Raw genomic sequence first — 104,075 nt, forward strand, 5'->3', positions numbered from 1 at the left:
CGCACACGGTTCTCCATCGCAACCTCCTTCGCTGGGTGTTGCGACGAGTGATTGAATCCGCCCAGTATTCCAGAGACCTCAGTGATTGAGCCGAAGGGCCGCGGCGTACTGGATGCCCCGGTCTAGCCGGGGCATGACACCGGTCATGTAGGCACGCGCGGGGAAACTAACTCCCGCCCTCCTTGATCGCACAGCAACGACGCTGTCACCCTTCCCTAGAATTTTAAGTGCCGGATTAAGGCCGCGATCAGCCCACTCGTCTAGGCTGCATCAAGGAACTCGCCACGCCTCTGCTGTGCACCGCGGCGTCACCAACAAGATCATGAGGCGAAATGACAATTGGCCTGGGAATGGCATCGCTGAGGCAGCAAGTCAGTCACATGGGTCTTGCGGCCCCGAAGAGCGCGGCGTGGAAGGTAACAGCCGCCCTGGCTTCCTTGCCGATACTGATCTTTGTGATCGGTCCCGTGCTCACGACGTTGCTCGCGGACGAATCCCCCAATCTTCGTGAAGCGGCACACTATCTCGCAGGTTTCGGGCTCCTCTTCCTGCCAACGTGGATCGCGCTCTTTCTCAATCATCCCTGTGTCTTGTTTATATACTTGTTGAATTTCCTTGCCTTCGTGACGTCCCTGCTCTGCCTGGCCGGGATAACCGTCAACAGCTGGGTCGGGCTCGAGAGCCAAGCGTTGTGGTCGATCCTGGCGACGCCAGTCGCGTTCATCTGGTCGTTGATCAACAGCAAGAGACCGGACGCGGCGCTGGATCACTCCGCCCCCGCCGATCCCAGCGCTGACAACGATCAACACCTAACCTTCCGTCAGGCGTAACTAACCCCCGCCCGGATAGTTCGGGGCTTCGCGCGTGATGGTCACGTCGTGGACGTGGCTTTCACGCAGGCCGGCGCCGGTGATGCGGACGAAATTCGCCTTCTCGTGCAGCTCCTTCATGTCCTTGGCGCCGACATAGCCCATCGCGGCGCGCAAGCCGCCGGCGAGCTGGTGCATGACGTTGCCGACCGGGCCCTTGTAGGGCACCTGGCCCTCGATGCCTTCGGGCACGAGCTTGAGCGTGTCCTTGATGTCCTGCTGGAAGTAGCGATCCGCCGAGCCGCGCGCCATCGCACCGACCGAGCCCATGCCGCGATAGGCCTTGTAGGAACGGCCCTGCCACAGGAAGACTTCGCCTGGCGTCTCGTCGGTGCCCGCGAGCAGCGAGCCGACCATCGCGATGTCGGCGCCGGCGGCGAGCGCCTTGGCGAGATCGCCGGAGAACTTGATGCCGCCGTCGGCGATGACGGGAATATCGGATTTCTTCGCGGCTTCCACCGCATCCATGATCGCGGTGAGCTGCGGCACGCCGACGCCGGCGACGATGCGCGTGGTACAGATCGAGCCCGGGCCGATGCCGACCTTGATGCAGTCCGCGCCCGCATCGATCAGCGCCTGCGCGCCGTCGGTGGTGGCAACGTTGCCGGCAACGACCTGCACGGAATTGGAGAGACGCTTGATGCGGTTCACCGCATGCAGCACGTGCCGGGAATGGCCGTGCGCGGTGTCGACCACGACGAGATCGACGCCGGCATCGATCAGCCGCTCGGTACGCTCGAAGCCGCTGTCGCCGACGGTGGTGGCGGCGGCGACGCGCAGGCGCCCCTGCGCGTCCTTGCAGGCGAGCGGATGGGCGACAGCCTTCTCCATGTCCTTGACGGTGATCAGGCCGACGCAGCGATATTGCTCGTCGACCACGAGCAGCTTCTCGATGCGATGCTGGTGCAGCATCCGCCGCGCCTCGTCCTGGCTGACATTCTCGCGCACCGTGACGAGGCCTTCATGCGTCATCAGCTCGGAGACTTTTTGCCGGCGGTCGGTGGCAAAGCGCACGTCGCGGTTGGTGAGGATGCCGACCAGCTTGCCCGGCGTGGCCTTGCCGGCGCCGGTGACGACGGGAATGCCGGAGATGCCGTGATCGCTCATCAGCTTGAGCGCATCGTCGAGCGAGGCCTCGGGGCTGATGGTCAGCGGGTTCACCACCATGCCCGACTCGTAGCGCTTGACCTGCCGCACCTGGGCGGCCTGCCCTTCGGGATCGAAATTACGGTGGATGACACCGACGCCGCCGGCCTGCGCCATGGCGATCGCCATGCGGGCTTCGGTGACGGTGTCCATGGCGGAGGCCATGATCGGGATGTTGAGCGGAATGGCGCGGGTGACCCGGGAGCGGATGTCGACCTCGCCCGGCATGACGTCCGACAGGCCAGGCTTCAACAGCACGTCGTCGAACGTAAGGGCTTCGCGGATGCCTTGAACTTGCACCGTGGCCATCTGCCAACTCCTTCCTGCGGCCCTGCCGCAAATAGCTATGGATGAGCGCCGCCCTCGGCGTACCTTGCGGCATCGCCGGAGAATCGGAGCCCATCGGTGGGGTTGACGCGGGTCGATAGCACGGCCGCGTGACGAATCAAAGCAAATCGAACCGCTGGCCAGCCATGCACAGGCTTTTTAAGTAAATTCGGCGTGGACAGCCGGGCGGCGGGCCAGCCGCCGTCATTCCGGGCTCGCGTCAATGGGCGCGCCCCGCCCAGGAAGCGAGCGCAACCGCCGCTGGGAGTCACACCGTTATTACCCAGGGTTTAGGTGCTATGCGTTGATCCGCAATGGTCGCGGCCGAGCAGCGGTGTTAAGCCGCAACTCGCACCCCTCCTTCCGATTTTCATTACTAATCCGTCATGGTCGACAAGCAACGCGTCATTCCGCTGATCGTGGCCACTGCTCTCTTCATGGAGAACATGGACTCGACTGTGATCGCCACCTCGCTGCCGGCGATCGCGGCCGACATCGGCACCAGCCCGCTGACGCTGAAGCTCGCGATCACGTCCTATCTTTTGTCGCTTGCGGTGTTCATCCCGGCAAGCGGCTGGACCGCGGATCGCTTCGGCGCGCGGATGGTGTTCGCGATCGCAGCCGGCGTGTTCATGGTCGGCTCGGTCGGCTGCGCGCTCTCGACCTCGGTCACCGATTTCGTGTTCGCGCGCATCCTGCAAGGCATGGGCGGCGCCATGATGACGCCGGTCGGGCGCCTCGTGCTGCTGCGCTCGGTCGACAAGAGCGCGCTGGTCAATGCGATGGCCTGGGTGACGGTCCCTGCGCTGATCGGTCCCGTGATCGGCCCGCCGCTCGGCGGCTTCATCACGACTTATGCGTCGTGGCACTGGATCTTCCTGATCAACATCCCGATCGGGCTGCTCGGCATCTTCATGGCCTTGAAGTTCATCGATCCCATCAAGAGCGAGGAACGCGAGCCGTTTGATCTCTACGGCATGGTGCTCGCAGGGCTCGGGCTCGCCGGCATTGCGTTCGGCCTGTCGGTGGCCGGCCTCAACCTCTTGCCCTGGAGCACGGTTGCAGCGCTGGTCGTGGGCGGTTCGATCTCCATGACGCTCTACGTCATCCATGCGCGACGCACGGGATCACCGGTGCTGGACTTCTCGCTCTTGAACCTGCCGACGCTGCGCGCCGCCATTCTCGGCGGTTTCCTGTTCCGCCTCGGCATCGGCGCGCTGCCCTTTTTGCTGCCGCTGCTGATGCAGATCGGATTCGGCCTGTCGCCGTTCAAGTCCGGCCTCGTCACCTTCGGCTCCTCGCTCGGCGCCATGGGCATGAAGGCGCTGGCCGCGCGCCTTATCCGCGCTTTCGGCTTCCGCAATCTGATGACGGTGAACGCGATCGTCAGCGCGGTCTTCCTCGCCGCCTGCGCACTGTTCACGGTGGCGACGCCACTGCTGATCATCATGATCATTCTCGTGGTCGGCGGCTTCTTCCGCTCGCTCGAGTTCACCGCGATCAACACGGTGGCCTATGCCGAGGTCGAGACCGCGCAGATGAGCCGCGCCACCACCCTCGTCAGCGTCAACCAGCAGCTCGCGGTCTCCGCCGGCGTCGCCGTCGGCGCAGCCTCAGTCGAGACGACGATGTGGCTCAGCCATGTCAGCGAGCTCAACGCCACCGTGTTCGCGCCGGCCTTCGTCGTGGTCGCGCTGACCTCGGCGGCATCGAGCTGGTTCTTCTGGCAGATGCCTGCCGATGCCGGCCACGAGATCTCCGGCCGCAAGGCGAGCGAGATCGCGAGCCGCAAGGGCGCCGGCAAGGGTGCGGCCAAGGCCGCCGTGAAGGCCGCGACCGAGGATACGCAGGACGTGCGGGACCAGCGGCTGGGGTAGCCCCCAATCTCGTCATTGCGAGCGAAGCGAAGCAATCCAGGATCTTTCCGCGGAGGCAGTCTGGATTGCTTCGTCGCAAGGGCTCCTCGCAATGACGGAGCTTGTGGTTACGTCTTCGCCTCGCCGCGAAACCCCGTCGCCAGCACGTAGCGCTCCGACGAATCCTGCCGGCTCGCGGCGGGCTTGACGTGACGCACGGTTGCAAAGTCGCGCTTGAGCTGGGCGAGCAACTCGGCATCGGCGCCGCTCTGGAACGCCTTCGCCAGGAACGTTCCGCCGGGTTTCAGCACGTCACAGGCAAAGGCAGCGGCGGTCTCGATCAGGCCGACGATGCGGAGCTGGTCGGTCTTGCGGTGACCGGTGGTGTTGGCGGCCATGTCGGACATCACGATGTCGGCGCCGCCCCCGAGCATGGCGGTGAGCTTCGCCGGCGCGTCATTGTCCATGAAGTCGAGCTGCGCGAATTCGACGCCGGCGATTTCGGGCATCTCCAACAGATCGATCGCGACGACCTTGCCCTTGCCATCGATCGAGCCGACGCGCTTGGCGGCGATCTGGCTCCAGCCGCCCGGCGCGGCACCAAGATCGACCACGGCCATGCCGTGCTTCAGCAGGCGGTATTTGTCGTCGATCTCGAGAAGCTTGAATGCCGCGCGCGAGCGATAGCCCATCGCCTTGGCCTTGACGACATAGGGATCGTTGAGCTGCCGCTCCAGCCAGAGCTTCGACGACAATTTGCGCTTGCCGCCGGTCTTGACCTGGACGTGCAAGCGGCCGGTGGTGTCCTTGGCCATCTCACCAGCTCCTGAGCGCGCCGTCCTCGCGCATCATCTCGACCAGCATGCCTTCGCGCAGGCCCCGGTCGGCGACGCGCAGGCGCGGCAGCGGAAAGGCGCGGCGGATCGCGTCGAGGATGGCGCAGCCGGCCAGCACGAGATCGGCGCGCTCGACGCTGATGCAGCTGTTGTTCGCACGCTCCTCGTAGCTCATGCCGAGCAGCTTGCTGATGGTCGCGGCGATGTCGGTATCGTTCATCCAGATGCTGTCGATGCGGCGGCGGTCGTAGCGCGCGAGGTTGAGATGGATGCCGGCGAGCGTCGTCACCGTGCCCGATGTGCCGAGCAGGTGCATGTCCGTGATATCGCGGCCGTGCTCCTCGGCGAACGGGGCGACATGCTGCGCCACCTCGCGCTCCATCGCGGCATAGATCTCCGGCGTGACGTCGCGGCCGCCGAACTGCTCGGCGAGCGTGACCACGCCATAGGGGATCGACATCCAGGCCTTGATGCGCGGCTCCGGATTTGCGGGATCGCGCTCGATCCGCACCAATTCGGTCGAGCCGCCGCCGATATCGAACAGGATCGCGCCCCGGCCCCTGGGATCGACCAGCGGCGCGCAACCGAGCACGGCGAGCGAGGCCTCGGTCTCGCGGTCGATGACTTCGAGCTCGATGCCGGTCTCGGCCGCGACGCGGCTGCGAAAGCCCTCCGCGTTCGAGGCCGCGCGGCAGGCTTCGGTGGCGATCAGCCGCAAACGCCGCGCTTTCCGCAGATTGATCTTGTCGCGGCAGATGCTGAGCGCCGCGATGGCGCGCTCGATCGCGGCCTCGCTGATGCACCCCGTCGCCGAGACGCCTTCGCCGAGCCGGATGATCCGCGAGAAGGAATCGACTACGCGAAAGCCGTCGCTGGTCGGACAGGCGATCAGGAGCCGGCAGTTGTTGGTTCCGAGGTCCAGCGCCGCATAGACGCCGGTTCCCGGCGCTTGCGCGGCGACGGCCGGCTCAGTGGCCAACGCCACCGCCGCCATCGACCCCTCGAGCTCACCGTGCGGCCCATGGTGCATATCATGGCCGTCGCGGAGCCGCGTGTGGTCATTCATACAAACTGTCTTTCCGCGGCCCCGCTGGGGCCGAGCTGGAATTGCTTTTTCGCCTGAAACATTAGCAGCGCGGCAGGCCTGCGCAACAACGCATCACATAGGACCATGCCCATTCGTGCGTTGTCGTGAACGGGACCGTGGGCTATTTTTGATGGGTCCGGTCCTCCAAGCGCCCCCCCAAAACGCGCAATTGCCGGCTTTTCAGGTCAATTCCATGCAAGAACACACCAAATCGTCCACGCTCGAAAACGCTATTGCACTGCAAAAATATGGCGTCGGGCAGCCCGTCCGCCGCAAGGAGGACGACACCCTGGTGCGCGGCAAGGGCCGCTACACCGACGATTTCAACCTGCCCGGCCAGGCCTATGCCGTGGTGGTCCGCTCGACCCACGCCCATGGAATCATCCGCGGCATCGGCCTTGATGCCGCCAAGGCGATGCCCGGTGTGCTCGGGGCTTGGACCGGCAAGGATCTCGATGCGGCCGGCTACGGCCCCTTCACCTGCGGTCTGCCCCTGAAGAGCCGTGACGGCTCGCCCCTGCTCCAGACCAACCGCCAGCCACTGGCGACCGACAAGGTCCGCTTTGTCGGCGATCCCGTCGCCTTCGTCGTGGCGGAGACGCTGGCCCAGGCGCGCGACGCCGCCGAGGCGGTCGAGCTCGACATCGAGCCGCTGCCGGCGGTGACGGATCCCGAGGAGGCCGCCAGGCCCGGCGCGCCGCTGCTCTACGACCACATCCCGAACAACGTCGCGCTCGACTACCATTATGGCGACATGGACAAGGTCAATGCGGCCTTTGCCAGCGCCGCGCATGTGACCAAGATCGACATCGAGAACACCCGCGTGGCCGTGGTCTCGATGGAGCCGCGCGTCGGCCTTGCCTCCTACGACAAGAAGACCGAGCGCTACACCCTCCAGGTGCCGACACAGGGTGTCGCCGGCAACCGCGCCAACCTCGCCAAGAACCTGAAGGTGCCGAACGAGAAGGTGCGCATTCTCACCGCCAATGTCGGCGGCTCCTTCGGCATGAAGAACATCAACTATCCGGAGTATATGTGCATCCTGTACGCGGCCAAGGCGCTGGGACGCCCGGTGAAGTGGCTCGACGAACGCTCGACCAGCTTCCTGTCCGACAGCCACGGCCGAGCGCAGAAGATCCATGCCGAGCTGGCGCTCGATGCCGAGGGGCACTTCCTCGCGGCCAAGCTCGAAGGCTACGGCAATCTCGGCGCCTACATCACCGGCGTTGCGCCGGGGCCGCTCTCGCTCAACACCGGCAAGAACTTTTCGAGCGTCTATCGCACGCCGCTGATGGGCGTCGACATCAAGACGGTGCTCACCAACACCACGCTGATGGGCGCCTATCGCGGCGCCGGCCGGCCCGAAGCCAACTACTACATGGAGCGGCTGATCGACCGCGCCGCCGACGAGATGGGCATCAACCGGCTGACCCTGCGCAAGCGCAACTTCATCAAGTCGAACCAGATGCCGTTCCCGGCCTCCTCCGGCGTCACCTATGACAGCGGTGACTTCCAGGCTGTCTTCAACAAGGCGCTCGAAATCTCCGATCACGAGAATTTCGCCAAGCGCAAGAAGGAGAGCAAGAAGGCCGGCAAGCTGCGCGGCATCGCCATCGGCTCCTATCTCGAGGTCACCGCGCCGCCGAGCCCCGAGCTCGGCAAGATCGTGTTCGATCCTGATGGCACCGTACAGCTCATCACCGGCACGCTCGACTACGGCCAGGGCCACGCCACGCCGTTCGCGCAGGTGCTCTGCGAGCAGCTCGGCGTTCCCTTCGAGAGCGTGAAGCTGGTGCAGGGCGACAGCGACATCGTCCACACCGGCAACGGCACCGGCGGCTCGCGCTCGATCACGGCCAGCGGCATGGCGATCGTGGGCGCCGCCAAGCTCGTGATCGAAAAGGGCAAGCGCGCCGCCGCGCACATGCTGGAGGCGTCCGAGGCCGACATCGAATTCGAAGGCGGCAGCTTCACCATCGCCGGCACCGACCGCAGCATCGACATCATGCAGCTCGCCAGGAAGCTGCATGACGGCAAGGTGCCGGAGGGCGTGCCTGACAGCCTCGACGTCGATCACACCAGCGAGCCGGTGCCCTCGGCCTTCCCGAACGGCTGCCACGTCGCCGAGGTCGAGATCGATCCTGATACCGGCGTGGTGCAGATCGTGCGCTACAGCGCGGTGAACGATTTCGGCACGGTGATCAACCCGCTGCTGGTCGCGGGCCAGCTCCATGGCGGTGTCGTCCAGGGCATTGGACAGGCGCTGATGGAGCACGTCCGCTACGACGAGAGCGGCCAGCCGATCACGGGTTCGCTGATGGACTACGCCCTGCCCCGCGCCGAGGACGTGCCGAACATGACGGTCGGGGACCACCCGGTGCCGGCCACGACCAATCCGCTCGGCAGCAAAGGCTGCGGCGAAGCCGGCTGCGCCGGCAGCCTGTCGACGGTGGTGAACGCGGTGGTCGATGCGCTCTCCGACTACGGCATCAAGCACATCGACATGCCGCTGACGCCCGAGCGTGTGTGGCGCGCGATCCAGGACGCGAAGGGCAAGGCGGCGTAGGGGCGCTCTTCTGCTTCCCCAATCTCGGTGTCATCGCCCGCGAAGGCGGGCGATCCAGGACGCCGAGACAGTAGTGACTGACCGATGGGCCGCGGCGTACTGGATTCCCCGCTTTCGCGGGGAATGACAGCGAATATGTGGACGCGCTGTGCCCCTTCTACGCCGCCGCCTGCTCACGCGGCTGGTAAATCGCGACGTGCTGGCAGTGGGCGAGCGGCGTCGTACCGTTGGCAACGACCAGTGCGTCCAGCTCGACGAAGCGGTGGCCCTTCTTCTCGTAGTTCGCAGTCACTTTTGCGCGCGCGGTGATCTCGTCGCCGGCGCGCGCGGCTGACAATAGCTGCATGCGGCTGCCGACGTGGATCCACGGGCCCAGAATGGTGTTGTCGACCAGAACGCGGTTCATCACGCGCTGGATCAGGCCGGGATGGCCGAGGCCCTCGCGCGCGAAGATCGGATCGGCTTCCCTGACATCGGCGAGATAGTCAGTCGCGTCCTGGCCGGCCCAGCGACGGGGCATCGTGCCGAGCCATTTGCCCGTCTCGAAGGTCGCCGGGCTGACCGGCTTACGCTCGGCAACCGCGGGGACCTCGACATAGTCGTTCAGCGAAACCGCCGGCACCACCGCCGGCAGCGATGCCGTTCCGGTCGCGCAGAGCGCGGTGCGGCTGAACACTTCGATCGTCAGCAGGCCGTTGTGCTCGGTGGCGTCGACATCGGCGGTCTCGCCGTCATAGACCGGCTTGATGAAGCGGGCTTCGATCAGCCCGCGCGACAGGAAATCGCGCCCCCAGCGGGCAACCGGCACGTGCATCATGTAGGCGAAGACGTCGACCCCCGGGACCAGCCCGCCGGAGAAGCCGAAGCGACGCGCCACCGTGTCGTCGTGCATCTTGTTTTCGGATTGCTTGGCGGTGTTGTAGGCCTCGACGCGGTAGGTTTCGAGCCGGTTCGGCATGCTGGCTTTCCCCAAAATTCCTGTTGTTTCAGGCCGATCGTAGGCCCCGGGGAACACCGGTCAATCCCCTCGCCTTTGCGGCCCGAATGGGGTACCACCCCGCCAATGACTGATACGCCCACCCGCATCTATGTCGACGCCGACGCCTGTCCGGTGAAGGACGAGATCTACCGCGTCGCGCTCCGGCATGGCGTGCCCGTGAGCGTCGTTGCCGGCAATTTCATCCGCGTGCCGCAAGACCCCCTGATCGAGCGGATCGCGGCAGGCTCCGGCATGGATGCCGCCGACGACTGGATCGCCGAGCGCGCCAAGCCCGGCGACGTCGTCGTGACCTCGGACATTCCGCTGGCGAGCCGCTGTGTGAAGGCGGGCGCCGACGTGATCGCGCCGAACGGCAAGCCGTTCACCGAGGAGTCGATCGGCATGACGCTGGCGGTGCGCAATCTGATGACGGATTTGCGCTCGGCGGGCGAAGTCACCGGCGGCCCGCGATCGTTCGCGCCACGCGACCGCTCGGCCTTCCTCTCCGCGCTTGACCAGACACTGCGCCGGATCCAGCGCCGCCGCGCTGACCAAGCCGCGACAAGTCAGGGCTAACGATGGCGCCGCCGCTGATCCAGTTGAAAGACATCAGGCTGACCTTTGGCGGCACGCCGCTGCTATCAGGCGTCGAGCTCAATGTCGCGCCTTCCGAACGGGTCTGCCTGATCGGCCGCAACGGCTCCGGCAAGTCGACGCTGTTGAAGATCGCAGCCGGGCTCGTCGAGCCCGACGGCGGCACGCGCTTCGTGCAGCCCGGCTCCACCGTCCGCTATCTGCCGCAAGAGCCTGACTTCGGCGATCACAAGACCACGCTGGCCTATGTCGAGGCAGGGCTCGCGCCCGGCGACGATCCCTACCAGGCACGCTATCTGCTGGAGCAGCTCGGGCTGACCGGCAACGAGAACCCCGCACACGTCTCCGGCGGCGAGGCGCGCCGCGCGGCGCTCGCCTGCGTGCTGGCCCCCGCGCCCGACATCCTGCTGCTGGACGAGCCGACCAACCATCTCGATCTCGCCACCATCGAGTGGCTGGAGAAGGAGCTCGACAGCCGCCGCAGCGCGCTGGTGATCATCAGCCATGACCGCCGCTTCCTGACTAATCTCTCGCGCTCCACCGCATGGCTCGACCGCGGCCGGATCAAGCAGATCGACCGCGGCTTCGCCTCATTCGAGAGCTGGCGCGACGAGGTGCTGGCGGAAGAGGAACGCGACCAGCACAAGCTCGACCGCAAGATCGTCGACGAGGAGCACTGGCTGCGCCATGGCGTCTCCGGCCGGCGCAAGCGCAACGTCAAGCGGCTCGGCAATCTGCACGCGCTGCGTGACCAGCGGCGCAATTATCGCGGCACGGCGGGCACCGCCAGTCTCGCCGCGGCGGAAGCCGAACAATCCGGCAAGCTGGTGATCGAAGCCAAGGGCATCACCAAGGCCTATGGCGAGCGCATCATCGTCGATAATTTTTCGACCCGCATCCAGCGCGGCGACCGGCTCGGCATCATCGGTCCCAATGGCGCCGGCAAGACCACGCTGGTCAACCTCCTCACGGGCGGGGCGCAGCCGGACTCCGGCACCGTGCGGCTCGGGGCCAATCTGGAAACGGCCACGCTCGACCAGCACCGCGAAAGCCTCGACCCGAAATCGACGCTGGCGGAGGCGCTGACCGGCGGCCGTGGCGACCAGATCATGGTCGGCGGCAAGCCGAAGCATGTGGTCGGCTACATGAAGGACTTTTTGTTTGCGCAGGAGCAGCGCGGCACGCCGGTGGAGGTGCTCTCCGGCGGTGAGCGCGGCCGGCTGATGCTGGCCCGCGCGCTGGCGAAACCCTCGAACCTGCTGGTGCTGGACGAGCCGACCAACGATCTCGACTTAGAGACGCTCGACGTGCTCGAAGACATGCTCGGCGATTACGACGGCACCGTCATCCTGATCAGCCACGACCGCGACTTCCTCGACCGCGTCGTCACCTCGGTGATCGCGCCTGAGGGCAACGGCAAGTGGATCGAATATGCCGGCGGCTACAGCGATATGCTGACCCAGCGCGGCGCCGACCTCAAGCGCGAGACCGCAAAGCCGCAAGCCCCCACGGAGAAGAAAGAGGAGCGGATCGCAGCGCCCGCCTCCGCGCCCAAGCGGCGCTTGAGCTTCAACGAGAAGCACGCGCTGGAAACGCTGCCGAAGAAGATGGAGACGTTGCACGCCGACATCGCAAGACTGCAACGCGTGCTCGACGATCCCAATCTCTACGCCAAGGATCGCAAGAAATTCGACGACACCTCCGCCGCCATCGCCAAGGCGCATGACGAATTGTCCGCCGCCGAAGAGCGCTGGCTCGAACTTGAAATGCTTCGCGAAGAAATCGAACAGGCCTAGCGCGCGTTCCGCAAAAGTGGGCACCGGTTTTGCGATCCGAATGCGCGCCAACTAAGAGACTCACATGACCACTCCCCTCGCCGCAAAAATCGCCCGCGAATACGGCACGCCCTGCGCCGTCATCGACATGGACAGGGTCGAGCGCAACATCGCGCGGATCCAGAAGGCCTGCGACGACGCCGGCGTTGCCAATCGTCCCCACATCAAGACGCACAAGAACCCGACCATTGCCAGGATGCAGGTGGCGGCCGGCGCGAAAGGCATCACCTGCCAGAAGCTCGGCGAGGCCGAGATCATGGCCAATGCCGGCATCGACGACATCCTGATCAGCTACAACCTGCTGGGCGAGGAGAAGATGGCGCGGCTCGGCGCGCTGCAGGCCAAGGCCAACATGACGGTGGCCGCCGACAATTCGACCGTCGTCGCAGGTCTGCCCAAGGCCGCCGCAGCCTCAGGACGTCCGCTCTCGGTGGTGGTCGAATGCGATACCGGCCGCAAGCGCGCGGGCGTCGAGACACCGGCCGAGGCGATTGCGCTGGCGCGTGAGATCGCCGGGTCCAAGGGACTCGAATTCGCCGGCTTCATGCTGTATCCGACCGAGACCGGCTGGGCGGATGCACAGAAATTCTACGACGAGGCGCTGGCCGGCGTGCGCGCGCACGGGCTGGATGCGAAGATCGTCTCGACCGGCGGCACGCCGAACCTCGTCAACATCGGCAAGCTCAAGGGCGGCACCGAGCACCGTTTCGGCACCTACATCTACAACGACCGCATGCAGGTCGCCGCGGGCTCCGCGACTTGGGACGACTGCGCGCTGCACATCTATTCGACGGTGGTGAGCCGCGCCGCGCCCGAGCGCGGCATTCTGGACGCCGGCTCGAAGACGCTGACGACGGATACCGGCGGCCTCGACGGCCACGGCCTGATCCTCGAGCACCCCGAAGCCAAGATCGCGCGTTTCGCCGAAGAGCACGGCTTCCTCGACCTCTCGCGCAGCAACACGCGGCCGAACGTCGGCGACGTCGTCCGGATCGTGCCCAATCACGTTTGCGTCGTCGTCAACATGATGGACGAGGTGGTGATGGTCCGCGGCGAGGAGATCATCGGCACGCTGCCGGTGGCGGCGCGGGGTAAGCTGCGGTAAGCGTTCGCGCCCGCGCATCCTTCGAGGCTCGCCCTGCGGTGAACCGCAGAGCTCGCACCTCAGGATGACGCTCTCGTTAGCTAGTCATTGGGATGAGGCTGTCTGATAGCCGTCACCCTGAGGTGGCCGCTTCTTCAGCGGCCCCCGAAGGGCGACGGCGTTCTAAGAACGCTTGAGCCACTTCAGCACGCCCCTGCCCGCGGCAGCCCCCGTCGCGAACGACGCCTGCAGCAGATACCCGCCGGTCGGCGCTTCCCAGTCCAGCATCTCGCCGGCAGCGAACATGCCGGGCAGCTTGCGCAGCATGAAGCGCTCGTCGAGCTCGTCGAAGGTGATCCCGCCTGCGGTCGAAATCGCGCGCTCGATCGGGGCAACGCCGGTGAGCTGAACCGGAACGGCATTGATCAGGTGGGCAAGTTCGGCCGGCGAGAACGAGGCCAGCGGCCGGCCGGACGCAATCGCCGCCTCCTGCATCAGGCCGATGCCGACCGGCGATAGCTGCGCCGCCTTGCGCAGGAAATTGGCGAGCGATTGCTTGCCGCGTGTGCCCGACAGACGCGTGGTCAGCGCATCAGCGTCGAGGTCGGGGCGTAACGCAATGGTCAGCGTCGCCTGTCCGATCCCCAGCACCGCCTCACGCAGCTCCGCCGACAGCGCATAGATCGCACCGCCCTCGATTCCGCCGCGCGTGATCATCGCTTCGCCGCGCACCGTATGCGCACCGATCGTCAGCGCCACGCCCTTGAGCGGCTGGCCCTCGAAACGGTCGCGGAAGACGTCGGACCACGCAACCGTGAAGCCGGAATTGGCCGGCCGCAGTTTTGAGATAGCTATGCCTTTTGCCGCGAGGATATCGACCCAGCCGCCGTCCGACCCGAGTCGCGGCCAGCTGGCACCGCCGAGCGCGAGCACCATGGCGTCGGCCGCGATCGCAAGCGCGCCTCCGGGCGTCTGAAATTGCAGACGCCCCTCGTCATCCCAGCCGGTCCAGCGATGGCGAAAGGCAAAGCGCACACCCACGGCATCGAGCCGTCGCAGCCAGGCTCGCAGCAAGGGCGAAGCCTTGAAGGCCTTCGGAAAGACGCGGCCGCTGGTGCCAACGAAGGTCGGCTCGCCCAGCGCCTCGCTCCAGCCGCGCAGCGCATCGGGCGAGAACTCTTCAACCGCGGCCTGCAGCTTCGGCGCCGCCGCGCGATAGCGCGCCATGAACTGCGGCAGCGGTTCGCTATGGGTGAGATTGAGGCCGCCGCGGCCGGCCATCAGGAATTTGCGGCCGGCGGACGGCATGGCGTCGTAAACGGTGACGCCGGCACCGCCCTGGGCCAGCACCTCCGCCGCCATCAGCCCGGCGGGACCAGCACCGATGACGGCGACGTCGGTCAGAGCTTGATCCCCGCCCGCGCAGCGGCCTGCGCTACATATTTCTGCGTCTGCTCGAACGCGCCGGTCAGAGCCCTCGCCTTCGACATGTCGCTGATCTCGGCGAAGTGCGCGGCGACCGCATCGGGGGTCCATTCGGATTCCGGCAGGTTGATGCCTTCGCTCTCGACAATCTTGATCACGGCAAACGAGCCGGCACCAGCGCCCATGATGGTGCGGGTCGGCGCATCCTCGCTGAGCATGTACTCAACCGCGGGCGTGATCGCGTTGGGCTTCATCAATTGCAGCGCCTGCGGCGGCAACAGCTCTTCGGTCATGCGGGTTGCCGCGGTCGGCGAGATGATGTTGACGCGGATGTTGGTCTTGCGGCCTTCCTCGGCGAGCACGTTCATCAGGCCGACCATGCCGGATTTGGCCGCGCCGTAATTGGCCTGGCCGAAATTGCCGTAGAGGCCGGAGGACGACGTCGTCAGCACGATGCGGCCGTAGTTGCGATCGCGCATGCCGGCCCACACCGCCTTGCAGCAGTAGAAGGTGCCGACGAGGTGCACGTCGAGCACCTTCTGGAAATCGGCGGTCTCCATCTTGCCGAACGACTTGTCGCGCAGGATGCCGGCATTGGCGCACATCAGATCGACGCTGCCCCATTCCTTCGTCGCACGCTCGACCATGGCGGTGACCTGCTCGAAATTCGAGACGTCGGCCCCGTCGGCCATTGCGATGCCGCCGGCTTTGCGGATCTCCTCGACCACGGCTTCGGCCGGCGACAACGAGCCGCCGCTGCCGTCGCGCGCGCCACCGAAATCGTTGACCACGACCTTCGCGCCGCGGCTGGCCAGTCCCAGCGCATGCGCCCGTCCCAGACCATTGCCAGCCCCGGTGACGATGGCGACGCGTCCGTCAAACCTGATTGCCATGAGTGCGTTTCCCTGTGCTTTCTTCCCTTCTCCCCTTGTGGGAGAAGGTGGCGCGAAGCGCCGGATGAGGGGTTGTCTCTGCAAGCGAGTCCGCGGAGAGATACCCCTCACCCGGCTTCGCGTTCCGCGAAGCCACCCTCTCCCACAGGGGGAGAGGGTTAGAAACACGAAAATTCGACAGCTTTTGAGCAGCGATGCATCGCCGGGTCAAGCCCGCCCATGACGGCCCGACTTACGCGAAATAGATCAACCCCAGCCAATCCGCGACCAGCGCCGGCTTGTCCTCGCCTTCGATCTCCACGGTGACGTTGGTGCGGGACTGCAATTCGTTCGGCTTGCGCAGCCTGGCTTCTGCCAGCACGAAACGGCCGCGGACGCGCTTTCCCGAGCGCACCGGGGAGATGAAGCGCAGCTTGTCGAAGCCGTAATTGACGCTCATCGTGGTGCCGGCGATGACGGGCATGACTTCATAGGACATGATCGACAGCAGCGACATCGTCAGGAAGCCGTGCGCGATCGTCGTGCCGAACGCGGTCTCCTTCTTCGCCCGTTCAGGATCGACGTGGATGAACTGGTGATCCTCGATCACGTCGGCATAGGTGTCGATGCGGGGCTGGTCGATCAGGTGCCATGACGACACGCCGATCTCCTTGCCGGCCAGGGCCTGATAGGCGTCCAGCGTAATCGGCGGCTTCTTCCAGACTTCGTTCACTTAGGTCTCGCTCCGTGTTTTCGGCAACTCCGGAAAATCCTCCTCGCGGAATTCCCGGCCACGCAGCGGATCATTGCGATCGTCGTCGCGCTCGAGACGTCGTAGCTGCACGCGGCGAATTTTGCCAGAGATCGTCTTCGGCAGCTCGGTCACGATTTCAAGGCGGCGGATGCGCTTGAACGGCGCAAGGCGGGTGTGCAGGTGCTTGAAGATCGAGAGTGCCGTCTCTGGCGTTCGCTCCGCATCCGCGGTCAGCAGCACGAACGCCTTGGGGATCGCGAGGCGGATCGGATCGGGGCTCGGAACCACGGCGGCTTCGGCGACGAGCTCATGCTCGAGCAGCACGCTTTCGAGTTCGAACGGGCTGATGCGGTAGTCGGAGGATTTGAACACGTCGTCGGAGCGGCCGACGAAGGTGAGATAACCATCCTCGTCCTCGAACACGACGTCGCCGCTGCGATAGAGCGCACCTTCGGCGCCGGACAGCTTTCCATCGTCGCCCTGATAGCCCTGCATCAGGCCGGCGGGGCGGTCGGCATCGAGCAGGAGCGCGACCTCGCCTTCCTTCGCCGGATTGCCATCGGCATCACTGACCTGCACGCGAAAGCCCGGCAGCGGCCGGCCCATCGAACCGACCTTGATCTTTTGCCCGGGCGAGTTGCCGGCCAGCGCCGTGGTCTCGGTCTGGCCGTAGCCGTCGCGGATGGTGAGGCCCCAGGCCGCCTGCACCTGGTCGATCACTTCAGGATTGAGCGGCTCGCCGGCGCCGCAGACCTCGCGCAACGCGACCTTGAACGACGCAAGGTTCTCCTGGATGAACAGGCGCCACACCGTCGGCGGCGCGCACAGCGTGGTGACGCCGCAGCGGCCGATGGTGGCGAGCAGTGCCTTGGCGTCAAAGCGCGGCTGGTTGACCACGAACACAGTGGCCCCCGCATTCCACGGCGCGAAGAAGCAGCTCCAGGCGTGCTTGGCCCAACCGGGCGATGAGATGTTGAGATGGACGTCGCCGGGCTTCAGCCCGATCCAGTACATGGTGGAGAGATGGCCGACGGGATAGCTGCGCTGGCTGTGCCGCACCAGCTTCGGCTTTGCGGTGGTGCCCGAGGTGAAATAAAGCAGCATCGGGTCGTCGGCGTTGGTCGGGCCGTCGGGCGCAAAATTCTCCGAGGCCATCGCCGCTTCATCGTACGAGAACCAGCCATCGGGAGCCGCGCCGACCACGATGCGGACGACATTCTCGGCACCGAGGCTCGCGAACTTCGCGACCTGATCCTGCGCGGCCACCACCGCCCTCGCCTTGCCGCGATCGAGCCGGTCGCGCAGCTCCTCGGCGGTGAGCAACGTGGTCGCGGGGATGACGACGACGCCGAGCTTCATTGCAGCCAGCATGGTCTCCCACAGCGGGACCACATTGCCGAGCAGCAGCAGCAGATGGTCGCCGCGCTTCAGGCCGTGCGCGCGAAGGAAGTTGGCGACCTGGTTGGAACGGCGCGACAGCGCCGCGAAGGAGAGTTTTGTCTGCCGGTCCTGAGCGGCATCGACGATCCAGAGCGCGGGCCGGTCGCGGCTCTTCGCATTCATCGCCAGCTCGGCGTCGAACCAGTCGAGCGCCCAGTTGAAGGGAACCGGATCGGGCCAGCGGAAGTCTTTGACCGCTGTCTCGTAATCCGTGCGGTGCTCAAGCAGAAACGCGCGCGCTTCCTGAAATGTCGTCATCAAGCTTTCCCGGCCAGCCCCCTAACGTGCTTGATAATTCCGGAAAAATCCACCCCGCCCTGGCCGTCCTTGTCGAAGGCCTGGTAAATCTCCTGCGCATGCTGGCCGAGCGGCGTCGCGGCGCCGGCGGCCTTGGCGGCGTCCTGCGCCAAGGTCAGATCCTTCACCATCAGCGCCGAGGCAAAGCCCGGCTTGTAATCGTTGTTGGCGGGCGAGGTCGGCACCGGGCCTGGAACCGGACAATAAGTCGTGAGCGACCAGCACTGGCCCGACGAGGTCGAGGCGACGTCGAACAGCGCCTGATGCGAGAGGCCGAGCTTCTCAGCCAACGCAAACGCCTCGCTGACCGCGATCATGGAAATGCCGAGGATCATGTTGTTGCAGATTTTTGCCGCTTGCCCCGCGCCGGCCCCGCCGCAATGCACGATCTTCTTGCCCATGTTTTCCAGCACGGGCTTGGCCGCCGCGAACGCGTTCTCCTCGCCGCCGCACATGAAGGTGAGCGTCGCGCCCTTGGCGCCGCCGGTGCCGCCGGAGACCGGCGCATCAACCGAGAGCACGCCGTTCTTGGCGGCGAGCGCATGCGCCTGGCGCGCGCTCTCGACGTCGATGGTGGAGCTGTCGATGATCAGCGCGCCCTTGGTCATGACAGGGACGACCTCGTTCCAGACGCCGAGCACATGCTTGCCGGCCGGCAGCATGGTGACGACGACATCGGCGCCCTTCACCGCGCCCGCAGCGCTGTCGGCAATGCCGGCGCCATCAGCCTTGGCTTGATTGCGCGAAGCTTCGGCGAGGTCGAATGCCACCACCTTGTGGCCGGCCTTGACCAGATTGGCGGCCATCGGGCCGCCCATGTTGCCGAGACCGATGAATGCGATCGTGGCCATCTTCGTTTCCTCCGCTTGAACGTTGTTAGTTGAATTTGAGTTCGTCGGTACCGATCTCGGCGAGATATGGTGCGAGGACTGCGGGCGTCACGTCTTCGATCCGCGGCGGCGACCAGGTCGGATTGCGGTCCTTGTCGATCACGGCGGCGCGCACACCTTCGCGGAAATCGTCGCTGCGGAAGACTTCCAGCGCGGCGCGATATTCACGCACCAGACACTCTTCCAGGCTCGACGCAGTACGCGCCAGCCGCAGCAGCTTCAGCGTCACCACCATGCCGCGCGGTGATTTTTCGTTGAGCGTCTTCAGCGTGGCCAGAGCGAATTCGGAGCCGTCACGCTGGAGGGCGGCGAAGATGTCTTCCATCCGGTCGAAGCCGAACAGGGCGTCGATCACAGGCTCTCTTGCAGCGACAGCGCCTGCGGTCTCACCGGTCGCAAAGCCGTTGATGAGTTTGCTCACCTCGGCAGCGGTCACGCCCGCGCGAACCCTGGTCAGAGCCTCCCGCAACTCCGGCCATTTGGCCACCGGCACCACGGCATCGGCGAATTTCGCGTGGATCGCGTCGGGCCCGTTCATGGTCTGGCCCGTGAGACCAAAATACGTTCCAATCTCGCCGGGCGAGCGCGACAGCAGCCAGGTGCCGCCGACATCGGGGAAAAAGCCGAGGCCGACTTCGGGCATGGCGAGCTTGGTGCGATCGGTCACGACGCGATGGCTGGCGTGGCCGGATAGCCCGACGCCGCCGCCCATCACCAGACCGTCCATGAATGCGACATAGGGCTTCGGATATTTCGCGATCCGCGCGTTCATGACGTATTCCTGGCGCCAGAACCGCGCGCCGAGATCGCCGCCCTCACGCGAGCTCTCCCACAGGCCGCGAATGTCGCCCCCGGCGCAGAGGCCGCGCTCGCCGGCCCCTTCCAGCACGATCACCGCCACGTCCGGATCGGTCTCGAACCGGTCGAGCGCCGCGTCGATACCGATCGACATTTCCAGCGTCATGGCGTTGAGCGCCTTGGGCCGGTTGAGCCGGATCACGCCCGCCGCGCCCTCGCGGCGAACGATGAGGTCGCCCTCTTCCACTGCATTCATCGCGCGCCCTCGATCAGTTTGCGCGCCACGATGAGCCGCATGATTTCATTGGTGCCCTCGAGGATCTGGTGCACGCGCAGATCGCGGACAATCTTCTCGATGCCGTATTCGCTGAGGTAGCCGTAACCGCCATGGAGCTGGAGCGCCTGGTTGGCGACCTCGAAACCGACATCGGTGCCGAAGCGCTTGGCCATCGCGCACAGCATGGTGGCGTCAGGGTCCTTGCGGTCCAGCGCAGCGGCAGCACGCCAGAGGAACGTGCGCGCGGCCTCGAGCTCGATCGCCATGTCAGCGAGCTTGAATTGCAGCGCCTGGAATTCGTCGAGGCGCTTCCCGAACGCCTTGCGCTCCTTCATGTAGGCGCGCGCCTTGTCGAGCGCTGTTTGGGCACCACCAAGAGAACACGCCGTGATGTTGAGACGGCCGCCGTCGAGGCCGGCCATCGCGATCTTGAAGCCGACGCCCTCCTCGCTCAGCCGGTTGGCCACCGGCACGCGGGCATTCTCGAACATCACGGCGCGGGTCGGCTGCGCATTCCAGCCCATCTTGCGCTCGTTGGCGCCGAAGGAAACGCCCGGCGTCTTGCCATCGATCACCAGCGTCGAGATGCCGCCGGGACCGTCACCGCCGGTGCGCACCATCGCGACCAAAAGATCGGTGCCGCCGGCGCCCGAGATGAACTGCTTCTGGCCGTTGAGCACATAATGGTCGCCGTCGCGCACCGCGCGGGTGCGCAGCGCCGCCGCATCCGAGCCGGCGCCCGGTTCGGTCAGGCAGTAGCTCGCGATCAGCTCCATGGTGCAGAGCTTCGGCAACCATGTGTGGCGCTGGGTGTCGCTGCCATAGGCATCGATCATCCAGCTCGCCATATTGTGGATGGAGATGAAGGCCGAGGTGGTCGGGCAGCCCGTCGCCAGCGCTTCGAAGATCAGTGCCGCGTCGAACCGCGTCATGGCGGAGCCGCCGACATCCTCGCGGATGTAGATGCCGCCCATGCCGAGGGTGGCCGCCTCGCGCATCACGTCGACGGGAAAATGCTTCTCCTCGTCCCAGCGCAGCGCGTGCGGCGCGATCTTCTCCGCCGCGAACGCCAACGCCATGTCGCGAACCGCGACCTGATCCTCGTTCAGAGCGAACTGCATCTCAATGCCCCCGCCGGCTAGGGTCACCTCTCCCCGGAGGGGAGAGGTCGATTTGCGCAACAAATCGGGTCAGGGGGCGCCGCTCCGACGAGAGACCGTAACCCCTCGCCCGGCGCTTCGCGCCGACCTCTCCCGAAGGGAGAGGTGATTTCCCGATGCCGCTGGAGCTCACACCAATCGCACTACTTCATCAGCGGGATCGAGAACTCCGCGCCTTCCTTGACGCCGGACGGCCAGCGCGAGGTCACCGTCTTGGTCTTGGTGTAGAAGCGGACGGAATCCGGGCCGTGCTGGTTGAGATCGCCGAAGCCCGACTTCTTCCAGCCGCCGAAGGTGTAATAGGCGATCGGCACCGGAATCGGCACGTTGATGCCGACCATGCCGACATTGACCTTGGCCGCGAAGTCGCGCGCGGCGTCACCGTCGCGGGTGAAGATGGCAACGCCGTTGCCATAGTCATGCTCCGACGGCAGCGCCAGCGCTTCCTTGTAGTCATGCGCGCGCACGACCGAGAGGACCGGGCCAAAAATCTCTTCCTTGTAGATCCGCATGTCCTTGGTGACATTGTCGAACAGCGAACCGCCGAGATAGAAGCCCTTCTCGTAGCCCTGCATCTTGAAGCCGCGGCCGTCGACGGCGAGCGTCGCGCCTTCCTTGATGCCGATGTCGATATAGCCCTTGACCTTCTCGACCGCCTCGCGCGTCACCAGCGGGCCGTAATCGGCCGACGGATCGATCGAGGTGCCGATCTTGAGGCTCTCGACGCGCGGGATCAGCTTTTCCATCAGCCGGTCGGCGGTGGACTTGCCGACGGGCACGGCAACGGACACGGCCATGCAGCGCTCGCCGGCCGAGCCGTAGCCCGCACCAATCAACGCGTCGACCGCCTGGTCCATGTCGGCGTCGGGCATGATGATAGCGTGGTTCTTGGCGCCGCCGAAGCACTGGCAGCGCTTGCCGGTTTGGGCTGCGCGCTCATAGATGTACTGGGCGATCGGCGTGGAGCCGACGAAGCCCACGGCCTTGATATCGGGATCGTCGAGGATGGCGTCGACGGCTTCCTTGTCGCCGTTGACGACGTTGAGGATGCCGGCCGGCAGGCCCGCTTCCATCATCAGTTCGGCGAGCAGCATCGGCACGCCAGGGTCGCGCTCCGACGGTTTGAGGATGAAGGCGTTGCCGCAGGCGATTGCCGGCGCGAACTTCCACATCGGGATCATCGCCGGGAAGTTGAACGGCGTGATGCCGGCGACGACGCCGAGTGCCTGACGCATCGAATAGATGTCGATTCCAGGACCGGCGCCTTCGGTGTACTCGCCCTTCATCAGATGCGGGATGCCGCAGGCGAACTCGGCGACCTCGAGGCCGCGCTGGATGTCGCCCTTGGCGTCGGGCACGGTCTTGCCGTGCTCGCGGGCCAGCAACTCGGCGAGCTTGTCGTAGTCGCGCTGAACCAGCTCGACGAACTTCATCATGACGCGGGCGCGGCGCTGCGGGTTGGTCGCGGCCCACTCCGGCTGCGCGGCGCGGGCGTTCTCCACCGCGGCGCGGACTTCGGCCTTCGATGCCAGCGCCACCTTGGCCTGGACGTCACCGGTCATCGGCTCGAAGACGTCGGCGGTGCGGCCAGAGGTACCCTTGACCTCCTTGCCACCGATGAAATGTCCGATTGAACGCATGGAAAGATCTCCTTCAGGCCAGCCTGTTCGCTTTGACAAATCCTATCGACCTGCATTTTATAGGATTCAAGTCTGAGATAATGCACCATAGATGTGCGAAAATGCTGGATCAAGGCGCTATCGATTGGGACGACTTCCGCTTCGTGCTGGCCATCGTGCGGGGCGGCTCGGTGTCGGCCGCGGCAAAACAGCTCGGTGTCGACCATGCGACTGTGATCCGCCGCGTTGACCGGCTGGAAAAGCACCTCTCGGCCAAGCTGTTCGACCGGCGCAAGACCGGCTACCTCCTCACCGAGGCCGGCCAGCGCGTCGCGGACAGCGCGGAAGCGATGGAATCGACCATCGTCGCCAATCAGGAGCAGGTCGGCGGCTCGGTGGCGCGGCTGACCGGCACGGTGCGGATCGGCGCGCCTGACGGCTTCGGCACCGCCTTCCTGGCGCCGCGGCTGGCGCCCTTTGCGGATCGCTATCCCGACCTCGACCTGCAACTTGTGGCTACTGCGCGACTGTTCTCTCTCTCCAAGCGCGAGGCCGACATCGCCATCAGCCTGACCATGCCGAAGGAAGGCCGCATCGTCGGCCGCAAGCTGCTCGACTACCGCCTCGGCCTCTATGCCGCCCCCGCCTATCTCGACCGCTTCCCGACGATCGTCTCGCGCGAGGTGCTGCCGCAGCACCGCTTCGTCGGCTACATCGAGGAGCTCCTGTTCACGCCGGAACTCGACTATCTGCCGCAGGTGTCGCCGCGGATTTCCGCACGCTTCCGCAGCGCCAATCTGATCGCCCAGCTCAACGCCACGCTCTCGGGCTTCGGTATCGCCGTACTGCCGCATTTCATGGCGAGCGACTATCCGCAGCTCAAAGCTGTGCTGCCGGAAGAGGTCTCGATCACGCGGACGTTCTGGATGCTGATGCACGCCGACAGCAAGGATCTCGCCCGGATCAGGGCGGTGGCGGATTACATCGGCGAGATCGTGGAGCGCGACCGGGCGCTGTTTGCGGGGCGATAGGAATTCGTAGGGTGGGTTAGCGTCAGCGTAACCCACCACTTTTGTTTCAGCGGCGACAGAAGCGGTGGGTTACGCCAGCCGACTGCGCTTTGCGCAGCCGCAAGGCTAACCCACCCTACGAATTCTGCTTCGCCTTCTTCGCCGCCGTCACCTTCGGCTCGCGCTTGGCGCCGTCGAGCGCATTGTCCTTGCCCGCCTTCAGCACCTCGTCCGAAAGCTCGCTGGAGCCGGCGATGCGCGCCAGCAACATGGTGCCGGCCATCGTCGCCAGTGTCGTGATCGCCTGCTTGCGCGCCGCCTTGCGCGGCAGGTTCGGGATGTAGTCGGTCAACATCTCGATCATCTCGTCGAGCTTGCCGGCAAAGGCTTTTCGCGTCTTCGGGCTCTCGCGGGCGATTTCGGCACCGAGCGCGGGGATCGAGCAGCCATGGCCGGGATTGTCGCGGTGCAGCGCAGAGAGATACGCCTCGGCGATCAGCATCAGCCGCTTCTCGGGCGCAACCTCATCCGTGAGCTTGCGCCAGTGCTCCATCGAACGGTCCATGGCGTAGGCAAAGGCCTCGATCACCAGCGCCTCGCGGGAATCGAAATGCGCGTAGAAGCCGCCGTGGGTGAGGCCCGCCTCCTTCATGAGGTCGGCGACGCCGATGCCGTGCGCACCCTTCTCGCGCAGCCGCACTGAGGCCTTCTTCACGATTCGGTCGTGGGTTTCCTGCTTGTGTTCCCGGGAATAGCGCATGCGCGTCTCATTGAATGTCGGAGATCATCCCATAACACAGAAATGGACCATACGGTGAATTAAATCATGTTAAGTTGTTGCGCCGATCATGGAAAAAGTTGCAGTTGCATGGACTGCGAGCGCGCCCTTGCCGTCGCGGACAAACCCCTCGGTGTAGCTGGTCTGGCGTCCCAGCTTGATGATTTTACCTTCCGCCGAGATCAGCCCGGACCGGACCGACAGCGGGCGCAGGAACGTCATTTTCAGATCGAGGGTCACTGAAGACTGCCCGGCCTCCAGCCGAGTCGAGAGGGCGCATCCCATGGCGGTGTCGATCAGCGCCGCGGCCGTCGCGCCATGCAGGAGGCCGATGGTATTTTCGAGATCCTCGCGCGGCTCCAATTCCATCACGATCCGGCCCGGCTCGACCACCGCCATGGTGAAGCCGATCAGCTTCGCGAAGGGCGGCGGCGGCAGGCGGCCGTCGCGAATGCCCAGCATGGCATCCATGCCCGACAGACCCATCGCCACTTTCGCGACCGGCGCAGGAACCTGCCAATCCACCACGCGCTCGCGCCGCTGCGTAGGCGAAAACAGGTCGAGCTGATCGTTACAGGTCATGGCGGCCTCTTTGAATGATCGTTATCATACTATGCCACGAACTTCGCGCTGGCAACTCCGCCTCCCCGGCCTGCTTGACAAGCAAGCCATTTCGGCCCGGAAGTGTTCCCGACGAATGCATCAGCGCACGTCCAACAAACGTCGAGATCCCACGATGGAAATGCTCAACAATTACTGCGGCGTGACGCGCGATGCGCGCGGCGTCGTTCACGTCGCGATCTGCAACGCCGGCCCTCTGAATATCTTGGGCTCGCCCGTGACCGACGCAGTCCGCGAAGGCCTGCAACAGCTCGCCACCGACCGCAGCATCCGCGTCGTGGTGCTGCGCGGCCAGAGCGAGAAGAGCATGATCGGCGGCGCCGACATCAAGGAGATGGCCAAGCTCGACCAGAAATCAGCCGAGGCCTTCATCAGCCGGCTGCGCGATCTCTGCGAGGCCGTGCGCCAGTTCCCTGCCCCCGTGATCGCGCGCATGCCCGGCTGGTGCCTCGGCGGCGGGCTCGAGGTGGCAGCCGCGTGCGATTTCCGGATCGCCGCGCATGATGCACATTTCGGCATGCCGGAGGTCCGCGTCGGCATCCCCTCGGTGATCCACGCCGCACTGCTGCCGCGCCTGATCGGCTGGGCTCGCGCACGCTGGCTGGTGATGACCGCGGAGAACATCGACGCGCCGACGGCGCTGGCCTGGGGTCTGGTCGACAAGGTCGCGCCGGAGGGCGGCTTGGACGCGGAGGTCGAACATCTCGTGACCGCTCTGCTCGAATGCGGCCCGGAGGCGCTGCGGTCGCAGAAAGCGCTGCTGCGGCAATGGGAGGAGCTGCCGCTGACGGAGTCGGTGAACCTCAGCATCAAGGTGTTCGGCGAGTCGTTCCTGACGGACGAGCCGACGCGGCTGATGGGCGCGTTTGTGAACCGGAAACGGTAGGCGGCAGGCCTCGCGCTACAGGACGCCTGTTTGTTAGCACTGTCCTGAAAGCTACCCTCGGTGTCGTCCCGACAAAGGCCTTTCGGCTCTCATCAACAAATCTCATGCGAACGGCAAGATTTTCTCATGCGGGGCGCGGTTGCATTTTTTGCGCCGCATCATATGATGACTATAATCTTACACACCGTCATCGCAGGGAGTTCCGTCATGGCCGAAGCCGCCGATCCCGTCGTCATCGTCTCCGCCGCCCGCACCCCGCTCGGCCGCTTCATGGGCGAGTTGTCGCCCCTAGCTGCGCACAAGCTCGGATCCCATGTGATCGGCGTTGCGCTGGAGCGCGCCAAGCTCGCGCCCGAGAAGGTCGACGAGGTCTTCATGGGCTGCGTGCTGCCGGCTGGACAAGGCCAGGCGCCGGCGCGGCAGGCTGCGCGCGCAGCCGGGCTGCCCGATGCGACCGGCGCCACCACGGTCAACAAGGTCTGCGGCTCCGGCATGAAGGCGACGATGCTGGCGCACGACATCATCCGCGCCGGTTCGGCCGACATCGTGGTCTCCGGCGGCATGGAGAGCATGAGCAACGCGCCCTATCTGCTCGCAAAAGCACGCGGCGGCTATCGCGTCGGCCATGACCGTATCATCGATCACATGATGATGGACGGACTGGAGGACGCCTACGAGACCGGCCGCTCCATGGGCGATTTCGGCGAGGCCACGGCGGAAGCCTACCAATTCACCCGCAAGGACCAGGACGCCTATGCGATGGAGACGCTGAGCCGCGCCCGCAAGGCGGTCGAGGGCGGTGCCTTCAAGGCCGAGATCGCGCCGATCACGCTGACCGAGAAGGCCGGGCCCCGCGTCATCGCCAACGACGAGCATCCGCTGAAGGTCGATCCCGCCAAGATCCCCGGCCTCAAGCCAGCGTTCCGCGCCAACGGCACCATCACGCCCGCGGCCTCCTCCGCCAATGCCGACGGCGCTGCTGCCCTGGTGCTGGCGAAGCGCTCGCTGGCCGATCGCAGCGGTCTTCCGGCCCTCGCCGTGATCAAGGGCCACGCCACCCACAGCCAGGAACCGCAATGGTTCACCACGGCGCCGATCCCGGCGATCCGCAAGCTGCTCGACAAGGTCGGCTGGAGTGCCGGTGACGTCGACCTGTTCGAAATCAACGAGGCGTTTGCCGTGGTGGCGATGGCGGCGCAGCGCGATCTCGGCATTCCCCGCGACAAGCTCAACGTCAACGGCGGCGCCTGCGCGCTCGGTCATCCCATCGGCGCTACCGGCGCGCGGTTGATCGTGACGCTGCTGCATGCGCTCGAGGCGCAGAACCTCAAGCGCGGCGTCGCGGCGCTCTGCATCGGCGGAGGCGAGGCGACCGCGATCGCGGTGGAGCGGCTCGCGCACTAAGGCGTGGCGTCCGAAAATGAGGGAAGTCTGTCATTTCAGACTTCCCGCTTCCATGCCAGACTGCAACAATGACGCGGGTTTCCCTGAGCCTGCCAACCACGATTGAGGGGCGATGATTTCGAACTGGCTCGCGGCAACACTCAGCCGCCGCAATATCCACTACGGCTGGGTGATGGTCGGCGTGACCTTCCTCGCCGCGCTGATCAGCGCCGGCACGGTCGGCGCGCCCGGCGTGTTCATCGTTCCGCTGCAGAAGGAGTTCGGCTGGAGCACCGCGGAGATCTCCTCCGCGCTCTCGATCCGCTTCATCCTGTTCGGGCTGATGGCGCCGTTCGCCGCCGCCCTGCTGAACCGCTACGGCCTGCGCAACGTCACGCTGACGGCACAGCTGATCGTGGTCTCGGCGCTGGTGCTCTCGCTCGGCATGACCGAGGTCTGGCAGCTCGTCGCGCTCTGGGGCGTCGTGATCGGCATCGGCACCGGCATGACTGCGCTGGTGCTGGGCGCCACCATCGCCACGCGCTGGTTCGCGGCACGCCGAGGTCTCGTCATCGGCATCTTGACCGCGAGCGTCGCTACCGGCCAACTCGTGTTCCTGCCGCTGCTCGCGAGCATGACTGAACGTTACGGCTGGCGCCTTGCGCTGGGATTCGTCTGCATCGCGCTTGGCGTTTCCGCATTCGCCGTGCTGCTCGTGATGCGCGACCGGCCGAGCGATGTCGGCCTGCGTCCGTTCGGCGACGAAGGCACCGAGCCGCTGCCCGCCCCGCCGGTCAATCATGGCTCGATCACGGCCGTCGCACTCGGCACGCTGCGCGACGCCTCCAAGTCAGCTGCGTTCTGGATCCTGTTTGCGACCTTCTTCGTCTGCGGCGCCTCGACCAACGGCCTTGTCCAGGTGCACCTGATTCCGATGTGTCTCGATTTCGGCATCCCGCAGGTGCAGGCGGCCAGCCTGCTCGCGGCGATGGGGATCTTCGATTTCTTCGGCACCATCATGTCGGGCTGGCTGTCGGATCGCTACGACAATCGCTACCTGCTGTTCTGGTACTACGGCCTGCGCGGGCTCTCGCTGATTTTCCTGCCCTTCAGCGATTTCTCGTTCTATGGACTGTCGATCTTCGCGATGTTCTACGGGCTCGACTGGATCGCCACGGTCCCGCCGACGGTGCGCCTCACCGCGCAAAAATTCGGACCCGAGCGTGCCAATCTGGTGTTCGGCTGGGTTTTTGCCGGCCATCAGCTCGGCGCCGGCACGGCGGCGTTCGGTGCTGGTTTCTCGCGGACGGTCTATCAGAGCTATCTGCCCGCCTTCTTCATCGCCGGCGCACTCTGCGTGTTCGCCGCGCTGATCGTGCTGGCGCTGTCGCGGCAGCCGAAGGCCGAACCGAAGCCGGCGATGGCCTAATACCTGATCGTGGTGGTGACGCCGAACACTGCGGCGTCACCGATCCGCGACACTCCGGTCGGATCGTTCGGGTTCGGGATGCCGCCGGAGGGGCGGAACACGTACTGGAAGTAAGGCGCGACCAGCCAGCCCGGCTTGATATGCGCCTCGTAGATCATCTCGATCAGCGTCTCGTTGCTGCGCACCGGGCCCCGGACGCCGGTGTAGACATTCGTATCGAGATCGAGATTGCGCGCGGTGTTCGAGATCCGCATATAGGCCATCGCCACGCCGAAGCGGTCGAGCGGACGGCCGGGTGTGAAGCCGACGAAGCCGATGCCGCCATCGAGATAGAGGTCGATCAGATTGCGGTCCGGCGGGCTGTAGGCGATGCGGCCGAACGCGGTGATGCCGGGGATCGAGGCCGACGTAGAGTTGTCCTTCACCTCCGGTGGACGGTAGAGCACCTGCTCGATCACCGCGAAGATCCCGTAATTGCCGCGAAGCTTTGCGGGAATGCCGCTTCCAGAGGGATCCGCAATCGACTGGCCTTCCGCGGTGAAACGCTGGCTGTCGAAGGAGCCATAATGCTTCCAGGCGCCCGGCGTGACATTGCCGGCGAGCGGACGTCCCCCGATATCGATGTCGTAGTTGAAGCGGACCTGCCCGATCACCCAGGGCGGGTCGTTGACGCGGAAGGCGAGGCCGTGATGGTCGCGCAGTTGCGGATCGGCATCGCCCGGCCCTGACGGATCGCCGTTGAACACCGCACCGTAGGCGGTGATCTTGTCGGTCAAAGCGGCCTTGACGCGAAGACCGGGCACCGCGATCGGCGGCGCCGGGCCGCCGGCCGGAAGGTTGGACGCCTTGATCGCCGGCCAGCCGAAGGTGCCGTTGATGAAGAGGTCGTCGGTCTGGCTGTCGAAGAACTCGACATCGGCGGCCTGCTGGCCGACCCTGATGTTCAGGCGGTCGTCAAGGAGGCTCTGCTCGAAATAGGCGTTGTAGAGCCGCTGGTCCGGCAGCGCCTCGATCTCGCTGATCGCGGCGAGGTTTTGCACGTAGTTGCGCGAGAGCCCGCGACCGTAGACCACGAAGGCATTGGCGTAGAAGCGGCCGCCGCTCCAGCCGACCAGCTTGTCGAGATCGGCGTCGACCGACAGATCGAGGCGACCGAAATGGATGGCGCCGCGCCTCACGCCGCCGGAGGCGTTGGCGATGTTGTCGGCGATATAGGTCGCACCGAAATTCAGGCCCTTGCTGGCGAGCCCGTCGTGCCATTCGTTGAACCATTTTGGGGCCAGCCACGCGGCTGCACTCTCGTCCTTGGCGCCCGCGAACGCAGCGGTGCTCGCCACTGTTGAAGCCAGCGCAATCGCGCTCACGCATCGCAACGGAGACTGATGGGCAAGCCAGCTCACGATCGACGCACGCTATCCAAAAATGCCCTTGCGCCGCATGAACAGATAGGCCGCACCGACCGACGAGGCCATCAGCACCGCCGCCCAGAGAAACCCGCTCTCGACATCGGTCAGCGGCAGGCCCTTGGTGTTCATGCCGAAGATGCCGGTGATCAGCGTCGGCGGCAGCAGCAGCGAGGTCACGATGGAGAGGGTGTGGAGATGGCGGTTGCTCTCCTCCTCGTTCTTGAAGCGCAGCTCCTCCTCGAGCAGGCGGCTGCGCTCGCGCAGCTCGACGATGTCATGATCGAGTCCATCCAGCCGCTGCGCCAGCTTGCCGGCGTGAATGCGAAGCCCGGGCGAGAGATGATCGGTGTTCTTCTGGTCGAGGCGGTGGAACAGCACGCGCAATCCCGTGAGCTGGCGATGCAGCCTGACGCAGGTGCGGCGCAGGCGGCCGAGATTGCGGCGCATCTCCGGCTTGGCGTCATCGGCCAGAATCCGCTCCTCGATGCTGTCGATCTCCTGGCCGAGCTTGTCGGCCAAGCGGTCCAGCGTGTCGGCGACCTCGTCGACGATCTTTTCCAGGAGATGGGCGACATTGTCGACACGGTAGCCGCCCTCGAGCACCCGGCGCGTCGCATCCGCCGAGCACAGTGCCTGATGCCGGCCGCTGACCAGCAGATGCTCGGTCATGGCGAAGCGCAGGAACGCGGTCTCCTCCGTCGCGCTGTCGATGTCGCGCACGAGGTCGGAGAATACGCCGTAGACGCAATGGTCGATGACATGGAGCTGCTGGAACGTGTCGTTCGACAGCAGCAATTCACGGGCAAGCGGCGGCAGCGTCGATGCCGCAATCCACGGCCGGGTGCGGGCATCGGTCAGGTTGAAATGCAGCCAGAGCCGGCCGTCATGGCTGAGCTCGATCGGACGGTCGATCGGCAGCGCCTCGGTGCTGCCGTCGCCGTGCAGGCGGAACGCCCACACCAGACCGGAAATGGCCGGCGCAGGATCCGACGTCGCGCTGACAAGCTTTGCCGGCTCAGCCATGGCCAACCCCAACCGTCAACAGATGCCCAGTCTCCGGACGATGGCTGACGGCATCTTCCGGATCCATGCGGGTACTCAATTACGGCTTTGTTACAGCTTGATGATGGGGACCGCCCTACTCCGCGGCCAGCCCCGTCGCGGCCGCCGCCTCGGCTTCCCTGATGTAATCGTGCACGACGCGGCCGAACGGCAGCGTCAGATCGGCGATGTAGTGATGCGCGCCGACGACGCGGCGGACCGGGAAATCGGCAACCGGCGCATTGACGTGCGGCACGAGGTGAAGACGTCCCGGCCCCATCCACGAGCCCTTCGGCACGATGTCGACGAGGTTGATGGCAACGAGCTGGCAGACCTCGAGGCGGCCGTCGACGCCCGGGATCATCTTCAGATTGATTTGCGTCTTCGACAGCGTGGCGCGGGTGAGATCGCCGTTGCCGGCCATGCTCTCGTGCTTGTAGCCCATCGTGCCCATGGCAACGAGCTGGCCGGCATATTCCAGCGTGCCGGTCAGCGTGTCCTTGACGATCTCGAGTTTCGGATGGGCGTACTTCTTGGGGAAGCCCCAGATCTCGCGGCCCGCGGCGATCGGCGGATCGTCGTCCAGATACATCTGCGAGACGAAGTTGACCTCTTCGCCGTGCAGGCGCGCCGGGATGACGAGGCCGGACTCGGTGTAGCTGCCGAAGCCGGAGGAGTCCGGCATCCTGATCCATTCGTAATGCACGATCGGCTGGTCGATCGGCTCCAGCGGCTCGGGCAGGCCGGCGCGGATCAGGTCCGGATCGGTCTCGTAGGTGATGACGAGGAATTCGCGGTTGACGAAGCGATAGGGCCCGGCCGGATAGCTCGGCCCCGCGGCCGGCATCGACGGAAGTCTCAGCACGTCTTCCCTGCGCATCGCGTCTCTCCTGTGATCCGTTCGGCCGGAAGTGCTAGCGGTCGTCATTGACTGCGATGTGAAGGTTTTCCGTCAGTCGCGCGACCCGGCCATTCCAGGCGAGGCTGGTCTGCATGCACACGCTGCATCGGCGCCGCCGTTGTCATCACGGCGTCACCGCCGGACGCAATCGTTTTGCGAGGCAGGAGATACCAGTCATGGACGCCCGCACGTCGCAACCGGCTTATCAGACCCATCAGCCTCCCGTGCGAGGCTGGCGCCCCGAACGCTGCGACCGCGTCGCGCTGGTGCTGCAAGGCGGCGGCGCGCTCGGCGCCTACCAGGCCGGGGTCTATCAGGCGCTGCACGAGGCCGGCATCGAGCCCGACTGGGTCTGCGGCGTTTCAATCGGTGCAATCAACTCGGCCATCATCGCCGGCAACAGGCCGGAGAAGCGGCTGGATGCGCTGCGCACCTTCTGGGAGCGCATCACCGACCGCAAGATCTGGCACTACACGCCCGATGGCGACGTCTTCCGCCAATGGCGCAACCTCACCAGCGCGTGGATGACGTCGGCGATGGGCCAGCCCGGCTTCTTCACCCCGCATCAGGTCAATCCCTGGTTCAGCCCGGTCGGCGCCAGGACCGCGACGAGCTATTACGACACGACGCCGCTCAAGGAGAGCCTGCGCGAGCTCGTCGACTTCGACCTCATCAACGAGAAGAAGGTTCGCTTCGCGGTCGGCGCGGTGAACGTGCTCTCGGGCAACTTCATCTATTTCGACAACGCCCATGACGAGATCGGGCCGGAGCACATCATGGCCTCCGGCGCCCTGCCCCCGGCGCTACCGATGGTGCGGATCGGCACCGATCATTTCTGGGACGGCGGCATCGTCTCCAACACCCCGCTGCAGCACCTGCTCGACCAGGAGGACGCGCTCAACTCGCTGGTGTTCCAGGTCGACCTGTTCAGTGCCCGCGGCGTGCTGCCGCGTTCGATCCAGGACGTGATGGCCCGCCACAAGGACATCATGTATTCCTCGCGCACCCGCCACAACACCGACGTCTATCGCCGCACGCACAATCTCAAGGTCCTGCTCTACAAGGCGCTGGCGAAGCTGCCGGAGGAACAGCTCTCCGACGAGGAACGCCAGCTCAAGACCAGCCTCAGCCATATGCCGGAGATCGCGATCCTGCATCTGATCTACCAGCAGAAGGCCTATGAGGGCGACGCCAAGGACCATGAGTTCTCGGGCACCTCGATGCGCGAGCACTGGGCAAGCGGCTTTGAGGACACCAGGCGCACGCTGAAGCGGCGCGACTGGATCAAGATGCCGGAGCAAGGCATGGGGCTCGTGGTGCACGACGTGCACCGGGAGACGGAGAGCGCCTGAGGAGCGCTTCGGGCGAAGCTCTCAAGCAAAAAGTAAAAAACAACCCCATGCACAGTAGACGGGCGTGGAACATCAAAGACTTACGATTTACCGAAGAAAAACTTGACCCGTCGGGCAAAACAGGGGCATGATGTCAACGTCCCCGATCTCCGACAGGGCCTGCCAACGAAGCGCGTGGCCCCGTCGCGAAGCTAGCAGGTCTTCAGTTGCAGATGCTGGATGCACGTGCACGTCGTCGTCGACGACGAGCTGTACTTCACGTCGTAATACGGAAAGTTCGACGTGGCCGGGCTGTTGGTCGAGCAGCGCGGGAAGAGGTAATAGCTGTCGGTCAGCTTGACGGTGCCGCTGATCGTGTAACCGAGGTTGGGCGTGTAGTTGTAGGACACTTCGCTCAGAATGAGCGAGATGTTGGCATTGTTCGGATTATTCGGATCTGGTGCGGTAAACGACGACAAGATCATCGGGTCACCCGACTTCCTCTTTCCCGTCGTGCTGGTCGACTCGCTCCATTGAACTGTCGCGTTGCCATTGCCGTCGGTGGAGACTTGGGACACCGTGATCGTAATGAGTGAGGCCCCGCCGGCGTCCGTAACGGGATAAGGCGCCATGATTGCCTTCGCGGCGCCGAGAATGGCTTGCATGCGAGCCGCGCTGACCTGCGTATTCTGAGAAACCATGTCACCGACAGAATGCGCAGTGGCGCTGACCTTGACGTTCATGGCCAAGCCGTTGCCGAGCTCGACGCCGCCGACATAGAGCACCAGCATGAACGGGACCACGATGGCGAACTCGGTCGCTGCAACACCACGAACGTCAGTCCAAAGGTGCCGCGCGCGAAACGACAGGCCGGCGATCATAGCTGACTCCTTCTGCGATTACGGCTCATTCTGGAAAGCGGCGGACGCCATGATCTGCCGGTTGCCGTCCGAAAGATTTGAGAGATTGAAACCGAGCGGCCCAAGAACGACCGGCCAGATGTATGTCACCCGGAGAACGACGATATCGCCGACATCGCCCGGGTTGAACTGCCAGGTATTCGTGACTGCTCCGTTGCTGTCGAAAGTCAGGGTGGGCAAGGCCGTGTTCGCCGCAGACCATGAATTGGCAACCTGCAGGTCGACCATCAGGCCTTGGCAGGTGAAGAACAGCACGACCTGATCGCAGACCTTCTGCTTGAATGCAGCCTGCGTCATCCCCTGATCCTTCACCTGCCCGGTCATCACCAGGCGACTCGATTGACGCACCACGGATTCGAGCAATTCCTGAGCGAAGAAAACCAGAAACGTCTGGATGAGGGCGATGATGAGGGCGAGGAACGGGGCCGCGACGAGCGCGAATTCGACCGCCGTGGCTCCCTTGCTGTCCCCGGCGAAAGCGGCGCAGCGATCGCGGCGTCTCTTCCTTGTTGCAACGTTCAGTCGGGTCATGGCGCTTCCCTACTGCACGAGATTGGCGGTGCTGGACGCGACCTTGATGAAGAGGTTGGTCAGCGCCGCGGAAATGTCGCCACCCGTCTGCACGCTCGCATACAGGCCGGGCGATGCGCACGATTGCAGCCGTTGCGCGATCATGCCCGTTGACGAGGACGGATTGTTGAACTGCGCGATCCGGGTGTTGTACCAACTTTCGGTCGGCAGCGGCAGATACTCGGTATAGAGCACCGCGATGCGAATGCCGCGGTTCTTGATCGTCGTGCAGATCGCCGTGTCGAGCGGCTGCTGGCACCGCAAGGTCGTCGAGTTGGCCGAAGGAAGCGCATAGGTGGCATTGGCGTCGCAGGTGCCGCCCGTCTTCGGGATGAGCTTGTCCTCGACTCCGTCGGTGACGAGGAAGACCACCTCCTGCGGCGTATCGCCCGACTGGTTGGTGCCGCTGCCCGGCGCAGGCATCACGTTGTTGACGCCGGTGAGCCCGTTCGAAATATCCGTGCCGTAGTCGGTGGTGTAGACGCAGTTGCCCTTGCTGTCGAGAATGGGGCAGTTCTGGTGGTCGACCGTCAGGAGTTGAATGTTGCCGATCTTGGTGCCGGCGGTGGTCGGCGTGGTCAGCGTCTGGATCGTGTTCAGGCCATAGTCGAAGGTGTAGATGGCAGCCTTGTAGGTCGTGTTGTTGAGCGCCGCCATGCACTGCATGACGCCGCCCGAAACGCCCGACTGCGGGCACGCCCAGGGCCCGACCATCAGCTGCGTAACGGCGTTCGTCACGAGATCGATGCGCAGCGTGACGTTGTTCGCACGCGCGACGGTGAGATTGTCCTTGTTCGTCGAGCTGGGATTTGCGTTGTTGGGGTGCGTCTCGTGGCAGGCAAACGCGCAATTTTTCGCGTAGCTGGGCTGGTTCTTCGTGGCGGCGATCATGTTGTCGATGGCGGTCTGCGTCGCAGCAATCGCCATCGACGGCGAGTCATCCAGCAACAGGTAGAAGTTCATGTTGGGCGCGCTCGACGCCTTCGCCGTCGCGGAGCCGCCGATCTGCCAGGTCTGCCGGCCGAGAACGCCGGCGAAGTTGTTGACGGACTGCGCGGTGTAGGAAACCGTGATGCTCCGCGCGAGCCCGGAATCGACGACATTGACCGTCGGTGTCGGGGTCGACGCCAGCCCCTTGAGATTCGCCTTCGCGGCAAACACGGCTTCCGCGGTCGCCTTGACCACGGAGGTGTCGGTCTGCGTCAGCATCGCCGGCCTCACGGCCGCGATGGCGGCAGCGTCGGCGGCCGCGTTCAACTGCTCCCGCTGGCGAATGGCCAGCGTATAGTCGAGCGCCATGCCCAGCAGAAAGATGGTGGGGACCATCATCAGCGCGAAGATGATGGCAACGTTGGCATTCCGGTCGCTCGCGAAACGGAGCACTACGCGGAGGAGCATGGTCTGACCCTGGTTGCCGTCGTTGCGGCGGAGACACTTCCCTTAATTCGTGTGATCGGAGCAAATGGCGGGATTTTCAGCCCTTTTCTGGCCTGATCACGGGCCGGACTATGGAGATGGGCTTCTTAATCAACGCTTACGGGCAATCCACAAACACGGACTGCAACAGACTGAAATGCCCCCTGTTGAGAGGGCATCATTAACGCGAAATAAACGGGTTCCCGGAGATTGAAGCGATGGCGTTCGGGGGGAGCGAGACGGGGCGTCCCCCGCAAAACGTCATCCCGGCAAGAGCCGGGAACTCCCTGCTGGAGCGCCTGGCCCAAACCGCCGTCCGTGATCCCCGGCCAGCCACGTCAGGGGGAATGATGCGAGAATGCGAGGGGGCGCGCCTTCGGTCCGCAGCGATCCCGCGCCTACGGCCTGATCGTCATGTTCTCCGGCGGCCCCGGCTTGCGCAGCGGCTCGGCCAGCCGCGCGAACTCGCACAGCAGCGACCGTGTCTTCCTGGGATCGATGATCTCCTCGACCCAGAATTTCTCGGCCGAGCGGAACGGCGAGCGCAGCTTGTTGAGGCGCTCCTGGATCTCCTGCAGCTTGCCTGCCTTGTCCTCGGCCGCGTCGATGTCGGCGCGGTAGGCGGCTTCGATACCGCCTTCGAGGGGCAGCGAGCCCCAATAGGCCGAGGGCCAGGCGTAGCGGATCGAGAAGCGGTCGGCGGGCTGATGCACCACGCCGGCGACACCGAAGGCGTTGCGCAGGATCACGGTGCACCAGGGCACCGTGGTCTGGTTGACCGCGGCCATGGCGCGGACACCGTGGCGGATCGTGGCCGCCTTCTCGGCATCGAGGCCGATCATGAAGCCGGGGCAGTCCATGAGATAGACGATCGGCAGATGGAAGGTCTCGGCGAAGTCGACCCAGCGCACCACCTTCTGGCACGCATCCGCCGTCCAGGAGCCGCCATAGTGAAAACTGTCACTGGCGAGCAGCAGCACCGCCCGGCCCTCGAGCCGGGCAAGACCGACGATAACAGGTCTGCCGAAATTGGAGCCGACCTCGAAGAACGAGCCCTTGTCCACGACCTGCTCGATGATCGGCCGCATCTTGTAAACCTGCTTTCGGTTGCGCGGCACCGCATTCATCAGCGCTTCCTCGCTGCGCTCCGGACTGTCGGCGCAGGGCACGGTCGGCGGCAATTCGTAGACCGACGACGGCAGATAGGACAGGAAGCGCCGCGCGCAGGCGAACGCCTCTTCTTCCGTGTCGACGGCATGATCGATCGCGCCGGCGCGGGTCTGGATATCCGCGCCGCCGAGCTCCTCCTTCGAGAGGTCCTGCCCCAGCGCTTTCACCACCGGCGGGCCCGCGACGAACATCGCGGACTTCCGGGTCATGATAGAATAGTGGCTGGCGGCAAGACGCGCCGCACCAAGCCCCGCGACCGAGCCGAGGCCGAGCGCGACCACGGGCACGCGCGACAGGTTTTCGGTCGTGAAGCGATACCAGCGCGTGCCGCCGATGCCGCCCGGCAAATTCGCAGCACCCTTGGTCTCGATGGTCTTGACCGAGCCGCCGCCGCCGGAGCCTTCGATGATGCGGACGATGGGCAGACGTAAATCGTGCGCCATCTCCTCCGCCATCAGCGGCTTTGCGGAGATCGAGGCATCCGCCGAACCGCCGCGCACGGTAAAATCGTCGCCGACCACGACCACGGTGCGGCCGTCGACGCGGGCGCGGCCGAACACGCAGTTCGCCGGCGTCAATTTCTGCAACTCGCCGCTGGAATTGTACTCACCGATGCCGGAGACGGCACCGATCTCGTGAAAGCTGCCTTTGTCGATCAGCTTGTCGATGCGCTCCCGAACAGTCAGCCGGCCCTGGTCATGCTGTCGCTTGACCTTGTCAACGCCGCCCATCTCCCGCGCGAAGGCTTCGCGCCGGGCGAGCTCGTCGAGTTCCGGCTTCCAGTTCATTCACTCCCTCCGAATTGATCGGCTTGTTATTGTTGTGCACGGCCATTGCGACCGGTTTACGCGGGATGCGGCTGTTGAAGACGTCGCCTTCCGCGCCCTCCATCAGGCTGCCGAGCGAGCGGCCAAGCGCGAGCATCAGCGGCGCGACTTCGGCATGCAGACGCTGCTCGTCATACATCGCCGACAGAAGACCGATCGTGATGACGACGAAGGTCTGGTACTGCGGCGACCAGATCGGCACCGCGAGGCCGTTGATGTGCGGGCTCCACAGGCCGCAGGCCACGACATAACCGCGCTCGCGCAGCGACTGCCTGTTGGCCTCGATGCGGGGCCGCAGGATTTTCGCAGCCTCGGGGGCTTCGCGCTCCATGTCCGCAATGAAGGCATCGCCGACCTCGGGCGCCAGTGCCGCGGTGTAGGCCGCGCCCGCGGCAGTGGATGCCATCGAGATGCGGCTGCCGGTGCCCTCGTGCAGGCCGAGGGCGGTCGCCGAGCGCGCGAACTGGAGATAGACGAGATGGAAGCGATCGGGGACGACGAAGCCGACCGTGCCCGGAAGCTGCTCGGCCACTTCCTGGAGCCGCTGGCGGATCATGCTGCGCAGCTGCGCGCCCTTCATCATCGAGGCGCTCATCGCCACCGCGCTCGGGCCGATGCGATATTTCTGATCGCGCGGCAGATACACCAGCTGGCCCATGCGCGTCAGCGTGTGCGTGAGCCGCGACACGGTCGAGCGCGGCAGGCCGCAGCGATTTGAAATCTCGAGATTGCCGAGCCTGCTATCGTGGCCCTCGAAGCATCGCAACACGTCGAACGCGCGCGACACCACCTGGATGACATCACCTTCACCGGCATCACCGACGAGGATTCCTTGCCTACTCAACCGCTCCGAACGTCGTCCCATGTTCCCTACCAGCTGTTCCGCTCTGCGGAATTAAATTCCGCTTGCAGAAGAAACTACCTCAGGCATTTTGCGACCACAACAAAAAGGCGATTGGCATGCCAGAAATAAAGATCGTCACTGAAGTCGCGGGACGCATCTGCGCAACTCCCGTGCAAGTTGGAGGAACCGTGGCGGATGGCGACGACGTTGTGGTGGTCGAGGCCATGAAGATGGAGATACCCGTCCCTTCGCCCGCGAGCGGCACGATCACCTCGCTTCTGGTCGAGCTCGACGATGTCGTTGCCGAAGGACAGGCGATCGCGATCGTCGCGAACTGACTGCATTATCCCTGGCTTCCGCGACAATCTGTCTGCCTCGTTGCTGCGTTCGCGGTACGGCGTTGCCATCGCTTGATCGCGATGACATGATCTGTTTCAAACAAATCTTGTTTCAAACAAAGAAAGAAAATCTTCGCGGCAAACGCGAGGATCATTGGAGGGAAACATGTTTCGTGGGCTGCTCGTGCTCGCGCCTGCCTTGGTTGCGGGCATTTCTTTTGCGTCTACACGCTATGCGTTCGCCGAAGACATCAAGCTGCCGGCGACATTGACGTTCACCGCCTATGACACCGGCACCGCCGGCTTCAACATCGCGGTCGGCGTCGGCAAGATGATGAAGGACAAATACGGCACCGACGTGCGCGTGCTGCCGGCCGGCAACGACGTCGCGCGGCTCGCGCCGCTGCGCGCCAAGCGCGCGGTCACCGCGGCGATGGGATCTGGCACCTATTTCGCGCAGGAGGGCGTGTTCGAGTTCGGCAGCAAGGAATGGGGGCCGCAGCCGCTCCAGATCCTGCTCTCGACGGTCGACTGCAATTGCGGCTCGCTCGCCGTCGCCGCCGACACCGGCGTCAAGGAGCTGAAGGACCTCAAGGGCAAGCGCGTCGGCTTCGTGGTCGGCTCGCCGGCACTGAACCAGAATTCGCTCGCAGTCCTTGCCTTCGCCGGACTGACGCAGAAGGACGTCAAGGTCGTCGAGTTCGCCAGCTACGGCGCGATGTGGAAGGGCCTGATCAACAACGACACCGATGCCGCCTTCGGCACCACCATCACCGGCCCCGCCAAGGAAGCCGAGACCTCGCCGCGCGGCCTGATCTGGCCGCCGCTGCCGGCCAAGGACAAGGAGGGCTGGGCGCGGATGCAGAAGGTCGGCTCGTTCTTCTTCCCGCAGCTTGCGACCTGTGGCGCCGGCATCTCGCCCGAGAAGCCCGTTGAACTCGGCAACTACCCCTACCCGATCTTCGTCACCTATGCCTCGCAACCCGCCGACCAGGTCTATGCCGTCACCAAGGCGATGATCGTGAACTACGATGCCTACAAGGACTCCGCGCCCGGCGCCGGCGGGCTTGCCGCCGACCGGCAGACCAAGAACTGGGTCGTGCCGGTGCATCCCGGCGCGGTGAAGGCGCTGAAGGAAGCCGGACAATGGAGCGAGGCGCAGGAGGCACACAACAACAAGCTGATCAAGCGCCAGGAGGTGCTTGGCGCCGCCTGGGCGGATTACGGCAAGTCCAACCCGCCCGCGGACGACAAGCCATTCCTCGAGGGCTGGATGAAGGCGCGCGCGGCGGCGCTCGCCAAGGCCGAGATGGTGAACGGGTTCGAGGACTAGAGCGTGGTGAGATCGGGCTTGATCGTGGCCATGCGCGAGATGCGCTCCCTCTCCCGCTTGCGGGAGAGGGGTGGGGAGAGGGTGTCTCCGCGGCGGGGTTCCCCCAGAGGAGAAAGCCCTCACCCGGCGCTGCGCGCCGACCTCTCCCGCAAGCGGGAGAGGTTTGGTCGCCCGCGGCCCGACCGCTCCAACCAACTGCGATTCGCCTAGTCTGCGTTCAACAACCCACGCGCGGTATCGATCATGTCTGCTTCCATCTCCACCGCCCCGCAGGACGCGGCCAAGCGCGTCGTGTTCGACGATCCGCACGGCGCCGCCGCCAACATGCAGGAGGCGGAGGTGACGCGCGTCCGCAGCTTGCGCGGCGCCTGGCGCTGGACGCTGGTGGCTGCGACCGCGGCGACCATCCTGCTCTGCATCAACCAGCAATTCTCGCTGCGCTTCTTCATCGGCTACACCCAGCTCAACACGGAGTATTTCTATCTCCTGATCGCCTTGATGCTGCCGTTCACGTTCCTGATCTTTCCGGGCACCGGGCGCGCGCCGCTCGACCGCATTCCCTGGTACGACCTCGTCTTCTTCGTCGTGACCTTCGCGGCCGCGCTGCTCTTGATGTCGAACGTGCGCAAGGCGGCGGAGGCCGGCTGGGAATTCGGCGGCGCGCCGAACACCGTGATCGCGGCGGGCCTCGTGATGTGGGTGATGCTGATGGAGGCGCTGCGGCGCACCGGCGGCTGGAGCCTGCTCTTGAGCGTGCTGCCCTTCACCGTCTATCCGCTGTTCGCCGAATCCAGCTGGTTAGGTCCGTTCCGCGGCACGCAATCGACGCTGGAGCAGGCGACTTCCTATCACGTGCTGTCGGGCGAGAGCCTGCTCGGCATTCCCATCCAGGCCTTTGCCGACACCGTGATCGGCTTCCTGGTGTTCGGCACCGCGCTGATGATGACGGGTGCCGGAAAGTTCTTCATCAACCTCGCCTTCGCGCTGTGCGGCACGTTCCGCGGCGGCGCGGCCAAGGTGTGCATCTTCGCCAGCGGCCTGCTCGGCATGATGTCGGGCTCGATCATCTCCAACGTGCTGACCGCCGGCACCATGACCATCCCCGTCATGAAGAAGAGCGGCTTTCGCGCCTCCTATGCCGGCGCGATCGAGGCCTGCGCCTCCACGGGCGCGGTGCTGGCGCCGCCGGTGATGGGCGCCACCGCCTTCGTGATCGCGCAATTCCTCAATGTCAGCTACGCCGACGTCGCGATCGCCGCGATCATTCCCGCGGTGCTGTATTATGTCGGCCTGTTCATGCAGGTCGACGCCTACGCCGCGCGGCACAAGCTGAAGGGGATTCCGCGCGCCGAGCTGCCGCGGATCATGGATACGATCAAGGACGGCTGGTACTACGTCTTCGTCATCGCGCTGCTGATCGTGATGCTGCTGTATTTCAAGCGCGAGAGCCACGCGCCGTTCTACGCGACCGCACTGCTGCTGGTGCTCAACCAGTTCTTCTCCAAGGACACGCGCTGGACGTTCGGCACGATCGGCAAGTTCCTCGAGGTCAACGGACGCACCTTCGTCGAGCTGGTCGGCATCCTCGCCGGCTGTGGCCTGCTGATCGGCGCGTTCTCGATGACCGGCGTGGTGTCGAGCCTCGCCAACGATTTGCTGCACATTGCCGGAGACAATCCGTTCCTGCTGCTGGGCATGTGCGCCCTCACCAGCCTCATTCTCGGCCTCGGGCTGACGACCACGGCCTGCTACATCTTCCTCGCCATCCTGGTCGCGCCCGCGCTGGAGAAGCTCGGGCTGAACAAGATGGCCGTGCACATGTTCATCTTCTACTGGGGCATGTTGTCGTCGATCACCCCGCCGGTCGCGATCGCCTCGTTCGCCGCCGCGGGCATCGCCGGCTCGCCGGCGATGAAGACGGGATGGGAATCGATGTGGGTCGGCAGCATCATCTATTTCATCCCGTTCTTCTTCGTGCTCAATCCGGCGCTGGTGCTGCAGGGGGAAAGCCCCTATCTGGCCGGCCTCGGCCTGATGGCGCTCGCCGCCTTCGGCACGCTGTTCATCTGCGGTGGCATCCAGGGCTACCAGCCCTTCGTCGGCGATCTCCGTGGCACAGGCAGCCTGGAATGGCCGATCCGCGTGCTGCTGGTGATCGGCGGCTTCGTGGTGGCCACCCCCGGCGGCGGAATCATGCCGCTGTCACAGATGCAGGTGACGCTGCTCGGCCTCGCGATCCTCGTCCCCACGGTCTTGATCGCCCTGTTGCTGGTCCGCCGGCAGACAGCGATACCGGACGGGTTGCGCGTGCCCTGATTGCGTTGCACAAGGAGGCGATGACATCGCCTCCCGCCTCCGCCTGGACCCGCTCGAAGCCGCCTTTGCTGCGGTTTCTCGACACCTGCCTCAACGAATTCTCCGCCGAAACGTCCGGCACTGTGGCCGATTACATTCCCGAGCTCGGCAAGGCCGACCCTGCCTATTTCGGCATCAGCCTCGCCACGCTCGACGGCCATGTCTATGAGGTCGGCGACTCCAGGGTGCCCTTCACCATCCAGTCGATGTCAAAACCGTTCGTGTTCGCGCTGGCGCTGGATCTCCTGGGCGCCGGCCGTGTCGAGAGCGCGATCGGCGTCGAGCCGTCGGGCGACCCCTTCAACTCGATCCGGCTCAATTCCGAGAACCACCCGTTCAACCCGATGGTCAATGCCGGCGCGATCGCCTGCACCGGGCTGATCTACGACAGCAAGGGCCCAGAGGCTTTCGAGCAGATCCGGCTCGCACTCAGCCGTTTTGCCGGACGCGATCTCGCGGTGGATGAGGCGGTCTACACTTCCGAAAGCCAGACCGGCGACCGCAACCGCGCGATCGGCTATCTCTTGAAGACCAACGCGGTGATCTCGGACAATGTCGCCGGCGTGCTCGACGTCTATTTCCGGCAATGCGCGGTGCTGGTCACGGCGCGCGACATCGCGGTGATGGCGGCAACGCTCGCCAATCGCGGCATCAATCCGGTGACGGGCGAGCAGGTGATGACGCCGTATGCGATCTCGCGCACGCTGTCGGTGATGACGTCCTCGGGCATGTACGACTATGCCGGCGAATGGATCTACCGGATCGGCATTCCCGCCAAGAGCGGCGTCGGCGGCGGCATTCTGGCCGCCCTCCCCGCGCGCCTCGGGCTCGGCAGCTATTCGCCAAAGCTCGACAAGCACGGCAACAGCGTGCGCGGCATCAAGGTCTGCGAGGCGCTGTCCTCGCATTATGATTTGCACATGCTCAACCGCAGCGACGACGCGCGCAACGCCGTCATCGCCGACTACGACATCGGCAAGAGCCCGTCCCGCCGCGTGCGCCGTCCGCAGGAGCGCGAGATCCTCTCCGCGCATCAGCAGGAGGTCCGGGTCATCGAGCTGGTCGGCACGCTGTCGCTGTCGGCGGTCGACTACATCTCGCGGCGGCTCGCCGGGCGGACGCGGCCGCAATTCGTGATCTTCGATCTGCATCGCGTCACCTCCACCACCCGCGCCGGAGCACGGCTCGTGGCCGAAGCCTTCGAGGAGCTCGCCGCACTCAATGTCACCGTGATCTTGTCCGGCGTCAGGCGTGCCTCGAAAGAATGGAACAGCTTGCGGGAATGGACCGCGGAGCTGAAGAACGTCCGCGACTTCTACCTGCTCGACACCGCGATCGAATGGGCCGAAGACCAGATCGTCTACCGCTATGGCGGCTCGATCGACTTCCACGAGACCACCGAGCTTGCCGAGCAGCCGCTGCTCGAAGGCCTCAGCGCGGACGAGATCGCGGAGCTCGGCGCAATCTGCACCATCAGGACCTATCAATCCGGCGCAAAGATCCTCACGACAGGCGATCCCGCCAACGCGCTGTTCTTCCTGCGCAGCGGCGCGGTGCACGTCACGCTGCCCGACGGCGTGAGACTGGCGACACTGACCGCCGGCATGGCGTTCGGCGAGATGGCGCTGCTGGAGCAGACCCGCTCCGCCGACGTGTTCGCCGACATGGCGGCGACCGCCTTCGAAGCGCCACTGAAGGATTTCGAACGCTTCCGCGAGCAGCACCCGCGCGCTTCCGAGCGCATCATGCGCAACCTCGCGCAGCTGCTCGCCGATCGCCTGATCGTGGCCAATGCCAAGGTGGATATCCTGACGTCCACCTGAGCGCGCGCCTCGTCCTTCGAGACGACCGCTTCGCGGTCTCCTCAGGATGAGGCTAAGTGGCACCGCTGCCGGTTGAAACTGCTGCCGCGCCCTCAGTCCTCATCCTGAGGGCCCGCCAGCGGCGGGCGTCTCGAAGGATGGCCGCGGAGAAATCGTTTCCTCACCTTGCCTCAGCGGCTCGCCGCCTCGCTGATCCGCCGATTGATCTTGGCCGCACTCGCCTTGAGCAATTCGGATGGCTGCTGGCCGGTCGCGGCGCACAGGCAGGCCCAATAGTAGATGACGTCGCCGAGCTCTTCGACGAGGCCGGCCTTGTCGAGCCAGTCATCGCGCAGCAATTTCTTGATGTGCTCGGCGACCTCGCCGGATTCGCCGGCGAGGCCGAGACCGAGATAGGACAGCCGCTCGTTGGACGGATGCTCATCCACTTTCGCCACGCTCGCGGCCCAGGCCGCGTATTCATCGATCGTCATGTCAGACCTCGCCGCAGTCTTGGGATCAGCCCACCACTTCCGTGACCGGCTGAAGATCGATCTCGAACGTCTCCAGGAATTTCGAGGTCATGATGTAGAAGCCGACCGAGAGGTGGAGCTCGACCAGCGCGGCCGGCGTCAGCTTCGCGGCGATCGCCTTGAAGGTCGCATCCGTCGGCTTGTTCAATTTCACGATCTCGTCGGTGAAGGCGAGCGCGGCGCGCTGCACCTCGTTGAAGCAGCTCGCGGCCTGCCAGTTCTCGAGCGCCTCGTTCTGCTCGTCGGTGACGCCGACATTCTTGCCGATGCGCTTGTGCGCGACGATCTCGTAGGGCGCCTCGCACAGGATGCCGGTGCGCGTGATCGCAAGCTCGCGCACGATCGGATCGAGCTCGCCCTTGTGGCGGATGGCGCCGCCGAGGCGGCAATATTGCTCGAAATAGCTCGGCGAATGCGCCATCATGCGGAAGATGTTGGCGTGGCGGTTCTTGTCGAGGATTTCGCGGGTGCGGTCGGACGCGTTGATCGGGTCGCTGTAGAGGATGCGGGCCATCAGTCACCTTGGGTCTTGGTCTTGTTATGGTTTTCTAAGGACCTCCAAGATTAATCGTGCGACGAGCCAAGAGCAACATCATGGCGCCATGGCTGGCGCCGGGAACGGCGCCGGATCGGCAAAGCGCCTGACGATGTTGGTCACCAGCAGGGCCGCCACGTTGTTGTAGCCGTCGACCGGCAGCGCGCCGATGAAATTCATCGAGCCGACGGAGAACACCGCGCCGCCATTCGGCGTCTCGAAAAAGGTCAGGTCGGAGCGGATGATGTCCTCGCGCGGGGCCGGCCAGGTGTGGTCGTAGCGCTCTTCGTTGACGGGCTGATAGGTCGGATCGGTGAGAACGGCGCGGCCGATGATGATCGCGTGATGCGGCGTGCCGAGGCGGGTGTCGGCCCGGTCGAGCTCGTGGCCGGCGGCGCCGCCGCCCATGAAGCCGCGCTCGCCGAGCCTGGCGCCCGGCCTTGCCAGATCCTCGATCCCATCGCGCATGAAGGCGACGCGGGGATCGAGGACGCCGTCGAGGAAGGTATAGGGGAAGCCCATGTACTCCCCTTGCGTGCTGAAGCCGACGCCGACCAGCGCCTGCGGCGGGCGGCCGAGCCGCCGCCAGAGACCGCCATAGGACCCGTCGAACGCGTGATAGCTCTCGCCGGGCAGCGTTTCCCAGAGACGGATGCCGCCCTCGGCGCGTCGCAATTCGAACGCCCAGGTGCCCGTCGCGTGCGGCACCACCTTCCAGTAGAAGCCGTTGCCGCCGAGATACATGAAGCGGCCGCCATTGCCGAGATAGGCGCCGAGCGCGTCGAGCGTCTCGTGCGTGTGGTATTCCGGATGCTGGCCGGTGAGAACGACGGAATATTTCGACAGCAGATCGACGCCTTCGGCATGGACGTCGTGATCGGTGATGACCTCGAAGTCGATGCCCTTGCGGGTCAACAGATCGGTGATGGCGCTGTCGGCGGAGATCCAGTAGAGGCCGGAGCCGTCCTCGCTGGGATCGACCAGATGGATCTGGTTCACGCGCTTGTCGATCAGCGGGCGGCGCATGGTGGACATCACCACGCCGCTGCCGTCCGAATGGAAGTTGTAGGGCGAGACGCCGTATTCCGGATGGCCGTCCGGCGCCTGCGCCAGCGCGCCCCAGGCCAGCGACCGCTCCGTGATCAGGGCCTGCCTGCCCTTCTTCTGATACTGGCTGTAGACCGTGTAACTGAAGGTCGGGGCGAGGAACGCCACCTTGGCCTGCGATCCCGGTACTTTGGCGCGGACATAGAAGACGATGTTGTCGCGCGCGCCATCTTTTTCGAGATGCAGCGCATAGACGCCGCTTGTCCAGTCCTCCGGCACGGTGAAGCTGAGCGACGGTCGCCAGCCGGAATCGCCGATATCGTCGTCGTGGAAATGAATCGCGCCCCAGAGTTTTGGCTCTTCGGTCCAGCGATGCGTCACGCCGCCGGTCCAGCGCGATCCCGTCATCGCGCGCGTCGGCAAATTGATGCAGGTGCCGTGCGCCATCGAGGGACCGACATCGGTCGCAATGTCGGTCGGAATGCCGATGGAGAAATCCCATTCGGCGATGGCGGGAGCCGCCGTGCCAGAAGCTTGCGCAGCGATGATGCCGTCAAGGCCGCTGCCGCCATCGGTGACGCGCGGCCGTTCGATCTTGCCGTTGAAATGGTGGACCACGCCCTGCCCCGCGCGCGCCGCCGCGATCGCGGCGGCCCCGATGCCGGTCAACGCGGTGCGCGGCGCGCTCAGCGATTTTGTCGCGCGCTCGTCACGGTCGAGCCTGATCTTGCGGGGCGACTGCGCGATCGCCAGCGATCCGGTGACGGGGTCGAACAGGCACGCGATGTCGTGCCAGGCCCGCTCGGTGAGCGCGATGCCGGTCTCGACCTCGACGGTCGCACCACCAATCACGAGCCTGGCGAATGCACCCGCCTTGCCGACGCCGAGCGTCAGCGCGCCGCCGGCGCCCGCCCAGTTCAGCACGGCCTGCCGGCCTGCCGCGAGCAAGGTCGGCCAGACCGTCGCGGCAAAGGCGATCGGACCTGCCGGCAGCGCCAGCACCGAGACATCGACCCACGAGCCCTTTGCGATGATCTGCTCGATGCCGTCGTGCTGGCCTTCGAGATCCCACTTCACCGGAATCTCGCGATAGCCGGGTCCCCTCGGGTTCGGGTCGCCGCAGATGACGCGCGCGATCCGCGCCGAATAGCGGCCGCCGCCCTTGACCGCGATCATGAAGTTGATGTCGTCGCCGGGGCGCACGCTCCAGCGGTCCGTATAGCCGGTGATGGGAAGCATCGAAAATCCTTCTTCAGGCGCCGCGCACGTTCCAGAACAACGGCAGGCCCTTGAGCATGCCCGTCAGGCTCTTCTTGTACGCGGTCGGCTGATAGAAGACACCCAGCGGAACATAGGGAACGTCGATAAAGCACTGCTTCTGCATCTCGACGCCAATTTTGGCCTGCGCGGCAGCATCGGGCGCGGCGAACCAGGCATCCCGCAGCTGTTCCAGTTTCTCGCTTCTAGCCCAGCCGAAGGTCGCCTTGTCGCCGCTGCCGCGGATGAAGTTATGCGCCGAAGGGTTCAGCTGCGTGACGCCCGCAGAATAGGTGCAGAAGGCGCTGTATCCGCCCTTCTCCGGTGTCTCGCGATTGCCCATGCGCCGCAGCATCGAGCCCCAGTCCATCGCCGCGTAGTCGAGATTGAAGCCGAGCTTGCGAAACAGATCGGCCGCGACTTCGCTCATCTGCCCGATGACGGGGAAATCGCCCGGCGCCATCAGCAGCACTTTCTCGCCCTTGTAGCCTGCGTCCTTGATGGCCTTGGCCGCGGCGGCGATATCGCGGGGGCCGTTCAGCGCGTCCATGCCGACATCGTTCGCCATGATGCCGCCGGGCGCGAAGAAGCCGACCTTGTCCCGCCACAGACTGGTATCCTCTCCCGCGACCGCTGACATGAACTCCTTCTGGCTGACGGCGGAGAGCACCGCACGGCGGATGGCCGGGTTGTCGAACGGCGGCTGCGTATGGTTGAAGCGCAGCACGCCGACATTGCCGATCGGGTCGAGCAGCTCGACATTGAGCGCCTTGTTGGCCTTCAGCTTCGGCAACAGGTCGACGATGGGCTGATCCCACCAGTCGATCTCGCCCTGCTGAAGCGCGGCCGCGGCCGTCGCGGGGTCCGGGATGACCTGCCACTCGACCCGGTCGAAATGCGCGATCTTCGGACCGGAGAGCAGGCTCGGCGTCCCCTCGGGGCGCGGCACATAGCCGTCGAAACGCGTGTAGACAAGGCGCGCGCCGGGCACGTGCTGATCAGCCTGGAACTTGAACGGACCCGAGCCGACCAGCTCCTTGACCGGCGTGACGCTGTCGGTTTGCGCCAGACGCTCCGGCATGATGAAGGCGACGATGGCGCCGACCTTGCCGAGCGCTTCCGGCAAAAGCGGAAACGGCGACTTGAGCCGCCAGCGCACGGTCTTGTCGTCGGGCGCCGAGAGCTCGTCGACCAGGTTGAACAGCGAATTGCCGAACGCATCGCGCGAGGCCCAGCGTTTCAGGCTCGCCACCACGTCGCGCCCCCGCACCGGCTCGCCGTCGTGGAATTTCAAGCCATCGCGCAAGGTCATGGTCCAGAGCTTGCCGTCGTTCTCGACCGTGTGGCCGGCGACCATCTGCGGCTGAACCTGGAATTTCTCGTCGACGCCGTAGAGGGTATCCCAGATCAGGAAGCCATGGTTCCGGTTGACGAGGCCCGTGGTGATCATCGGATCGAGGATGGCCGCATCGGCCTGCGGCACGAAGCGCAGCACGCGCGAACCTTGCGCACGGGCCAGCCGCGGCATCGCCAGAGTCGACCCCAAGGCGGCGCCGAGACCGGCGCCCAGTGTGGAACGAAGCAGGTCTCGACGGCGCATGTGACGGTCTCCTCAAGGGGTTACGCAGATGGACGTGTCTCGGCAAGCCGGGCTTCGGCGCTGAACAAGGTCCGCCCGAACAGGTCGAGCGCCTCGTCAATTCCGGCTTCATCAATGATCAGCGGCGGGCAGAACCCGATCGTGTCGCCCATCGCGCGGATGATCAGGCCATTCTCGATCGCAAGCGCATCGAACATCGCGCCGACCTTCAGCGCGGGATCGAAGGCCTGCCGCGTCGCGGGGTCGGCGACCAGCTCGACACCGATCATCAGTCCCTCGCCCCGCACCTGGCCGACGATGCGCGAATCCCGCGCGATCTGCTCCAGCCCGGCACGGAGCCGGCCGCCCATGCGGCGGACATGCGGGACGACATCCATCTCGTGATAGATCTTCAATGTCTCGAGCGCGATGGCCGCCCCGACCGGATGTCCGGAATTGGTGAAGCCGTGGCCGAACAGCTCGCCACCCTTGTTCATCTCGCTGAGCGCATCCCGGATCGGACGGCCCAGCAACACCGCCGACATCGGGAAGTAGGACGAGGTGATGCCCTTGGCGAGCGCCACCATGTCCGGCTTCATACCGACCGTCTGGCAGCCGAACCAGTTGCCGGTGCGGCCGAAGCCGCAGACCACCTCGTCACCGAGCACCAGAATATCGTGACGGCGCAGCACCGCCTCGATCGCAGCGAAGTAACCCTTGGGCGGCACGACAATGCCACCACCGGCATTGATCGGCTCGGCGATGAACGCCGCGATCGTATCGGGCCCTTCGGCCATGATCAGCGCTTCGAGATCGGCCGTGAGGCGATCGATGAATGCCGCCTCGCTCTCGCCGGGCCTGGTGCCACGATAGGCATCCGGGCAATGCGTGTGCAGGAAGCCGTCGAGCGGGAGGCCGAACTCACGATGCATGCGCGGCAGGCCGCACATCGAGGCGGCAACGATCGTCGAGCCATGGAAGCCGCGGTCGCGGGCGATGATCTTGCGCTTGCCGGGCTTGCCGTGAACCGCGTGATACACCCAGGCGAGCTTCACCATGGTCTCGGTGGCTTCCGAGCCCGACGTGGCGAAATAGGCCTGCGCATCCGGGATCGGCGAGATCGCGACCAGCTTCTCGGCGAGGTCGATCGTGTTGTCAGGCGTCTTGTGATTGAAGCTGTGGTAGAAGCCGAACTTGTCGTAGGCAGCAAGCGCTGCCGCCTTGAGCCGCGTCTCGGAAAAGCCGAGCGAGGTGCACCACAGTCCGGCCATCGCCTCCAGATAACGCTTGCCGCTCGCGTCAAAGACATGGACGCCCTCGCCGCGCGCCATGATCAGCGGTCCGATTTCTGCATGACGCTGCGGGTTGGTCTGCGAGTGCAGATGGAACGCGATGTCGCGCGCCTCGGCTGAATTCGGCTTGCTGTCGAACACGCGCAGCCTCCATCATCCCGCCGACGGAGCATTCCCAACCTCCGGTCGCGCGAAACTGGTCAGTCCAAATTGGTCTGACCAGCTTGGCTTTCGTGCCGCGGCTTGTCAAACTCAAATAAAGAGCTGATGAGCACGAAGATGTTGCACGATCCCCCGTCCAAGCCCGAACGCAGCTTCGAGATCGTCGCCCGGCGCATTGCTGCGATGATCCAGGCGAGTTACCGGATCGGCCAGCGCCTGCCGGCCGAGCGCGACCTCGCCAAGACGTTTGGCGTGTCGCGGCCGACGGTGCGCGAGGCCATCCTGTCGCTGGCCATGGCCGGCATGCTGAAGGTGCGCAGCAACAGCGGCGTCTATGTGATCAGTCGTCAGGAAGCACCCGACGTGCACGTGCTCGAAGGTTTTGGCCCGTTCGAGAATCTGGAAGCGCGTCAGCTGATCGAACCGCAGATCGCGGCGATCGCGGCGCAACGCGGCACCGAGGCCACCTTTGCGCAGCTCGCCGAAGCGCTCGCCATGATGCGCTGGGAACATGCGCAGGGGCGCGAGGCGGACACCTCCGACCACCGCTTCCACATGGTGCTGGCCGAGGCGACCGGGAACGGCGCGCTGGTGTCGATCAGCGACTCGCTGTGGCGCGCACAGACCGAGTCCGGCATCTGGCAGGAGATCCACAACCACATGCAGATGGAGGACTATCGTCCCATGTGGCGCCGGGATCACGAGGCCATTTTCGAAGCCGTTCAAGCCAGGAACCCGCGCAAGGCGAGCCTCGCCATGACACGCCACCTCACCAACATCCGGGATGCGCTGATGGAGGCTTCGAAGGCCAAATCGATGGCCACGACGAAACCGGCAAATTCTCGTGGAAAAATTCGTTGATTTGTCGCGGTTGAAGAAAGTTTCCGCACACCCTGCGCGGCGCGACCGCAAGAGCGACAACATCGAGTCAAAATGCCGCCGCATTGCTCATCGACCTTGGCACAGTCGATATTCGCCGCGTGGGGACAAATCGCGGTGAATACTCGCAAGGGGTGTTCCGAGTAAAAACAATTGGCCGTCTTTGCGCTTCAAATGCGCAGCGATGAGTCACGCCCAAGTCTAGGGAGAATAAGGCATGAAGGAAGCCACCAAGGGGGCGGCCTCGGGAGCGCTCGCGCATATGCTGGCGGTGACGGCGATGCTCGTCATCGCCAGCATCTTGTTCTACGGGCGCTAGTTAAGCGTTGTGTGAGAGTTTTCGTCATTCCGGGGTGGCTCTCGCACAGGCCAGGCCCAGAATTCCCGTTCCAGGCTCGGTCTCTCAGGACCGCCCCCGAATGACGAAATCCCACAGCTCGCTCTTGGCGGCGAGCATCCAAATTTCACTATTTGCTCCTGGTGAAGAACGGCACGCGCTTTCCGGCAAACAGCCTGAAGCTCGCATCAACCTCGTCCCCGATAACGAGGTCGTTCTCGCCATGGGCCATCATGCGAAAACCCTCGGCGCAATCGACCAGCAGGATGTTGTAAGGCACGTGCGCCCGCGTCTCGGGCGTGGCGGCGCGGCAGACCAGCGAGGTCGCATAGACCCTGCCCTTGCCGCTGGCGCGCTGCTCATGCGGATCGGATGCCCCGCAGGCCGCGCAGAAGGCGCGGTGGAAATACTGCACATGGCCGCATGAGGTGCAGGTCTGATAGGTGATGGCCTGTTCGCCCTTGGTCCAGTCCGCGAGATGATCGCTCATCGCACCCGCTCCAGAAACATGCTGACGTGGGACGACAGCACGCCGCCGTCACCGTGCAGCAGCGCGATCGAGGCATCGCGCACCTGGCGATTCGTGGCCCGTCCCGTCATCTGCAGATGCGCCTCGACCAGGTGCGCCATGGCGCCGCCGACGCCGCAATGGCCGTAACTGAGCAGGCCGCCATGGGTGTTGAGCGGCATCGCGCCGTCGCGGCTGAAATGGCCTGATCGCACGCGCGCGGCCGCTTCGCCGCGGCCGGCGAGACCGAGGTCTTCCAGCAGCATCGCGAGCGTGATGGTAAAACTGTCGTAGATCGCGGCGTAGCGCACGTCGGAGATCGCAAGGCCGGTGGCCTCCTTCGCGCGGGCGATCGAGATCTCGGCGCCGAGCTCGCTGAGCGCCGGTGCGGCCGTGACATGCTGATGCGTGTGCGCCTGCGCGCAGCCGCGGATGCGCACGCCGGCCTCCCCGGTCTGCGCGCGGCTGATCACCAAGGCTGCGCCGCCGTCCGACACCGGACAGCAATCGAGCAGCTTGAGCGGCATCGCCACCGGCTTCGAGGCCATGACGTCGGCGACCGTGATGGGGGCGTGGAATTGCGCACCGGGATGGGTGCAGGCGTGGCTGCGCATCAGCACGGCGAACTCGGCGAGGTCCTCTTCGGTCACGCCGTATTCGTGCATGTACCTGTTGGCAACGAGGCCGTAGTAGGCGGGAATGGTCGGGCCGAGCGGCACCTCGTAGTCGGGGTGGCCGACTTGCGCCAGCGCCTGGATCGAGGCATCGCGGCTCTGCCCGGTGAGACGGTTCTCGCCGGCGACGACGAGCACGTTGCGCGCGACGCCGGCTTCGACGAGATGATGCGCGAGCATGGTCATCGCAAGGCCGGTGGCGCCGCCGACCTGGACGGCGTGGGCGTAAGATGGGCGAATACCGAAATGCTCGGCGAAGACGGTCGCGAGCATGATGTGCGGCGAGACGGTGGAGTAGCCGCAAAGGATGCCGTCGATGTCCGAGCGCTCGAGCCCGGCATCGTCGAGCGCGGCTTGCGCGGCCCTGCTCATCAGGTCGAGCGAGGATGAGCCTTCATGCCTGCCGAAGGGCGTGAGGCCGACGCCGGTGATGAAGCTCATGGGCGCACCTGCGCATCGTCATTCAGGGGCGGCGAACGGGTCACGCCATCGCGGACCATGGCCGCGATCTCGTCCGCGGAGTAGCCGATCTCCTTCAGTATCTCCGCGCCTTGCTCGTTGAGACGCGGCGCAAGCCTGACAGGCTCGGCCCCGGTCTCCGACCAGCTCGCCGTCACCTTCATGCTGCGGATCGGGCCTTCGGTCGGATGGTTCACGACAGGAAAGAAGCCGGTCGCCTCCAGATGCTCGTCGTGCAGCATCGACGCGAGGTCGTGCATCGGCATGACAGGCACGTCCGCCCCAGTCAGCAGGTCGATCCATTCCGCCGTGGTGCGCGTCTCGAAGATCCGCGCGAGCTCGGCGTAGACGACGTCGATGTTGGCGGCACGGCCGGCGAAGGTCGCGAATTTGGGATCGGCGCGCAGATCGTCGCGGCCCGTGGCGTTGAAGAAGTTCTCCCACTGCTTGTCGTTGTAGACGATGACGCTGAGATAGCCGTCCGAGGTCTTGTACGGCCTGCGATCGCGCGAGAGATGGCGGGCATAGCCGCCCTTGTCGAGCGGCGGCTCATAGGTGAGCCCGCCCATGTGGTCGCCCATGACGAAGCCGGCCATGGTCTCGAACATCGGGATGTCGACGCGCTGGCCGCGCCCGGTGCGGTCGCGGTGCACGAGGCTGGCGCAGATCGCGCCGACGGCGGTGAGGCCGACGATGCGGTCGACCAGCGCGTTCGGCACATAGCGCGGGACGCCATCGCCGGTCTGCGCCATCAGCGCGGGCAGCGCGGTGGCGCCCTGGATCAGATCGTCATAGGCGGGCTTGGCGGCATAGGGGCCGTCCTGGCCGAAGCCGAACACGCCGGCATAGACGAGGCGCGGGTTGATCTTTGCGACGACGTCATAGCCGAGCTGAAGCCGCGCCATCGCCTGCGGGCGGACGTTGTAGACGAGAACGTCGGCGTCCTTCAGAAGGCGCAGCACGGCATCGCGTCCCGAGGGCTTCTTCAGGTCGAGACAGATCGAGCGCTTGCTGCGGTTGGTGTTGAGGAACACCGGGCCCATGCCGGCGTGGCGCATCGGGCCGATCAGGCGGGTGACGTCACCGTCGAGCGATTCCACCTTGATCACGTCGGCACCGTAATCGCCGAGCATCTGGGTCGCGTACGGCCCCATCAGCACGGTGGTCATGTCGACGACCTTGATGCCCTTCAGCGGCCCCATGCGTTCGCTCCCGATTGCGCGGGCTCAAGGCGGCCCGCGAATTCGGTTCAGCTAACGGCAGCGACGCCGCGCGCGCAAGGGCGGCCGGCGTATGGCTGCATGCGTGGCGAGGCGCGTCCGCTATTTCTTCTGGCGGGATTCGCGGATCTTGATGAGACGGTCGAGCTCGTCATTCTGCTGGCTGATCCGGTCGGCGATGCGCGACTCGTTCTGCTCGCCGGAAGCGGCGGCGGCCTGCTCGATCAGCTGGCGGATATTGTCCTCGAGGATCGCGATGCGATCGTTGAGTGCGTCCATCGACAGCGAGTCTTCGTAGTCATTGCTCATGATGTATTCCCTGCAAATCGATCAAGAGCTTTAAGGGACCCGGGCGGGCCCACCATGATCTAGCGCAAGAAAGGAGGTGGGCACGGCGCTTTCGCGCCTTTGCCCACCCTACGAGAGCTTACTTCAGCGGCTCCAGCACGGAGACGTAGTTGGCAACGGCAGCGCCGCCCATGTTGAAGATACCGCCAAGCTTGGCGTTCTTCAGCTGCATGCCCTCGGGCGCCTGCCCCGCAAGCTGCATCGCGGTCATCACATGCATGGAGACGCCGGTGGCGCCGATCGGATGACCCTTGGCCTTGAGGCCGCCGGACGGATTGACCGGCAGCTTGCCGTCCTTGAGGGTCCAGCCTTCCTTGATGGCGCGGGCGCCCTGCCCCTTCGGCGTCAGGCCCATCGCTTCGTATTCGATCAGCTCGGCGACCGTGAAGCAGTCATGGGTCTCGACGAAGGAGAGATCGGTGAGCGCAATGCCCGCCTGCTCGAGCGCGCGCTGCCAGGCAACCGTGCAGCCCTCGAACGCGAGAATGTCCCGCTTGGACATCGGCAGAAAATCCTGGGCGTGCGCTGTGGCGCGGAAGCCGATCGACTTGCTCATGGCCTTGGCGGTCTCGGCATCGGCCAGAACCAGCGCCGCGGCGCCGTCGGAGACCAGCGAGCAATCGGTGCGTTTCAGGGGGCCGGCAACGTAAGGGTTCTTCTCGCTCTCGGCGCGGCAGAACTCGAAGCCGAAATCCTTGCGCATCTGGGCGAAGGGATTGGCGACGCCGTTCTTGTGGTTCTTGGCCGCGATCAGCGCCAGCGCATCGGACTGGTCGCCGTATTTCTGGAAGTAGGAGCTGGCGATCTTGCCGAACACGCCGGCAAAGCCGCCAACCGTGTCGCCGTCCTCCGGCAGGTAGGAGGCCTTGAGCAGGTTCTTGCCGATCTCAGGGCCAGGGGTGCGCGTCATCTGCTCGACGCCGACGACGAGGACGATCTTGGCGGCGCCCGCGGCAATCGCGCGCAGGCCTTGATGGACGGCAGCAGAGCCGGTCGCGCAGGCATTCTCGACGCGGGTCGCCGGCTTGAAGCGCAGCTTCGGGTCGGCCTGGAGCACCAGGGAAGCGGTAAAATCCTGCGGCGAGAAGCCGGCGTTGAAATGGCCGAGCACGATCTCGTCGACATCGCCGGCCGAAATGCCGGCATCCGCCAGCGCCTCGTTGGCGACCTTCACCACAAGGCTTTCCACGGTTTCGGTGTCGAACTTGCCGAACGGCGTATGCGCCCATCCGACGATGCTGGCGGTCATGGTCATTCTCCCTGATCTTGTCTGACCTAAGTCTTAGCCCACCGACCGCAAGACTTCACGCGCCTTTCAGGGCCGTGAGGGTGCGCTGGCAGATGGCAGTTATGCCGGCCCAGTTCCCCGCCTTGATCTCCGCCGTCGGGCACAGCCAGGAACCGCCGACCACGACCACGTTGGGCTCCGCCAGCCAGGTCGCCGCATTGGCCTCGCCCACCCCGCCGGTCGGGCAGAACCGCACGTTCGGGAACGGCCCGCCGAGCGCGCGCAGGCCCTTGATGCCGCCGGCCTGCTCGGCCGGGAAGAATTTTGCGACGTCGAAGCCGTAAGACAGCGCCGTCATCAGCTCGGACGCCGTGGCGATGCCCGGCGCGAACGGCAGGGAGCTGTCGGCGGCGACCTTGAGCAGATCGGGGGTCAGGCCCGGGCTGATGCCGAACGCGACGCCGAGCTTCTCGACACGGACGAAGTCGGCCGGACTGAGAATGGTGCCGATGCCGACGACCGCCTCGGGGACTTCGGCCATCATCGCCCGCGCGGCCTCGATCGCAACGGGGGTGCGCATGGTCACCTCCAGCGTGCGGACGCCGCCGGCAACCAGCGCTTTCGCCAGCGGCACGGCATCCTGGATCCGCTCGATGGTGAGGACGGGAATGACGGTCGCGGCCTTGAACAGCGCGACGAGGTGGTTCTGTTGGGCAGTCGTGGTCATCTTGGCTTTCGTTTCACTTGGTCGCGAGTCACTTGGTCGCGAGTCACTTGGTCGCTTGACGCGTGCTCGCCGGCCGGTGCCGCTTCTTCGGCGGCATGGCATAGCCCGGAATGATGGCGCCGGGATAGCAGATCACGAGGCTGGCGAGACGATGCCCGGCCTGGGCCGCCTCGACCGGCTCGGAACCGGCGAGCCGGGCGGAGATATAGGCCGCGGCAAAGCTGTCGCCGGCGGCCGTGGTGTCAACGACCGGCTTGGTCATTGGTTCGGCACGGACTTCGCTGGTCCCGCCCGGGAAGCGCAGCAGGCTGACGGGCTCGGCGAGCCGGAACACCAGTTCGGGCGAGGGAATCCGCGCCATCAGCTGCTCGTGGCTCTCGCCGGGATAGAGCGCCAGCAGATCCTCGGTCGAGGTCAGGACGATGTCGGCGGTCGCGAACGCCGCGGCAAACACCTCGCGCGCGACGTCGCGATCGGGCCATCCGCGTGCGCGGAAGTTCGTGTCGAACACGAAGCGGGTGCCGAGCAGGCGCGCACGCTTGATCGCCGCGAACAGACGCTCGCGTCCGGGAGCGTCGTAGATCGAGAGCGTGATCGCGGAGAGATAGACGATGTCGTAGCTCATCAGCGAGTTGAGCAGCTCGTCCGTCTCCGGCAGGCTCATCAATTGGCGCGCAGCCGCGCTGTCGCGCCAATGGAAGAACTGACGCTCGCCCTTGGCATCCGTCTGGATCATGTAGAGGCCGGGCAGCTTGCCCGGCAACCGCACCACGCGCCGCGTGCCGACGCTCTCCGCGGTCCAGGCCGCGATCATCTCGTCGCTCAGGGCATCGTCGCCGAGCGCGGTGAAATAATCGACCTTGACCTCGAGCCGCGCCAGATACACCGCCGTGTTGAGGGTGTCGCCGCCGAAGCCGCGCGAGTACAGGCCACCGCCCTGCCCGGCCTGCCCAGTGGAATGTCCCCCCTGGGCCTGCCGGAGCTCGACCATGCATTCGCCGATGCAAGCAACGCTCGCCATCACCTTACCCGCTCTGTCAGAGATCAGGCGACGAAATTGCCGCCGAGCTCGTCTTCGATGTGAATGCGGATGATGTCGTCGAACGTCTTCTCGGCGGTGGTGAAGCCGAGCTCGAGCGACCGCTTGGCGTTGAAGTTGCGCGGCCAGCCGCCGACGATGCCGACGATAAAGGGATCGGGCTCCCGCTTGATGCGGGCGGCGACCTTGTCGCCGGCAACCCGCTTCAGGGCCGCGATCTGCTCGCCGACGGTCGCCGACAGGCCCGGCATGGTCAGGTTACGGCGCGGGCCGACCGCGGCGAGATCCATGGTGCCGGCATGGAGCAGGAAGCCGACCGCCGAGCGCGGCGTGGCGTGCCAGTGGCGGACGTCCTCGGACACCGGCAGGATCACGTCCTTGCCGGCCAGCGGCTCGCGCAGGATGCTGGAGAAGAAGCCCGATGCCGCCTTGTTGGGCAGGCCGGGCCGGATGCAGATGGTCGGCAGGCGGATGCCGATGCCGTCGAGGAAGCCGCGGCGGGAATAGTCGGCGAGCAGCAATTCGCCGATCGCCTTCTGGGTGCCGTAGCTCAGCAGCGGGGTGTGGAAGAACTCGTCGCCGATCGCGTCCGGGAACGGGGCACCGAACACCGCGATCGAGGAGGTGAACACCACGCGCGGCTTGTAGCCGCCGCCGACGAGGCGGATGGCGTCGAGCAGCATCCGCGTGCCGTCGAGATTGATGCGGTAGCCCTTGTCGAAATCGAGTTCGGCCTCGCCCGAGACGATCGCGGCCAGATGGAAGATCGCGTCGGGGCGGCCGGCGATCAGCTTCTCGGCCGCACCCGGCACGGCGAAATCGCCGGAGACGGTCTCGACGGGGAAACCGGCCTTCTCCGGCTTCTTGGGCTCGACCACGTCGTGCATGGTCAGCTTGGTGATCTCGCTCTTGCCGAGCCGGCCGTCGCGCAACAGCCGTTCACAGAATTTGCGGCCGACCATGCCGGCGGCGCCCAGAACCAGAATGTGCAAGAGCCTACTCCTTTTTATTGGCCGGAACGCGCCGCTCCTGACGCGCCCTCGGCAAGCCCCGCGATCACTCCTTCACGGCGCCGGTCATCGCCGACACATAATGCTCCACGAAGAAGGCGTAAAGGATGACGAGCGGCAGCGAGCCTGCCAGGGCCCCCGCCATCAACGACCCCCAGCGGTAGATGTCCCCGTCCACGAACTCGTTGACGATCGCGACCGGCACGGTCTTGTTGCTGGTCGATTGCAGGAAGGTCAGCGCGTAGATGAACTCGTTCCAGCACAGGGTGAAGCAGAAGATGAAGGCCGAGATCAGGCCGGGGATCGAGAGCGGCACGACGATCTTGATCAGGATCTGCCAGCGGCTCGCCCCGTCGATCAGCGCGCATTCCTCGAGCTCGAAGGGGATGGTCTTGAAATAGCCCATCAGAAGCCAGGTCGAGAACGGGATCAGGATCGTCGGATAGGTCAGGATCAGCGCCAGCGGCGAGTCGAAGAGGCCGTACTGATACACGACGGTGGCGAGCGGAATGAACAGGATCGACGGCGGCACGAGATAGGCAAGGAAGATCAGCCCCCCGACCAGGTTGGCGCCCTTGTAGCGCAACCGCACGATGGCGTAGGCCGCAAACACCGATGCGACGATCGAGAGCACCGTGGCGCAGATCGCCACGTACATCGTGTTCCAGAGCCAGTGCGGATAATAGCTCTCGAACAGCAGCTTGTAGAAGTGCTTGAAGGTCGGATTCCAGGTCCAGAACGGATTGAACCTGTCGAGGTCGAGCAGCTGCTCGTCCGGCTTCACCGAGGTCAGCGCCATCCAGTAGAACGGGAACAGCAGGACCACGACGATGATCGTGAGCGGCAGATAGAGCGTCACCATGCGTCGCGGCACGGACTGGAGGTAGCTCATGCCCTCGCTGTGATCGGCGCGCGTCGGCGTCGATAGCACGGACTTGAGATCGACTTTCGAGGCAGGAAGATCAGTCATTGCTTTCTCCCTGTTGCCACTTGCGACGCTGCAGGCCGAACCAGGAGACCATGATCGCGGCGAGCAGGAACGGAATCATGGCGCTCGAGATCGCGGCGCCCTCGCCGAGCTGTCCCGCGATGATCGCGCGCTGATAGGACAGCGTCGCCATCAGGTGGGTCGCATTGACCGGGCCGCCGCGCGTCATCGCCCAGATCAGCTGGAAGTCGGTGAAGGTGAACAGCACTGAGAAGGTCATCACCACCGCGATGATCGGCGTCAGCAGCGGATAGGTAATGAAGCGGAAATTCTGCCAGCGCGTGGCGCCGTCCAGGGTCGTGGCTTCATAGAGCGAGGGCGACACCGTCTGCAGGCCGGCGAGCAGCGTGATCGCCACGAACGGCACGCCGCGCCAGATATTGGCGAAGATGACGCAGACCCGCGCCCAGGTGGTATCCCCGAGGAAATTGATGTTCTGGCTGATCAGCCCGAGATGCCGCAGCGACCACGAGATGATGGAAAACTGAGAGTCGAATATCCACCAGAACGCCAGCGCGGAGAGCACCGTGGGCACGATGAAGGGGATCAGCACGGCTGCGCGCAGCAGCGCCTTGAACGGCATGTGTTCGTTCAGGAGCAGCGCGAGATAGAGCCCGACCGCGAATTTAACGGCGCTGGCGACGAAGGTGTAGAGCAGCGTGTTGAACACCGACAGCCAGAAGATGGAATCGTCCCAGAGCCATTCGTAGTTCTCGGTGCCGATGAAGTGGCCGACGCGGCCGATGCGGGTATCGGTGAAGGACAGCCAGATACCGAGCCCGAGCGGATAGGCCAGGAAGAAGATCAGGAACGCCATGGCCGGCACCATGAACCAGAAGCCGAGCCAGTTGCGGTTGTGTTTGAGCTGGTCCCAGGCGCCTTGAATCTGCGGCTTGGCGCGGGGAGCAACTGCGATATCGGCCATGCTCGGATCCCTGATCGGAGTGTTGATGAGTGGGTGGCCGGCGAGGCCACCCACTCCGCGACGACTAACGATAGATGCGCTTCAACTGGCGCTCGGCTTCCGCTATCGAGCCCTTCACATCCTTGGTGCCGGTGCAATAGTTGGCGAACATGTCGACGACGATGAAGTCGGCGATCGCGGTTGCCGCCTTCTCACCCACGGTGCCGATGCCCGAGGCCGGCAACGTACGCTTGGACGCCTGCGCAAACACCGCGTTCTTGGGATCCGCAGTCCAGACCGGCGCCGTCTCATAGGCGTTCAAGGTCTGCGTCAGATAGCCTTGCGCGCCGCTCAGCCACTTCTCGTAGTTCTCCTTTTCCAGCATGAAGGCGATGAAGGCCTTTGCTGCGTTCGGATATTTGGTGAAGTTGAACGCGAGGATGGGCAGCGCAAGCTGCAATTCGGTCGGCTTGCCGATCGGACCCACCGGCCACAGGGCGTGATAGGTGTCCTCGGTCAGCTCCTTCTTGGCCGGATCGGTCTTGGCCCCCACGTAGATCGAGATGCCGTTGGCCGTGCAATAGAGTTCGCCAGCCAGGTACGCCTTGTTGTTGGAGGAATCGTTCCACGACGGCGTGCCCGGGATGAAGGTGTCGTACAGCGCCTTGCAGTACTCCAGCGCCTTCGCCGTCTCCGGCGAATTGATGATGACCTTGTCGTTCTGGTCGACCGTGTAGGCGCCGTGCCCCCACAGCACCCAGTGCAGCCACGAATTGCCGTCGCCCGACGCGTGACCGAGAGCGAAGCCGGCCGGGGTGTTGTTTGCCTTGAGGGCCTTGCACATCTCGAGGAAGCCGGGGAAATCCTTCGGGAATTCCTTGAAGCCGGCCTTGTCGAGCGCCGACTTGCGGTACGTCATGTAGCCGCCGTTGGTCGCAACCGGGATTCCCAGCCAGTCGTCACCGAGCTTGCAGGTCTTGGCGGCCGCATCGGTCCATCCGCCGTACTTCTTGCCGAGATAATCGGCGACGTCGTTCATCTTGAGCACTTTGGTGGGGAAGAGCTGCGGCAGCGTGTGCAGGCCCCAGGCCAGATCGAGGCCCGAGCCGGTGTTGGCTGCAACGGAGGCCTTCGGCTGCACGTCCTCGAAGGACTCGCTGAACACGTTCATCTCGGTGCCGGTCGCAGCCTTGAACGCCGCAACCATCGCGTTGAACGCATCGTCCTCCGCGGGCACGAAGCGCTTCCAGCGCATGACGGTCAGCTTGGCGCCCGACTCCGCCTTCCAGGGCGCACTCTGCGCCCAGGCCTTGGCGAAGTCGAACAGTGCCGGCCCGGTCAATGCACCGGTGGCAGCCAGAGCCGTTCCGCCTTGAAGCAGAGCCCGGCGGGTAAAGTCTTGCATGTTGTCCTCCCTGTGATGCTTTTTTCTTGTCTTACGTCTTACGCTACGCGTTGAGGCGCTTGCCCGTTGCGTCGTCGAACAAGTGAACCACCGACGGATCGGGCCTCAGCCGGACCTTGTCGCCCGGGTTGAACTGATGACGCTCACGGAACACCGCGACGACCTGCTCGCCGCCGAGCTTGGCGAACACCTGGGTCTCCGAGCCGGTCGGCTCGACCACGATGATCTCCGCCTCCGCGCCGTCGTCGGCAATGGTGAAATGCTCGGGCCGGACGCCAAAGACCACGGGACGGCCGTCGGACGCCGCCGGCGCGGTCCTGAGCGGCAGCTTGACGCCGTTCGGCCCTTCGAAGATCGCAGCGCCGTTGACGCGCACATGGCCCTTCAGGAAGTTCATGGCCGGCGAGCCGATGAAGCCCGCGACGAACTGGTTCTCGGGCTTGTCGTAGAGCTCGAGCGGCGTGCCCATCTGCTCGACGATGCCGTCATGCATGACGACGATCTTGTCAGCCATGGTCATGGCCTCGATCTGGTCGTGGGTGACGTAGACGGTCGTCGTCTTCAGCCGCTGGTGCAGCTCCTTGATCTCGGTGCGCATGGCGACGCGCAGCTTGGCGTCGAGGTTCGACAAGGGTTCGTCGAACAGGAAGACCTGCGGATCACGCACGATGGCGCGGCCCATCGCGACGCGCTGGCGCTGACCGCCGGAGAGCTGGCGCGGATAGCGTTCGAGCAGCGGCGACAGCGCGAGGATCTCGGCGGCGCGCTTGACGCGCTTGTTGATCTCGTCGGCGCTCGCGTTGCGCAGCTTCAGCGAGAAGCCCATGTTCTCGCCGACGGTCATGTGCGGATAGAGCGCGTAGTTCTGGAACACCATCGCAATGTCCCGCTCCTTCGGCTGGACATTGTTGACGACGCGGTCGCCGATCGAGATCGTGCCGGAGGTGATGTTCTCGAGGCCTGCGAGCATGCGCAGAAGCGTCGACTTGCCGCAGCCGGAGGGGCCAACCAGGACGACGAACTGACCGTCCTCGATCGGAATCGAGACGCCGTGCAGGACTTCAAAATTGCCGAACGATTTCCGCACGTCGCGGATTTGCACAGACGACATCTAGCTCCCTCCTCCGACTCAGGCGACGCAATAGCCGCGCCGCCACCGTCTTGTTTTTTCTGAACTTCGCCGAACGAAGCCCGCTCATAGCAGGCGACATTGTCGGCAGTTTGTGCGGCTTTGGCAATTTGTCTTTGGTTAGTCGTTGCTGGTAGCGCTGTCAACGTTCCTTTGTTTGCGAGGGCGACTGTGTTAAGAGCAACAAATGGGTCGAAAACGCACCAAGTCAGGCAAAATCCGGCTGGCGGAAGTCGCCGAGCTTGCCGGCGTGAGCCCGATCACGGCGTCCCGCTTCTTCCGTAATCCCGAGGCGCTGTCGGTCGCCAAGCGGACGCGGGTCGAAAGCGCGGCCAGAGAGCTCGGCTATGTGCCGAATCTTGCGGCACGTGCGCTGGCCTCGCAACGCACCGAGGTGATCGGCGTCTTGATTCCGTCACTGACCAACAACGTGTTTTCCGACGTGCTGCGCGGCATCTATGACGCCTCCGAAGGCGGCCGATACTCGATCCAGTTGTCCAACACCCGTTACAGCATCCTCCAGGAGGAGAAGCTGCTGCGCCTGTTTCTTGCGCAGAAGCCGGCCGGGCTGATCGTCACCGGCATCGACCAGACCGCGGAATCGCGCGCGATGCTGGAGGCCGCCGACTGCCCGATCGTGCAGATCATGGAGATCGGGCCCAATCCGGTCGACATGATGATCGGCTTTTCCCACTATGATGCAGCCCGCGCGGCCATTGCCCACCTGTTCGCGCAAGGTCACCGCAAGGTCGGATTCGTCGGCGCGCGCATGGACCCGCGGGTGCAGCGGCGGCTGGACGGATACGTCTCGGCCATGAAGGACGCCTCCCTGTTCGAGCAGCGCCTCGTCGTCACGACGGCGACACCGACCTCGGTGACGCTCGGCGGCGCCCTGTTCACGGATTTGCTGGCGCGGGAGCCCGGCATCGATTCCGTATTCTGCGCCAATGACGACCTCGCGCTCGGCGTGCTGTTCGAATGCCGGCGCCGCGAGATCGCGGTCCCCGAGCAGATCGCGATCGTCGGCTTCAACGACCTCGAGTTCATGGCCTCCGCCGTCCCCACCCTCACCAGCGTGCGCACCAACCGTTACGAGATGGGCAAGACGGCGGCCACCATGCTGATCGAGGCGATCGACGGACGGCGCCCGGAGCAGCCGGTGCTTGATCTCGGCTTCAAGGTCATCGAGCGGCAAAGCTCGGCGTCGCGTCATTCGGACAGCAGGCCAGCCGTATCCGGCGGAGGTGCGCCGAACAAAATGGTAGCGTTACCAAGTGGCCATGACTAGTATCGAACTTGTGAGGAAACGACCCGCCAACGGGCAGGCACAGCATCGCTCACGCCGTTGGGCATCGCACAAGCCGACCGACCAAAACCTACGCCGGTGACCGACGCCAGTGCGTTTGCATTGCAGGAGAAACCAATGACAAAAAAGCCAACCAATGGGCACGCGCCCGCCGGTAACGGCACGCGCCGCCACCTCCGCTCGCAGGAATGGTTCAACAACCCGCATAATCCGGGGATGACCGCGCTCTATATGGAGCGCTACCTCAACTACGGCCTCACCCGCGCCGAACTGCAATCCGGCAAGCCGATCATCGGCATTGCGCAGACCGGCAACGACCTCTCGCCCTGCAACCGCCACCATATCGAGCTTGCCCATCGCGTCCGCGAAGGCATCCGCGAGGCCGGCGGCATTGCGATGGAATTCCCGACCCATCCGATCCAGGAGACCGGCAAGCGCCCGACCGCCGCGCTCGACCGCAACCTCGCCTATCTCGGCCTGGTCGAAATCCTCTACGGCTATCCGCTCGACGGCGTGGTGCTGACCACCGGCTGCGACAAGACCACGCCCGCCTGCATGATGGCGGCGGCAACCGTGAACCTGCCGGCAATCGTGCTCTCGGGCGGCCCGATGCTCAACGGCTGGCACAATGGCGAGCGCACCGGCTCCGGCACCATCGTCTGGAAGTCGCGCGAGCGGCTCGCCGCCGGCGAGATCGACTATGAGGAGTTCATGGAGATCGTGGCGTCGTCGGCGCCCTCGGTCGGCCATTGCAACACCATGGGCACGGCCTCGACCATGAACGGGCTTGCCGAAGCGCTCGGCTTCTCGCTGCCGGGCTGCGCGGCGATTCCCGCGCCCTACCGCGAGCGCGGCCAGATCGCCTACGAGACCGGAAAGCGCGCCGTCGAGATGGTCTGGGAAGATCTCAAGCCCTCGGACATCCTGACCCGCAAGGCGTTCGAGAACTGCATCGTGATCAACTCGGCGATCGGCGGCTCGACCAACGCGCCGATCCACATCAACGCGCTGGCGCGCCACATCGGCGTCGAGCTGTCGATCGACGACTGGCAGAAATTCGGCCACGACGTGCCGCTGCTGGTCAACATGCAGCCGGCCGGCTTCTATCTCGGCGAGGAATTCCACCGCGCCGGCGGCGTGCCTTCAGTGGTGCGCGAATTGATGAAGCACAAGCGCATCCACGAGGACGCCGTCACCGTCAACGGCCGCGGCATCGGCGAGAACTGCAAGGACGCGCCGGTCCCCGACAACGACGTGATCCGGGCCTACGACAAGCCGCTGGTGAAGGACGCCGGCTTCTTGGTGCTGAAGGGCAATCTGTTCGATTCCGCGATCATGAAGACCAGCGTGATCTCCAAGGAATTCCGCGATCGCTACCTGAGCAATCCGAAAGACCTCAACGCCTTCGAGGGCCGCGCCATCGTGTTCGAGGGGCCCGAGGACTATCACGAGCGGATCGACGATGCCTCGCTCGACATCGACGAGCGCTGCGTGCTGTTCATCCGCGGCACCGGCCCGATCGGCTATCCCGGCGGCGCCGAGGTCGTGAACATGCAGCCGCCGGCAGCGCTGATCAAACGCGGCATCCACTCCCTGCCCTGCATCGGCGACGGCCGTCAGTCCGGGACCTCGGGCTCGCCCTCGATCCTCAATGCCTCGCCGGAAGCGGCCGCCAATGGCGGGCTTGCGATCCTCAAGACCGGCGACAAGGTGCGCATCGACCTCAACAAGGGCAGCGCCAACATCCTGATCTCGGACGACGAGGTGAAGAAGCGTCACGCCGAGCTGATGGCCAATGGCGGCTTCAAGCATCCGGCAAACCAGACGCCGTGGCAGGAGCTTTATCGCAACACCGTCGGCCAGCAGTCGACCGGTGCCTGCATGGAGCTCGCCACGCGCTACCAGAACGTCGCCGGCACGTTTGGTGTGGCGCGGGATAATCATTAACGGCCACATCGTCATTGCGAGCGAAGCGAAGCAATCCAGAGATATCTCCGCGGAGACAGCCTGGATTGCTTCGTCGCATCAGTGCAAAATTGCTACGCAATTTTGTCACGAGCTCCTCGCAATGAGGTGGGGTTGGCATTCGAATGAACACAAGGGAGAACAAAATGGCAGACCGCCTCAAGGGAAAGCGCGCCGTCATCACAGCTGCGGCAGCGGGCATCGGGCGCGCATGCGCCGTCGCATTCGCGCGTGAAGGCGCAACCGTCATCGCCACCGACATCAACGAGGCCGGCATCGCGGGCCTGACCAAGGAAGGCATCGCCGAGGTCGCAAGACTCGACGTCCGCAACACCGCCGACGTCAACGCCTTCGCCAAGCGCATCGGCAAGATCGACATCCTGCTCAACGCGGCAGGTTTCGTGCACCACGGCACCATCCTGGAATGCTCGGAAGAGGATTTCGACTTCTCGTTCGACCTCAACGTCAAGTCGATGCACCGGACCATCAGGGCGTTCCTGCCCGACATGCTGGCGGGCGGCGGCGGCAGCATCGTCAACATCTCGTCCTGCGCAGCGCTGCGGCCGCCGGCCAATCGCTACGTCTACAGCTCGTCGAAAGCCGCCGTGTCGCTGCTGACTCGCGCCGTCGCGCTCGACTTCATCACCAAGGGCATCCGCTGCAACTCGATCTGCCCCGGCACCGTCGAGACGCCCTCGATGCTCGACCGCGCCGCCGCGCAAGGGCCGCAGGGCAAGGAGATGTTCATCTCCCGCCAGAAGATGGGCCGGCTCGGCACCGCCGACGAGATCGCCTCCATGGCGGTCTATCTCGGCAGCGACGAGAGCGCCTTCACCACCGGCGTCGACCTCGTCGTCGACGGCGGCTACATGCTCTGACGCCAGAGGCCTCCAGCATGAACAAGATCGATCTCAACGGCCGCGTCGCAATCGTCACCGGCGGCGCGCAGGGCTTTGGCCGCGCCATCACCGAGCGCTTCGTCGCCTCCGGCGCCAAAGTCGCGATCTGGGATTTCGACGCCGCGCTGGCCGAGAAGACGGCGAAGGAAGTCGGCGGCGAGACAAAGGTCTTCAAGGTCGACGTCACCGACCCCGCAGCCGTCGAGCAGGCGCGCGACGCCACGCTGGCCGCCTTCGGCAAGGTCGACATCCTCGTCAACAATGCCGGCATCGCCGGCGTCAACAAGCCGGTCTGGGAGACCGACCTCGAGGAATGGCGCAAGGTGCTGCGCATCAATCTCGACGGCCCCTTCATCGTCTGCAAGGCCATCGTGCCCACGATGCTCAAGCAGAAATACGGGCGCATCGTGAACATCGCCTCGATCGCCGGCAAGGAAGGCAATCCCAACGCCTCGCATTATTCGGCCTCCAAGGCTGGCCTGATCGCGCTGACGAAGTCGCTCGGCAAGGAATTGGCCGCACATGACATCCTGGTGAATGCGGTGACGCCGGCCGCCGCCAGGACCGCGATCTTCGACCAGATGACGCAGCAGCATATCGACTTCATGCTGTCGAAGATCCCGAAAGCGCGCTTCGTGCTGGTGGAAGAGCTCGCCGCGATGGTGGCGTGGCTGTCGTCCGAGGACTGTGCATTCTCGACCGGCGCCGTGTTCGACATCTCGGGCGGTCGCGCAACCTATTGAGAGGCAGTCATGATCCGGGAAGGCGGATGCCTGTGCGGCGCAGTGCGGTTCAAGGCGGAGGGCGAGCCGCTCAACGTCCGCATCTGCCATTGCCGCCTCTGCCAGAAGGCGATGGGCTCGCCCTATTTTGCCCGCGCGCAATTCGACCAGCGCGCATTGACCGTCGAGGGTGACACCGAGCGCTATGCCTCGTCCGAGAACATCGACCGCGTGTTCTGCAAGCGCTGCGGCACGCGCCTGTTCGCCTGGCGGCGCAACGGCACGCTGGCGGGCGTTTCGCTCGCGACCTTTGACGACCGCAACGCCTTTGCGCCGACCGAGCACATCTGGGTGTCGGAGAAGCTCGCCTGGCTGAAGCTCGACGATGGCCTGACGCAATATCAGACGACCATCCCGGCGTGAATTTGTGCCGGCACGGCGGCTACGGGTCTCGCCGGTCATCTGCGGCGTGGCATTTCAGAATCGGCCACCCTATGTTGAGGTGAAGCGTTGCTGCACGGCCGGTTGGCTGGGACGGCTGCAAGGCCGCAGGCAAACCGGGACAAACGAGCCGTGAACATTTCCCTCTATGACCTCTCCGTGTGGGTGCTGCCGCTGGTGCTCGCCATCACCTTCCACGAGGCCGCGCACGCCTTCGTCGCGAACCGTCTCGGCGACAACACGGCCTCGCAGCTCGGCCGCGTCAGCTTCAATCCGCTCCGCCACATCGATCCGTTCGGCACCCTGATCCTGCCGGCGATGCTGCTGTTCGCGCATTCGCCATTCCTGTTCGGCTACGCCAAGCCGGTGCCGGTGAATTTCCGCAAGCTCAACAACCCCAGGCTCGACATGGTCTGGGTGGCGTTGGCCGGTCCCGCCACCAACATCCTGCTGGCGCTCGCCGCCGGACTGGCCGCTCACGCCGTGTCCCTCGCGCCGGAGAGCGCGGCGGATTGGATTGCCAACAACCTCGTCAATGCGATCCGGATCAACGCCGTGCTGGCCGTGTTCAACATGATGCCGATCCCGCCGCTCGATGGCGGGCGGGTCGCGGTCGGCTTGCTGCCGCGGCCGCTCGCCCTGCCGCTGGCGCGGCTCGAGCCGTTCGGTATGCTGATCCTGATCGCCCTGTTGATCCTGCTGCCGCTCGCGGGCTCGCAGTTCGGTCTAAATCTTGATGTTATTTCAGCAATACTGGGAACGTTGACCGGTTATGTGATTCAGGCTGTTCTCTTCCTGACCGGCAATGCGTAGTTGAACAGAACACCCCGAACACAAGCCGAAGGGCCAGAGGCCGACTTGGTCAAAGCTGCCGATATGCTGATCGCGCGACGCGCGGACACCCGTGCCCGCGCCGATTTTGCCACCTGGAAGATGATGGCCAAGCTCAACGGGTCATCCGCACTGCCTCCGGAGGCCCAGGAGTTCCTTAGCAGCTACAAGAACCTGCTGGCGCAGATGAGCGAGGGCGAGGCCACCGAAGCCACGATCGGCGCGATCTACAAGGCCTACTATGCCGAGATGGGCGGCGGCGGAACCCCACCCGACGTTCGCCCCCGCCCGGCTGAGCCCGCGGCGGATAATGTTACCGCTTTCCGCCGCCCAGAACCGAAACCCAAGAAGGTCAACTTCTTCGGGGCGAGCGCGGCCGGCGGAACCCAGCAACGGCCGCTGCCGGTGGCGCTGATCTTCGCCTGCCTGGTCGTGGTCTATGTCGGCATCCGCCTCTACTGGCGCTGAGCCTGCTTCTTCTTTTTCTTCTCGTCCGGCGGCTTGAAGACGATCTCGACGGTACGCTCGATCCGATCCTCGGTCAGCGCGGCAGGCGGCTGCGGGAACGGGTCGGACTTGCGGACCATGGCGATCGCCGCGGCATCGTAGGCCTTATCCCCGGATGACGTCACGACCTCCACCGAAAGCACGTTGCCCATCCGGTTGAGCGCAAAGCTCACCTTGGCCGTCTCGTTATTGGGGTCCTTGCCTTCCGGATTGACCTTGTGCGCCGAAAGATGCGCGCTGATCTTGCGGTTCCAGTCGGCCGTCAGTTTCAGCAGGTCCTTGCCGATGCCGAGCGCCGGCGCCATGGCCTTCTCGGCCTCGCGCGTTGCGTCCTCGAAGGTCTGCCGCTCCATCGCAATCGACTTCTGCGCGGCCTCCATGGCGGGCGTCTCGACGGCGGCGATCTTCGGCTCCTCGTCCTGCTCTTTCTTCGGCTTGTTCTCGGTGACGAGGCGATCGGCCTCCTCGACCTGTTGCGGCCGATCCTGCGGCAGGTCCGACTCTTTGACCTCGGCCTTCTGCTCCGGCATCTCCGGGCGCTCTTCCTGCTCCTCGGAATCCTGGGGCCCGGGTGCCCTGTCGGATTCCTGAGCCGGCGGCGACGTCATCTCGACTGCGAACTCCGCCCCCGCAGCGCCCAGCCCTTCGTCGCCGTCGTCGGCCTTCAGATTTGCGAGCGCGAGCGCCGCTCCGCCCACATGGAGGACGAGCGCCGCGATCGCGGCCAAAATCCAAAGCCGTCGGGATGATCTGGGTTCGAGCTCGACGTCAGGCATGAACTGACCTCTAGGGCTGCGCAGGGCCGGCGGCAGGCGCTCCCGCCGCCGTGGGAGGCCCCTCGAGCGCAACCAGCTTCACCCGCGTGTAGCCGCCGGAGCGTAGCAGCTCCATGACCCCCATCAACTCGCCATAGGGCACGGAGCGATCGGCCCGCAGGAAGACGTACTTGTCCTTGCTCATGTCGGACATCGCATCGAGGGTCGTGGTCAGCTCGGCGCGGTGAACGGTCTCCTCGCCGATGGCGATCGTCAGATCGCGCCTGATGCTGAGATAGGTCGGCTTGTCCGGCTTCTTCTGCGGCATCGCGCTCGACGTCGGCAGATCGATCGGCAGATCGACCGTGGACAGCGGAGCTGCGACCATGAAGATGATCAGCAGCACCAGAATGACGTCGATGAACGGCGTGACGTTGATGTCATGCGTTTCCGAGAAATCGTCGTCGTCATCGTTGTCCGTGAGCGAAACGGCCATGGTTCACTCCGCCGCGCGCGAATGCACGCTGCCGTGGCTACGGTCGAGATCGCGCGAGAGCAGCCGCGCCGCCGCGCCCGAGGCACGGCTGACGAGCTCGAGATAGCTCTTCGTCACGCGCGAGAAGTGATTGTAGATGATGACGGCGGGAATGGCGGCGACGAGGCCGATCGCGGTGGCGAGCAGCGCCTCGGCGATGCCGGGCGCGACGACGGCGAGGTTCGTGGTCTGCGACTTCGAGATGCCGATGAAGCTGTTCATGATGCCCCAGACGGTGCCGAACAGGCCGACGAAGGGCGACGTGGAGCCGATGGTTGCGAGCACGCCCATGCCGATGCGGATGCGCCGCGCTTCTGCACGCACGATCTCCTGGAAGCTCGAGGCGGCGCGCTCCTTGATGCCGGAATCGCTGGACAGGCCGGCCGACATCCGCGCCTCGCGCAGCGCCGCCGCCAGGAAGGACGGCAGGATGCCCTGCTTGGCACCGAGCGCCATCTGCGCTTCGGCGAGCGAGCGTGCCTCCGAGATCTTCTTCAGCGCCGAACGCAGCCTGCCGGACGCGACCGACAGCTCGAACGACTTGGCGATCAGGACGGTCCAGGTCATCAGCGAGGCAAAGGCGAGCCCGATCATCACCGACTTCACGACGACGTCGGCCGACAGGAACATCACCCAGGGGGACAATTCCTTCATGCCCGGCACGCCAACGGAGACCACGTCCGACTTCGCGGCTTCTGACTTCGCCGCCGGTGCGGTGGCCGAGGGGGCGGCCGGCGCAGCCGCGACAGGGGCGGCCGCAGCCGGAGCCGGAGCCGGGCTGGCGACGGGGGCCTGAGCGGTCGGCGGCGTCGCCGCCGGGGTTTGTGTCTGGGCAGAAACAGGCGATGCGAACCAGGCAGCCGCCAGCATCAAGGCTGCGGCAAGGCTTGCTCGGAAGGACATGATCTTCATACTTCGGCCCAGTAGCGAATGAGGTTGTGATAGATACCCGTCAATTTGACCGTTTCGGGATCGTCACGCCCGAGCCGTTCCACCAGCGCCTGAATCGCGGTGTCGAGGTCAAAGATCATGCTCCGGGCTTGATCGTCCCGTATCATGCTCTGAAGCCAGAAGAAAGACGCAACCCGCGTTCCCCGGGTCACCGGCGTCACGAGATGCAGGCTGGTCGAGGGATAGAGCACGCAATCGCCCGCTGGCAACTTGACTTCGTGCGAACCGTAGGTGTCCTCGATCACAAGTTCGCCACCGTCGTACTCCTCCGGCTCGGCGAGGAACAGCGTGACCGACAGGTCTGTGCGGATGCGAAGGCCGGTCAGGCGGTCGCCGCGGATCGCATTGTCGACATGCAGGCCGAAATGGTGGCCGCTATCGGCCGCATAGCGGTTGAACAGCGGCGGGAAGATCTGAAGCGGGATCGCAGCCGCGACGAAGCGCGGGTTCGACGTCAGCGCCGAGATGACGCGGTTGCCGAGCTTGCGCGCGACCTCGCTGTCGGGCGGCAATTGCTCGTTGCGCTTGACCATGGCCGACTGCGAGCCCGCCGTCGAGCGGCCGTCCTCCCATTCGCTGGCGTCCATGATGCGGCGGAAATCCGCCACATCATCTTTGCTCAGGACGCCAGGCAGGCACGTCAGCATGATCAGAACTTCGCCGACGTCACGATGTAGAACGCCCTGCCCGGCGCGACCGCCACGAACGGCGTCGCGCTGCGGTAGAGCGTGTCGTAATAGAGCTTGTTGGTGAGGTTCTGCGCGTAGAACTTCATGGTCCAGTTCTTGTCGATCTTCTTCTCCACGAACGCGTCGAAGCGCCAGTAGCTCGGGATCAGCGTGCCGGTGTTGGCACCGAAGGTGCCGCCATAGACCTTGGAACGGAACACCGCCTGGCCACCAACCTCCCAATCGCCATCGAACTTGTACTTGCTCAAGAGGCTGAAGGACTGGTGCGCGACGTTGGCGAGCGGCAGGCCGACATTGCCCGCGATGTTGCTCTTGGTCACCTTCGACTCCATCAGCACGATGCCGCCGAAGATGCTCCAGCGATCGGTCAGCTTGCCGCTGGCCTCGATGTCGATGCCCTGGATCCGGTACGCCGCACCCGACGTCAGCGTAGTGCCGACGGTTTCGCGCGCATTGTCCTTGGTGGTCTGGAACAGCGCGCCGCTCACGAGAAGATGACGGTCGAACAGCTCCCATTTGGTGCCGACTTCCGCTGCCTTGTTCTGCTCGGGCCCAAGGATCGTGGTATTTGTCGGCGTGTTCGCGCCATAGTCCGCACCGGTCGCATCGAGTTCAGAGCCGAACGGGTTGGTCGAGGTCGCATAGGCCGCATAGAGGCTGCCGATCGGAACGGGCTTGTAGACGATGCCGGCGTTGTAGTTGACGAAGTCCGAGTTGACGCTGCTCGAAGCCGCGGCGATCGACGATCTCAGCGCGTAGTTGTCCCAGCGCACGCCGCCATTCACGATGATGGTGTCTTCCCAGTTCGCGGTGTCCATCGCGTAGACGGCGCCGCTGTCGACGTTGTAGTGGGTCGGATCGCCGGTGAGCACCGGATTGAACGGACCGGGGCTGTTGGTGTAGCCCGGCGAATACATGTTCTGGAGGGTCAGAGCACCATTGCTGCTGAATCCCGATCCAAACGCCTCCGACGCAAGCCCGTTGTAGCGGCCGATTCCAATACGCTCGTTCGAGACCTCGAGCCCGGTCACCGCCGTGTGCTTGACCGATCCCGTGTTGAACTTGAACGTGGCGTCTTCCTGGTTGGCGATGACGTCGACCCACTGGTTGCGGCTCTGCGCGCTCGCGGTGATCGTCCACTTGGTCGGATCAGAACTGGTCGTGATGGGCGACTGCGGCAATGTGCCGATATATTCCAGCGTCGACTGCTCCATACGGGTCCGGCTGGTCAGGGTGATGTTGTTGGTCGGCTTGTACTCGGCCGTCAACGTGCCGAAATCCTGCCGCGCGGTCTGGAAGTCGCGATTGAGGAGGCCGTACCAGGTCCCGCGCGGAATGCCCGCTTCAGTGGCTGGCACGTTGCCCTGCTTGTAGTAGGGCACGCCGAAATCCGGGTAGCCGCTGAGATCGGTGTGGACGTAGTTGGTGGTGATCTTGAAGTCGTTGGTTGGGGCGTATTTGGTCGAGATGAAGGTGCCCCAGCGATTGTCGGTCACGTAGTTGCGACCGGCGACGTTGGCGTCCTGGAACAGGCCGCCAACGCGCACCGAGAAGGTCGGGTCGATGACCTGGTTGACGTCGATCGTGACGCGCTTGGTCATGTCGGTGCCGAACGTCGTCTCGGCGTTCTGGAAGTTGCGATCGGTCGCCTGCTTGGTGACGATGTTGATCGCGCCGCCCGCGGTGCCGCGGCCCGCATAGGACGAGGCTGGGCCGCGCAAAATCTCGAGCTGCTCGGTGAAGAAGTTCTCGCGAATGGACACCGCGGGATCGCGGATGCCGTCGATGAAGACGTCGTTGCGCGCATCGAAGCCGCGGATGAAAAAGCGGTCGCCGAACGCGTTGCCGCCCTCGCCCGATCCCAGCGTCACGCCGGCGGTCGAGCGGCCGACTTCCTTCAGCGTCGTGGCGTTCTTGTCGTCCAGCACTTCCTTGCTGAGCACCGTGATCGTCTTCGGCGTGTTCAACATCGGCTCGGGAAACTTGCCCGAAGCCTGGACGCGGTCGACCTTGTAGGGTGCGGCCGGATCGGCATAGGGATTGCGGTCGGCGGGGCCGGACGGCGTGGCGGGAGCGGCCTGTTGCGCCGCCTGCTGGCGCTCCGCGGCGCGGCGCAGCGCGTTGCGGGCGCGGACCTGATCCGGCGTCGGCTTCGAGGCCGTCGGACGCGGACGCTGGACCGGCGCATCGACCGTCACCGGCGGCAGGTTCGACTGCTGCGCCTCTGCGCCGCTCGACACCGATGCCACCGCGATCAAGCTCGCGACCGCCGAGACCTTCTTGCCGGAAATGCCCGCGGACTTTTCTTCCGCCGGATCGAACGCTGCGACCGAACGCAACGACTTCGGTGCGACCACCTGCCCCATTACAACACGCCCCATCTTCATGTTCGCTCATTCACTTCGATGAGCGATTAGGGCTGTTGGTATCGGCGGCAAAATAGCGGGTCAATGCGAGCAAGCCGCGAGAACCCTTGAATAAGTCCAGATCAAAACGATTCTAAACTGTAGTTTGAAACGGTTCTAAGAAGAGATTGGAGTCGTTCTAAATCGAGCGCGAGAAATACCGCGAAATCGGTGGTCGCATTCGAGCATCAATCACTGCTCGGCGGCTTCATCAGCGAGAACAATTCATCGACGGTTTTCAGCGCGACGGCGCGCACGCGATCGGTGTTGTCCATGCCGGCGATGTTGACGCCGTTGACCACCGCTTTGATCTCGTCGCGGAAGTCGGTGAGGAAGCGCAAGGGATCGCGCTGCTCGTTGGCGACGCGGGCGATCAATCCCGTGATCAGAATCTGACACGCGATCAGCTTGCCGTTCAATTCGTCCATCATGCGCCCCCGTTGTGGAGGCGCCGATATGGACGATACCGATTTTGCTGACAACCGAAACGCGTCCCGGGCGGTTTAGAACCGTTCTCGGAAAGAGCGAATCCCGCAACTCCTGGCCGCGCCTCCCCAGACCTCGCCCGCAACTTCCCGCGCCCGCCCACACTGGTTGCGCGCATTGCCTGATTTTTGCACGCTGGTCGCTCGTGCCGGGAAAATGCAGCACTGCACACCGATGCGCCAGAGAGCTGCACAGGCGGTGCAAAGCTTTCCAATTGTTTAGGATTCCCAACCGATAGTGCTGTTTACACTGGAACTTGGCGTGTATTATACAAGCGCCTTGGAACCCTACGATTGCCCCACAATTCGTAGCTGAGGGCACACGAGCCGACACGAGCCGATATGAAAAAAACACGGCCGATCCTCTGGATTCTGATCATCGCGGCCGTGGCCTCCGCGGGTTACTATGGCTGGCAGAAATTCGGCTCGCCAAACGCCGGGAAAACCCAGACGGCACAAAAAGGTCCGCCCCGCGCGCCCGCCATTCCCGTGAGCGTTGCGCCGGTCCAGAAGACCGACTTCCCGGTCTACCTGACCGGCCTCGGCACGGTTCAGGGTTTCAACACCGTCCAGGTCCGGCCCCGGGTTGACGGCCAGATCGACAAGATCGCCTTCACCGAAGGCCAGATCGCCAAAGAGGGCGAGCTTCTGGTCTCGATCGATCCCCGCCCCTATCAAGCCGCGCTCGACCAGGCCAAGGCCAAGAAGGCGCAGGACGAGGCAAATCTGGCGAACGCCAATCTCGAGCTGCAGCGCGCCATGAAGCTCGGCGAATTCGCCACCGCCCAGCGGGTCGACACCCAGCGCTCCACCGTCGCCCAGCTCACCGCCCAGATCGCCGCGGACGACGCCGCGATCTCCAATGCCCAGACCCAGCTCGACTACACCCAGATCAAGGCGCCGATCACCGGGGTCGCCGGCCTGCGCCAGGTCGACGTCGGCAACATCGTCAACGCCTCGACGCAGACCGGCATCGTCACGATCTCGCAGGTCGAGCCGATCTCGGTGATCTTCACGGCGCCGGAGGATCAGCTCGCCTATATCAGCGAGGGCCAGAAGGCCGGGGCACTCAAGGTGATCGCGTTCACCACCGACGGCAAGAAGACGCTGGCCGAGGGCAAGCTCGCCGTCGTCAACAACCAGGTCGACACGACCAGCGGGACTATCCGGCTCAAGGCGGTGTTCGACAACAAGGACCACACGCTGTGGCCGGGACAGTCGGTCTCGACGCGGCTTCTGGTGCGGACGCTGAAGGATGCGACCGTGGTCCCGGATGACGCGGTTCAGCATTCGACCAACGGTCTCTACGCCTACACCGTCAATCAGGACAACAAGGCCGAAGTGCACAAGATAAAGGTCAGCTACGCGATCGACGGACGTTCGGTCGTCGACGAAGGCCTCACGCCCGGGCAGCAGGTGATCACCGGCGGTCAATTCAAGGTGCAGCCCGGAAGCCTCGTCTCGACGGCGGTGGCGAGTTCGGACCCGGCGCAGAACAAGGTACGACAGGAATGACCGAGGGCGGGATTTCGGCACCTTTCATCCGTTATCCCATCGGCACCTCGCTGCTGATGGCCGGCATCCTCTTTGTCGGTCTCGTCGCCTATCCCCTGCTCCCGGTGGCCCCGCTGCCGCAGGTCGACTTCCCGACCATCCAGATCACCGCCAACCTGCCGGGCGGCAGCCCAGAGACCATGGCCTCGTCGGTGGCCCAGCCGCTGGAACGCCAGTTCGCCCAGATCCCCGGCATCGCCCAGATGACCTCGACGAGCTATCTGGGCACCGCGTCGATCACCATCCAGTTCGACCTCAACCGCAGCATCGACGGCGCTGCCAATGACGTGCAGGGCGCCATCAACGCCGCCAGCGGCCAACTGCCGAAGAATCTTCCCTCGCCGCCGACCTACCGCAAGGTCAATCCGGCCGATGCGCCGATCCTGCTGCTGTCGGCAACCTCCGACACGCTGCCCCTGACCAGCGTCAGCGACGCCGTCGACGCCCAGCTCGCCCAGCAGATCAGCCAGCTCTCCGGCGTCGCGCAGGTGTTCATCGGCGGCCAGCAGAAACCGTCCATCCGCATTCAGATCGACCCGGCGAAACTCGTCGCCAAGGGCCTGTCGATGGAGGACGTGCGCAGCCAGATCGCGATCACCACGGTCGACAGCCCCAAGGGCAATATCGACGGCGACAAGCGCGCCTACACGATCTACGCCAACGACCAGCTGACCCAGTCCAAGGACTGGAACGACGTCATCATCGCCTATCGCAACGGCGGCCCGTTGCGGATCCGCGACATCGGCCAGGCGGTCAGCGGCGCCGAAGACGCCAAGCAGGCGGCCTGGGCCAACGGCAAGCGCGGCGTGTTCCTGGTGATATTCAAGCAGCCGGGCGCCAACGTCATCGAGACCGTGGACCGGATCAAGGCGACCTTGCCTCGCCTCGTGGCGGCAATTCCGCCCGCCATCAAGATCGAGCTCATCAGCGACCGCACCACGACCATCCGCGCCGCGGTCGAGGACGTCCAGTTCACGCTGCTGCTGACCATCGCCCTCGTGGTCATGGTCATCTTCATCTTCCTGCGCAGCTTCTGGGCGACCGTCATTCCCACCATCACGGTTCCGCTGGCGCTGCTGGGCGCGTGCGCCCTGATGTGGGTCGTCGGCTATTCGCTCGACAATCTGTCGCTGATGGCACTCACGATCGCAGTCGGATTCGTCGTCGACGACGCCATCGTGATGCTGGAGAACATCACGCGCTACATCGAGGAAGGCGAGTCGCCGATGGCGGCCGCCTTCAAGGGGTCCAAGGAAATCGGCTTCACCATCGTCTCGATCAGCATCTCGCTGGTCGCCGTGCTGATCCCGCTGCTGCTGATGGGCGGCATCATCGGGCGACTGTTCCGCGAGTTCGCCGTCGTGCTGGCGATGACCATCTTCGTCTCGATGTTCGTGTCGCTGACCCTGACGCCGATGATGGCCTCGCGCTTCCTGCGCGCCCATGGCGAGGTGACCCACGGCAAGTTCTACCAATGGAGCGAGCGCGCCTTTGACGGGATGCTGCGGGGCTACGAATACATCCTCGACCATGCCCTGGCCTGGCGCCGCACCACGCTTCTGATCTTCTTCGCCACGCTGGGCCTGTCGATCTACCTGTTCGTCCTGATCCCCAAGGGCTTCTTCCCGCAACAGGACGTCGGCCTGATTACGGCGACCTCGGAAGCGTCCCAGGACATCTCGTTCAAGGAGATGCAGCGCCGCCAGGTCGAGCTCGGCAAGATCGTGATGGAAGACCCCGACGTCGCCACGATCGCGATGAACATCGGCGGCAGCGGCCGCGCCGGCAACAACGGCAACATGTTCATCACGCTGAAGCCGCGCAGCGAGCGCGAGGCCTCCGCACAGCAGATCATCGCGCGGCTGCGTCCCAAGCTGGAGAAGGTGTCCGGCGCCCGCCTCTACATGCAGGCGGCCCAGGACGTCCGGCTCGGCGGCCGGCCGACGCGCACGCAGTTCGAATTCACCTTGCAGGACGCCGATCTCACCGAGCTCAACGACTGGGCGCCGAAAATCCTCGCCAAGATGCAGACGCTGCCGGAGCTGCGCGACGTCGCGACCGACCAGCAGACGCAGGGCACCACGGTTCAGCTCAAGATCAACCGCGACACCGCCTCGCGCTACGGTATCCAGCCGCAGCTGATCGACGACACGCTGTATGACGCCTTCGGACAGCGCCAGGTCACGCAGTATTTCACCCAGCTCAACACCTACAAGGTGATCCTCGAGATCCTGCCGGAGCTGCAGGGCAATCTCGACAGCCTGAACAAGCTCTATCTGAAATCACCGCTGACCGGCGACCAGGTACCGCTGTCGACCTTCGCGACCTGGACCACCGATCCGGTCCGCCCGCTCTCGATCAGCCACCAGGGCCAGTTCCCGGCGATCACGATCAGCTTCAACCTCGCGCAAGGCGTCGCGCTGGGCCAGGCCACCGAGGCCGTGCAGAAGGCGATGGCCGACCTCGGCGCGCCGCCGACGCTCAATTCGAGCTTCCAGGGCACCGCGCAGGCGTTCCAACAGTCGCTCGGCACCGTGCCGCTGCTGATCCTCGCCGCCCTCGTCGTGGTCTATCTGATCCTCGGCATCCTCTACGAGAGCTACATCCACCCGATCACGATCCTGTCGACCCTGCCCTCGGCCGGCGTCGGCGCGCTCCTGATCCTGATGGCGGCCGGCTTCGACTTCAGCCTCATTGCATTGATCGGAATCATTCTTCTGATCGGCATCGTGAAGAAGAACGGCATCATGATGGTCGACTTCGCCATCGCCGCCGAACGCGACGAGCACAAGACGCCGGAGCAATCGATCCGCCAGGCCGCGCTGCTGCGCTTCCGCCCGATCATGATGACGACGATGGCGGCGCTGCTCGGCGGCGTGCCGCTGATGCTCGGCCACGGCACCGGCGCGGAGATCCGCCAGCCGCTCGGCTACGCCATGGTCGGCGGCCTGATCGTCAGCCAGGCGCTGACGCTGTTCACCACCCCGGTCGTCTATCTCTATCTCGACGAGCTCAACAACTGGTTCTCGGGTTGGGGCCGTACGGGTGACGGCGAAGGCCACGAGGCGCCCGCGCACGGCACCGTCAAGGAAGCCGCCGAGTAGGCTTGCACCGCGCGTCTCGCAACGCTACAGCGAGACCCCCGGTTCACGCCAACGCGATTACGCCATGCCCATGCAATCCAGACTTGTCGCCCTCGCCGCCGCTCTGCTGTTGTCGACCGGTGTCGCGTACGCCCAGCAGGGCGCCAAGAAGAACGCCGCGCCTCCGGCCGCACAGCCCGCACCGGCCCCGACGCAGCCGCAGGCCGACGGTGCCCCGGCGCAGCAGGGCGGCTGGGTCGTGCGCTGCACCAGCGTCAGCCGCGACGCGCCGCTCGAATGCGCGATGGAGCAGAACGCGGTGCTGACCAAGACCGGCCAGACCATCATCCTGATCAACATCCGCATCGCGCCCGACACCCGCACGCCGGTGGCACTGCTGCAATTGCCGCTCGGTCTCAACCTTCCGATCGGCGCCAAGCTCCAGGTCGACGAAGGCAAGACGGTCGACCTCCAGATCCAGACCTGCGAGAACCGCGGCTGCTACGCCTCGACTCCGATCGCGCCGGACCTGCTCGCGGCCTTGCGCTCGGGCAAGCAGTTGAAGGTCTCCTTCCAGAACATGGCCAAGGAGACCATCGCGATCCCGATGCCGCTAGGCGATTTCGCGGCGGCCTACGACAAGATCAAGTAAGGGCCCTCACTGCCGCGCCATCTGCGCGTTACCGACGGTGACGCATAGGAGCCGTCCGGCGAATTCGAACGGCGCTTCGTAATGCGACACCGGGCTGCCTGTCGCTACTTCTTCAGGCGGAGCTATGACAAGCCCTCCTCACGAAGGATCTGTTTCGCCTTCTCGTCTCCGAGCGCCGCGGCCTTTCTGAGCCAGTAGATGGCGCGTTCGCTATCCTTCGGGGCGCCGTTGAGGCCGTGGAGACTATTCACGATCATCTCTCGAGTGGTCGGCAAATGACCTGACTCGGCCACACGCACCTTCAGACTGAAGGCCCTGAAGTGGCGCTCCTGGGCCGTCCCGGCCCCGAGGCCCCTTCGCAAGGCGCCAGCGAGATAGAGCAGCGACTCGAAGTCGTCGGCAGCGATCGATGCCTCCGCCCGCTCCATCCACGCCAGGCTGGAGGATTGATCCCCCTTGTCATACAGATGTTCGGCCATCTCGATCATCGCCAGGACAGAGCCTTTCGCAACGAACTGTTCGAGATAGGCGACGCCTTCGCCCTCTTCGCCTTGCTTCAAAAGATATCTGGCGGTCGGGACTTCAAATCCGATCGCGTCTGAGAACATGGTCCAATCTCCCGGGGACCCCGCAAGCTACGCAAGCGTAACACCATTCGCTGACGCCTGTCGCGACTGCTCCGCCAGAAGACGGGTCACCCCACCCCGAGATAGGCCTTCTGCACCTGCGGGTCTTCCGCGAGCGCAGCCGCCGTGCCGGACAGCACGCTCTTGCCGACCTGCAGCACTGTGGCGAAATCCGAGACCTCAAGGGCGAGCTCGATCGACTGCTCGGCGAGCAGGATGGTCAGGCCCTCGCGATGCAGGCGGCCGAAGGTCTCGTACATGGATTCGACCACCGCTGGCGCGAGGCCGAGCGAGGGCTCGTCCAGCATCAACAGCTTCGGGTCGCTCATCAGCGCGCGGCCGACCGCCAGCATCTGCCGCTCGCCCCCGGACATGGTGCCGGCGCGCTGGTTGCGGCGCTCTTTCAGGCGCGGAAAGATCTCGTAGACGCGTTCGAGCAGCGCGGCCTGGCGCGACCTGTCGTGCAGCGGCGTGGCGCCGAGCATCAGATTGTTCTCGACGCTCTGCTGCACGAAGAGACGCCAGCCCTCCGGCGACAGCGCCAGTCCCTTGCGCACGATCGCAAAGGCCTTCTGGCCGGCGATGTCCTCGCCGCGGAAGCTGATCGATCCCGAATGCACGGGGATGAGCCCGGCGATCGCGTTCAGCGTCGTGGTCTTGCCGCCGCCATTGGAGCCGAGCAGCGCGACGACGCTGCCCTCGGGCACCTCCAGCGACACGTCGGAGACGCCGATGAGGTCGCCATAGCGCACCTCGAGGTGCTCGATCCGCAGCAGCGCCCCGCTCATAGGTCCGGCCCGCCCATCAGTTCGACCGGCGTGTGGCCAGCGGCCGCCTTCGCTGCACGCTTGCCGAGATAGGCCTCGATCACGGCCGGATTGGACGTCACGTCGCGCGGCGAGCCGCGGGCGATCTCCTTGCCTTGGTGGAACACCATCACGCGGCTGGCGAGCGACATGATCACTTCCATGATGTGCTCGACGATGACGAGCGTGATGCCGGAGCGGTGGATGTCGCGGACGAGATCGATCGCGAGCCTCACCTCATGCGCGTTGAGGCCGGCCATGGCCTCGTCGAGCAGCAGCACTTTTGGTTCGGTCGCAAGCGCACGCGCGATCTCCAGCCGCTTGCGGCCGGGCGTGCCGAGCGAGCGCGCCGGCGCATCCGCAAGCCTGATCATGCCGACACGCTCCAGCACGGCGCGCGCCTTGGTCTCGGCCTCCTTGCGGTGGGGCGTGCGGAGGAACGCGCCGATCATGACGTTCTCGAGCACCGTCATGCCCTCAAAGGTCTGCGGCACCTGGAAGGTGCGGGCGAGCCCGAGCCCGGCGCGCTGCTCCGGCGTGAAGTCGGTGATGTCGCTGCCCTCGAACAGCACGCGGCCGGAGGTGGTCTTGAGATCGCCGGTGAGGCAGTTGAAGAAGGTGGATTTTCCCGCGCCGTTCGGGCCGATCAGGCCGAGGATGTCGCCCTGCTCCAGCGTCACGGAGGCATCGTCCACCGCCTTGAAGCTGCCGAACGCCTTTGTGATCCCGCGTGCCTCAAGGAGCATGGCCGGCTCCTGTGTCTGCGCCGGGCTTGCGGCGCCGCGTGAACAGGCTGAGCAGACCGCCGGGCTGGAAGCGCGCGATCACGACGATGATCGCGCCATAGAGCACGAAGGTGAGGCCTGCGCCCTTGCCGCCGAGCCAGCTGTTGGAGATCTCCTCCAGCGGCACCAGGATCGCAGCCCCCACCAGCGGCCCGAACAGCAACCCTGCCCCGCCCAGCGCCGCCATAATCAGGATCTTGACCGAGATCAGGATGCCGAGACCGGACTCGGGATCGACGAAGCCGAACATCATCGCATAGAGCGCACCCGCAACACTCGTCAGCGCCGCGCTCAGCATGTAGGCATAGAGTTTGGTGCGGCTGGCAGGCGCGCCGAGCGAGCGCGCGGCGCGTTCGGAATCCTTGATCGCGCGCAGGTAAAACCCCATCCGGCTGTTGGTCATCCACCAGGTGATCAGCAGCGTGATCACGAGAACGGCGAGGAAGAGATAATAATACGGCAGCGACGACAGGAACGAGAGGTCGAAGATATTGCGCGGCACGGTCGGCCCCGAGAGGCCGACGGCCGCACCCAGCCATTCGGTGTTGGTGACGATCAGTCGCATCGTCTCGGCGACCGCGATCGTCGCCATGCTGAAATAATGACCTGATAGCCGCAGCGTCGGCACGCCGATGATCGCAGCGAGCGCAACCGCGACAACGATGCCGCCGGGGATGCCGAACAGCGGCGACAGGCCGAATTTGGCGTAACTCCCCATCGCAGCATAGGCGCCGCAACCAAAGAACACGACGTGCCCTACCGACACCTGCCCGGCATAGCCGCCGACGATATTCCAGGCGGAGGCCGCAATGGCATAAAGCAGCACCAGCGCGCCGAGGCGCTGCTGGAACGGCGAAGACAGCAGCAGCGGATAGGCGATCGCAATCGCCGCAACCACCGAGAGCCAGATCAGGCGCCGCATCACATCTTCCTCATCAGGTCTTGCCCATCAAGCCTTGCGGCCGGAACCAGAGGAAGAGCAGGAACAGCACATAGACGACGATGTCCTTGTAGATAGCGCCGATCAGATAGCCGGACAGCGACTCGATGACGCCGATCAGGAGGCCCGCGACCAGCGCACCGGGCACGCTGCCGAAACCGCCGAGCGAGACCGTGACGAAGGCGACAATGCCGAGCGTCTCGCCCACCGTCGGCACGATGTAGAAGAAGTTCGCGATCAGCGCGCCGGCAAGGCCGGTGGCGCCGGCCGCGATCGCCCAGGCGATCGCCTGCATGGTGTCGGGCCGGATGCCCATCAGCTGCGCCGCGGTCTGATCCTCCGCCACCGCCAGCATCTTCGAGCCGAGCGAGGTGCGCGTCAGCAACAGATGCAGGCCGAGCGTCACGAGAAGCGCGACGACGCCGGCGAGCAGCCGCGAGGCCTCGATGCGCAAGCCCGCGACGGCAAAGGTGCCGCCGACGATGTTTTGCGGCATCGACAGGAAATTGGCGCCGAACCACCAGAACACGGAATAACGCAGCAAGAGCGCGAGCCCGAAGGTGCCGAGGATCTGCGCCAGCATCGGCCCCTTCATGATGTCGCGGATCAGGGCGAAATAGACGACGACGCCGAGGGTGGCGAGCACCAGCGTTGCGAGCGGGGCGCCGAGGATCGGCCCTCCGCCCATCAGGGTGTAGACGACATAGGCGACGTACATGCCGAGCATGACGAAATCGCCATGCGCGAAATTGACGATGTTCATCATGCCCCACACCAGCGTGAGGCCCGAGGAAAACAGGGCGTAGACGGCGCCAAGCAGAAGCCCGCCGACAATCACCTGCACGAGAACAAAGGACATGAGCTGCGCTGCTCTACCAAGCCTTATGAAAAAGGCGGGACTGCAGGTCCCGCCCTCGCATGATCACCAGCCCTTGTAGGGCAATACCGGCGCCTTCTCGGCATTGGCCTTCGGCCACACCGAGACGTAATTCTCGCCGTCCTGAAGCTGGATGATGTAGGCCGAGGCCAGGATGTTCTGGCCCTTGTCATCGAACTTCACGCCCTTGTAACCCATGATGAGCTGTTCGGGCTTGAGGTCGGTCGCCTTCAGCGCGGCCTGGATCTTGGCGGGTTCGGTCGAGCCGGCGCGATCGATGGCGTCGACCAGCACGAAGAAGCCCTGCATCTGGCGGCCGACGGTGTCGTCCATTTCCTCGCCGCTCTTCTTCTTGTACATGTCGGCGATGATGGCGGACGGCGATCCGGACGGACCCACCGCCCAGGACGAGCGGTTGAAGACGCCCTGCGAGAGCTTGCCGACCGCCTTGATGAAGGACGGATCGGAATAGCCGGCGTCGTCCGCGAGCAGCAGCGGCGGCTTGTAGTCGAGCGATTGCATCGTCTTGGCGAACAGGATCGCGTCCGAGGTGTAGCTGATCATCAGCACGACGTCGGGCTTCTTCTCCTTGAGCTGAAGCACCTGGGCCTGCACGTCGGTGGCGTTGACGGCATAGGCGATGTCGATGACACCGCCACGCCCTTTATCCTTGAAGCCGGAAGCGATCGTGTTGGCGACCGAAGTGCCGTATTCGGTGTTGTCATGGACCAGCGCGATGCTGTCGGTCTTGGCGCCGGCCGCCTTCATGTCGATGAGGAATTCGTCATAGATGCGGACGAAATCCGGCGCGATCGGCGTGGTACGGAAGAACCATTTGAAGCCGCGCTCGGTGAGATTGGCGGCGACCGATTCCGGCGTCAGGAACGGGATGCCGTATTTCTCGGCGATCGCGCTCGAGGTCAGCGTGATGCCGGACTGATAGGCGCCGAGGATTGCGGCGACCTTCTCTTCGGTGATGAGCCGCAGCGCCTGGTTCTGCCCTGTCGCCGGGCTGCCCTGGTTGTCGGCGAACACCACCTCGACCTTGGCGCCGCCGAGGCCGGCAAGGCCTGCGTTCTTCGCCAGCGGCAGATTGCCGAGCTCGGGATGGGCGTTGTTGATGATGTCCGTGGCGACTTCGAGCGCCGCCTTGGCATGCGCGCCGATCGAGGCGGTGCCGCCGGACATCGGCAGGATCGCGCCGATCTTGACGACCTTGTCCTGGGCCTGCGCACCCGAAGCCAACGCAAGGGACATCGCGGCCGCGCAAAGCAGCCCGGTGACGTGCTTCAATGTCATGAAATCAGACCTCCCAAAGGGTTTCCCCAACCAAGATTTTTTGGAAAGCTTGGGCGAGCCGCCCGCTTCCGTTTGATTATGCCTGGCGACGGGAGGATGGCATGCCGGCCGGACACCGGCAAGGTGAAACGGATTGCGACGATGCTGCATGGGGGAGCGGCGACGACGCACGGCGCAGGCGACGCTCAATCTGGCATCGTCTGGCGCAGGTGAGACAACCGCAGCGGCGGTTGTCGAATGCGCAAGGCGCGGAGCGCGCTCATCCCACGACGTCGCTCGCCCTCAGCAACGTCGTGAAGCCGCCATAGATCATGCGCTTGCCGTCGAACGGCATGCCGTCCAATTTCAGCCGAGGGTCAGCCATCACCTTCCTGTTGACGGCATCGCGTGTCTCCCGGTCGCGATAGACGATCCAGGCGAACACCACGACCTCGTCTTCCTTCGCCATCACCGCGCGCGGAAACGATGTCAGCTCGCCATAGGGAACGTCGTCGCCGATGCATTCGACATAATCGAGCGCGCCGTGCTCCATCCAGATCGCGCAGGCCGTGTTCGCCAGCGCCTTGTAGGCCTCGATCCTGTCCTTGGGCACGGCGAGCACGAAACCATCGACATAGGGCATCACGGATCTCCTTGGGTTGTGTGTCCCAAGGACGATCCGATGCCCGGCAATCCGACCCACGAAGACGATATTCCGATGAGGCAAACCGTCGCGAGCGGCCGCGCGGCTGGACGGCCGTCACAATTGGTGAGGCCCTGGGCAGGTCAATCATGGCTTGACAAAAGCGCCCGGAATTGGCTGGGGAACCTGGATTCGAACCAAGACAAACAGAGTCAGAGTCTGTTGTGCTACCGTTACACCATTCCCCAACGGAATAGCCGAACAAATTCAATATCTTATTGATCTGTCCGGCTGTGGCCGGAAGCGCGTTTGGCGCAAATCACGGCTCAGGCGTGGCAGCGTTCTACCCGCTCGGCTCTGGGCTGGCAAGCGCTGCGGTGCGAGGGGCTGTGAACCCGGCAGCGGGGCCGCGGGACAGGCCTATTCCGGCGCGAGCGTTGCGAGTCCGGCTTCGATGATCGTGATCTCCTGGCTGACCTGCGCGATGGCTTGCCGCGGGTCTACGCCCGTCACCGACACCAGTTGCCGCAGCAGATCCTGCCGATGCGACAGGATATCGTGGAGCGCATCGCGATCGTTCAGCCGCACATATCCTTCAACGATCAATTCCAGGGAACGGGACATCGTACTCTCGAAACATGGGTTACTCTTCGGATATCCAAAATATCGCGATTGGCTTGCCCATGTGAGCACGATGTCACGTCAACCTTGACAGGTAAGGCTAACGCCCGGACGCAAACCGGCCCCCTACTCCAGCTTGATGTTCGCGGCCTCGATCACCTTCTTCCAGCGCGCCGTCTCCGCGGCGATGTAGGCCGCGAACGGCTCCGAATCCACGGCAACGGCGGTCGCGCCGAGCTCGGCCATCTTCTGTACCGTGTCCGGCTGCTGCATGAAGGCGCGGATCTCGGCCGAGAGCTTTTCGACGATCGGCTTCGGCGTGCCCGCAGGGACGAAGAAGCCGTGCCAGGCGACCGCCTCGAAACCGGGCAGGAATTCGGCCACAGCCGGGACCTCCGGATCGAACGCGGCACGCTTGGGCGTTGCGGTCGCCAGCATCGCGAGCTGGCCAGTCTTCACCTGCGGCAGCAGCAGCGGCACGTTGTCGAAGGCGAGATCGATCTGGCCGCTGAGCAGGTCCGTCAGCATCTGGCTCGAACCCTTGTAGGGCACGTGCACCATCCTGGTGCCGGTCATCTGCTGAAACAGCTCGCCGGCGAGATGCTGCGAGGTGCCGACGCCGGCCGAGCCGAACGAGACCTTGTCCGGATTCGCCTTCAGATAGGCGATCAGCTCCGGCACGGTGCGCGCCTTGATCTTGTTGGGGTTCACGACGAGCACGTTGGGCACGATGCTGATCTGGGCGACCGGCACCAGATCCTTGTCCGGCTGGTAGCTGAGCCTCGGCCCATAGAGCGAGGGGTTGATGGCGAGCGCCGAGGTGCTGGCAAGGCCGAGCGTGATGCCGTCGGGCGCCGATTTCGCCAGCCGCGTGACGCCGAGGATCGAGCCGGCGCCACCGACATTCTCGACCACGAAGGGCTTGCCGAGCTTCACCTGCAGATGGTTCGAGACCATGCGTGCGAAGATGTCCGCGGTGCCGCCGGCGGCGAAGGGGACGATCACCGTCACCTGCTTGGACGGATAGCTATCCTGCGCCTTCGCCGGCGACGTCGCCAGCAGCATGACCGAAGCCAGAACAAGCCACATCGATCTCATCGAAGTTTCCTCTTTTCACTGTGTTATTGATTGGTTGCCGCGCGGCGGAGATGGCTTAGAACGCGACCTCGTACATCTTCAGGATCGCGTCCCGGCCGAGATCGCGCGGATTGTTGTCGAGCAGGCGGCGAATGGCGTGCGCCTCATCGGCCATCACGCCGAGATCATTCTTGGGAACGCCGAGCGTGGACAGCCGCATCTCGATGCCGAGATTCTTGCAGAACCCGTAGGTCGCGTCGAAGGCGAGATTCGGATCGTTTCGCACCGACAGCCCAAGCGCTTCCAGCACCGCGAGGGTCTTCGCCTCGACGGCCGGCATGTTGAACGCGAGCGTATGCGGGAAGATCACCGCGCAGGCGAGCCCGTGCGCGATGTGATGGCGCGTGCCGAGCGGATAGGCCACGGCATGGCCGGCGGTGGTGTTCACCGGTCCGAGGCAATAGCCGCCATAGAGCGACGCGAGCGCAAGACCGGCACGCGCCTCGCGGTCGCCGCCGTCGGCCACCGCGCGCTTGAGATAGCGCCCAACCAGCCGCGCCCCCTCGAGCGCGTAGAGGTCGATCGTCGGATGCGACTTGCGGCTGGTATAGGCCTCGACGCAATGGGCCAGCGCGTCGACGCCGGTCGCCGCGGTGACCTCCTTCGGCACGGTCATCGTCAAGTCCGGATCGACGATGGCGATGTCGGCGAGCATGAAACGGCTCTGCACCGCCTGCTTGTTCTGGCTGACGGGATCAGTGACGAGCGCACGGGTACCGGCCTCGCTGCCGGTGCCCGAAGTGGTCGGGATCTGCATCAGCGCCACGCTGCGGCCGGCGACCTTCTCCGGCCCGACGATATCGGCAAAAGGCACGTCAGAGGTGCACATCACCGCGACCAGCTTGGCGAGATCCATCGCGCTGCCGCCACCGAAGCCGACCACGAGATCCGGCTTGGCCTCCTTCGCCATCGCTACCGCCTTCTCGAGATTGGGCAGGTCCGGCTCGGGCTTGACGTCGCCGAACACCTTCACCGCACCCGGCAGCGCCAGCATGTCGATGCGGCGCGCGTTGAACGCATCAGAGATCACCAGCGGCCGCTTGGCGCCGATCCGCTCGGCAAAGCGCGCCGCGGCCGTGATCGTGCCGTTGCCGAATTCGAGGATGGTGGGGCGCTGGATTTCGATGGGCGTGAAAGCGTTGGTCATCGTGCGGTCGATCTCATGACTTGGATGCGGAAGCGCCGGCGGCCAGCCGTTCGGCATAGTCGATGGCCTCGATCAGGCTGTGCTCGTTGGCGATGCCCTTGCCGGCAATGTCGAAGGCGGTGCCGTGATCGACGGAGGTGCGGATGATCGGCAGGCCGAGCGTGATGTTGACGCCGGACAGCTCCTGCCAGCGGCCGGTCGCGGGATCGACCTGGAAGCCGAGCAGCTTGACCGGAATATGCCCCTGGTCGTGATACATCGCGACCGCGGCATCGAACTGGCCGGCGCGCAGCTTGACGAAGATGGTGTCGCCCGGCACGGGGCCGACGACGTCGAGGCCGTCGGCGACAGCCTTGGCGATCGTCGGCGCCGACACGTCGATATCCTGCCGGCCGAACAGGCCGCCCTCGCCCGCATGCGGATTGAGCGCGGCGATCGCGATCTTCGGTTTGGCGATACCGAGCCGCAGCAAGGCGTCGTTGGTGAGGTCGATCACCATGCGCAACCGCTCCGGCGTCAGACGCTTCGGCACATCCTCGAGCGCCACATGGGTCGAGACATGGCTGACGCGCATGTTGCCGTGGGCGAGCAGCATCACCGAGCCGCGCACGCCGGTGAGATGGGCCAGCATCTCGGTATGGCCGGGGAAATGATAGCCGGCCTTGTTGAGCGCTTCCTTGTTGAGCGGCGCGGTGACGATCGCCGCGGTGCGGCCGGCCTGGGTGAGCCGGACGCCCTGCTCAATCGCCTTATAGGCGAAGCGGCCGCCATCGGCGCTGAGCACGCCGGGCTTGATCGGATCACCTTCGGCGTCGGCCTGCAGGTAGCAGAGATTGGGCCATTCGCGATCGTCCGCCGACACCTGCGGGATCGCGACGTCGGCACCGAGCGCGACCTTCGCGCCATCGAGCGCCGCGCCGCTGCCGATGATCAGCAGACGCAGATCGCCCGTCGCGATCCGATCCTTCAGCCCGAGGCAGGCCTTGACGATGATCTCAGGCCCGATCCCGGCAGGATCGCCCATGGTGATGGCAAGATGACGAGAGGTCATGTTCGACTCTCCATTCTGAACAGATGATTTTCCCGGAGCAGATCGCGCCAGAGCTCGCCGGGACCGAATGCGCCGGACTTCGAGACGACGTCGATGCCGGCCCAGCGACCGCCTTGCAGGGTCGAGCGTGGCAATCCCGGCACGATACGTCCCGTCACCTGGAGCGCATGCGCGCCAAGGGCGACGCATGCGGCCTTCAAGGTTTCGCCGCCGGCGACGATCAACGTGCCGGGCGGTTCGAGCGCCGCGATCAGTACCGTCATTTCGTGTGCGATGCGCCGCGCGGCCTCGGCGCGCGTCAGGCCTTCGGCGAGAGAGAACTTGACCAGCGCCACACCGTCACCGGCCAGCTTGCGCTGGACACGCGCCGCGCCCTCACCCTCCGCAAGCGCGATGGTCGCCTCGCCGCATGCGGCCAGTTGCGACGCCGTGGCGGGCTGATCGGAGCCGAACAACCCCAGCACCGGCAGCTTCAACCGATCAGGCGCATCGGCACGGTGGCTGCGCGCGAGCGCGCCGGCCAATCCGCCGCTTCCGCACCACAGCACGGGCCCCGGCATGCGCCGTCCCATCTCCACGACACGATCGAGATCGATGTCGCTCTCTGCATCGAACACCTGGACGCCGGCCTGCGTCAGCGTATCAGCTTGCCCCTGCCGCGCCTCGATGCCCTCGCGCTGCAATTGCGCCAGGAGATTGTCGCCGACGCGATGCCACTCGCCTTGCACCGTGCGCGCGAATTGCTGGCCACCGACGGTACGACGCCCCTGATAGTCGAAGGCGGGCGCAACCACGCAAGAGGTCCAATGACCGCCGCGCAGGCAGGCACCGAGCTCGGCCGCCCAGGCACCACGCAGAAGGCTGTCGACCTTCTTGTAGCCGATCGCCGCCCCCTGGAGCTGCGGCGCCAGCCGCTCGACGATCTCGACGCTCTCGGCTCTGGAGCGCTCCCGCGTGCCGCTGTCGATCGCGAGGCTCCGGGAGGCTTGCGCCGCGGGCGCTTCCGGCCAGGTGACGTCGAACGGTCCGCACAGGCCGACGAACTCCGCCGCGGTGTCGAGCGCGCCAGTCAGATCGTCAGCGAGCAGGCGGACGCTCGTCATCGCTGCACGCCTCCCGCAAAAATCTTGCCCGGATTCATCAGGCCATTCGGATCGAGCAATTGCTTGATGTCGCGCATCAGTTCGATGTCGAGGGGATCGGCGACGCGGACGAGCCGGCCGCGATTGGTGATGCCGATGCCGTGCTCGGCACTGATGGCCCCGCCCTGCGCCGCGGTCTCGTCATCGACGATCTCATTGATCTCGGCCACCAGCCTGGCCGTCGCGTCCGGGTCCTGGCAATGCACGTGAGCGATCAAGGCCACGACATGGATGTTGCCGTCGCCGATATGGCCGTGCATCACCACGTTCGCATGCGGCACGGCATCCTTGATCCGGGCCTCGACATTGTTGACGAAAGCCGCCTGGCGCTCCAGCGGCACCACGCTGTCATGCGACACCACGTAACCGCTGCGCTTGTTGCCCTCGGACACGCTGTGCCTGATAGCCCAGATCGCCTTCGCCTGCGCGAGGTTGGTCGCCAATATAACGTCCTCGGCAAGCCCGGCCTCCATCGCATCCGCGAGCACCGCGGCGAGCGGCTCATCCAGATCGACGCCCGGGAGCGTGTCGGTCAGCTCGACGATCAAATACCACGGCGTCGTCAGATCGAAGGGGACCGTGACATGCGGCACGGTCTTCGCGATCGCCTCGATCTGCGACCGCGACATGATCTCGAGGCTGCCGAGCCGGTCGCCGACCGCGCCGCGCAGGCGCTGCATGATCTCGAGCGCCTGCTCGACGCCCTGCAACTTCAACAGCGCCAGGGCCGAGCTGCGTGGCGGCGCGAACAATTTCAGCACCGCCGCGGTGACGATCCCGAGCGTGCCCTCCGCACCGATGAAGAGCTGCTTCAGCGCATAACCCGTGTTGTCCTTGCGCAGCGCGCGCAGGCCGTTGAAGACGCGCCCGTCGGACAGCACGACCTCCAGCCCCAGCACGAGATCGCGCGTCGGCCCGTAGCGCAGCACGGCCGTGCCGCCGGCATTGGTCGAGATGTTGCCGCCGATCTGGCAGGAGCCCTCGGCGCCCAAGCTCAGGGGAAAATAGCGGTCGACGCCCTTCGCCGCGTTCTGGACCTCGGCAAGGATGCAGCCGGCCTCGACCGTGATCGTGTTGGCGAGCGGGCTGACGTCGCGCACGGCCCGCATGCGATCGAGCCGGATCACGACATTGCCCGTGTGATCGTCCGGCGTCGCGGCGCCGCACATGCCGGTGTTGCCGCCCTGCGGCACGATCGCGAGCCGCCTTGCCGCGCAGAGCTTGACGACGGAGGCAACCTCCGCCGTCGAGCCGGGCTTCACCACCGCAACGGCGCGGCCGTGATAGCGCCCGCGCCAGTCCACCACATAGGGCTCCTGGTCAGGCCCGGACGCGATGACGTACTTGTCGCCGACGATTGCGGCAAGCCCGGCCAATGCATCCTGGAAGGAGTCGGACATCAGATCGCCTCGTCGTCCGCACCAAGCCTAGGCGGAGGCCGCGAATGCCGCGGCATTCGCAAGCAGCTCTTTCAATTGGTCCGGCTGCAAGGACTCCAGCGGCGGACGCAGGCGCTGCCAGCCGGCGTGCCTGGTGCGCTCGGCCACCAGCGCCTTCAGAGATGCCATCTGCGGGAATTTCGAGACCAGCTCGCGCGCCTTGACGATGCGCGCCTGCGCCGCCTTGAGGGCCGGGTCGTCGTCGCTATCGCGAAAATGCATGTAGACGTACGCAAGGCTGCGCGCGACGACGTTGGAGGTCGCAGTGATGCAGCCCGCGCCGCCCTTGCGCAGCAGCGGCAGCATCAAAGGATCGGCACCGCCCAGGACCGCGAATCCCGGGAAGCGCTCCACCATCGCAGTCATGTTGGCGAAGTCGCCGGAGGAATCCTTGATGCCGGTGAACGTCGCCGGATAAGTCTTGCGCAGTCGCTCGATCAGCGCATGCGAAATCGGCTGCGCCGACATCTGCGGGTAGTGATAGAGGACGACTTTCAGGCGCGCATCACCAATCCGCTGCACCACTTCGCTGTAGGAGGCAAAGATGCCGTCGTCGGTGACGTTCTTGTAGTAGAACGGCGGCAGCATCACCACGCTGTCGACGCCGACCGAAAGCGCGTGGCGCGTCAGCGCGATGGTGTCGCTGAGCGCGGCAACGCCGGTGCCGGGAAGCAGCCGCTGCGGCGCGATACCGGCGGCAACCACCGCCTCGAGCAGCGCCGTGCGTTCGGTCACCGAGAAGGAATTCGCTTCACCCGTGGTGCCGAGCATCGCGATGCCGTCGCAGCCTTCGTCCAGGAGGTAGCGGCAATGCTCCACGAAACGCGCGTGATCGGGCGCAAGCTCGGCGTCAAGCGGCGTCAGCGCGGCTGAGAATACGCCATGAGGGTGCAGCGATGATGTCGACAAGACTTCCTCCGATCGCCAGAACGATATTGTTCGGAATGCGAACATTTGTTATTTACTGATCCAGTGGTAAAATCAGCGCGCTCCCGCGTCAAGGGCGATGCTGTCATGACGGGGCATTCGAGCATGGCCAAGAACCAAAAGAAGGCCGCAAAGCGCAAACCTGAAGCTAGCCCAAAGAATCCCAAGAATTATGTCGCTTCCGTCGGCAAGGCGTTCGCCGTGCTCAGGAGTTTCACCAGTGAGGACTTCGAGCTCACCCTGAGTGAGATTGCCGCACGGTCTGATCTCGATCGCGGAACCGCGTTCCGGCTGATCCAGACCCTGGTCGAGCTCGGCTATCTCCAGGCCGTGCCGCAGAGCCGCCGGTTCCGCCTCGGCCTCGCCTGTCTGGACCTTGGCTACACCGTGCTGTCGCATGGATCGTTGCGGACCATCGTCGAGCCGCTGCTGCGCCAGCTCGTGCCCGATGTCGGCGATGCGGCCTCGCTCGGCATCCTCGACGGCGGCGACGTGATCTATCTCGCGCGCATCAGCGCCGGCCTCGATCGCTACAAGATGGATCGCCGGCCGGGCTCGCGCATTCCCGCCTACAGCGCCGCGCTCGGCCATGTCATGCTGGCGCATCTGGCGCGGGACGAACAGATCGCGCGGCTGGAAGCGCGCCCTCGCGTCAAGCTATCGGAGCGAACGCTGACCGATCTCGATGCCCTGCTCACCCGGCTCGATCAGGTGAAGAAGAAAGGTCATGCGGTCTCCGACGGCGAGAACGCCTATGGCCTGCGCACGCTGGCAACGCCGATCTTCGACGCCCAGGGGCTCGTGATCGGCGGCTTGAGCGTCACCGTCGACGCGATGCGCATGGACATGTCCGCCTTTCGCGACCAGGCGCTGCCGCGGCTGATGCAGGTGACGCGCCAGGTGCAGGATCTCGCGATCAAGTCGGGATTGTCGAGCTGAGGGCGTTCTTGCCGACCGGGCTGGCGTGAGAGCTCGATCGAACTATATCCCGTGAGTTAACCCTCCCACTCTCGACCTTCTCTTGAGAAAAACCGTGCTCACATTTCTGCTGCTGGTGTTCGTGCCGATCTGCGTGTCGGCCGCGCGGTATTACTGGCTTGGAGATGGTCGCGGCAATTGGCAGACGGCCGACCGTTCCAGCGCAGGTCTGCTGCCTCCGGCCTCGTCCCATCCCGATGCCCTGATCCGGATCTACGCGGCGCGAACGGTGCGGTGGCGCAGCATCTTCGCCGTCCACACGTGGATCGTCGTCAAGGAAAAGGACGCGGCCAGCTACAGCCGATACGACTACACGGCGTGGGGCGAACCGATCCGGAGCAATGGGTTTGCTCCCGATGGACGATGGTTTGGCGCCCTGCCGGAAACCGTGGTGGCGGTCGACGGGCCACAGGCCGAACTCCTCATTCCCAGGATTCGATCTGTCATCGAGACCTACAAGTTTCGGACCTATGGTGATTACAGCGCCTGGCCCGGGCCAAATTCGAACACCTTCGTTCAAGCCGCCTTGAATGCCGTGCCCGAACTTGGCGCGGTTCTGCCGCCGACCGCCATCGGCAAGGACTATCCCTATTCCGGGCAATGGATCGGGCTGACCGCCTCGCGCACCGGCTTCTACGCGTCGCTTTCCGGCTATCTCGGCCTCACCCTCGGCTGGGTCGAAGGTCTCGAGATCAATTTCTTCGGCGCCGTGCTTGGCCTCGACATCAGGCGTCCCGCCCTCAAGCTGCCCGGCATCGGCCGCCTCGGCGTCGCGTCCGGCCTGTAACGCTCGTCATGATCACAAGACAACAATGTGATCAAAGTCGGCGGCGATCCGTGTGCTCGGAAAGACCTTCATCGCCTCGGCGAGAATCTCCTCGTCCTCGTAGCGTCCCGACATATGGGTCAGCACGAGCTGCCCGACATTGTTCGCGGCCGCGAACGAAGCCGCCTCTGCCGCGGTGAGATGGCCGTAATTCCGCGCGGTCGCCGCGTCGCGATCGAGGAACGTTGCCTCGATCACCAGCATATCGGCGTCGGCGACATGGTGCGAGAGCCTCTCGGTGGTCTCGGTATCGCCGATCACGACGAGCTTTTTGCCGCCGCTCGGCGGCCCCAGGACCTCCTCCGGATCGATCGTTCGGTCGGCGATGACGATCGGACGTCCCTGCGCCAACTCGCCGCGCAAGGGACCGTCGGGGACACCGAGCGCGACGAGGCGATCGGACTGAAGATGGCGGCGGGCGGGACTCTTGAAGGCGAAGCCAAAACTGTCGGTGTCGCGATGCCGCACCGGAAAGCAGTCGATGGTGAAGTCGCCGGCGTCGACGACCTGTCCCTCGGTCAGCGCTGCAAACTCCACCGGGATCGGCGCCCTGCCGGCCCCCCACAGGCCCGCAAGCATGCGAATGACGAGGTCGAGTGTGCCCGGCCCGCCATGGATGGTCATCACGTCTGAGGTCTGGCGCAAGCCGAGCGTCGAGAACAGGCCGGGGATGCCGAGCACGTGGTCGAGATGCGCATGCGTCAGCAGGATGCGGTCCAGCCGCCGGAATCCGGCGCCACTGCGCAACAATTGGCGCTGCGTGCCCTCGCCGCAATCGACCAGGATCCGCTGGCCGGCCGCCTCGACGAGGAGCGCCGGATGGTTGCGTTCCGCCGAGGGAACGCTTGCGGAAGTCCCGAGAAATGTCAGGGAGAACATGGTCGTCAATGTCCCGAGACCGCCGCACTCCGCAACAGCACGGTGGACGGCCTCACCGCCCCCAATGCCACGCGAGCAGCAGCGCGTACAGACCCATCGACGCGGCGTAGAGCGCGGCAAGCAGGGCATACCCGGCGATCTGGCGACCGATCGCCGCCTTCGGCGTGATCCACCAGTCCAGCGCCTTGAAGGCGGCCGGCACCAGCCACCAGCCGAGCAGCTGGGTGCTGACGAGATTGCCGACGAAGAGCGACAGCCAGATCGGCACGCCATGGCTGTCGATCAGCGGCCTGCTGATGAAAGTGCCCCAGAGGTAGACCACGGGATAGAGCACCAGCAGAACGATGAGGTTGCTCTTCCAGATCAGGCTTGGGCTCTGCTCCGGGGCCTGCGTCTTGCCGGACGGAAACCAGAAATTGAAGCCGTAGCTCGCCCGCTTCACGTTCATGCCGGCGTTGAAGCGCGCGCCCTCCTTGAGCAGCGTCTGCCGCAAGGGCGAGTCGAGCCACGCATTGAGATTGGCATCGCCGTCGAATGACAGGATGACGATCCATTCGTCATGCAGGCCCGGGATCGGCCGCTCGATCTTGTGGCGCAGGAATCCCTTGAACTCGGCCTCCGCGGCCTGGATGCGTTGCTGCCATTGCAGGAACGCGTCCTCGAGCCCATCAGGCACCTTGAAGGAGATCACGGCCGAGACCGCGCTGTCGCGCTGAACGCCGGTGTCGGGCAGGATATGGACATCCTCCGAACCGACGAAGTAGCGCTGCACCTGCCCGATCAACTTCGCCCGCACCTCGCTCTGAAGCCAGGCGCGCGCCGCCGCCGGGCTCGCAAAGCGCAGGATCGTCACCCAGTCCACATGCGCCGGCGGCTGCGGCGGCACCACCTCCTGGCTGAGAAATCCCGGCCACGTCTTGAGCACCTCGCCGACCTCGCCGTTCCACCGCGCGAACGCGGCAAAGCCGTCGTCGGCGATGCGACGCTGGATGACGAGAGCGACCGGCTGGCCGGCCGTGTCAGGGGATGCGCTCATAAGCGATCGCCTCAGCTCTTCTTGTAGAGGCGCTTGCCCATCACCCAGGTCTCGTCGACGCAGCGGTCGTCGCCGACCATCATGACGGCGAACAGCATGCTCGCGGCTTCATCCATCGTGCGCGGGCCGGCGCCGTCGGCGATCAGCGACTGGTGCCAGGCTTGCGCGATCTGCCCGCCGTTCGGATCGAGCGCGACGAAATCGGCCTCCTTCCCCGGCTCGAAATTGCCGAGCTTGTCGTCGATGTAGAGACCTTCGGCGCCGCCGAGCGTGATCGACCAGAAGCCGCGATAGGGCGACAGCTTGTTGCGCTCGGCTTCGGCGAGGTCCTTGCGCACCGGATCGATGCTGCCGTCCAGCAGCGTGTTGTTGCACATGCCGACCTTGTAGGCGTCGTCGAGCACGGAGATCATCGAGAAGCGGTTGCCGCCGCCCACATCGGTCCCAAACGACATCTTCACGCGATGCTCGGGATCGGTGGCGCGGCCAAGGCGGAACAGGCCGCTGCCGAGGAACAGGTTCGAGCACGGGCAGAACACCACCGCGGCGCCCTTCTTCGACATGCGACGGAACTCGTTGTTCGAGAGATAGACGCCGTGGCCGCCGGAGAACTTTGGCCCGACCAGATCGAACTTCTCGTAGACGCCGAGATAGTCCTGGCAGTCCGGATGCTCGACCAGCACCCCGCTGCATTCCGCCGGGTTCTCGGAGATGTGGGTGTTGACCCAGCAGTCCGGATGCTCGTGCTTGAGACGCTGACATGCTTTCAGCAGCTCCGGCGAGGCGCCGAAGGCGAAGCGCGGCGTGATGGCGTAGAGGTTGCGGCCCTTGTTGTGGTACTGCGCGATCAGCCGCTTGCTGTCGCGATAGAAATTCTCCGGGGTATCGATGAAATCGGCTGGCGCGTTGCGATCGATGCCGGTGAGGCCCGCGATGACGCGCATGTTGCGGCGGGCCGCTTCCTCGAACAGCTCCTCGGTTGAAACGGGCGAGGAGCTGGTGAAGGCCTGGCAGGTCGTGGTCCCGGAGGCGAGCAGCGCGTCGAGGAAGCGCTTGACGCCCTCGCGCGCGTAGTTGCGATCCCGATATTTGAGCTCTTCCGGATAGACCCATTTCTGGAGCCACGGCAGCAGCTGCTCGCCATAGGCGCCGAGCACGCGGGTCTGCGGCAGATGGATGTGGCCGTCGATGAAGCCGGGAACGATGATGCGATCCTTGATATCGGTGATCTGCACGCCCGGATGCGCGGCGGCGATCGTCTCGTACGGACCGAACGCCTTGATGACGCCATCCGTGACGATCATGAGGCCGTCCTGATGGAAGCGCGCGGCGGCCTGCTCGTTGCCGATGTGCTTCCAGGGATCGTCGACGAAGTCGAAGAACGTGCCGCGAATACCGACGGTGGTCATGAACTGGTTCCTTCCTTAGGTCTGTGTGGCCTGGCGCACCGAGGGCAGCGAGATCGCAAGCAGCGTGCCCGCGATGGCGCAGAGGCCGAGATAGAGCCATCCGATCGGCGCCTGGGTTGCTTCAGGCAGCACCGCCGCGATCGCCATGGCGCCGCTGACCGCGAGGTAGCAGAGCGCGCTGATCAGGCCGCCGATCAGGCCGTGGTCGCGTTCGAACAGGCCGAGCGCCATGCCGTACATCATCGGGCACAGCACGCCGCAGCCGCCGAGCACCAGCGCGCCGCCGATCGTGATCGATGCGAAATCGAGACCGACGGCCATGCCGGTTGCGGCCAGGACCGCGGAGCCTGCGAGAAACAGCGCGAAGGCGCCGAAGCCCAGCATGCGGGCCGGCATGACGCGCGCGAAATGCGCGCAGCCGAGCTCGCCGGCGAGATTGACGCCGCCAAGGCCGAGCGCGACGAGACCGTAGATGGCCGCCGAATAACCAAGGCCGGTCTGGTAGAAGAACGGCGCGACGACCCCGAACGCGAGCTGCGCGCTGGCCGCCGCGGCGAACACCAGTACGAAGGCGAGGAAGCCGGGACGGACAAGCGCAGCGCGCAGGATACCGGCAGTCCTGCGCGGATCGAACGGCGCGCGCCGCTCTGCCGACAAGGTTTCAGGCAGAAGGAATACGACGATCGTGGCAACGATGGCTGCGGCAATCGCGATGATGACGAACACGCCGCGCCACGACGTCAGCTCGACGATGAAGCCGCCGGCCGCCGGCGCCAGCACAGGTGCGAGCCCCCAGGCCGCACCCAGCAGACCGGAGATCGCCGTGAGCTCGCGGCCGCGAAAACAATCGGCGGCGACCGCGTAGGCAACGACGAGGCAGGTGCAGCCGCCGATGCCTTGCAGGAAGCGCAGGGCCAGCAGCAGCGAAGCGCTGGTGGCGAGCGCACAGGCGATGCTCATCGCGATGAGCACGGAGAACCCCGCGAGCAGGACGTTGCGGCGACCGAGCGTATCGGAGGCGATGCCGACCGGCACCAGCGCCAGGCTCATGCCGAGCATGTAGGCGGTGACGGTGTTCTGCATCGACGCGGAATCGGTTGCGAGGTCCACCACCATCTGCGGAAGGCCCGGCGTATAGGCATCGAGCGGAATCTGGCTGAACGGCACGACGCACAACAGGATCGGCACGATCCCGCGCTTCGCGCAACCGGCGTCCGAAGCAAGTGCAGTCATGGCTTACGCCCCCTCGATGCCCGCGGGCCCCGTCTTTTCGTGCGCGCAATGAGAGGCGACGATGCAGGTTGCGGAAATTGACGCGCGGAAGGTGCCAGAACTGTGTGTAAAAATTCTTAGGGGATTCGGTCCGATAGGGGAGGCCTCACGCTCGGAACCATGCGGCGCGGTGACGCTCCGGCAAAAAATCGAAAACAACCCCATGCACAGTAGGGATCGGGCCGAAATCATTGGCCTTTTCAAGAATTCGGTAAGGACGAAATTTTGCTTGCGCCGTCGGGCAAAACAGGTGCAGAATTGCATCATGGCCGACCGTGGGTTTGCCGCCGCACCGGGCCGTTAACCGTTCGGAAGGCATGGCCGTCTCGAACGGCATTACCCTCCGCATCGGCAAGCTGGTCCGGTGCTGGTTGCGCGGCCCCTCTGATCCCCCTTTCAAGATCGCACGTTCGACGCCCCGGGCATTTGCAACGGGAATGGCCTCGACGCGACAATGGGATACAATGGAGTTCATGATGACCGCAGATGACGCTGACCTTGACTACGGCTCGATCGGCGCACTGCTGAGCGCCCTGCACGCGCGCAAGCTGTCCGCGGCCGAGCTCCTCGAACACACGATCGCGCGCATCGAAGCGCTGGACGGGCCGATCAACGCCATCATCGTTCGCGATTTCGATCGTGCACGAGACGCGGCCCGCGCTGCCGACGCCGCGCTCGGCCGCGGCGAGCGGCTGCCGCTGCTCGGTATTCCCGTGACCTTGAAGGAACCATTCAACGTCGCCGGCCTGCCGACGACATGGGGCTTTCCGCATTTCAGGGATTTTCAACCAAAGGAAGACGCGCTCGTCGTCGCGCGGTTGAAGGCCGCGGGCGCCATCATCATCGGCAAGACCAACATCCCGATCGGCCTCAGGGATTTCCAGAGCTACAACGAGATCCACGGGACGACGAACAACCCGTGGGACCTCGGCCGTTCGCCCGGCGGTTCCTCCGGCGGATCGGGGGCGGCGCTGGCTGCGGGCTTTGGTCCGCTCTCGATCGGCTCGGATATCGGCGGCTCGATCCGGGTGCCCGCGCATTTCTGCGGTGTGTTCGGACACAAGCCGAGCCTCGGCCTGGTTCCGCTGCGCGGCTACAGCCTGCCGCCGGCGCCGCCCGTTCCGGGCCAGGGTGATCTCGCCGTCGTCGGACCGATGGCGCGCACAGCATCGGACCTCGCATTGTCGCTCGACGTGATCGCCGGCCCCGATGAGACGCGCGACGGGATCGGCTATCGCCTTGCGCTGCCCGCCCCGCGCCATGACCAGCTCAAGGATTTCAGGATCCTCGTGATCGACACCCATCCGCTGATGCCGACGGGCGATGCCGTGCGCTCCGCCATCGGACGGCTGGCGCAGCGGCTCGAGCGTTCAGGCGCGCGGGTTGCGCGCGCGAGCGCGTCGCTGCCCGACCTCGCCGACTCCGCGCGGCTCTACATGAAGCTGCTCAACGCAGCGCGAAGTCCGCGCCTGACGCCGGCCGCCCTCGCAGAAGCGCAAGCACTTGCCGCGGCGCTGTCGCCCGACGACCGCAGCCTGCAGGCCGAGCGCGCCCGCGGCTGGGGCATGACCCATCGCGAGTGGCTGGCGACCGACGCGACACGCCTGCAGCTGCAGCAACGGTGGCAGCTGTTCTTCCGCGAGTTCGATGCCGTGATCTATCCGGTCGCCGCCGTGCCGGCCTTTCCGCAAGACCAATCCGAGCCGTTCGACGCCCGCCAGCTGGACATCGACGGCAAGCCCTACAACTATTCCGATGCCTGCTTCATCTGGGCCGACCCCGCTTCGACCTGCGGACTGCCGGCAACCGCCGTTCCGATCGAGCGCACGCCATCGGGACTGCCGATCGGCGTGCAGATCATCGGGCCGTATCTCGAGGATCGCACCACGATCGCACTGGCCGGATTGATCGAACGGGAATTCGGCGGCTTCGTCCCGCCGCCGGGGCTGGCTGCAAAGTAACCCGCGCCAGGCCGACCATGCCACGGACTCGTTCAGCGGCTGGCCGCCTGATGTCGGCTCAAACCCCGACAGCGGCGGAGAAGGAGCATCTTCCGATGTCGCTGACGGGCCGATTCTGTTGAAAAAGGCGGCGGTTGCGACGCAGAGGGATCAGTGATTCAGTCTGTCTAATTGGCAGGACTG

93 protein-coding genes and 1 tRNA gene are annotated in these 104,075 nt (G+C 65.0%); 29 read left to right on the top strand and 65 right to left on the bottom strand.

Annotated features, from left to right (window positions below):
* Positions 1 to 332 precede the first annotated feature (332 nt).
* The gene (locus tag AC1RUR_RS34880) at positions 333 to 830 is read left to right on the top strand and encodes a hypothetical protein (protein WP_492852562.1); all 498 of its coding nucleotides are present in this window, start codon (positions 333 to 335) and stop codon (positions 828 to 830) included.
* Here AC1RUR_RS34880 and guaB read toward each other — a convergent pair whose 3' ends face one another.
* Entirely contained in the window at positions 831 to 2,324 is a 1,494-nt protein-coding gene (guaB, locus tag AC1RUR_RS34885) for an IMP dehydrogenase (RefSeq protein WP_492852564.1), read from the bottom strand. It abuts the gene before it with no gap.
* Positions 2,325 to 2,728: 404 nt separating this feature from the next.
* Between guaB and AC1RUR_RS34890 the strand changes: the two genes are divergently transcribed.
* On the top strand, positions 2,729 to 4,219 hold the full coding sequence (locus AC1RUR_RS34890; RefSeq protein ID WP_492852566.1) for an MFS transporter: 1,491 nt from the start codon (positions 2,729 to 2,731) through the stop codon (positions 4,217 to 4,219).
* 107 nt (positions 4,220 to 4,326) lie between these two features.
* On the opposite strand, the gene AC1RUR_RS34895 is transcribed toward AC1RUR_RS34890, so the two are convergent.
* The gene (locus AC1RUR_RS34895) at positions 4,327 to 5,013 is read right to left on the bottom strand and encodes an RlmE family RNA methyltransferase (protein ID WP_492852568.1); all 687 of its coding nucleotides are present in this window, start codon (positions 5,011 to 5,013) and stop codon (positions 4,327 to 4,329) included.
* Between the two features lies 1 nt (position 5,014).
* Complete coding sequence (locus AC1RUR_RS34900) at positions 5,015 to 6,100, bottom strand: Ppx/GppA phosphatase family protein (protein WP_492852570.1); 1,086 nt, start codon at positions 6,098 to 6,100, stop codon at positions 5,015 to 5,017.
* A 214-nt stretch (positions 6,101 to 6,314) separates the two neighbouring features.
* On the opposite strand from AC1RUR_RS34900, the gene AC1RUR_RS34905 reads away from it, so the two are divergent.
* Complete coding sequence (locus tag AC1RUR_RS34905; protein WP_492852572.1) at positions 6,315 to 8,687, top strand: xanthine dehydrogenase family protein molybdopterin-binding subunit; 2,373 nt, start codon at positions 6,315 to 6,317, stop codon at positions 8,685 to 8,687.
* 157 nt (positions 8,688 to 8,844) lie between these two features.
* Here AC1RUR_RS34905 and AC1RUR_RS34910 read toward each other — a convergent pair whose 3' ends face one another.
* Complete coding sequence (locus AC1RUR_RS34910; RefSeq protein ID WP_492852574.1) at positions 8,845 to 9,645, bottom strand: hypothetical protein; 801 nt, start codon at positions 9,643 to 9,645, stop codon at positions 8,845 to 8,847.
* A gap of 105 nt (positions 9,646 to 9,750) precedes the next feature.
* Here AC1RUR_RS34910 and AC1RUR_RS34915 point away from each other — a divergent pair, with 105 nt between their 5' ends.
* The 3 genes from AC1RUR_RS34915 (at position 9,751) to AC1RUR_RS34925 (ending at position 13,200) form a co-directional block, all read left to right on the top strand.
* The gene (locus AC1RUR_RS34915) at positions 9,751 to 10,242 is read left to right on the top strand and encodes a YaiI/YqxD family protein (RefSeq protein ID WP_492852576.1); all 492 of its coding nucleotides are present in this window, start codon (positions 9,751 to 9,753) and stop codon (positions 10,240 to 10,242) included.
* A gap of 2 nt (positions 10,243 to 10,244) precedes the next feature.
* Positions 10,245 to 12,056, top strand: a complete 1,812-nt coding sequence (locus AC1RUR_RS34920; protein ID WP_492852578.1) for an ABC-F family ATP-binding cassette domain-containing protein — start codon at positions 10,245 to 10,247, stop codon at positions 12,054 to 12,056.
* 64 nt (positions 12,057 to 12,120) lie between these two features.
* Positions 12,121 to 13,200, top strand: a complete 1,080-nt coding sequence (locus AC1RUR_RS34925; RefSeq protein ID WP_492852580.1) for a D-TA family PLP-dependent enzyme — start codon at positions 12,121 to 12,123, stop codon at positions 13,198 to 13,200.
* A 162-nt stretch (positions 13,201 to 13,362) separates the two neighbouring features.
* On the opposite strand, the gene AC1RUR_RS34930 is transcribed toward AC1RUR_RS34925, so the two are convergent.
* The 8 genes from AC1RUR_RS34930 to AC1RUR_RS34965 all read right to left on the bottom strand — a co-directional run bounded on the left by AC1RUR_RS34930 (position 13,363) and on the right by AC1RUR_RS34965 (position 22,732).
* Positions 13,363 to 14,583: a BaiN/RdsA family NAD(P)/FAD-dependent oxidoreductase gene (locus AC1RUR_RS34930; protein WP_492852731.1), complete on the bottom strand. Its 1,221-nt coding sequence runs from the start codon at positions 14,581 to 14,583 to the stop codon at positions 13,363 to 13,365.
* A complete protein-coding gene (locus tag AC1RUR_RS34935) occupies positions 14,580 to 15,497 on the bottom strand; it encodes an SDR family NAD(P)-dependent oxidoreductase (RefSeq protein ID WP_492852582.1) in 918 nt (305 codons plus the stop codon). Before AC1RUR_RS34935 ends, AC1RUR_RS34930 begins: the two co-directional genes overlap by 4 nt.
* 232 nt (positions 15,498 to 15,729) lie before the next feature.
* Positions 15,730 to 16,209 carry a MaoC family dehydratase gene (locus AC1RUR_RS34940; RefSeq protein ID WP_492852584.1) on the bottom strand — a complete coding sequence of 160 codons (480 nt, stop codon included), beginning with the start codon at positions 16,207 to 16,209 and terminating at the stop codon, positions 15,730 to 15,732.
* The gene (locus AC1RUR_RS34945; RefSeq protein ID WP_492852586.1) at positions 16,210 to 17,928 is read right to left on the bottom strand and encodes an AMP-binding protein; all 1,719 of its coding nucleotides are present in this window, start codon (positions 17,926 to 17,928) and stop codon (positions 16,210 to 16,212) included.
* On the bottom strand, positions 17,928 to 18,818 hold the full coding sequence (mmsB, locus tag AC1RUR_RS34950; RefSeq protein ID WP_492852588.1) for a 3-hydroxyisobutyrate dehydrogenase: 891 nt from the start codon (positions 18,816 to 18,818) through the stop codon (positions 17,928 to 17,930). Before mmsB ends, AC1RUR_RS34945 begins: the two co-directional genes overlap by 1 nt.
* 25 nt (positions 18,819 to 18,843) lie before the next feature.
* Complete coding sequence (locus AC1RUR_RS34955; protein WP_492852590.1) at positions 18,844 to 19,911, bottom strand: enoyl-CoA hydratase/isomerase family protein; 1,068 nt, start codon at positions 19,909 to 19,911, stop codon at positions 18,844 to 18,846.
* Entirely contained in the window at positions 19,908 to 21,053 is a 1,146-nt protein-coding gene (locus AC1RUR_RS34960; RefSeq protein ID WP_492852592.1) for an isobutyryl-CoA dehydrogenase, read from the bottom strand. Before AC1RUR_RS34960 ends, AC1RUR_RS34955 begins: the two co-directional genes overlap by 4 nt.
* Positions 21,054 to 21,235: 182 nt before the next feature.
* Positions 21,236 to 22,732, bottom strand: a complete 1,497-nt coding sequence (locus AC1RUR_RS34965; protein ID WP_027543112.1) for a CoA-acylating methylmalonate-semialdehyde dehydrogenase — start codon at positions 22,730 to 22,732, stop codon at positions 21,236 to 21,238.
* A gap of 101 nt (positions 22,733 to 22,833) precedes the next feature.
* Between AC1RUR_RS34965 and AC1RUR_RS34970 the strand changes: the two genes are divergently transcribed.
* Complete coding sequence (locus AC1RUR_RS34970; RefSeq protein ID WP_492852594.1) at positions 22,834 to 23,742, top strand: LysR family transcriptional regulator; 909 nt, start codon at positions 22,834 to 22,836, stop codon at positions 23,740 to 23,742.
* Positions 23,743 to 23,857: 115 nt separating this feature from the next.
* Here AC1RUR_RS34970 and AC1RUR_RS34975 read toward each other — a convergent pair whose 3' ends face one another.
* Together AC1RUR_RS34975 and AC1RUR_RS34980 are read right to left on the bottom strand one after the other, a co-directional pair.
* Positions 23,858 to 24,481 carry a TetR/AcrR family transcriptional regulator gene (locus AC1RUR_RS34975; protein ID WP_492852596.1) on the bottom strand — a complete coding sequence of 208 codons (624 nt, stop codon included), beginning with the start codon at positions 24,479 to 24,481 and terminating at the stop codon, positions 23,858 to 23,860.
* 69 nt (positions 24,482 to 24,550) lie between these two features.
* Positions 24,551 to 25,081: a PaaI family thioesterase gene (locus AC1RUR_RS34980; RefSeq protein WP_492852598.1), complete on the bottom strand. Its 531-nt coding sequence runs from the start codon at positions 25,079 to 25,081 to the stop codon at positions 24,551 to 24,553.
* Positions 25,082 to 25,235: 154 nt separating this feature from the next.
* Here AC1RUR_RS34980 and AC1RUR_RS34985 point away from each other — a divergent pair, with 154 nt between their 5' ends.
* The 3 genes from AC1RUR_RS34985 (at position 25,236) to AC1RUR_RS34995 (ending at position 28,818) form a co-directional block, all read left to right on the top strand.
* A complete protein-coding gene (locus AC1RUR_RS34985; RefSeq protein ID WP_492852600.1) occupies positions 25,236 to 26,006 on the top strand; it encodes an enoyl-CoA hydratase in 771 nt (256 codons plus the stop codon).
* A 207-nt stretch (positions 26,007 to 26,213) separates the two neighbouring features.
* Positions 26,214 to 27,410 carry an acetyl-CoA C-acyltransferase gene (locus AC1RUR_RS34990; protein WP_492852602.1) on the top strand — a complete coding sequence of 399 codons (1,197 nt, stop codon included), beginning with the start codon at positions 26,214 to 26,216 and terminating at the stop codon, positions 27,408 to 27,410.
* A gap of 112 nt (positions 27,411 to 27,522) precedes the next feature.
* Positions 27,523 to 28,818: an MFS transporter gene (locus AC1RUR_RS34995; RefSeq protein ID WP_492852604.1), complete on the top strand. Its 1,296-nt coding sequence runs from the start codon at positions 27,523 to 27,525 to the stop codon at positions 28,816 to 28,818.
* Here the strand turns inward: AC1RUR_RS34995 and AC1RUR_RS35000 are convergent.
* From AC1RUR_RS35000 to AC1RUR_RS35010, 3 genes are all read right to left on the bottom strand, one after another.
* Positions 28,815 to 30,218, bottom strand: coding sequence for a carbohydrate porin (locus AC1RUR_RS35000; RefSeq protein WP_492852606.1), 1,404 nt, complete (start codon positions 30,216 to 30,218; stop codon positions 28,815 to 28,817). The genes AC1RUR_RS34995 and AC1RUR_RS35000 overlap by 4 nt on opposite strands.
* A gap of 12 nt (positions 30,219 to 30,230) precedes the next feature.
* Positions 30,231 to 31,247 carry a transporter gene (locus AC1RUR_RS35005; RefSeq protein WP_492852608.1) on the bottom strand — a complete coding sequence of 339 codons (1,017 nt, stop codon included), beginning with the start codon at positions 31,245 to 31,247 and terminating at the stop codon, positions 30,231 to 30,233.
* A 115-nt stretch (positions 31,248 to 31,362) separates the two neighbouring features.
* Positions 31,363 to 32,145: an acetoacetate decarboxylase gene (locus AC1RUR_RS35010; protein WP_492852610.1), complete on the bottom strand. Its 783-nt coding sequence runs from the start codon at positions 32,143 to 32,145 to the stop codon at positions 31,363 to 31,365.
* Positions 32,146 to 32,342: 197 nt separating this feature from the next.
* Between AC1RUR_RS35010 and AC1RUR_RS35015 the strand changes: the two genes are divergently transcribed.
* Complete coding sequence (locus tag AC1RUR_RS35015; RefSeq protein WP_492852612.1) at positions 32,343 to 33,518, top strand: patatin-like phospholipase family protein; 1,176 nt, start codon at positions 32,343 to 32,345, stop codon at positions 33,516 to 33,518.
* A gap of 191 nt (positions 33,519 to 33,709) precedes the next feature.
* On the opposite strand, the gene AC1RUR_RS35020 is transcribed toward AC1RUR_RS35015, so the two are convergent.
* The 5 genes from AC1RUR_RS35020 to AC1RUR_RS35040 all read right to left on the bottom strand — a co-directional run bounded on the left by AC1RUR_RS35020 (position 33,710) and on the right by AC1RUR_RS35040 (position 39,265).
* Positions 33,710 to 34,378 (bottom strand): TadE/TadG family type IV pilus assembly protein, encoded by a 669-nt coding sequence (locus tag AC1RUR_RS35020; RefSeq protein WP_492852614.1) that lies wholly within the window; start codon positions 34,376 to 34,378, stop codon positions 33,710 to 33,712.
* Positions 34,379 to 34,396: 18 nt separating this feature from the next.
* Positions 34,397 to 34,948, bottom strand: a complete 552-nt coding sequence (locus AC1RUR_RS35025; RefSeq protein ID WP_492852616.1) for a TadE/TadG family type IV pilus assembly protein — start codon at positions 34,946 to 34,948, stop codon at positions 34,397 to 34,399.
* Positions 34,949 to 34,957: 9 nt separating this feature from the next.
* Positions 34,958 to 36,385, bottom strand: coding sequence for a TadE/TadG family type IV pilus assembly protein (locus tag AC1RUR_RS35030; RefSeq protein ID WP_492852618.1), 1,428 nt, complete (start codon positions 36,383 to 36,385; stop codon positions 34,958 to 34,960).
* Between the two features lie 416 nt (positions 36,386 to 36,801).
* Entirely contained in the window at positions 36,802 to 38,361 is a 1,560-nt protein-coding gene (locus tag AC1RUR_RS35035) for an acyl-CoA carboxylase subunit beta (protein ID WP_492852620.1), read from the bottom strand.
* Positions 38,291 to 39,265 carry an IclR family transcriptional regulator gene (locus AC1RUR_RS35040; protein ID WP_492852622.1) on the bottom strand — a complete coding sequence of 325 codons (975 nt, stop codon included), beginning with the start codon at positions 39,263 to 39,265 and terminating at the stop codon, positions 38,291 to 38,293. Before AC1RUR_RS35040 ends, AC1RUR_RS35035 begins: the two co-directional genes overlap by 71 nt.
* 95 nt (positions 39,266 to 39,360) lie before the next feature.
* Between AC1RUR_RS35040 and AC1RUR_RS35045 the strand changes: the two genes are divergently transcribed.
* From AC1RUR_RS35045 to glsA, 4 genes are all read left to right on the top strand, one after another.
* Positions 39,361 to 39,582 (top strand): biotin/lipoyl-containing protein, encoded by a 222-nt coding sequence (locus AC1RUR_RS35045; RefSeq protein ID WP_492852733.1) that lies wholly within the window; start codon positions 39,361 to 39,363, stop codon positions 39,580 to 39,582.
* A 166-nt stretch (positions 39,583 to 39,748) separates the two neighbouring features.
* Positions 39,749 to 40,915, top strand: a complete 1,167-nt coding sequence (locus tag AC1RUR_RS35050; RefSeq protein WP_492852624.1) for a TAXI family TRAP transporter solute-binding subunit — start codon at positions 39,749 to 39,751, stop codon at positions 40,913 to 40,915.
* Between the two features lie 243 nt (positions 40,916 to 41,158).
* Positions 41,159 to 43,231, top strand: coding sequence for a TRAP transporter permease (locus tag AC1RUR_RS35055; RefSeq protein ID WP_492852625.1), 2,073 nt, complete (start codon positions 41,159 to 41,161; stop codon positions 43,229 to 43,231).
* 20 nt (positions 43,232 to 43,251) lie between these two features.
* Positions 43,252 to 45,093 (top strand): glutaminase A, encoded by a 1,842-nt coding sequence (gene glsA / locus AC1RUR_RS35060; RefSeq protein ID WP_492852627.1) that lies wholly within the window; start codon positions 43,252 to 43,254, stop codon positions 45,091 to 45,093.
* Between the two features lie 170 nt (positions 45,094 to 45,263).
* Here glsA and AC1RUR_RS35065 read toward each other — a convergent pair whose 3' ends face one another.
* The 5 genes from AC1RUR_RS35065 to AC1RUR_RS35085 form a co-directional block, all read right to left on the bottom strand.
* The gene (locus AC1RUR_RS35065) at positions 45,264 to 45,566 is read right to left on the bottom strand and encodes a nucleoside triphosphate pyrophosphohydrolase family protein (protein WP_492852629.1); all 303 of its coding nucleotides are present in this window, start codon (positions 45,564 to 45,566) and stop codon (positions 45,264 to 45,266) included.
* Positions 45,567 to 45,591: 25 nt separating this feature from the next.
* Positions 45,592 to 46,119 (bottom strand): carboxymuconolactone decarboxylase family protein, encoded by a 528-nt coding sequence (locus AC1RUR_RS35070; RefSeq protein ID WP_492852631.1) that lies wholly within the window; start codon positions 46,117 to 46,119, stop codon positions 45,592 to 45,594.
* Positions 46,120 to 46,197: 78 nt separating this feature from the next.
* Positions 46,198 to 48,426 carry a N,N-dimethylformamidase beta subunit family domain-containing protein gene (locus tag AC1RUR_RS35075; protein ID WP_492852633.1) on the bottom strand — a complete coding sequence of 743 codons (2,229 nt, stop codon included), beginning with the start codon at positions 48,424 to 48,426 and terminating at the stop codon, positions 46,198 to 46,200.
* Positions 48,427 to 48,439: 13 nt separating this feature from the next.
* Positions 48,440 to 50,044 carry an ABC transporter substrate-binding protein gene (locus AC1RUR_RS35080; protein ID WP_492852634.1) on the bottom strand — a complete coding sequence of 535 codons (1,605 nt, stop codon included), beginning with the start codon at positions 50,042 to 50,044 and terminating at the stop codon, positions 48,440 to 48,442.
* A 20-nt stretch (positions 50,045 to 50,064) separates the two neighbouring features.
* Positions 50,065 to 51,456 (bottom strand): aspartate aminotransferase family protein, encoded by a 1,392-nt coding sequence (locus AC1RUR_RS35085; protein WP_492852635.1) that lies wholly within the window; start codon positions 51,454 to 51,456, stop codon positions 50,065 to 50,067.
* Positions 51,457 to 51,594: 138 nt separating this feature from the next.
* Between AC1RUR_RS35085 and AC1RUR_RS35090 the strand changes: the two genes are divergently transcribed.
* Positions 51,595 to 52,338 carry a FadR/GntR family transcriptional regulator gene (locus tag AC1RUR_RS35090; protein ID WP_492852637.1) on the top strand — a complete coding sequence of 248 codons (744 nt, stop codon included), beginning with the start codon at positions 51,595 to 51,597 and terminating at the stop codon, positions 52,336 to 52,338.
* Between the two features lie 485 nt (positions 52,339 to 52,823).
* Here the strand turns inward: AC1RUR_RS35090 and AC1RUR_RS35095 are convergent, their stop codons facing one another.
* The 12 genes from AC1RUR_RS35095 to AC1RUR_RS35150 form a co-directional block, all read right to left on the bottom strand.
* Positions 52,824 to 53,183 (bottom strand): Zn-ribbon domain-containing OB-fold protein, encoded by a 360-nt coding sequence (locus tag AC1RUR_RS35095; RefSeq protein ID WP_492852639.1) that lies wholly within the window; start codon positions 53,181 to 53,183, stop codon positions 52,824 to 52,826.
* The gene (locus AC1RUR_RS35100) at positions 53,180 to 54,316 is read right to left on the bottom strand and encodes a thiolase family protein (protein ID WP_492852641.1); all 1,137 of its coding nucleotides are present in this window, start codon (positions 54,314 to 54,316) and stop codon (positions 53,180 to 53,182) included. The genes AC1RUR_RS35095 and AC1RUR_RS35100 overlap by 4 nt, the downstream gene beginning before the upstream one ends.
* Positions 54,313 to 55,536, bottom strand: a complete 1,224-nt coding sequence (locus AC1RUR_RS35105) for a CaiB/BaiF CoA transferase family protein (RefSeq protein WP_492852643.1) — start codon at positions 55,534 to 55,536, stop codon at positions 54,313 to 54,315. The genes AC1RUR_RS35100 and AC1RUR_RS35105 overlap by 4 nt, the downstream gene beginning before the upstream one ends.
* Positions 55,537 to 55,656: 120 nt before the next feature.
* Positions 55,657 to 55,863: a hypothetical protein gene (locus AC1RUR_RS35110; protein ID WP_008132679.1), complete on the bottom strand. Its 207-nt coding sequence runs from the start codon at positions 55,861 to 55,863 to the stop codon at positions 55,657 to 55,659.
* A gap of 118 nt (positions 55,864 to 55,981) precedes the next feature.
* Positions 55,982 to 57,151, bottom strand: a complete 1,170-nt coding sequence (locus AC1RUR_RS35115) for an acetyl-CoA acetyltransferase (protein WP_492852645.1) — start codon at positions 57,149 to 57,151, stop codon at positions 55,982 to 55,984.
* Positions 57,152 to 57,206: 55 nt separating this feature from the next.
* A complete protein-coding gene (eda, locus tag AC1RUR_RS35120; RefSeq protein ID WP_492852647.1) occupies positions 57,207 to 57,857 on the bottom strand; it encodes a bifunctional 4-hydroxy-2-oxoglutarate aldolase/2-dehydro-3-deoxy-phosphogluconate aldolase in 651 nt (216 codons plus the stop codon).
* A 43-nt stretch (positions 57,858 to 57,900) separates the two neighbouring features.
* Positions 57,901 to 58,878, bottom strand: coding sequence for a sugar kinase (locus tag AC1RUR_RS35125; RefSeq protein ID WP_492852649.1), 978 nt, complete (start codon positions 58,876 to 58,878; stop codon positions 57,901 to 57,903).
* A 23-nt stretch (positions 58,879 to 58,901) separates the two neighbouring features.
* Complete coding sequence (gene denD, locus AC1RUR_RS35130; RefSeq protein WP_492852651.1) at positions 58,902 to 59,888, bottom strand: D-erythronate dehydrogenase; 987 nt, start codon at positions 59,886 to 59,888, stop codon at positions 58,902 to 58,904.
* A gap of 64 nt (positions 59,889 to 59,952) precedes the next feature.
* Positions 59,953 to 60,876: a carbohydrate ABC transporter permease gene (locus AC1RUR_RS35135; protein ID WP_492852653.1), complete on the bottom strand. Its 924-nt coding sequence runs from the start codon at positions 60,874 to 60,876 to the stop codon at positions 59,953 to 59,955.
* Complete coding sequence (locus AC1RUR_RS35140; protein ID WP_492852655.1) at positions 60,869 to 61,819, bottom strand: carbohydrate ABC transporter permease; 951 nt, start codon at positions 61,817 to 61,819, stop codon at positions 60,869 to 60,871. Before AC1RUR_RS35140 ends, AC1RUR_RS35135 begins: the two co-directional genes overlap by 8 nt.
* A 64-nt stretch (positions 61,820 to 61,883) precedes the next feature.
* Positions 61,884 to 63,203 carry an ABC transporter substrate-binding protein gene (locus AC1RUR_RS35145; RefSeq protein WP_492852657.1) on the bottom strand — a complete coding sequence of 440 codons (1,320 nt, stop codon included), beginning with the start codon at positions 63,201 to 63,203 and terminating at the stop codon, positions 61,884 to 61,886.
* Between the two features lie 43 nt (positions 63,204 to 63,246).
* Positions 63,247 to 64,314: an ABC transporter ATP-binding protein gene (locus AC1RUR_RS35150; protein WP_492852659.1), complete on the bottom strand. Its 1,068-nt coding sequence runs from the start codon at positions 64,312 to 64,314 to the stop codon at positions 63,247 to 63,249.
* Between the two features lie 205 nt (positions 64,315 to 64,519).
* On the opposite strand from AC1RUR_RS35150, the gene gntR reads away from it, so the two are divergent.
* The 7 genes from gntR to AC1RUR_RS35185 all read left to right on the top strand — a co-directional run bounded on the left by gntR (position 64,520) and on the right by AC1RUR_RS35185 (position 70,964).
* Positions 64,520 to 65,620, top strand: a complete 1,101-nt coding sequence (gntR, locus tag AC1RUR_RS35155; RefSeq protein WP_492852661.1) for an HTH-type transcriptional regulator GntR — start codon at positions 64,520 to 64,522, stop codon at positions 65,618 to 65,620.
* 135 nt (positions 65,621 to 65,755) lie between these two features.
* Positions 65,756 to 67,585 (top strand): IlvD/Edd family dehydratase, encoded by a 1,830-nt coding sequence (locus AC1RUR_RS35160; RefSeq protein ID WP_492852663.1) that lies wholly within the window; start codon positions 65,756 to 65,758, stop codon positions 67,583 to 67,585.
* Between the two features lie 164 nt (positions 67,586 to 67,749).
* The gene (locus tag AC1RUR_RS35165; protein ID WP_492852665.1) at positions 67,750 to 68,481 is read left to right on the top strand and encodes an SDR family oxidoreductase; all 732 of its coding nucleotides are present in this window, start codon (positions 67,750 to 67,752) and stop codon (positions 68,479 to 68,481) included.
* 17 nt (positions 68,482 to 68,498) lie between these two features.
* On the top strand, positions 68,499 to 69,245 hold the full coding sequence (locus AC1RUR_RS35170) for an SDR family NAD(P)-dependent oxidoreductase (protein WP_492852667.1): 747 nt from the start codon (positions 68,499 to 68,501) through the stop codon (positions 69,243 to 69,245).
* 9 nt (positions 69,246 to 69,254) lie between these two features.
* Complete coding sequence (locus tag AC1RUR_RS35175) at positions 69,255 to 69,647, top strand: GFA family protein (RefSeq protein WP_492852669.1); 393 nt, start codon at positions 69,255 to 69,257, stop codon at positions 69,645 to 69,647.
* 150 nt (positions 69,648 to 69,797) lie between these two features.
* Positions 69,798 to 70,478: a site-2 protease family protein gene (locus tag AC1RUR_RS35180; RefSeq protein ID WP_492852671.1), complete on the top strand. Its 681-nt coding sequence runs from the start codon at positions 69,798 to 69,800 to the stop codon at positions 70,476 to 70,478.
* 63 nt (positions 70,479 to 70,541) lie between these two features.
* Positions 70,542 to 70,964 carry a hypothetical protein gene (locus AC1RUR_RS35185; protein ID WP_492852735.1) on the top strand — a complete coding sequence of 141 codons (423 nt, stop codon included), beginning with the start codon at positions 70,542 to 70,544 and terminating at the stop codon, positions 70,962 to 70,964.
* Here AC1RUR_RS35185 and AC1RUR_RS35190 read toward each other — a convergent pair.
* From AC1RUR_RS35190 to AC1RUR_RS35215, 6 genes are all read right to left on the bottom strand, one after another.
* Positions 70,952 to 71,779 (bottom strand): energy transducer TonB, encoded by an 828-nt coding sequence (locus AC1RUR_RS35190; RefSeq protein ID WP_492852673.1) that lies wholly within the window; start codon positions 71,777 to 71,779, stop codon positions 70,952 to 70,954. The genes AC1RUR_RS35185 and AC1RUR_RS35190 overlap by 13 nt on opposite strands.
* 10 nt (positions 71,780 to 71,789) lie before the next feature.
* On the bottom strand, positions 71,790 to 72,254 hold the full coding sequence (gene exbD, locus AC1RUR_RS35195; RefSeq protein WP_492852675.1) for a TonB system transport protein ExbD: 465 nt from the start codon (positions 72,252 to 72,254) through the stop codon (positions 71,790 to 71,792).
* Between the two features lie 3 nt (positions 72,255 to 72,257).
* Positions 72,258 to 73,205: a tonB-system energizer ExbB gene (gene exbB / locus AC1RUR_RS35200; RefSeq protein WP_492852677.1), complete on the bottom strand. Its 948-nt coding sequence runs from the start codon at positions 73,203 to 73,205 to the stop codon at positions 72,258 to 72,260.
* Positions 73,202 to 73,891 (bottom strand): Fe2+-dependent dioxygenase, encoded by a 690-nt coding sequence (locus AC1RUR_RS35205; RefSeq protein WP_492852679.1) that lies wholly within the window; start codon positions 73,889 to 73,891, stop codon positions 73,202 to 73,204. The genes exbB and AC1RUR_RS35205 overlap by 4 nt, the downstream gene beginning before the upstream one ends.
* A 2-nt stretch (positions 73,892 to 73,893) precedes the next feature.
* A complete protein-coding gene (locus AC1RUR_RS35210; protein ID WP_492852737.1) occupies positions 73,894 to 76,299 on the bottom strand; it encodes a TonB-dependent receptor in 2,406 nt (801 codons plus the stop codon).
* Positions 76,300 to 76,526: 227 nt separating this feature from the next.
* Positions 76,527 to 76,766 (bottom strand): hypothetical protein, encoded by a 240-nt coding sequence (locus tag AC1RUR_RS35215; protein ID WP_492852739.1) that lies wholly within the window; start codon positions 76,764 to 76,766, stop codon positions 76,527 to 76,529.
* A 399-nt stretch (positions 76,767 to 77,165) separates the two neighbouring features.
* Here AC1RUR_RS35215 and AC1RUR_RS35220 point away from each other — a divergent pair, with 399 nt between their 5' ends.
* From AC1RUR_RS35220 to AC1RUR_RS35230, 3 genes are all read left to right on the top strand, one after another.
* Positions 77,166 to 78,338, top strand: a complete 1,173-nt coding sequence (locus AC1RUR_RS35220) for an efflux RND transporter periplasmic adaptor subunit (protein WP_492852681.1) — start codon at positions 77,166 to 77,168, stop codon at positions 78,336 to 78,338.
* Positions 78,335 to 81,481 carry a multidrug efflux RND transporter permease subunit gene (locus tag AC1RUR_RS35225; RefSeq protein WP_492852683.1) on the top strand — a complete coding sequence of 1,049 codons (3,147 nt, stop codon included), beginning with the start codon at positions 78,335 to 78,337 and terminating at the stop codon, positions 81,479 to 81,481. Before AC1RUR_RS35220 ends, AC1RUR_RS35225 begins: the two co-directional genes overlap by 4 nt.
* A gap of 64 nt (positions 81,482 to 81,545) precedes the next feature.
* Positions 81,546 to 82,112: an invasion associated locus B family protein gene (locus tag AC1RUR_RS35230; RefSeq protein ID WP_492852685.1), complete on the top strand. Its 567-nt coding sequence runs from the start codon at positions 81,546 to 81,548 to the stop codon at positions 82,110 to 82,112.
* A 122-nt stretch (positions 82,113 to 82,234) separates the two neighbouring features.
* Here the strand turns inward: AC1RUR_RS35230 and AC1RUR_RS35235 are convergent, their stop codons facing one another.
* The 15 genes from AC1RUR_RS35235 to AC1RUR_RS35305 all read right to left on the bottom strand — a co-directional run bounded on the left by AC1RUR_RS35235 (position 82,235) and on the right by AC1RUR_RS35305 (position 95,513).
* The gene (locus AC1RUR_RS35235) at positions 82,235 to 82,720 is read right to left on the bottom strand and encodes an SEL1-like repeat protein (RefSeq protein WP_492852687.1); all 486 of its coding nucleotides are present in this window, start codon (positions 82,718 to 82,720) and stop codon (positions 82,235 to 82,237) included.
* An 86-nt stretch (positions 82,721 to 82,806) separates the two neighbouring features.
* Entirely contained in the window at positions 82,807 to 83,526 is a 720-nt protein-coding gene (locus tag AC1RUR_RS35240; RefSeq protein WP_492852689.1) for an ABC transporter ATP-binding protein, read from the bottom strand.
* On the bottom strand, positions 83,523 to 84,290 hold the full coding sequence (locus tag AC1RUR_RS35245) for an ABC transporter ATP-binding protein (protein WP_492852691.1): 768 nt from the start codon (positions 84,288 to 84,290) through the stop codon (positions 83,523 to 83,525). The genes AC1RUR_RS35240 and AC1RUR_RS35245 overlap by 4 nt, the downstream gene beginning before the upstream one ends.
* Positions 84,280 to 85,251, bottom strand: coding sequence for a branched-chain amino acid ABC transporter permease (locus AC1RUR_RS35250; RefSeq protein ID WP_492852693.1), 972 nt, complete (start codon positions 85,249 to 85,251; stop codon positions 84,280 to 84,282). Before AC1RUR_RS35250 ends, AC1RUR_RS35245 begins: the two co-directional genes overlap by 11 nt.
* A 13-nt stretch (positions 85,252 to 85,264) precedes the next feature.
* The gene (locus AC1RUR_RS35255; protein WP_492852695.1) at positions 85,265 to 86,128 is read right to left on the bottom strand and encodes a branched-chain amino acid ABC transporter permease; all 864 of its coding nucleotides are present in this window, start codon (positions 86,126 to 86,128) and stop codon (positions 85,265 to 85,267) included.
* A gap of 63 nt (positions 86,129 to 86,191) precedes the next feature.
* A complete protein-coding gene (locus AC1RUR_RS35260; protein ID WP_492852697.1) occupies positions 86,192 to 87,445 on the bottom strand; it encodes an ABC transporter substrate-binding protein in 1,254 nt (417 codons plus the stop codon).
* 259 nt (positions 87,446 to 87,704) lie between these two features.
* The gene (locus AC1RUR_RS35265) at positions 87,705 to 88,067 is read right to left on the bottom strand and encodes a DUF1428 domain-containing protein (RefSeq protein ID WP_492852699.1); all 363 of its coding nucleotides are present in this window, start codon (positions 88,065 to 88,067) and stop codon (positions 87,705 to 87,707) included.
* 174 nt (positions 88,068 to 88,241) lie between these two features.
* A tRNA-Gln gene (locus AC1RUR_RS35270) sits at positions 88,242 to 88,315 on the bottom strand.
* Positions 88,316 to 88,487: 172 nt separating this feature from the next.
* On the bottom strand, positions 88,488 to 88,691 hold the full coding sequence (locus AC1RUR_RS35275; RefSeq protein ID WP_492852701.1) for a hypothetical protein: 204 nt from the start codon (positions 88,689 to 88,691) through the stop codon (positions 88,488 to 88,490).
* A gap of 123 nt (positions 88,692 to 88,814) precedes the next feature.
* Positions 88,815 to 89,786 carry a Bug family tripartite tricarboxylate transporter substrate binding protein gene (locus AC1RUR_RS35280; protein WP_492852703.1) on the bottom strand — a complete coding sequence of 324 codons (972 nt, stop codon included), beginning with the start codon at positions 89,784 to 89,786 and terminating at the stop codon, positions 88,815 to 88,817.
* A 55-nt stretch (positions 89,787 to 89,841) separates the two neighbouring features.
* Complete coding sequence (locus tag AC1RUR_RS35285) at positions 89,842 to 90,972, bottom strand: iron-containing alcohol dehydrogenase (RefSeq protein WP_492852705.1); 1,131 nt, start codon at positions 90,970 to 90,972, stop codon at positions 89,842 to 89,844.
* A gap of 13 nt (positions 90,973 to 90,985) precedes the next feature.
* A complete protein-coding gene (gene pdxA / locus AC1RUR_RS35290; protein ID WP_492852707.1) occupies positions 90,986 to 92,023 on the bottom strand; it encodes a 4-hydroxythreonine-4-phosphate dehydrogenase PdxA in 1,038 nt (345 codons plus the stop codon).
* Positions 92,020 to 93,126, bottom strand: coding sequence for a four-carbon acid sugar kinase family protein (locus tag AC1RUR_RS35295; RefSeq protein WP_492852709.1), 1,107 nt, complete (start codon positions 93,124 to 93,126; stop codon positions 92,020 to 92,022). Before AC1RUR_RS35295 ends, pdxA begins: the two co-directional genes overlap by 4 nt.
* A complete protein-coding gene (locus AC1RUR_RS35300; protein WP_492852711.1) occupies positions 93,123 to 94,565 on the bottom strand; it encodes an FAD-binding oxidoreductase in 1,443 nt (480 codons plus the stop codon). Before AC1RUR_RS35300 ends, AC1RUR_RS35295 begins: the two co-directional genes overlap by 4 nt.
* Positions 94,566 to 94,592: 27 nt before the next feature.
* Positions 94,593 to 95,513, bottom strand: coding sequence for a dihydrodipicolinate synthase family protein (locus tag AC1RUR_RS35305; protein ID WP_492852713.1), 921 nt, complete (start codon positions 95,511 to 95,513; stop codon positions 94,593 to 94,595).
* 123 nt (positions 95,514 to 95,636) lie between these two features.
* Between AC1RUR_RS35305 and AC1RUR_RS35310 the strand changes: the two genes are divergently transcribed.
* Positions 95,637 to 96,470 carry an IclR family transcriptional regulator gene (locus AC1RUR_RS35310; protein ID WP_492852715.1) on the top strand — a complete coding sequence of 278 codons (834 nt, stop codon included), beginning with the start codon at positions 95,637 to 95,639 and terminating at the stop codon, positions 96,468 to 96,470.
* Between the two features lie 94 nt (positions 96,471 to 96,564).
* Positions 96,565 to 97,296 carry a DUF3750 domain-containing protein gene (locus tag AC1RUR_RS35315; protein ID WP_492852717.1) on the top strand — a complete coding sequence of 244 codons (732 nt, stop codon included), beginning with the start codon at positions 96,565 to 96,567 and terminating at the stop codon, positions 97,294 to 97,296.
* 12 nt (positions 97,297 to 97,308) lie between these two features.
* On the opposite strand, the gene rnz is transcribed toward AC1RUR_RS35315, so the two are convergent.
* From rnz to AC1RUR_RS35340, 5 genes are all read right to left on the bottom strand, one after another.
* The gene (gene rnz, locus AC1RUR_RS35320) at positions 97,309 to 98,214 is read right to left on the bottom strand and encodes a ribonuclease Z (protein WP_492852719.1); all 906 of its coding nucleotides are present in this window, start codon (positions 98,212 to 98,214) and stop codon (positions 97,309 to 97,311) included.
* A 52-nt stretch (positions 98,215 to 98,266) separates the two neighbouring features.
* On the bottom strand, positions 98,267 to 99,250 hold the full coding sequence (locus AC1RUR_RS35325; protein WP_492852721.1) for an antibiotic biosynthesis monooxygenase: 984 nt from the start codon (positions 99,248 to 99,250) through the stop codon (positions 98,267 to 98,269).
* 11 nt (positions 99,251 to 99,261) lie between these two features.
* Complete coding sequence (gene guaD, locus AC1RUR_RS35330) at positions 99,262 to 100,659, bottom strand: guanine deaminase (RefSeq protein ID WP_492852723.1); 1,398 nt, start codon at positions 100,657 to 100,659, stop codon at positions 99,262 to 99,264.
* Between the two features lie 15 nt (positions 100,660 to 100,674).
* Complete coding sequence (locus AC1RUR_RS35335; protein WP_492852725.1) at positions 100,675 to 101,892, bottom strand: multidrug effflux MFS transporter; 1,218 nt, start codon at positions 101,890 to 101,892, stop codon at positions 100,675 to 100,677.
* Between the two features lie 145 nt (positions 101,893 to 102,037).
* Positions 102,038 to 102,406: a hypothetical protein gene (locus AC1RUR_RS35340; protein WP_492852727.1), complete on the bottom strand. Its 369-nt coding sequence runs from the start codon at positions 102,404 to 102,406 to the stop codon at positions 102,038 to 102,040.
* Between the two features lies 1 nt (position 102,407).
* Here AC1RUR_RS35340 and AC1RUR_RS35345 point away from each other — a divergent pair, with 1 nt between their 5' ends.
* Positions 102,408 to 103,892: an amidase gene (locus tag AC1RUR_RS35345; RefSeq protein ID WP_492852729.1), complete on the top strand. Its 1,485-nt coding sequence runs from the start codon at positions 102,408 to 102,410 to the stop codon at positions 103,890 to 103,892.
* Positions 103,893 to 104,075 lie beyond the last annotated feature (183 nt).

This window comes from Bradyrhizobium sp. GW821-FHT12B03 (assembly GCF_058807535.1).

Bases quoted from the DNA above. Each gene is read 5' to 3' on its own strand.
- AC1RUR_RS34880 (WP_492852562.1), top strand. From the start codon at position 333: ATGACAATTGGCCTGGGAATGGCATCGCTGAGGCAGCAAGTCAGTCAC.
- guaB (WP_492852564.1), bottom strand. From the start codon at position 2,324: ATGGCCACGGTGCAAGTTCAAGGCATCCGCGAAGCCCTTACGTTCGAC.
- AC1RUR_RS34890 (WP_492852566.1), top strand. From the start codon at position 2,729: ATGGTCGACAAGCAACGCGTCATTCCGCTGATCGTGGCCACTGCTCTC.
- AC1RUR_RS34895 (WP_492852568.1), bottom strand. From the start codon at position 5,013: ATGGCCAAGGACACCACCGGCCGCTTGCACGTCCAGGTCAAGACCGGC.
- AC1RUR_RS34900 (WP_492852570.1), bottom strand. From the start codon at position 6,100: ATGAATGACCACACGCGGCTCCGCGACGGCCATGATATGCACCATGGG.
- AC1RUR_RS34905 (WP_492852572.1), top strand. From the start codon at position 6,315: ATGCAAGAACACACCAAATCGTCCACGCTCGAAAACGCTATTGCACTG.
- AC1RUR_RS34910 (WP_492852574.1), bottom strand. From the start codon at position 9,645: ATGCCGAACCGGCTCGAAACCTACCGCGTCGAGGCCTACAACACCGCC.
- AC1RUR_RS34915 (WP_492852576.1), top strand. From the start codon at position 9,751: ATGACTGATACGCCCACCCGCATCTATGTCGACGCCGACGCCTGTCCG.
- AC1RUR_RS34920 (WP_492852578.1), top strand. From the start codon at position 10,245: ATGGCGCCGCCGCTGATCCAGTTGAAAGACATCAGGCTGACCTTTGGC.
- AC1RUR_RS34925 (WP_492852580.1), top strand. From the start codon at position 12,121: ATGACCACTCCCCTCGCCGCAAAAATCGCCCGCGAATACGGCACGCCC.
- AC1RUR_RS34935 (WP_492852582.1), bottom strand. From the start codon at position 15,497: ATGGCAATCAGGTTTGACGGACGCGTCGCCATCGTCACCGGGGCTGGC.
- AC1RUR_RS34945 (WP_492852586.1), bottom strand. From the start codon at position 17,928: ATGACGACATTTCAGGAAGCGCGCGCGTTTCTGCTTGAGCACCGCACG.
- mmsB (WP_492852588.1), bottom strand. From the start codon at position 18,818: ATGGCCACGATCGCATTCATCGGTCTCGGCAACATGGGCGGCCCGATG.
- AC1RUR_RS34955 (WP_492852590.1), bottom strand. From the start codon at position 19,911: ATGAATGCAGTGGAAGAGGGCGACCTCATCGTTCGCCGCGAGGGCGCG.
- AC1RUR_RS34960 (WP_492852592.1), bottom strand. From the start codon at position 21,053: ATGCAGTTCGCTCTGAACGAGGATCAGGTCGCGGTTCGCGACATGGCG.
- AC1RUR_RS34965 (WP_027543112.1), bottom strand. From the start codon at position 22,732: ATGCGTTCAATCGGACATTTCATCGGTGGCAAGGAGGTCAAGGGTACC.
- AC1RUR_RS34970 (WP_492852594.1), top strand. From the start codon at position 22,834: ATGCTGGATCAAGGCGCTATCGATTGGGACGACTTCCGCTTCGTGCTG.
- AC1RUR_RS34975 (WP_492852596.1), bottom strand. From the start codon at position 24,481: ATGCGCTATTCCCGGGAACACAAGCAGGAAACCCACGACCGAATCGTG.
- AC1RUR_RS34980 (WP_492852598.1), bottom strand. From the start codon at position 25,081: ATGACCTGTAACGATCAGCTCGACCTGTTTTCGCCTACGCAGCGGCGC.
- AC1RUR_RS34985 (WP_492852600.1), top strand. From the start codon at position 25,236: ATGGAAATGCTCAACAATTACTGCGGCGTGACGCGCGATGCGCGCGGC.
- AC1RUR_RS34990 (WP_492852602.1), top strand. From the start codon at position 26,214: ATGGCCGAAGCCGCCGATCCCGTCGTCATCGTCTCCGCCGCCCGCACC.
- AC1RUR_RS34995 (WP_492852604.1), top strand. From the start codon at position 27,523: ATGATTTCGAACTGGCTCGCGGCAACACTCAGCCGCCGCAATATCCAC.
- AC1RUR_RS35005 (WP_492852608.1), bottom strand. From the start codon at position 31,247: ATGGCTGAGCCGGCAAAGCTTGTCAGCGCGACGTCGGATCCTGCGCCG.
- AC1RUR_RS35010 (WP_492852610.1), bottom strand. From the start codon at position 32,145: ATGCGCAGGGAAGACGTGCTGAGACTTCCGTCGATGCCGGCCGCGGGG.
- AC1RUR_RS35015 (WP_492852612.1), top strand. From the start codon at position 32,343: ATGGACGCCCGCACGTCGCAACCGGCTTATCAGACCCATCAGCCTCCC.
- AC1RUR_RS35020 (WP_492852614.1), bottom strand. From the start codon at position 34,378: ATGATCGCCGGCCTGTCGTTTCGCGCGCGGCACCTTTGGACTGACGTT.
- AC1RUR_RS35025 (WP_492852616.1), bottom strand. From the start codon at position 34,948: ATGACCCGACTGAACGTTGCAACAAGGAAGAGACGCCGCGATCGCTGC.
- AC1RUR_RS35030 (WP_492852618.1), bottom strand. From the start codon at position 36,385: ATGCTCCTCCGCGTAGTGCTCCGTTTCGCGAGCGACCGGAATGCCAAC.
- AC1RUR_RS35035 (WP_492852620.1), bottom strand. From the start codon at position 38,361: ATGAACTGGAAGCCGGAACTCGACGAGCTCGCCCGGCGCGAAGCCTTC.
- AC1RUR_RS35040 (WP_492852622.1), bottom strand. From the start codon at position 39,265: ATGGGACGACGTTCGGAGCGGTTGAGTAGGCAAGGAATCCTCGTCGGT.
- AC1RUR_RS35045 (WP_492852733.1), top strand. From the start codon at position 39,361: ATGCCAGAAATAAAGATCGTCACTGAAGTCGCGGGACGCATCTGCGCA.
- AC1RUR_RS35050 (WP_492852624.1), top strand. From the start codon at position 39,749: ATGTTTCGTGGGCTGCTCGTGCTCGCGCCTGCCTTGGTTGCGGGCATT.
- AC1RUR_RS35055 (WP_492852625.1), top strand. From the start codon at position 41,159: ATGTCTGCTTCCATCTCCACCGCCCCGCAGGACGCGGCCAAGCGCGTC.
- glsA (WP_492852627.1), top strand. From the start codon at position 43,252: ATGACATCGCCTCCCGCCTCCGCCTGGACCCGCTCGAAGCCGCCTTTG.
- AC1RUR_RS35065 (WP_492852629.1), bottom strand. From the start codon at position 45,566: ATGACGATCGATGAATACGCGGCCTGGGCCGCGAGCGTGGCGAAAGTG.
- AC1RUR_RS35070 (WP_492852631.1), bottom strand. From the start codon at position 46,119: ATGGCCCGCATCCTCTACAGCGACCCGATCAACGCGTCCGACCGCACC.
- AC1RUR_RS35075 (WP_492852633.1), bottom strand. From the start codon at position 48,426: ATGCTTCCCATCACCGGCTATACGGACCGCTGGAGCGTGCGCCCCGGC.
- AC1RUR_RS35080 (WP_492852634.1), bottom strand. From the start codon at position 50,044: ATGCGCCGTCGAGACCTGCTTCGTTCCACACTGGGCGCCGGTCTCGGC.
- AC1RUR_RS35090 (WP_492852637.1), top strand. From the start codon at position 51,595: ATGTTGCACGATCCCCCGTCCAAGCCCGAACGCAGCTTCGAGATCGTC.
- AC1RUR_RS35095 (WP_492852639.1), bottom strand. From the start codon at position 53,183: ATGAGCGATCATCTCGCGGACTGGACCAAGGGCGAACAGGCCATCACC.
- AC1RUR_RS35100 (WP_492852641.1), bottom strand. From the start codon at position 54,316: ATGAGCTTCATCACCGGCGTCGGCCTCACGCCCTTCGGCAGGCATGAA.
- AC1RUR_RS35105 (WP_492852643.1), bottom strand. From the start codon at position 55,536: ATGGGGCCGCTGAAGGGCATCAAGGTCGTCGACATGACCACCGTGCTG.
- AC1RUR_RS35110 (WP_008132679.1), bottom strand. From the start codon at position 55,863: ATGAGCAATGACTACGAAGACTCGCTGTCGATGGACGCACTCAACGAT.
- AC1RUR_RS35115 (WP_492852645.1), bottom strand. From the start codon at position 57,151: ATGACCGCCAGCATCGTCGGATGGGCGCATACGCCGTTCGGCAAGTTC.
- eda (WP_492852647.1), bottom strand. From the start codon at position 57,857: ATGACCACGACTGCCCAACAGAACCACCTCGTCGCGCTGTTCAAGGCC.
- AC1RUR_RS35125 (WP_492852649.1), bottom strand. From the start codon at position 58,878: ATGGCGAGCGTTGCTTGCATCGGCGAATGCATGGTCGAGCTCCGGCAG.
- AC1RUR_RS35135 (WP_492852653.1), bottom strand. From the start codon at position 60,876: ATGACTGATCTTCCTGCCTCGAAAGTCGATCTCAAGTCCGTGCTATCG.
- AC1RUR_RS35140 (WP_492852655.1), bottom strand. From the start codon at position 61,819: ATGGCCGATATCGCAGTTGCTCCCCGCGCCAAGCCGCAGATTCAAGGC.
- AC1RUR_RS35145 (WP_492852657.1), bottom strand. From the start codon at position 63,203: ATGCAAGACTTTACCCGCCGGGCTCTGCTTCAAGGCGGAACGGCTCTG.
- AC1RUR_RS35150 (WP_492852659.1), bottom strand. From the start codon at position 64,314: ATGTCGTCTGTGCAAATCCGCGACGTGCGGAAATCGTTCGGCAATTTT.
- gntR (WP_492852661.1), top strand. From the start codon at position 64,520: ATGGGTCGAAAACGCACCAAGTCAGGCAAAATCCGGCTGGCGGAAGTC.
- AC1RUR_RS35160 (WP_492852663.1), top strand. From the start codon at position 65,756: ATGACAAAAAAGCCAACCAATGGGCACGCGCCCGCCGGTAACGGCACG.
- AC1RUR_RS35165 (WP_492852665.1), top strand. From the start codon at position 67,750: ATGGCAGACCGCCTCAAGGGAAAGCGCGCCGTCATCACAGCTGCGGCA.
- AC1RUR_RS35170 (WP_492852667.1), top strand. From the start codon at position 68,499: ATGAACAAGATCGATCTCAACGGCCGCGTCGCAATCGTCACCGGCGGC.
- AC1RUR_RS35175 (WP_492852669.1), top strand. From the start codon at position 69,255: ATGATCCGGGAAGGCGGATGCCTGTGCGGCGCAGTGCGGTTCAAGGCG.
- AC1RUR_RS35185 (WP_492852735.1), top strand. From the start codon at position 70,542: ATGCTGATCGCGCGACGCGCGGACACCCGTGCCCGCGCCGATTTTGCC.
- AC1RUR_RS35190 (WP_492852673.1), bottom strand. From the start codon at position 71,779: ATGCCTGACGTCGAGCTCGAACCCAGATCATCCCGACGGCTTTGGATT.
- exbD (WP_492852675.1), bottom strand. From the start codon at position 72,254: ATGGCCGTTTCGCTCACGGACAACGATGACGACGACGATTTCTCGGAA.
- exbB (WP_492852677.1), bottom strand. From the start codon at position 73,205: ATGAAGATCATGTCCTTCCGAGCAAGCCTTGCCGCAGCCTTGATGCTG.
- AC1RUR_RS35205 (WP_492852679.1), bottom strand. From the start codon at position 73,891: ATGCTGACGTGCCTGCCTGGCGTCCTGAGCAAAGATGATGTGGCGGAT.
- AC1RUR_RS35210 (WP_492852737.1), bottom strand. From the start codon at position 76,299: ATGGGGCAGGTGGTCGCACCGAAGTCGTTGCGTTCGGTCGCAGCGTTC.
- AC1RUR_RS35215 (WP_492852739.1), bottom strand. From the start codon at position 76,766: ATGGACGAATTGAACGGCAAGCTGATCGCGTGTCAGATTCTGATCACG.
- AC1RUR_RS35220 (WP_492852681.1), top strand. From the start codon at position 77,166: ATGAAAAAAACACGGCCGATCCTCTGGATTCTGATCATCGCGGCCGTG.
- AC1RUR_RS35225 (WP_492852683.1), top strand. From the start codon at position 78,335: ATGACCGAGGGCGGGATTTCGGCACCTTTCATCCGTTATCCCATCGGC.
- AC1RUR_RS35230 (WP_492852685.1), top strand. From the start codon at position 81,546: ATGCCCATGCAATCCAGACTTGTCGCCCTCGCCGCCGCTCTGCTGTTG.
- AC1RUR_RS35235 (WP_492852687.1), bottom strand. From the start codon at position 82,720: ATGTTCTCAGACGCGATCGGATTTGAAGTCCCGACCGCCAGATATCTT.
- AC1RUR_RS35240 (WP_492852689.1), bottom strand. From the start codon at position 83,526: ATGAGCGGGGCGCTGCTGCGGATCGAGCACCTCGAGGTGCGCTATGGC.
- AC1RUR_RS35245 (WP_492852691.1), bottom strand. From the start codon at position 84,290: ATGCTCCTTGAGGCACGCGGGATCACAAAGGCGTTCGGCAGCTTCAAG.
- AC1RUR_RS35250 (WP_492852693.1), bottom strand. From the start codon at position 85,251: ATGCGGCGCCTGATCTGGCTCTCGGTGGTTGCGGCGATTGCGATCGCC.
- AC1RUR_RS35255 (WP_492852695.1), bottom strand. From the start codon at position 86,128: ATGTCCTTTGTTCTCGTGCAGGTGATTGTCGGCGGGCTTCTGCTTGGC.
- AC1RUR_RS35260 (WP_492852697.1), bottom strand. From the start codon at position 87,445: ATGACATTGAAGCACGTCACCGGGCTGCTTTGCGCGGCCGCGATGTCC.
- AC1RUR_RS35265 (WP_492852699.1), bottom strand. From the start codon at position 88,067: ATGCCCTATGTCGATGGTTTCGTGCTCGCCGTGCCCAAGGACAGGATC.
- AC1RUR_RS35275 (WP_492852701.1), bottom strand. From the start codon at position 88,691: ATGTCCCGTTCCCTGGAATTGATCGTTGAAGGATATGTGCGGCTGAAC.
- AC1RUR_RS35280 (WP_492852703.1), bottom strand. From the start codon at position 89,786: ATGAGATCGATGTGGCTTGTTCTGGCTTCGGTCATGCTGCTGGCGACG.
- AC1RUR_RS35285 (WP_492852705.1), bottom strand. From the start codon at position 90,972: ATGACCAACGCTTTCACGCCCATCGAAATCCAGCGCCCCACCATCCTC.
- pdxA (WP_492852707.1), bottom strand. From the start codon at position 92,023: ATGACCTCTCGTCATCTTGCCATCACCATGGGCGATCCTGCCGGGATC.
- AC1RUR_RS35295 (WP_492852709.1), bottom strand. From the start codon at position 93,126: ATGACGAGCGTCCGCCTGCTCGCTGACGATCTGACTGGCGCGCTCGAC.
- AC1RUR_RS35300 (WP_492852711.1), bottom strand. From the start codon at position 94,565: ATGTCCGACTCCTTCCAGGATGCATTGGCCGGGCTTGCCGCAATCGTC.
- AC1RUR_RS35310 (WP_492852715.1), top strand. From the start codon at position 95,637: ATGGCCAAGAACCAAAAGAAGGCCGCAAAGCGCAAACCTGAAGCTAGC.
- rnz (WP_492852719.1), bottom strand. From the start codon at position 98,214: ATGTTCTCCCTGACATTTCTCGGGACTTCCGCAAGCGTTCCCTCGGCG.
- AC1RUR_RS35325 (WP_492852721.1), bottom strand. From the start codon at position 99,250: ATGAGCGCATCCCCTGACACGGCCGGCCAGCCGGTCGCTCTCGTCATC.
- guaD (WP_492852723.1), bottom strand. From the start codon at position 100,659: ATGACCACCGTCGGTATTCGCGGCACGTTCTTCGACTTCGTCGACGAT.
- AC1RUR_RS35335 (WP_492852725.1), bottom strand. From the start codon at position 101,892: ATGACTGCACTTGCTTCGGACGCCGGTTGCGCGAAGCGCGGGATCGTG.
- AC1RUR_RS35340 (WP_492852727.1), bottom strand. From the start codon at position 102,406: ATGAACTCCATTGTATCCCATTGTCGCGTCGAGGCCATTCCCGTTGCA.
- AC1RUR_RS35345 (WP_492852729.1), top strand. From the start codon at position 102,408: ATGACCGCAGATGACGCTGACCTTGACTACGGCTCGATCGGCGCACTG.